This window comes from Nostoc sp. FACHB-133, assembly GCF_014698055.1.
Lineage (GTDB): Bacteria > Cyanobacteriota > Cyanobacteriia > Cyanobacteriales > Nostocaceae > Nostoc.
In genome coordinates, this window is the sequence record NZ_JACJSH010000019.1 from 1 (window position 1) to 115,343 (window position 115,343).

Genomic DNA, 115,343 nt, shown 5'->3' on the forward strand with positions numbered 1-115,343 from the left:
CAGAGAAGGGAAAATATAGTACACAGCGTATAAGATTTAACTCCAATTCTTCTGCTTAATTTTTTGTTACATACTTATAAATTTTTCCCACGGCTTACTTACCCTATTTGGCAAAGGTAGTACTATAACTCCCCATAAACCAATCACCAATAGTGGAAATGATTTATAAAACATAGTTTGATGATGTGTGAGCTTCAAATAATACCAAAAAACTTAAATATTCAAACTGCTGATAATTGTTATAACGATTTATTTATTAAAATTATCTTTATTTTTAGTCTAAGTCTAAATTTAATAGACAAAAATGAACCATTTGTTTAGTTTATTTAAGTTTTTATCCTTAAGCTGACATTATATACAATAAAGCCTGCTACAAATTTCCAAGTTAGTACTTGATATCAATAATAAAATGAGAAATATCTTACATGTTATCGATTCTAATCAGATCAATTACAGGGACAAGAAGTTGTTAGGGATGTGTTGTGAAGTAACTCTAGGACGATATTTCACTAAAGTTGAGCAGAATTAATTGTACCGAATAATGTTAAATTTTTTTGCAAATCTGAGATGATTCGAAAATCAGCAATATCAGTTTGTAGTTTCAGTATATACTTACAAGGTTAAGATAAATGCACTCAATTGCATCTTCTGAGTCGGAACTTCTGATACAGCTTGTGGGTCTACATTGGCCAAATGCGATCAACGCAATCTAACAGATGCGACTCAAAAACTGGAAGAATTTGTTTTTTTGTATCTTGTTAGCGTCCAGTGGGGGAAGCTGGTGTTGCATTAGAGTAGATGCGGCAGAATCTGCAAATACAGAGATTTGGCGTTCTAAAAATTTAGCAAGCACACAGGTAACTGATCAGCTATGTCAGAAGTTGCAGCAGGGAGTAATTAACTCTTTATGCCAGCAGTCGAGTGAGTCGCAAACTTTAGACTCCCAGATACCGTTAAATCTGGCACAGCAAACACCCGAAACTACACAAACAGATCAAGATCCAACCGAAGAATTTAGGAATACTCAAAAGCAAAATGACCCGCCACCGCTAGAATCGCAGCCAAGTGTTTTGCCTACATCTCCTTCAGATTCAAAAGAGGAACTATTAAATACACCTGATATAAATTATTCCCAAAGGCTAGAGAGGCTAATAGAGCTTCTACGATCGCCAAAATCATCTCCTGAGTCTGATAGCGATCGCGAATTGGGGTTACGCATACGGTTACGACCCCTAGAATTGCCTCCTCTTCCACCGATAGAACAACCCGTACCTAAGTTTAAACCCATAGGTTATCTACAGGGCCGTGTCGGTTACTTCCAAACGACTAATATTTTCTCCTCAGATGATAATCCTATTGAAGATGGTTTAATTATTTCTGGACTGACGCTAACCTCTGCATATTTACCTTTGGGATCTAGGACTTTTTTAAACGGCTCAATAGATGGCAATCTCATTCGTTATATAAATCAGTCACAATACCATTACAACCAGCTAAGATTCAATCTCAGTGTTTACCAGCAGCTATCCCAGCGAATGTATGGAGAACTCAGTTGGAGCAATCAACAGCTATTTTATGCTAATAGCAGCGATCGCCTGGATAGCTTCAAAGCAGGCGATCGCTTTTTAAATGAGAATTCCCTACAACTATCTTTGGGACGGCGAGATCCATTAACTCCAAAATTAACGCTAGACACCTTGTATGAATTAAGTGTAAATTTTGCTGACCCCCAAAGTCGCGATCGGATAATCAATTCGTTTTGGGTGTCTCTGAACTACTACTTGCAAGAACCTCTCCAGGTTGGCATTGACTACCAGGTGAACTTCTCAGACTTTACACAGCGCGATCGAGAAGACCAATTCCATCGGATATTTGGGCACTTAAATTACCGAATATCCGATACCACATACATGAATGTACAGGCTGGAATGAGTTTAGGTAGTTCAACCGCCGAAAACATTGATTTTGATGGCTGGTTCTTCACCATTAATTACAATTTGCAATTAGGTCGGTTTTGAAATTAGTCCTTTGTCCTTTGTCCTTTGTGCCTTGTCAAAAAACAATGACTAATGACTAATGACCAATGACCAATGACTATAAATAAGAAATCCAATCACTCCAGCTACCAGCATAAAGTTTACCTTTGTTAATGCCAGCTAATTCTAAAGAAAGTAAATTTACGCAAGCAGTAACACCAGAACCGCAATAAACCAAGATTTCTTCGGCTTTTTCTAGCTGTTCCCACCGACGGCGTTGTTCCTCTTGAGGGAGTAGGTAGCCGGAAGAGTCTGTAACTTCTTGCCAAGGATAGTTGACTGCACCAGGAATATGTCCGGCAATTTTATCAATTGGCTCTCGTTCACCTCGATAGCGATCGCTTTCTCTCGAATCTACCAATACTACCTCTTGGCTATCTTTCCGGGTTTTCACCACATTAATATCCACCACTTTTTCTGGTTGCACTTGAGCTACAAACGTACCAATCTGAGGTTGAGGAACGACATCCGTAACTGGATAACCAGCTTTTTGCCATCCAGTAAAGCCTCCATCTAGTACCGCAACTTGCTCATGTCCGAGATAGCGCAACAGCCACCATAAACGAGATGCAAAAGCAAAACGCGAATCATCATAAGCTACCACCAGAGTTTTTTGGTAATTTACCCCAATTGCGGCAAATTTGTTAGCGATATCATTGGGTTCAGGTAAAGGATGTCTCCCGCCATGCTTACCCACTTGACTGGAAAGATCCTGATTTAAATCTAGGTAATATGACCCTTTAATATGGCTTGTTTGGTACTGTTGTTGTCCTAGTTGTGGATCGGCTAAAGAAAAGCGACAATCAACAATAACAACTTGCGGATCTTCTAGATGTTCAAATAGCCAAGCTGGTGAAACAACAAATTGGTTATTGGGCATTGGTCATTATTCAGTTTTTTTGTAAGATGTCAGACTTAGAAAATTTTACACCTAAGCTCACAGCAGATGGTTCTTTCACCTTTGTCTCTGAAGAGTTTGGTGAATCCTTTCATAGCCATTATGGAGCGAAGCAGGAGAGTTTTTTCAAGTTTGTGGAACCTACTCAACTGGCTACAGTTGCTCAAAAACCAGTTTTGCGACTATTGGATATTTGTTATGGTCTAGGATACAACACAGCTGCTGCTTTGCAGACAATTTGGGCAGTGAATCCCAGTTGTTTTGTTGAAGTAATCGGTTTAGAACTGAATCCGGCAGTGCCACAAGCTGCGATCGCTCATCACTTGTTCGACAATTGGCACTGTAGCTATATTGAAATCTTGTCCCAGCTAGCTTTTGAGCATCAAGTGCAAACAGATCGCCTGAAAGCAAAGGTACTAATTGGTGATGCTAGAACTACGATCGCGCTAGTACATCAGTCGGATTTCTCGGCAGATGCAATTTTCCTCGATCCCTTTTCACCACCACAGTGTCCCCAATTATGGACTGTTGAATTTATTAAACAACTCTCATTGTGTCTACATCAAGGTGGTTTATTAGCCACCTATTCTTGTTCTGCTGCTGTACGCACAGCACTTTTGTCAGCTGGTTTAGCGATCGCTTCTACCCCACCGGTGGGCAGGCGATCGCCTGGTACTGTAGCAGCCCATTCTGCAAGTGGTGAGTCTCAAAACCGCTCAATATTTACTCCCCTCTCGCAAGTTGAAAAAGAACACTTACTAACCCGTGCTGCTATTCCCTATCGCGATCCTGGATTGAGCGATTCAACCGAAGTCATAATGATGCGGCGACAACAAGAGCAACAAGCTTCTTCACTCGAACCTACCTCACGTTGGCAAAAAAGGTGGCTATTGGGAACACAAGGCAGGGATTTTATGGGAAGTAATTTGTAGTTGCGATATTTACGATAGTTACGCCTACGCAATTACAAACTATTTCTTCAACCCTTAATTTTTCAAACATCCTCAAAGGTCGACTTTATCCAAAATTAAGAATTCGGTTTTCTTTATCCAACAAAAACCTTGGCTTTTTGGCAAATACTTTTTCCGCATCATAAATTATCGATTAACTTAAAAATTAAAACGACAGTCTGACAGAGGTTTCAACGATAGCGTTCGTGCAACTACTCCGAAGAAGTATTGCATTGCGAAAAAAATGGATAAAAGTCGAGCTTAGAGCCAAATAAATTTAATTTATGATAGTATACAATTTTACACTTTTTTCAGCAGTCTTTGAGTATTGCAATAACTGAGTAAGTAAAAATATGTATACTTAATCATTACTATAAGACTTCTAACTAAAAACTCTCAAATTTGATATAAAGTAACCAAATACAGTACTTTTTGGCGCTATTTTGTTTAAAAAATATCCGTGAAAAGCCTGATTTAACAATTGTGAAAATTTATCATACTGGAATTAGAAGCAAAAAATTTGACAATAAGACATTCATTGTTCATAAGATAAAATATACATGCTGCGAAAAAGTTCAGATAGGCAGCTTGAAATAATGCATAATCCCTATGAAAACTCTAGCTCAGATACATTCAGATATTAAATTTATTTTTCAAATCTGACACTGTTAACTTGTGCAAAAACTTGGAGTGCCTTTGTGATTCAATGGAAATCCAACCATACAGGCTTTACAGAACAAATTGTTAGTGAGTCAAACCCCATTAGCACAGTAAAGAGTATTGGTTCAAATCATGTTGTAGGATCGCAGAATAATGTGGAGGCTTATTCTTTAGGCTTATCTCAGGAAGACCTTATGCTTAAAAATAGCCAAGCAGTATCTTCTTGGATAAAATCTGATATTAATTGTGGTGATGATTCATTGGTCTCTAGAACACTACAAGTCAAAGGTTCTAAAGTGAATGGGTTTGATTTAGATCCGCCGAAGGTTTTAGTAGTTGACGATCATGCCGCCAGTCGGATGACTGCTGTTGCCCTCTTGGGAATGGAAGGATACGAAGTCATTGAGGCAGACAGAGGTTCTACTGTTGTAGGATTGGTAACTCAAAAACAACCAGATTTGATTTTGCTGGATGTGATGATGCCAGGAATGGATGGATTTGAAGTTTGCCAATTGCTGAAACAGGATGAGCAAACTAGGCTAATCCCAGTGATTTTTATTACAGCATTAAATGACAGGCGATCGCGCATTCGGGGAATTGAAGTTGGGGCAGATGATTTTCTCACCAAACCTTTTGATCGTGTAGAGTTGGCTGCACGTGTGAAATCCTTGGTACGGCAGAAGCGTCTGAACGAAGATTTAGACCATGCCGAACAAGTATTATTTTCCATTGCTATGTCGATTGAAAGCCGCGATCCTAATACAGGCAACCATTGTGAACGCCTGGTAAAACTAGGACAACTTTTTGGTGAATACCTCAACCTCTCACGCTACCAAATTCGAGATTTGATGTGGGGTGGTTATCTCCACGATATTGGTAAGGTCGGTATTCCCGATGCTGTGCTGCTGAAAAAAGAACAACTCACCGCCAAAGATTGGGAGATCATGAAGCAGCACGTTTTGATTGGAGAAAAAATCTGCCAGCCACTACGCAGTATGCGGGGTGTAATTCCTATTATTCGTCATCACCACGAACGCTGGAATGGTTCAGGCTACCCTGATGCACTCAAGGGGGATGATATTCCCTATCTGGCACAAGTATTTCAATTAATTGATATTTATGATGCTTTAAGTAGTGAACGACCTTACAAAATAGCCTATACCACAGAAGAAGCACTTTCAGTGATGCTAGAAGAAGCTAATTCTGGTTGGCGTAATCCCAAACTAATGCAGCAATTTGCACAGTTTATTCGATGCTGTCAGGCATAGGGGTATTTGTAGCTACCCTAATGAGCAAAAATTGGTATAATTCTGACTCATTGTATATTTCAGTCTTCTATGATTAGCTTGGTATGATTTGAGCCTATATCTTAAAGTACCAACAGCATTAATCATAATTTCACTGATAGCTGATAGCTAATTATGGTAGTTGTAGCAATTCTAGCGGCGGGACGCGGCACACGGATGAAATCACGTTTACCCAAGGTTTTACATTCTTTGGGTGGGCGATCGCTAGTCGAGAGAGTTATCGAAAGTGTAGAAGCACTTTCGCCCTCACGACGAATCGTAATTGTCGGGTATCAGTCCGAAGAAGTGCAAACCGCCATGCATTCAATTCTCAACTTGGAGTTTGTTGAACAGACTGTACAACTGGGAACCGGTCATGCCATCCAGCAATTACTTCCACACTTGGAAGATTACACAGGGGATTTGCTGATACTTAACGGCGATTTACCGTTGATACGCAGTGAAACTCTCCAGCAGATGTTACAAACTCACGCCCAAAATCAGAATGCTGCCACCATTCTTACCTCGTACCTACCAGACCCCACGGGCTACGGGCGAGTTTTTTGTAACGATGAAAATATTGTGCAGCTTATGGTCGAACACAAAGATTGTACTGCTGCTCAAAGACAAAATCAGCGGATTAACGCTGGAGTTTACTGCTTCCGTTGGCCAGATTTGGCAAAGGTACTTCCCCACCTTCAGGCAAACAATGCCCAAAAAGAATACTATCTCACTGATGCCGTCACTCAGGTGGGACAAGTGATGGCGGTGAATGTGGAAGATAACCAAGAAATTCTCGGCATTAACGATCGCCTGCAACTGGCAACAGCCTACGAGATTTTGCAAAAACGAGTCAAGGAAAAATGGATGCTAGCAGGTGTCACCCTCATCGACCCTACAAGCATCACCATTGATGAAACAGTGGAATTACAGCCCGATGTAATTATTGAACCCCAAACTCATCTGCGGGGAAATACGGTAATTAAAACAGGAAGTCATATTGGGCCAGGAAGTTTAATTGAAAATAGCCAGTTGGCTGAAAACGTCACGGTGCAGTATTCAGTAGTAATAGATAGCACTGTGCAGGCGGGAAGCCGAATTGGCCCTTATACTCATTTGCGCGGTCACGTACAAGTTGGTGCTGATTGCCGTGTGGGGAATTTTGTGGAATTAAAAAATACCCAATTAGGCGATCGCACGAATGCAGCACATTTATCATATATAGGTGATACCGTTGTCGGCAATCAGGTGAATATTGGTGCCGGTACAATTACTGCCAATTATGACGGCGTGAAGAAACACCGTACCAAAATAGGCGATCGCACGAAAACTGGAGCCAATAGCGTTTTAGTTGCTCCAATCACCTTGGGAGATGATGTTTACATTGCAGCTGGTTCTACCGTTACAGAAGATGTGCCTAATAATTCTCTAGTGATTGCCCGTAGTCGTCAGGTGGTGAAACCAGCTTGGCAAAGGAAAAGTGTTGAAAATGAAACCACAGATCAACATAAATAATTCATTGATATTAATCGCGGTTGATCTATGGTTTGAGAGCATAAACCAGGATTTTTGCAAGATGTCTAATCTAGCTAGATTAATAGTGAAGCCAAAATCTCAAAAAATAACATGGAAGAACTGCTAGAACTTAGGCAATTTCTAGAACAAGGCAAAATCCATGAGGCGTTGCTGTTGGTGGATGAGTTAGAAGAAATGAGCCTCAGTGACAAAATCAATAAAATTGATAGTTATGGTGTAATTCTGCTCATCCATTTAATTAAACAAAAGGCTGAAAAACGTTCGACTCGCTCTTGGGATGTTTCGATAGAAAATACAGTGCGTGAAATCAACAAAATAAACAAGCGCCGCAAATCCGGTGGTTATTACTTGAATCAGACAGAATTAATGGATATTCTGCAACAAGGATATCAAGTGGCACTGAAAAGAGCGGCGCTAGAAGCTTTTGAGGGGCGTTATGAAGCCCAAGAATTGGCTGCAATGGTTGACCAGAAAGAAATCTTAACTCAGGCGCTAGAATTTATTCAACAATAGCCAATCAATTCAATATCATTCCATTCCAAAGTATCGCCAATTTTTTCGCCGTCGTGGTAGGCGGCGAGTAAAATTTCGCTAGTTTTACCCCAAGCGATCGCTCCACTGACATCTAAAGCGATCGCTCCTAAATCTCGTTTGTTCTGGTGTGCTTCTCCAAAGGAACGCTGCATAGCCTCCTTCAGGGACATCCCATCAGTGACACGTACTACAATCCGGGGAGCTAAACACTCATCGATGATATCTTCCCCAATGCCAGTACAGCTAACACCAGCATTATTAGTAGCATAATTACCTGCTGGCATCGCAGAATCACTTACTCTTCCAATCCGCTCAAATCCCTTACCACCAGTAGAAGTGCCAGCAGCTAGCCTACCAGATGCATCTAAAGCTACTACGCCGATGGTTCCGCGTCCAGCATTGCTGGTTTCAAGCAGTTCGGGTTCTGCTACCACGCCAGCCATTGTGCTTTTAAAATTATCCTGGCGCTCTTGCATCCACTCTTGTAACCGCAAATCAGTTAAAGCGTTATAGCTGGGAAGTTGCATTTCTCGCGCCAACTCAGCCGATCCGAAATCTGATAGCACTCGGTCTGGCGAGTTTTGTAAAAATTGTGCTAACTCAATGGGATTTTTCACCCGCGAAATATTAATTACACCACTAAACCGCCCTAATGCCCCATCCATTAGGGAAGCACTCATACGGATTTGACCATCAGATTGTAATACTGAACCAGTACCAGCATTAAAGCGGGGGTTATCTTCGAGCATTTGGCAACCCTGCACCACCGCCTCAGAAGCAGTTGCTCCTGACAATAGCAGAGAATAGACTTCTTCTATTACTGTATGGAGCGATCGGCGCACGGCCTCTAATCCGCCTTTACCGTGGAGAGAACTACCAGCTCCCCCATGAATAATTAATTTAGGTTGCACCTGTAACTCCATTAATCCCCTGCGCTATTTGCGTCTGTGTTGCGATTAGTTTCATTTTGAGCTTCAGAACGGCGACGACGACAACGTTCTGAGCAGTATTTCACATCGTCCCAGCAATCTTGCCATTTTTTACGCCATGTGAAAGGACGTTGACATACCGGACAGATTTTTGTAGGTAGGTCAGATTTAGAACGAACACGTCCCATATAAATGCTGTGTATATGAGAATTTGATTTCTAAGAGAGATGGAAGATAATTATAACCAGTTTGCTATGAAGGGAGAATACTTTCGGAGAATAAATGTGTTGTCAATCTGTCTTTAGACTTATTTTGACCTCTCTTTTTAGGAGAGAGGTTTTGAATCTTACTCTTCTTCCCTCTTAGGGAAGTGGTTAGGTCTATATGAAATTTCCAGAGAAGTAAAAGGTGGCAATTTAATGCCTAATTCAGAGGGTTATACGCTGAGAGGAGATGATCTAAAAGCTTATCTTCGTAATTATTTAAATATGAAGCAGATATTTCTAATTCCTGTAATTTATGGTATATAAAATCACGTTCAAATGTTTCGATACGTTCTTCTAAGTCTCCATAGATTTCCTGAAAGGTAAACTCAGTTGCTAAAGCTGAGGTAATTTGTTCTCGGTTTTTACCAATTGACCGACCGTTGAATTGATAATCACCTTGAGAATCCTGGGATAGTAGCCCAAGAGCGATCGCTAACAGCAGGGTTTGATAAGCTAGTTTTAATTCCCTACCAGAACCAATTTCCTCTGGGATTAAATCGGGAATGTTTTCGTCTAACTCGATTTGTTCGCTCAGAGTCCGTTCATAGCAGTCTCGATAAAACTCAATTTGACTGAGAAAATAAGCCGGAAAACCCAACGAACGGGTCAAAACACACAACCGTCGCTCATCTTCAGCTACCAAGGCGGTTAAAGTGCGACTAAATCGACTGTAAAGCGCAAACATTTGTTCTTTATCTTTTGCTCCCACCCAGAGGGTAATCTCTCTTTGAGAAGTTGGGTTTAAATTAGTGTCAATATCCTGAATTCGCAGCAACAAATTAGCGCTATTATAAAGTTGATTCAAACGCAAATTTGCAGTGTTTGCGGCTATTAAATCGGATTGTTTTAATACTTCCCCAATAGACAAATTGCTCAATTGCTTAAACTGTTGGTGAGCATAGCTGATCAGTTGGTTTTTAAATTCTTCAGCAGTAATTTTCCATGACTGAGAGCGACTAATTTGCTCCTGAGTGAATGTCTCAGTTGTTAGTGTAGTCAGGAAATTTTGGTAATAAGCATCAGTATCAGCATCGGTGAGTACTGTGAGTCTAATTTCTGAGAACTTCGTCGTAGCTTGATCGCGTTGAGAAACTAACTCATTATATATTTCAGACAAGTTAGTAAGAGTTTGCCTGAGATTTTCCGCCTTTTGTTTAGCTGTTTTGATCAGATAATTTAATGCTTCGACACGAAGATTTTGAGCGTATAAATCATACTCTAACTTTAATTTTTCATTATAGCTGCGGCGTAATTCTACAATAGTTATTTTAACGGTACTTTCTAGTCGTTTAATTTGTTTCTGTGCCTTTTCAATTCGACCGCGAATGTTAGTACTGTACTTGAGCCAAACCATCCCTAAGTAAGTCAGAATTGTTATAGCAGTCCAAAGCAAATAATTAACTAAGTTAGCCCAAAAATTTTTCAATAACAACCATAGTGTTGATTGACTGAAAATTCCAGTCATAATCAGCAAGCCTAATAAAGCAGTGGCAACAAAAATAGGATAAATGACCAGATACTGAGAGCGAAATTGGTTTTCTTCTGCTAGCAGTTCATTTAGTTGATCTGTGGCTGTTTCAAGTTGATTTTCAGTGAGAGTTAGTAGATTTTGAGATGAAACGATCGCAGCTTCGGCTTGTTCACGGGCGTGAGCGATCGCTATAGAACGAATTTGTCGAGCTTGTTCGATTTCGGCATTTAACGCTTGGCGATACTCAGCAATAGCCGTTTCTAGCTGTTTATGAGTTGTTTTTATCTCTTGCTGTTGTTCTTCAGAGTTTCTTTCAGCTAAAACATCTTGTAATTGTTGCTGCCGTAATTTTAAGGATAGAACTTGGTTGAGCAACTTTTGAGTGGCTTCTTGATCAATTGTTACTTGCAATCTTGAGTCGAGAAACGCTTCAGCTGCACGCAGTTCTGTAACCAGATTCTCGGATTGATCGCCAATGGCATCCGTTTGCAGTTCCAAATAAAAAAAGGTCAATATGTTTAATAGCCTAACTCCTTCATGCAAGCCTCTAGGTGTAGCATCAGCATAGATATTAATGCTGCGGTCTAAGAAGGCAGTTAGTGTTGCCTGTAATTGTTTGCAACAATTTTCCAGCGATCGCTTATAAGCAAGTAGCTCTTTATTTTCAAATTGCCGATAAGCACGCTGCAATTCCATTCCATATTCCCGCGCCATCCCAGCACGCATCTCAATGCGCGGATTAAAATCTTGCCAAACTGGTTTGCCGTTATCTCGTTCTAATTGCAGAAAAGCATTGCTGAAATCTTCGCTGAGGACAAATCCTTTGGCATCTAACAGGCATTTGCGGCTTGCCTCTGGAGTGAATTCTGCCTTTGGTAAAAACTGCTCCATGACGATATCGGCAGCTAAGGCAGCACTCAAACGGTTAATAGTCGTTTCTCCTGGAAAAAATAGTTCTCCATAGCCAAATGCGCTATATGCAGGTATTTTCCCCCTGACTTTTTGTGCGCCAATCAATAAGCCACTGGTTTCCGGTTCGATGGTCAGAAAACCTGCCAAAGCATCAGCATAGCTAGGTAAATTATCCTTCAGTCCCCCAATCTGCTCATCCATCAGCCAGCAGTTATCAAAAGGTGGTACTTTTTGAGCGCCTGTAATCACAACGCCACTTGTCATTTTGTAATCTAACTCTTTCAGGAACGTGTAAGCAGCACCGTAATCAGCAGTTGTGGCTTGGGTAAATAACCCTGGTAGTAGTAATAAAGCTTCTAAGCTGTAAGGAATATCTGTAAAGTACTTAGAAAATAGCCAACGAATCAAGCGTACTATGTCAAAAACTACTCCCATAGCAAATTGATTGCTAACTGAAAGCATGAGATATATTCGATGGGTGCTGCTGATTTCCACGCCTTGGCGTTTTGCAGCGATCGCTTCTTTTGATTGACTAGCCGTTTTCAATAATTCAATCAGTGCAGTTTGGATCTCGCCAGTCGCTTCGGTGAACTGGGTGCGGATTTTGGAGACATAAGCTTGTTTACTATGAGTTTGAGCCAGATCAAAACTCATATCAGCAAACTTATCTAACTCACTACTAAAACCAAAAGCTTGACCATCCCAAGTTAAGGTATGAGTTTGAATTAAACAGGTTTGCTCGGCTGGAAATTCTTGCAGTTGCCGTTTAATAGCTGCACAAAAAGCGGCACTGTGAGGATCGAGTGCAAGTAAAATAGTTGGTTTTGGCATGGGAACACTCTCAGAGTGCAAAATATGGGGCTAAATAATCACATCTAAATCTTCCAGGTAGGCTTCAATTTCCTGGATTTCCATTTCTACCTGTTCTTGAATCTGGGCATCAACCTTGCCTCCCTTTAAAACCTGATTGAGGTGATTGATGTAGTTTTGCAACGTAGATTTGGCTTTGTCTTGGTCTTCGTGGGTAATCCGCTCAACTTTGTCAGCAATTTCCTTAACTAGAGGCAAGTTATTTTTAAAAGCTTTAAATGCTGACTTGCGATCGCCTCCCAAAAGCAAAACTCCACCTTCTAATCTTTTTGCTTGTTCTGTGGAAACAAAATATTTTTTACTCTGATTGACAACCAATTTATACGGATCAGGTGCCAGGGCTAATGCAAACCAACGCAATGCCCCACCGTCGTCTTCTGGAGGAATTAAATTAGCTAAGTTTGTCCAATTGCGATGTAAGTGTTTGAAGACTTTATTCGGATCTAGGTAAGCTGACTCTAGTTCCCTCATGCCGTTGAAGGCAAATAAGGGAACACCGACTTCCACTCGAAACAGCATGACCTTATGAGGTTCACCTGTCGGTACGAAAGAAGGATTATTACTTCCTTTAGGCAAGCGACTAGAAAGAGGTGGATCGCTAAAAATTGTGTTGTTGCTCTCTACTCCGTAGTAATAAAATTCTGTAATTAAGTGCTGCTGTTGAATGGGAATTTCCGATACTTCATACTGCCAGAGAGGAACTGCAAGTTTGCCAAGTTGTTGCAAATCTTGTCCCGCATCTTCGGGATTACTATCTGCTAAAACCTGCTCAACAGTCATGCTGGTGAGAGGGTAATAAGCTTCATTTACAAATTTTAGAATTTCGTTCTTGACATCTTCAGCTTTTTTCTCAGACCAATTCGTTAAAGTTTGAGACTGTTCTCGATGCCAACGGATAAAATCTTCGCCAGTAACTTTGGGGCGTTTCGATTGCAGATTGATGCGCTGAATGGTGTGAATAAAAGGATTATCATTACTTCCTTGACGGCTGACCTCGTGATAACTCTGTTCTAAATCTCGATAAACTTTATCTAAGTTGCTGTGTAGACGCTGACACTTTTCCTGGATTTCTTCTACCTTAGCCCGCAACACACCATAAAGTTCAGCCGCCTTATCACACCGCTTCCAATGTAAATAAGTCTTCCACTTTTGGTCAGCCCGTTCTTTATATCTTTGGCAAGTGGCTTGAATAGTATTTTTATTTGAGAACCAAGTTTCTGCGGCTTCTTTAATCTTTTCTTCTTGTGGTTCTAATTTCAAAGTATTGAAACTGGATTTCGCCTCTTGCGACTTGCGCTGGACGCTCTGCTGTAATTCATCTAGCTTTTGGGAAAGTTGGGTTAAAAATTCCAAAACATAAGCTAGTCCATTAGGACGGTTGAGACTCCGCTCCCAGAAAGTTGCGATCGCAGCAGTTGCAGTCTGCTCTAAGCGATAAAAACTCAGTCCTAGTTCTTGAGCCGTCCGTTGCTCAAATTGATCTAGCTGCCGTTTGTAGAGTTCTTTGATTGTCGGCAAAGCTGTGCGATCGTAACGCATTTCGCCAATTCGGAATTCGGGTTTCATTTGCCCGCCGCGATCGCTTTCAGTCAACGCATTCAGAACAGTAGTTGCATCTGCTAACTTGCAATCTTCTAAAAACCGGGTGATTTCGCTTTCTAAATCGATTGTTGCGGTAGATGCCATCAACTCATTCTTTAACAAGTTTTGAGCATCCTCTAATTTCATCCGCTCGTATTGCTGTACTGGTAGAGTCAGAGTAGCAAAGCCAAAACTACAGTAATTTATATTGCGTCCTCGAACTTTTTCACCAGTTGCTAGATAAGCGCGAATGTTATCAGCAACGTTAGCAGCGTCTAAACCGATTTGAGAACCAATCTGGATATACAAGCCATCTGCAACTAAATTTTGCAAATCGTCTGGACGACCGACTACAGTTCCATTTTTGTTAACCCCATCAATTAAAAATACAGCATCAAAGGGAGGGCGATCGGCTTTGATTTTTCTGATGCCATAATCAATTTCAATGCTATTAGACGGTGACAATCCCCAAAAGTGTTCGATTTCCTTGAGAGCGCCATAGGCATTAGACTTCACCAAGTGAGTTTGGGGAATATTGGCAAACACTCTCGGTAAAACAAATACCCCCGTAATATTAGAAAAATTATTGAGATGTTCTCGTGTTAAAAAAGCCGTATCCAAAAATGTGCCACTGCCCGTCCCACCAGCCAAACTGCCAACAATAAAAACTTCGACACCATCCCGACTGGAAACTTGAAAGTTATCTGAAAATGCTTGTTTACTGGTGCGAATTTCGCGGACAGCATTGATTGCTTGAGCGATTAAAGCGTCAATATCACCTACTTTCGCAAATAAGGCGAGCCGTCCCCGTGCCCGAATCTGTCCAGCGCCACTGATTAAGCTGGCTGCGGAAATGTCTCTAGGCCACCATTCAGCGATGTGGTCGTTACGTGTTAGCGGTAGGGGATTTGCGACAGAAATTGCATAAAGTTCATTAGGTTCTAAGACAACCTTAGTGCCATCAGGTGATTTTTCTCGTTCTTGGATATTTTCGGTAGTATCAATAGAAATAAAACGAATAACTTCTGGAACTGAGCCGTAAACATCTATAAATCGCTTTTTAAGTTTGAGTACAACTTCATAACCCGTTCCTCCTAGCCCGATAACAACGGTAGGACGAAAAACAACCGTGGGACGCACAACCGTGGGACTTAACATTCACTTTCCTGTGATATTATTCAAAAGTTTGTCTGCCCACTGCTTGTCTCAGAGGGTCTTTGACGTTCAATCCAGTTAAATTGCAACTTAACGTTGCCAATCTCGATGATGTCCTCGTTGAAGAGTTCATCTGTATTTATATTTTTAGTATTGACAAAAATTACACCTTTCAAACACCGCAAATCTATATTCTTTTTGCCTAACCGCCAAACTGTGACTAACTCGGCATCAGAATTTGTCGGAGCAATAGCTGGTATCAAATCACTCAGGCATACTCTACCCTTGTGTAGATCAGTGAGACTAATCTCTTCGTCTTCCGATGATTGTGGCAGTGGTTCTAGCACTACCAACGCTCCTTCTAAGCGTTTACGGTTGCGGAAATCTTCGACTAATTCCAAGGGGGTTTTGCGTTGAATCAAACAAACTACTATCAGGGTAATTAAAAACACCAACAGCAGTAAGAGCAACCAAATAACTATTTTTCGCCATAGTGGCATCAAAATATACAGATGAGCTTCTGTACTGACAGTATTAACGATAGAGTTATCTGGGGTTAGGACTAAGGTAAAAGTGCGATCACCTGCAAAACTACTATCAGTAACCTGCAACTGCACAGGAATTTTAGTTTCTCCTGGTTGTAAGGATATGGCTGCTGAAGGTTCTGCCATAGAAACGTCTTTGGAATTGCCTTGCAGTTGTAAGCTAGCTGTTCCAGATATATTGCTGCGAAGTACCAAAGTTTGGGTTTCAGTGGTTTTCCCTGCTTCTATTGAGCCAAAATCTATCTTTTTAGGTTGTATTTGCAGTTGTGACTTAATGCTTATAGGTAGGTCAACTTTAATTGGTGCGATCGCTTGATCTGCACTTATCAACACCAAGCGTAAGCTATTCGCGCCCCCCTTTGCCTCCGGTGGTATCTGTAAACGCACGGGAATGACTGTTGCTTGATTAGCAGCTAAGTCGATGGTGCGATCAGGGGGAATTAAGCGAATACCGCTTTGTTTAGGGTCTTCTAGTTGCAAACTTACCTTACCATTGACATTACTGATGCTATTAATATTGAGTGGTTCAGTAGTTGTCCCAGGTAATACTGCCTGCAAATTGGTAGTGAGTAAATTGACATCAAGCTTAGGTGTAATTAGTACTGGTCGGATATTTTGAGCCAGTTGGTTCAACTGAATTCCTCCAGGATCTCGTAATACCCGTCCCTTCCCACAAAGCGCTGGATTGTTAGCAAAGTCATTCAGTTGCTTTTCGTGTTCTTTTAATCCTAAAGACACAAAAAATATATAGGGTTTGCATTGTTGCTCACGCAAAAATTGGGTATTACTAGGAATAAGAACAGGATTAGGAATACCACGCACATCTTCTAATCCATCTGTCAGGAATACTATGCTGACAGTCCGACCAAGAGCATTAGCACTTTGGTTTAATAAAGCAGAATGTTGCAGCGCTTTTTGCACAGCCTTACCTGTATGAGTCCGCACACCCTCAGCCTGAAGTGAACTAATTATTTGCTTGAGTTTACCTCTGTCTGGATTACTGGTAATCTTTATATCATTTGCATTTAAAGTTACATCTTTGTCAAAAGTATAGATAGTAACGGTATCGCCTAATCTGGCCGTGTTGACAAATTCAGTAATAGAATTCTTGACTGGTTCAAAAATATTTTTTGTTCCACCTACACCACGCATTGAAGCAGAAGTATCTACTACTAAAATCCAGTCAATTCCACCTTTAAGATTAGTCTGAGCAGATGCACTATACAAGTTAGAAAATGATATAAAAGCTAAAGCAATAATGTTTTGGATTGAATTAAATTTAAACCAATATTTGAAGTATCTAAAAGTCATTTATAAATTTCTCCAAGCATATAAATTTCATGTTTTTATTTTTGAAATTGGTAGATTAAGAGTTTATTTCCAATCAGATTAATGCCTGCTATTGTATTATTTTTGCACCATAAATTTACTTCTTTTGGCAGTAAAGTTATAACCGATAAACTCACTGTTATTATTTGGTTTGCTAATTTCATCTTATTACCTAAATAAATCTAGACTTACCTGCTATTTTCATACCAAAATCGATGCAAATTTTAAGAAATTATGTAAATTTTAAAATTAGACATGCTCTCGCAAGAAATTATTTTTGTTTAATTCTTAGTGCTAAATTTGAAATCTGATGGTAATATTTAATCCATATATTTCGACTTTTTTTTACCAAGCTTTTCTACTAAAACTTCAATCTACTGCACCACAAGCCTTAAAAGATTGCTGTCCGCACTCTCCCAAAGATTAACTGTTGGTCAACCAACGCTAAGGATAATTGTTAATTCTTATTTAAATACCATTAATAGCCATATTTTATAGGCGACTTTGCCAATTATTGGCTGGCTATTTATTTTTTATCAGCGTTTTATCAAGTTACATATTAACTAGCTTTTTCATAAATGTCACGTTTTTCTAAATATATTAAAATTATTAATAACTCCAAATTCAACTATTGATAAGTTCAGTAAATATATACAAAATAGTTGAGAATATTGCCAAGATAATGTTATATTTCCGTTTAATTATCCTTGACAGAGACAACGATAAATTGTTAACGCTTTTAGTTAAAAAGTGACTGACGGATAAGACTTATATTTAATTTTTGAAATACACGTAGGTTGTGTTACGCCGTAGGCTAACGCACCAAACTTTCGGATGGTGCGTTAAGGAAGCGATAACACACCCTACATTTAGATTTTTTATTTTTTTTTAACTCAAGCTCATTTTCAGATACTTGCTTTGAAAAATCGTACTAAGAATCATGACCAACTAAAGGCAACAGCAAACGGCTAACTACCCGATTATCTGGTAATTGATAAAAATTCAACTCTCCTCCTAACTCCTGCATGAGGTTTTGGCAGATTAGCAGATGTAAAGCTGGGGGTTGGTCGAGGTTGGTGGGAGCAAGCACATCTTTGGGTGTATTATCATGTAGTTCTGTTAGTAGCTGTGGTTCGATCGCACCGTTGTATGTAATCGACAGTTCCAGCGATGTCTGTTGACCCCCTCCACTTGTAGAAGAATACTTTGCCTCGGAGGGTTTTGAGGCATCTAAACGACGACACCAAATGTCAATTCTGCCGCCAATTGGAGAACGGTTACAGGCAGTAACCAACAATTCATGGATAACTAATTCAATTTTGACAATATCACCAGCGATCGCCATTGCAGATTGAGAGCTAGAAGAAGGAACGCCTCTGGCTAATGGAGAATTCTTTGCTGATTCTTGCTCCTCAATTGTTTGTCCCAAGCCATGTACACCAATCCACAACTTTTGTTGTTTGAGCAAATTATCGATGCGTTCGAGCGATCGCTTCAGTAAACTGGCTATGGGCATAGTTTCCCAACTGATATGTAGTTGCCAGTTCTCAAGTTTTAGCATTCCACTCATAGAGGTGGCTGTGTGGTCTAATTGTCTTAGCAATAGCTGGTAGCGCATCTGAGTCAGTTCATTCGCAGGAATGCCCAAATCATGTATTTGTTTCAGGGATAGCGCCGTTATTCTTTGGATTTCCTCTAGGCGACGATGTTTGTACCAGTTGAGTTGTCGTAATTCCTCTGTTGTGGTCTCTAAAAGTCGGTTAATTTGCTTTTGACGACGCCACCAAGCTAATTGAGAAATCAGAGTTGCGATCGCATTCAGGTTTTGTTGTGACCAGCGACGCTCTTGATAGTCTGCTAACAACACTACACCTGTGATTTCATAATCAGCATTGGTACGTAATGCCATCACCAAAATTTGACCTTTATCTGGAGTATTCAACCATTTTCGAGTTTCCGAGGGTAAATTATCCACCTTCAAAGTCAGGTAGTTCTCCGTAACCAGTGCCCACTGAATTAAGGCTTCAGACTGGATAGGAATAGAGGCATCGGAAAAAATCCCAAATTGACTATTTTCAATCACTCCAGGAATAATTTCTGCCAAATTTTCACCGGGCGACCAAGATAGCAGTAACGCCAGGGGACAACCCAGAATTGATGCTATTTGTTCGAGTGCTGTATGTTCTAAATGCTTTTTATTGACTTCGACTTTGCTGTTCTGGGTTTGTGTCAGGATATTTAAGCATTGCTCAAACGCCTGGGAAGTTTTTTGCTGCTGGGTAGTGCGGTTGTGTAATTGCCACTGACGAACAATCACACCTATTTGTTGACTAACAGCCCACAGTAACTCTTTTTCGAGAGTTGTCCAAGAACGATAGGTTTCGTGAGTGATGACTAAAAGTGCTGCGGGGATAGTACCGTTAGTGCATTTACAAATAAGTAGCGATCGCACTCCACTTTCTAGTAAAGAGGGCCGCCAGTTAAAAAAGCGTAAATCTTCATCTAAATTCTCAATCTCCACCGCTTCAGTTGAACGTTGCAAAAGCTGTCCATCTAATTCTTTGAGAATATTCAGGCTAAATGTCAACGGTCGGCGGTTATGGGGCTGACTTTGGTAAATAAATTGATAATTATTCTGTTCAGGATCGTACTGCAACAGCAAAAAACGGGTGGCTGTTAGTCGAGCTAAAACTTTTTTAGCACAGCTGTGTAAGGTTTCCTGAAGGTCATGTTCGCTATAGATACCTTGGGCAACTTGACTAGTCAGTTGGGTATCTTCTTGAATCTGTTTAATAGTACTTTCCATACTTTCGTTAGGGGCAATCAGGGAGATTAAACCAGCCACACCCTGAACAAAATTTTTGTCTGCCTCCGTCCATATTCGAGGTTCATTGCTTTCCACCGCCAGAAAACCGAGTAAGTTCTTTTGCCAGATTATTGGAGCGGCTAAGAGCGATCGCACTTTCAGCTTTTGCAGTAATTTTGCCGTAAAATGGCTTTTCAAAGAACTGCGGGCATCACCAATTGAAACAATTTGGTTCACTGCTAAAGCATAATAAAAGTCACTCAAGTCTTGTACAGTCATTCCCGCCGCTTGCTGAGTGCTGGAATTGCGATCGATTTTGACAAGTTGATTGCTCATCCGACACCAAAAGTAGCGTCCTTCCCGCTCAAACCAGTAAACATTTGTCCGGCTAGGAGAAATAAATTTATGAGTTGCTTGCACCCCTGCTTCCAGCCTTTGATTAAGGTTATTGAGGGTGCGTAAATTTTCAAGCAATTCTAATAATGGCTCATCGGTTCGCTTAGTTTGCTTTTGCTGCTTATTTATCTCTTGTTGATAAAGCAATGCCCCCAATTCACCTAAAACCATCATTAAACGTGCTTTTGCTTCCCCTGTCAGTAAATAGCCCCAGCGTTCTGAGCCCAGTAACAGCAAACCTAAGCAACGGTCTTTATAGCGAATTGGTAAAAGAATCGTTCCTTGAATCTGAAATTTTTCAGCGATTGTGCGCCATTCGGCGGCGCGGATCTCAGTTTGTAAATCAGCTATGCCCAAGGGATGCTGTTCAATCATCACTTGCTCTAATAAATCCCCAGGACTGAGAACAACCTTTTGGTATAAAAAGCTTGTGTCACGACCCGGTGAAATACCGCCTTTGCCGAATAATATGTGATTCAGGCGATCATAAAGGGCAATCCAAATCAGTTTGTAGTCAAACTGTTCTTTAAGATAAGAAATAGTAGTTTCAATCAGAACGTCAACATCATCTTCTTCTCTGAGGCTCTGGAGGACGCGCCCCAAAGAGAGGATCTGCTGTTCGGCGGCTATAGGTTTTTGCGGCTGCCCCATCTGATTTATTGGTTAACATAACTTGTAATATATAAGATGCCCAGAAAACCACCCTGAGTAATATCGCCATAAGTGTTTAATATTTAACCGGAACAGCTTAATAGGCGGTTATGTACCCACAAGTACCTATAGCAAAACAAACCGTTGAATTTTTCTTAGTTTGCGTCAGATTAAGTAATTTACCTTAAACAGCAAGAAGGCTCACACTGAACCCTGCGGATTCAGTTTTGAGATGAATTGCGCGTGAGTTGACGACAGTCTTCTGAACGGGAAAGTGAGGTTTTTATGACCGATAGAAATCTTGCTGCAATGAGTATAGAACAATTAAGAGACTACGTGAAAAAACATCCACAAGACCAGGCCGCTTTCCAAACGTACATGGACAGACTACAAAATGAACCTGGTATTGAAATAACTTCAATGGATCAATTTGAGCAGCTAGTAGTTCGCCAAGTGAACTTGGCGGGGTAAAGGGTAAGGGGGAAAGGGTTTAAATCCCAAACCCAGTCCCCTTTACCCTTTACCCAGTCCTCACTTAGCATTTTTGGGTTGGCAGACTACTAGTCTGCGAGAGAATTAGACAATCTCAAAAGGAATGATCTGCGCTAGTTCCAAAAATCAAAGCTAATGGATATTTATAAATTTGCAATTAGTCCGCTTTTGTTCAATGTGGTAAAAACAGACCCAGAGTGGTTACACCAGCAGACGATTCGCAGTTTTAGCTGGCTATCACAAACCCCTACTAGTTGGGCAAACCAACGCCTACAAAAATCTTTATCTCTGTATGATTCACGCCTAGAACAAAATTTGTTTGGGCTAAACTTCCCAAATCCTGTAGGATTAGCAGCTGGGTTTGACAAGGATGGAGTCGCTGCTGGTATTTGGTCTAATCTGGGTTTTGGCTTTGCAGAACTAGGAACTGTAACTTTTCATGCACAACCAGGAAATCCGCGTCCCCGTTTGTTTCGCTTGCCGTTGGATAAAGCCGCTCTCAATCGTATGGGCTTTAATAATCTCGGTGCAGCAGCAATGGCGGCCCGTTTGACAAAGGAAAAACAGGAGTCAACCCACTTAATACCCATAGGGATAAATTTGGGTAAATCTAAGGTAACTCCCCTAGAAGAAGCCGCACAGGATTATCTCGATAGTTTTCGCCTACTCAAGGATTTGGGAGATTATTTTGTTGTTAATGTCTCTTCCCCTAATACACCGGGGTTGCGATCGCTCCAAGATGCTTCTATGCTCAGTGCCATCTTGAATTTATTACAACAAGAAAACACTTCACATAAACCAATTTTTGTCAAGATAGCGCCAGATTTAGATTGGGTTGCGATCGCTGACATTATTTCTTTGGCTAAAACCTACAATTTGGCGGGAATTATTGCAACTAATACCACCATCCGCCGTGATGGACTCAAAACCCAGGTAATTAACCAAACTGGCAAATCACCTCAAGAAGAAGCTGGCGGAATTAGCGGTGAACCATTGCGCGATCGCTCCACTGAGGTAATTCGTTTTATTTGGCAGCAAACCCAAGGAGAAATCCCAATTATTGGCGTTGGTGGCATTTTTTCCCCAGAGGATGCTTGGGAAAAAATTACTGCTGGTGCTAGCTTGATCCAAGTTTATACCGGCTGGATTTACGAAGGCCCACTGATGGTACGCCGGATTCTAGCAGGTTTACTTTCCAAGCTAGAACAAAACGGATTAAATTCCATCAACGAAGCTGTAGGTTTACAAACAAAAATTCAAAAATTCTAATTACGAATTACGAATTACGAATTGTTTTAGCCTTCTTCTTCTACTGGGAAAAACTCTTTAGTTTTTTCTGAGTATGACCAGGCAATACCATCAGGGTCTTTACTGCGACTCCATTCAGGAAACTCTGGATCGTTTCGTCGTTTATAAACTGTGCTGGAATAGACACTTAGTCGTTTGGCAAGTTCAGATTGGATCAGAGAGCCAAAAATTAACTGTTTTTCCAGCGATCGTTTAGCTTCCTCATGGGTTAGGGTTGGCTGTGGTATTGATTCGGTTTCTGTTTCTTCCTCCTCAAATGTTGTTGGTGGTGGTGCTAGGAGCGATCGCGCAGTTTTAGTAACTGGTTGAGCCGGAAGTTCTTTGACAGGCTCACTACTGTCAAGAATATTGCCGAGAATGCTGGCAGTTATAAAGTAATAAGACTGGCCCGCTTCTTCGGAATTGACTATACTGGCACCAAATTCCGAGGCTTTACCATCCAAGTAGCGTTTTGCCGTTGTTCCGGGAAAATTGCCCTTGATTGCCAAATCCATAGGGGTAAGTCTGCCCTGATTTTCTCGAACCAACTGATGAAAAATTGGGTTAACTCGTATAGTCCACTGTTGCCATTGATATTCCTGCCAAATCTTGAAGCCAATTCCCAGCACAATTAGCGCTAGCAAAATCCTCCAGGTAGCAACCAGGAAAATAATCAAAAACGAGATGGGCAAAAGTAGAACGAGAAAAGCCTTGCCGTTGTCTTCTATGGGTTTTTCACTCATGCCGATTTTTGCCAAGTGAATTTGTGGAAATAATATTATATATATTGGCAAAAATTGTGACACTTTTTTGTATCTTTTGGCAAAGTTGTGGCAAACTTGCCGGCAAAACCTTTACCTTGTAGGTGTTATAGCCTATTAAAACTGGAACTTCTCTTATTGGTCTGCGATCATCGCACAAAAGTTTTGACCCAGAGAAAAAAGAAGGTTTCTAACTCAACCAACAACTCTATAAATTTAAATCGTCAGTCCCTTGACAATAGATAATACATATACTACAGTAATAATACAAGTCAACTTTCACCAGAGAGTTAACTTGCGCCAGTAGCGGATAGCTCAAATGACAGAGTGCCCACCTTGCCCGGAAGGGCCGAAGTATCAAGGGTTATCGTATATAACTTAAACACCCTCGATCAAACTTCTGGAGGTGTAGGTAAAAATCCTACTTCGCTACACCAAATTCAGTGCTGAGTCACGAATTTTAAATGTTTAACCAATAACTTTATATGTGGTGGGTAGCTCAGTGGATAGAGCGCCTAAATATCCTTATTCACTCCTTGCCTGAAAAGGCCGACGAATCGAGGGTTATCGCCTGCCAAGCGGGAGGTCGCGGGGGAAGCAAGCTACAATTCCCGCTCCACTACACCAAATCTAGTGCTGAAATTTTTAATTTTTAACTTTTAATTTTTATGTGGCGGGTAGCTCAGAGGTAGAGCGCTAAACATCCTTTTTCACCCCTTGCCTGTAAAGGCCGACGAATTAGGGTTATCGAATAGGGTTCGAGAGGTCGCGGGTTCGATTCCCGCTTCGCCACCTTTCATTTTTGCCCGTAAGGGCCGGGAGATGAAGCGATGAATTACAATTTTTTCACTAAAAATAAGACAACAACACCCCAAAATCAGCCTATCCCTGGACGAGAAACAAAAATGGTTCAGGGACGTTCCGGTGGCTTTATGTTTAATGCTGGCATTTGGAAAATGCTGCGTCGCTGTCTTTTGGTTGGCACAGCAAAAAGCACTTACTACGCCGGAAAAAAGGAATTAACTGAGGATTTTGTAACAGTTGTCAGACAAGCTGTTGCTGAAAATCCCGGTCGTGTAGCGGAAGAAATTTTGTATGCTAGCGATAGACGCGCCATCAATAACAGTGCGCCTATATTAGCTTTGGTGCTGCTGTCGATGGGTGAAGCACCGAAAGCAAAACACGCATTTGGTGAAATCTTCCCGCAAGTTGTTCGCACTGGTAGCCACTTTTACGAATGGTTGAACTACACAAAATCTCTGCGGGGATTTGGCAAAGTCGTGCGGGAAGCTGGTAAAACTTGGCTCTCAAGGGAAGATGTCAAGGGTTTAGCTTATCAACTGTTGAAATATCAACAGCGTCAAGGCTTCTCCCACCGAGATGCTTTGCGGTTGTTCCATGTCAAACCGCCTACAGAAAATCACCGTCAACTATTTGAGTGGGTAGTTAGAGGCTGGGAAGAATTGCCAACAGACATTCCCTCAGAGGCGTTAGCGCAGATTTGGTGGTACGAATGGCTGAAGCGGAATCCCACCCAAACCCATGAAGCGATTTCTCAAGGACGCTTAACCCACGAAATGGCTGCACCTGTGGGCAAAATGGACAAGCTTGCTTGGCAGTTGCTATTTCAGGAAATGCCAATAAGTGCAATGTTACGTAACCTGGGTTCTTTAACTGAACTAGGTGTGTTGCGAGCCGATGAAAGCGCCAATTTGCTACGAGTGGAAGCAGTTCTCAACAACAAGGAACATCTGCGTAAAGGTCGCATCCATCCGATTGATGTTTTGAAAGCACTTAAGACTTATAAATCTGGTGGAACATTAGGACGCAGTAAAAAGACTTGGAATCCAGTCCCTCGGATTGTGGACATTTTAGAAAAGGCAGTTGAACTGTCTTTTTATGTTGTGCAACCCACAGGTAAAGTCTTTATGCACGCCGTGGATGTTTCTAGTTCTATGGGTAGCTTGGTTGCAGATATGGGGCTGAGTTGTTGTGAAATTGCCACCACAATGGCACTGGTGACAGCAAAAGCAGAGAAAAACTATATGATTCGCGGCTTTTCTACAGAATTCCGGGAATTAGGTATCAGTGCCAAAGATAGTTTTAGTTCTGCGGTTCGCAAAGCTAGCAATCAAAACTTCGGTGGAACGGATGCGTCCGTAGCTTACGATTGGATGATTAAGAATAATTTCAAAGCTGATGTAGTCTGCTTTTGGACTGACTCGGAAAGCTGGGCCGGATATAAGCATCCAAGTCAAGCGCTGAAGGAGTATCGCAAAAAGGTAAATCCTAACGTCAAGGCGGTGTATGTCACGCTGACACCTTACCAAATTACTTTGGTTGATCCTGAAGATTCGCTATCTTGGGATTTAGCAGGGTTCGACCCAGGTACGCCTCGGATTATCCAGATGCTAGCTACAGGTGAGTTGTAGATATTGAAGGGTAAAGGATGAAACACTTTATCCTTCATGCTTCATGGCGGGTTATCCTTGTTCGCAACTTGCCTCTCGGGGCCGAAGAATTAGGGTTATCGGTTATGTCTCCACCATTGTGGGGATTAGCGGGTTCAATCCCCGCACCCGCCTTTGTTTGATTTTCGATGTGCGATCGCATACCCGCCCGAAGCGATCGCAATTTTTTACAAGCACAACCCGAAAATTAGACACAACATAAAATAGCGTAGGCGTAGCCCGTCGTAGACATCGCTCATCATTTATTTAACTACCAAATGTTTAATTAAATAATCCCCCCATGAAATTGATAATAGGTTTCCAAAAGATACCAGTCAACACATAAGGAGCGTATTGTAAAAGCGGTAAGCTAGTCTGCTTCGATGGCTTCAAAGGTAAACACTCCAAGAGAAAAGGCACTATACAGGTAAGCCCATAGGCAGTTGCTAAGGCTGTATTCCATTTAGGTTCATCTCCTGGTATGGGGCTATAATAAATACCCAGCATAATGAAAGAGATCATTAAAAACTGTTCCCATAAAAACCAGGATTGAGGTGGTAGAAAATAAACTAACTGGAGAAAGCTGTTGTTATCTATTTTTTGTCGCATCCCCAAAAGTACAGCCCAAGTTGCAGCGCCAACAATACCATCATCTTTCAGTCCATAAGTTCTTTGAAAGCGTTTAACGCCTCTCTCAGTTTCACGACTAAAATACCCATCAGGTTCTTTTTTAAAAAATCCTTCTTCATTGAGAATAATTTGCAGTTCTTTAACTGCATCGTGTAACTTTGGAGACATACTTTTTTGATTGCGGTAAAGCTTTGGGTAGAAAAGGCAAGACCAACTTAGTGGCCCAACTATCCCATCTACCTGAAGATTATTAGCTTTCTGAAATTTAATTACAGCCTCTTCTGTTTCTAAGTCAAATTTACCACTAATAGTTGAGAGAAAACCCTGAGCTTGCAGTCGCTCTTGGAGTTCATTGATTGATTCTTGTGCAGAGTTTGGCGAAAAGCCTCGGTATAATATGGGACGTTTATTGAATACACAGACTTGTTTTTCTTCTGGAAAATAACGCCGGGATTGTTTTAGTCCAAACAAGAGATTTAGAAAGCTAAGTGTTTTATTTGTCATAGTTTTATTAAGTAATTGGTGAAAAAAATCATCTGGCAAATTTTAGAGCCTAGAAGTCGATATGGTCGGCAGCCTCTAGTTACTAGAGACAAAAAATAAACTTATAAAATTAGCTTACTGGTTAAATTTAAGACAGGAGTTAACACTGTTAAAAAAATGTTATTAATCTGTTATTAATTTGTTAAACTTTTGTTCGTTAAAATGTTGCTAATGCCACATTGATTACAAATTTACTGGGTGATATTTATGTCAGGTCAGTCAGAAGATTGGAATTTACCTAAAAGTTGGAATCGCAAGATTTTGCTGGACTGGGAGATAGATCGACTACTGACTAATTTGGAAGTTACGCTTCAAAAGCGTTACAGACAAAGTACTAGGAAAGACTTGTTACTTGGGTTACTGTGTGGGTACAGCTTGAAAAAGATTGGTCAAGATTTGCACAAAAAAAACACTGTTGTCAGAGCAGGGTTAAGCAATATCTATCGGGATATTGAAGTTTTGACAGGTGAAGCAAATAAAAGTGTTAAGTCCAGTAATCTTGTCTACGTTCTGGAAAAACATGGTTATCGTAGAGGGTCTGTTGTAGCTGCTATCCAACGTCGTGACATCCCCCACAATTTGCCAGCACCGACTTACACCCAATTTATTGGTCGCGAGGCAGAGATGAAGAAGCTATTAGAACGCCTTTCCTCGGTGCATGGCGCTCACATGATTACAGTACATGGCATTGGTGGCGTAGGTAAAACAGCGCTGGTGTTAGCAGCTGCTTATCTATGCTTAAAAGCTAGTAACGAAAACTCTTCTGACGCACCTAAATTTGATGCGATTATTTTCACTTCAGCGAAACAACAAGAACTTATTCCCACTAATAGTATCTTGTGGCGGCAACAGGGACAGCGTAATCTACGCGATATCTTTCGAGAAATTGCTAATGCTTTAGACGACCCGACAATTCTTCAATCTCCTCCCAATGACCAATTTGATCGTGTTCGCCAAATTCTCTCAAAACGGAGAACATTATTGATTGTGGACAATATGGAGACTATAGAAGATAGGGATGAGGTTATTGAATTTTTATATAATCTACCCATTTGCATCAAAGTAATAATTACTAGTCGTGAACAAATTGCCTTGCTGCCAATCCGTCTGCGAAACTTACCTCCAGATGATGGTTTGCAGTTGATTAGACAACAAGCTGAAGAAAAAGGTATAAGCATCAACGATGAGGACTCTAAGCAACTCTATGATCGCACCGGCGGAATCCCTCTGGCGATCGTATATTCGCTTGGTCAATTATCCAGTGGCTACTCCCTAAACTCGGTATTGAATCGATTAACCTCGGCTACAGGTGATGTGGCTCGTTTTTGCTTTGAGCAATCAGTGCAAGGAATCAAGGGACAGCCACCCCACAAGTTACTCATGTCACTAGCGATTTTTCCTGACTCTGCCATACTCGCAGCGGTGGCTGAGGTTGCTGGACTAACAGCCGCTCCTGATGTTGTAAATAATGGCTTGGCACGTTTGCAGCAACTTTCCTTGGTGAATCTCAACCCAGAGACTAAGCGGTTTGATATGCTCTCTCTGACTCGTGAATATGCCTTAGCAGAATTAGCCGCTTACCCAGATTTTGAGAGGGAAGCACGAAGGCGCTGGGTGAGATGGTATCTTGATTTTGCCCACAATTATGCCGGAGAAGATTGGGAAAAATGGATACACTACAATAAGTTAGAACCAGAAGAAGGAAATCTGCGAGCAGTACTTCATTGGTGTGAAGACAAAGAACACTATGAAGCGGTTAGGGATTTATGGCTTCTCTTAAGCCACTATGCAAATCTCTATGCCTATTGGGATGATCGCTTAGATTGGCTGCAATGGCTCATAGAACAATCAGAACGGCGTGGTGAATGGTCTTGTTTTGTAAAAATCATCGTCCGCAAAAGCTGGCTACTAATTCGAGAGTGTTCCTCTGTGAGTCTGAAAGAAGCAGATAAAATTTTGCGCCGGACGTGGATTTTGCGTGACCATGCAGATTTATGTGTTCAGGCTGACTTAGCCGAAAGTATGGCTAGGCTGCAAATTAGACAGAAGGATTATCAAGATGCACGCCACTGGCTAACTGTAGAAGAAAAATTGGTGATTGAGGCGAATCTAGAAGAGCGACAGCACATCCGCTATTTTATTCCCGTTCTTTATCATCAGGCTGAAATCCATTATTTAGAAGGTGAATATCTTTTAGCAAAGAAGCTCTTTCAAGAGGTGATGAAAAGTGCAGAAAAAATTAGTTGGCATCGGGTGATCAATTCTGCTCAAAATTGGCTGGCTGATATTGCAATTGAACAAGGCGATCGCGATCAAGCTGAAAAACTATTAATTCAAGGCTTCACTGTCGCTGAAATGACTCACAACAAGCGACGTTTGGCTCGCTATCAGCGTTCTTTTGCCCGTTGGGAGAAAAAGTGGGGAAGTGCAGAGAAAGCCTACCAAATGTCAATTAAGGCTATTGATGGTTTTAAGCTCTTGGGAATGACACGGGATGCACAGGAGATGCAAATTTTCCTTGATTCACTGTAATCATAGGCGCTGATGTTGCCCACCCTATAAGATGGAATAATTTATTTATTTCTTGGAAACCCCTAAAAGCGCGATCGCATATCCACCAACACTAGACAAGATAATTTTTTACAAGATAATGTAATATAACTTAGCAGTATTCTAGCGATGCCTACGGCGGGCTGCGCCTACGCTATTCCTTTTCAATCTAATTGCAAGCAAAGCGGCAATTTGCTACATATCAGAATGGTTCCATCCAAACTTGTCCACCCAAAGACAGTAGATTAAGTTTTGTCTGAATAACTATAAGGAATGAAATAGCTCTGCTTTCCAGAAAGTAAAAAAGGAACAGATTTTTATGGCATTTGATTACAACCTGTTTGTCATTGGTGCTGGGCCTGGTGGATTGGCAGCAGCTAAAAAAGCAGCTAGTTACGGTGTCCGTGTTGCTATTGCCGAACAAGAATCTATCGGTGGAACCTGTGTAAATCGCGGTTGCATTCCCAAAAAACTGATTGTCTACGCTGCTGACTTCGCCCTACAAAAGCAAATAGCGCCCAGTTATGGATGGAGTGAGTGTCAAACATATTTTGACTGGACATTATTCATTAAGTCAGTACATCAGCATCTTGACACCCTCAACCAGACTTACTTTCAGCAATTACACAAAGCTAGAATTGAACTAATTTCTGATCGTGCCACTTTCATCGATGCTCATACTGTCGATATCAATGGACTTAAAGTTACAGCCGACAAAATTTTAATTGCTGTGGGAGGGCAACCCCTCAAGCCCAAAATCCCAGGTATAGAATATGCCATTACATCCCGCGAGATGTTTCAGTTACCTTATCTACCGAAACGTTTAACAATTATTGGCGGTGGCTACATTGGCGTAGAATTTTCCAGCATGATGCACGCTTTCGGTTGCCAGGTGACGGTGATTGAAAAAGACGAGATGATTTTATCGGGGTTTGATGATGACATTCGCTCTGCGGTACAACAAGGTTTGAGCAAACGCGGAATTAAGTTATTGACTAGTAGTACTGTTCAAGAAATCAAATACTCAGATGAGAGTTTTTTATTAACTATTACTGGTAAGAAGCGAGAAATAATTACAGCAGATACGATCTTGGTTGCCACAGGTTACACTCCAAATACCAAGAATCTTGGTTTAGAAAATGCCCATGTTGAACTTGGCAAACATGGTGCAATCAAAGTAGATGAATACAGCCGCACCACTCAAGAAAATATTTTTGCTGTGGGTGACTGCACTAGCCGAGTGCAATTGTCTCCAGTGGCGAAGGCAGAAGGTATTGCTTTTGCCAATACAGTTTTTGGCAACAAGGTGCAAAAACTGGATTATGATTATGTGCCCTCTGCTGTTTTTTGCCGTCCAGAAGCGGCTGGTGTGGGGATGACAGAGGCGAAAGCACGGGAAAAATTTGGTGAATCTGTACAATGCTACTGCACCCAATTCCAACCACTTTTGTATCAGCTAACCGAACAGAATGAGCCTACCACTATGAAGTTAGTTTTAAATGGCGATTCTGGGCAAGTTTTGGGCGCTCATCTGGTGGGTGAACATGCAGCAGATATCATTCAAAGTCTGGGTGTGGCAATTCGCAAGGGCATTACCAAGGAAGACTTGGATGAAACAATAGGCATTCACCCGACGGTAGGAGAAGAATTGTTTTCGTTAAATCCGGTGCAGGAGTGAGTGAAGGGGGCAGGGGAGCAACGTGAAAAGAGCAGGGGGAGCAGGGGAAGTGAAGAGAAAATTTTAGTATTTTTTACGAGCGTTATAGCCCTAAGTACACTTAGGTGAATTCTAGTAATAAATTTACCATAGCCGTTGGTTTCGACTCCGCTCAACCAACTGAGTGGTCGAGAGTTGAACGTACCCCTGTGGGGAAGCAAGCTACGCGTAGCGTCTCCAAGAGTTGTCGAAACTCGTTAACATAGGTATTTTTTCATCAGAAATTACCTTATTTCTTTCTCTTCCCCTGCCTCCCCCGCCTCCCCTGCTCCCTGCTCCCCTGCCTTTGCGTACTTCTCAATGAGTTTCTGAGGATACCTCTGAGCAAGATTTTGTGGGAGCGTTTAATTGGTCTAAAGTATTTGTTAATGAGTCATCCCCTAGCATTGGGTATCCGCTGTGGGAATTTACCACATTGTCAAAAGCTTTCAGATCCTCAAGAGCCTCTGATGCAGACTGATATCGGTGTTTGAAGTCATCCAGCACCATTTTACTGAGAATATTAGCAACGGAGCGGCTTATCTGAGAGCTATCGCTCCATTTTATCTCTCCATCAGCATCTCTATCTAGCTCACGGGGTGCTACACCAGTCAAAGCTCTAATCCCAACCATACCCACTGCATAGATGTCACTACTGTATTGGGGACGGCCAAAACATTGTTCGCTGGGTGCGTAACCCTGAGTCCCAATGCCAATGGTAAAGGGGGTTTGCTCTTCAGTATCAAGCTGTTTTGTGCTGACTTCTTTGACGGCTCCAAAGTCAATCAATACCAGTTTTCCATCTGAGTGCCGCCGGATAATATTACTGGGCTTAATATCCCGATGAATCACATTATTTTTATGAACAAATATTAATGTTTGCAATAAGTCTCTGACAATTTTGATCGTGGCAATTTCATCAATTGCTCTACCTGGCGGCAATTCCTGATTTAAAGTATGACCAATTATCTGTTCTTGCACTAAATAAAATTCTTCATCTTCTTCAAAATACGCCAAAAGTTGAGGGATCTGATCGTGTGTTCCCAATTTTTCTAGGGTTTGCGCTTCTGAGTGAAATAAACGTCTGGCAAGTTGCAAGGCTTCTGGTTTAGCGCTGGCTGGTTTCAGTTGCTTGACAACACATAGCGGACTCCCAGGACGTTGGGTATCTTCGGCAATGTAGGTTTCGCTGAATCCACCGGAACCAAGAACTTTGACAATTTTGTAGCGTCGAGCCAAGACTTTTCCTGATAAGGCTAAATCTCGTTGCTGGATTAGGTATTGCAAATCATATTGTTGACTGATGATCTCTTGAACAACGGGAGATGTTTTATACTTCTGGAAAATGTTTACTAATTGACGTTTTCTGATGCTTTCCCTCATGACTGAGGTTCCCAGGTATGAAAGTCCGGTCATGGCGATCGCAATCATTGGTACAATCGTAGGAAAAATTAATCCACCATAGACAAATAAACCATAGCTAATTCCTAACCAAGCGCCAGATAGGGCGAGGCTATATAAAAATCTATTGATGCTACGCTTGCGTCTGCTAATCATCAAGGCTGTACTGCCAACTAGAGCTAGCACAAACAAACCCTGCAATGGTGGTGTATTAATTCCTGGAGCGATCGCTTTCCCTGACATCAAAGTTGCGATCGCATTGGCGTGAATTTCCACGCCCGACATCGGTTTAGCGCTGTTGCTAGCAGCGACTGGATAATAATCATTATTTAACTTATCTGTTGCACCAATCAGCACTATCTTGTCTTTGAAGACCTTTCCCTGCTGCAAATAGGTGTTCCAATTTTCCGGGTCGAGTACGTGCCAAAAGGGTATTTGCTCAAATGTACCCGCTGAACCCCAAAAATAAATGCGATCGCCTTTTGGTCGCGGATAATTTACTTGTGCTGTCCTGAGTGCTGCTTCATCAAAAGAGGGTAGCTTCTCGATCAAATTGTCTTCAACCAACGACTTAGAAAACTCACTCGCCAATCGATGAACTTTACCATCCACCTCTACGGGGAAATTAACTGAGCCAATGGAAACTGACCCTGTACGAAACATCTGTTGTGGGTCTGTCAGTTGTGTAAAAGTCCCTTGGTGCGTCTGAGAATTTTCGTAGACGGCTGCTAAGGTAACTTTACTACCATATTTTTGCAATACTGCCTGGAATTGGCGATCGTCAGTAACTCCATAACTACTTGGCGTGTCAAAAACTACATCTATCGCTACAGAGCGGACACCTGCTTTAATTAACTTTGTAATTATCTGGGAGTATGCAGCACGTTTATAAGGATAAGATTTCAGTGTTTCTAGGTAGGCATACTGTTTTGGATTTGTTTTATAGTACTGTTCGGGAACTGATATTGACTGATCGTCTATTGCTAAAATTACGATGTCTTCTGGAGGCACAATCGGCCCACGCAGTTGAAAAAAGCCAGAAAGCGCCTTATTTTCTATCAATTTAACCGATTCGCCCCCAGAAGCACTCAGTAATGCTGCACCCATTACGCAAGCTCCAGCGAGGAGATGACCTAAGCGAATCATCCATCTAGACTGGCGAGCCGATGCTGTTGACGTTACTTTTGTCGGTTTACTTGACAGTCTATTGGCAGCAGAGACATAGTTTTTAGTTAAGGTAGATGTAGGTTCTTCTGCCATATCGTGTTACTGATTGATTTAAGTCCAACACTTTTATTTATTCAGACCACGTTTTAGTGCAAGCACATTGAAATAAGACTTAAATGATAATCTTATACATTTGTAAAGTATCTTCTATTCGTCAACAAACCTTTATTGGCAGAGCTAGCCCCCAAGAGATTCCTACTCAGGTACTGCCTAAATTATTGTTTTTCTGTTAAGTGAGTTACAACTAGTGATTGTCTCACAGATAAGAGCCGAATCTATTTCGCCTCTGCTAATTGGTTGCGGCGAGATTTGATCCTAACCTAACCAACAGGTACGCTCCTAACTGGGTGTTTTACCAGAAGCTGTCCCAAGTCCGTCTTCTGTCTTTGGCGCAATATTGGTACTCCCAGAAAGCATGTCCTGATACTGAAAGCTCTACCTATAGATAGGCATAAACTTATATCCTACCCTAAGCTTATGCTATACCTCTTTAGGAGTAAACTTTAATGTTATACAGCGATAAATGCTGTTACTGGTTCAATTTTATTGGTAGATTTTGATCAGATGGTAGGTCTTGCAGTGCTGGAGGTGAATAAGGTTTAGTACCCAGCATCTTAACTCCAATGTTGCATCCGTTTTTATGCCTTGAAAGAGGTAGGATAAAAGCTATAGATGAAGAGCTACTTTATAGATATTAGCAAACTTGCTATTTGAAAATTGCTATAATCTATTGTTCCATCTAAATTCATATATATTATTAGGTGTAAATTTGTATGGGTTCTCCAATGAATCGTCTGTCTATTTTTGTAGACGGAAACAATATGTTCTATGCTCAACAAAAAAATGGGTGGTTTTTTGACCCACGGCGAGTCTTAGAATACTTTAAACATGAGCAATCAGAAACAACATTAATTAATGCATTCTGGTACACTGGCTTAAAAGACCCACAAGATCAACGAGGTTTTAGAGATGCTCTAATTAGTCTAGGATATACAGTCCGAACTAAAATCCTTAAAGAATATTATGATGATACTTCTGGTCGTTACTCGCAAAAAGCGAATTTAGATATTGAAATTGTTGTAGATATGTTTAATACAGTAGACCAGTATGACCGAGTAGTATTATTCAGTGGTGATGGAGATTTTGAACGAGCAATAGAACTATTACGCTCAAAAAATACACATATTACGGTAGTATCTACAGAAGGAATGATCGCTAGAGAACTACGGAACGCTACTGATAGATATATAGATTTAAATGATATCAGAGATCAAATAGAAAAAACCGAAGGTTAATAGCCTTAGCAATTATTTACAAAGGTAAGAGTAAAAGAAAAACTAAGGTTGAAGATATATTGAGCCACAAGTAAAAATTAAACAACAAACCGCAAATGACAAACAAAACAGATCGAATTATCATTTTTGATACTACACTGCGAGATGGAGAGCAGTGTCCCGGAGCGACTCTGAATATAGACGAAAAGCTAGTTATTGCCAAGCAACTAGCGCGTCTGGGTGTAGATATAATTGAGGCAGGGTTTGCCTTTGCCAGTCCCGGAGATTTTGAAGCAGTCAGCAAGATTGCCCAAATTGTGGGGACAGAAAATGGCCCGGTAATTTGCAGTTTGGCAAGAGCGATTAAAGCAGATATTGAAGCGGCCGCAGAAGCATTAAAACCAGCCGTAAAGGGCAGAATTCACACATTTATTTCGACTTCTGATATTCATTTAGAGTATCAGTTACGGAAGTCACGAGCAGAAGTGCTAGCGATCGCGGAAGAAATGGTAGCTTATGCCAAATCTTTCATGACAGATGTCGAATTTTCGCCGATGGATGCGGCTCGTTCCGATCCAGAATTTCTGTACCAAGTGTTAGAGCGAACGATCGCAGCTGGTGCAACAACAGTTAACATTCCCGATACCGTGGGTTACACCACCCCTAGCGAATTTGGGGCAATAATTAAAGGCATTATTGAAAATGTCCCCAACATCGACCAAGCGATTATTTCCGTTCACGGTCATAATGATTTAGGCTTGGCAGTTGCTAACTTCTTAGAAGCCGTGAAAAATGGCGCACGGCAACTAGAATGTACAATCAATGGTATTGGCGAACGTGCCGGCAATGCCTCACTAGAAGAATTAGTAATGGCACTGCACGTGCGGCGGCAATATTTTAACCCTTATCTTGGCAGACCAGAAGAATCTCAAGAATCGCTGACAAATATCGACACCCGACAAATTTACAAAACCTCACGCTTAGTTTCTAATTTGACGGGAATGTTGGTACAACCAAATAAAGCGATCGTTGGGGCAAATGCCTTTGCTCATGAGTCTGGGATTCACCAAGATGGTGTGCTAAAAAATAAGCTCACCTACGAAATTATGGATGCCCAATTGATTGGCTTGACAGACAATCAAATCGTTTTGGGCAAACATTCAGGGAGAAATGCTTTCCGCACCCGGTTAAAAGAATTGGGCTTTGAACTGTCGGATACTGAATTAAATAAAGCCTTCGTCAGATTCAAAGAAGTAGCAGATAAAAAGAAAGATATTTCTGATTGGGACTTGGAAGCGATCGTTAACGATGAAATCCAACAAGCGCCCGATTTGTTCCGGGTAGAGTTGGTGCAAGTTTCCTGTGGTAGCAACGCCAAACCCACTGCTACAGTCACCCTCCGTACCCCAGAAGGTGAAGAGTTAACCGATGCTGCGATCGGTACTGGGCCAGTGGATGCAGTTTACAAAGCCATCAATCGGGTGGTGAATGTGCCCAACGAATTGATTGAGTTTTCTGTGCAGTCAGTAACAGCTGGTATTGATGCCATTGGAGAAGTGACGATCCGTTTACGTTATGAATCGAAAGTGTTTTCTGGTCATGCAGCGAACACAGATATCATCGTGGCATCCGCACAAGCTTATGTAAATGCTTTGAATAGGTTGTATGCATCTTTGCAAACTCAACAAAAGCCAGAGGAAGTAACTGCACAGAAAGTCTGAGATCGGATCTGTGAAACTGCTAGTTTTTAGCTGATGCTAACAAACTCCTCTCCAACTTTGGGGAGGAGTTATTTATGAGTTCCAAAAATCGTTGGAAATTATGCTGACAGAAAAACACATAACTATCAGAGAAAGCACCACCAAAGAAGATTCACTGATTGCAAAACACTCTTACCAAATGTGGCTAGATATTGGTGTTGATGAGAGTAATATTCTTGTGGAGTGGCAGAATATTACCCTCCAATTTATAGAAGAAGCGCGTCGAGATTTGTTTTATAAGGCTTTTATTGCAGAGATTGATAATAGAGTTGTGGGTTCTGCAAGTTGTCAACTGTTTGCAGGCTTATACCCGAATGTTTTCAAAGATGAATACCGTAAATTTGGATATATTTGGGGCGTTTATGTTGAAGAATCTTACCGCAGACAAGGCATTGCTAAATTGCTAACTAATAGAGCAATTGAATATTTAAAAGCGATCGGTTGCACGCGAGTGGTTCTTAACGCGTCACCATCGGGTAAACCAGTTTACTCCAGCCTCGGTTTTTCTGAAGGGAATGTAATGCAATTAGATTTGATTTAAAAACAGCAATTTTTTGCCTTGTAGTTAAGTTTCTAGCTCAAGATGAATCTGTGGTTGCTTGTGTTCGCATTTGTGCAATATTGATTTAATTATGAATATTGTTTAATTTTTTAGATTTTTTGATTTACTTGATAAGCATAAAACTTTATTCTAAAAAACGATGTTTATAACCAGTTAGCTTGTATGAGTAGCGAAAAAACTACAGAATTGCCACTCTGGGTACAAGATAGAGATATAGTCATTGCTCATGATGAAGAAGTACAGTGGCGAGAAGGAAAACGCCCGGATTATTCATACACCAATGAATTTCTTCATCAAGAGAGTAAATTTCAGCATCCTGAAGGTTCTTTAGAAGCGATCGCTCAAAACTTAGTCCGCACTTTTGAGATGGAAGCTTCTAATAAATCTAATCCTCAACAGTGGCTTTCGATTGTTACTGATAAGTTCAAAATGAGTACCAATGGAGGGCAACAATTCACTGCTCAGGATGTTGCAACCGAAGGGACTTATAACCTATTTTTGGGTAAAACTGAGCAATATAACTCTGAAACAGAAACCTTTGAATCTTCATTTCAAGTTTTTCATACAGCCTTCCCCAATGGCTTCCTTTGGGAATTAACAGAAGTCCTTTCGGGGCCGCCTAATGTTACCTTTAAGTGGCGACATTGGGGAACATTTAATGGTTCCTATAAGGACTATGCACCCACAGGTGAAACAATCGAAATCGTCGGAGTTAGTATTGCTCGCGTCACTGATGATTTGAAGATTGAGTCTTTAGAGCATTATTTTGATAATAATGTCTTTCTTCAGAAATTAACTGTAGGTGGTTGCCCTTTCCATTCCCAAAATCAGTAGATATAGTGTGCGTTACGCCGTAGGCTAATACCATTTCACTATAACCTTGATACATATAGATTTCGCGTAGGGGCACAACATGTTGTGCCCCTACCAACGTATTTGTATCATAATTCAAGAACGCACCTTGCATTGTTGACAGTGCGTTGCAGCAATCTGATTCGCCTAACTCACGATTGCAGCGATCGCCCACTCATCCACTGTTATCCTCAAGAACATTAGGAATTAATTACCAAGGCAGATGACTATTAGTGTCAACCTGACTTAAGCAACTGCCAAAACATTACGATATTAGTCACCAACATTACAATATTAGTGAGTAATATTACAACATTAGTCATCAAACATTACGGTATCAGTCAGCAACATTACAATATTAGTCACCAACATTACGATATTAGTGAGTAATATTACGACATTAGTCATCAAACATTACGGCATCAGTCAGCAACATTACAATATTAGTCATCAATATGAAAGCGATCGTGAATAAACTGAAGCTTGTATGAAGTTCAAATATATGATCTATATCAAAATCAGCATTTAGTTCTTGACTTCAGCAAAACCACTGGAATTGCCTACAAATATTATTAGAAAAAATATAATGATTTGCGAGTTTTTCTGATACAGAATACAGCTTAATTGAGGCAAGCTAGTTCTATAAATATCTTCAAGGAGTACATCCATGCCTCGTACAAAGCGGACATCGCGGGTTCTAGAAAAAGCTGAATTGAGAACGTCTGGATTCAAAGCAGTTGATTCAAACATGGATTTTGGTAATAGTTGCGATTTGGAAAATCTGACTCAATCAATTGATGAGTTTCGCACTATGCTTGATACTTATAACAACGCTTTAGCTGTGGTTGACTCTACTAAAACTAAAATCGATGAAATGGAAAAAAAGTTGAGTAAACTTTCAGATAAGATGCTGAAGGGAGTTGGTTTCAAGTATGGCACAGACAGCAGCGAATATGAAGTAGCAGGTGGCGTTCGTGACAGCGAACGTATACGCAAAAGCAGGTTGAGTCGATTGAAAGGTAGTGCAGGGCAGACATCAGACGAAAATAAGAAATCTGCTTAGTTTCCGCATAGGTAAGCTACAGAAAAAATAGTTAATCACAGATAAATATACAGCAGATTGCAACAGGCATGAGGTACAGATAATCGTAGGGGCACAAAATGTTGTGCCCCTACCCGTGTAGTTAATTTACCTGAAATACGCTGTAACCGCTTTCTCACAAGCGGTGCGTAGCTTGTCGCCGTCGGCATCGCCATAAAAAATTATTACATTAAGTGATTACCCTGAGTCTTACCCCTTATTATCAGGTGTTAATACAGAATTAGAGTAAGCAAATGGATATAATAACTTTAACTACTTTCTTGACTCCTTTTTTGCCGTACTTACTGAAAGCAGGAGAGAAAGCAGCCGAAGAAGCTGGTAAGAAGCTGGGTGAAGGGTTTGGCGCTAATGCCTGGGAAAAAGCCAAAGCTTTGTGGACTAAGCTGCAACCAAAGGTAGAAGCAGAGCCAATGGCGGAAGGTGCAGCAAAGAAGTTGGCTAAATCTCCTGATAATCAAAAAGCAAAAGCATCACTCCAGGAAGAACTTAAGAACTTCCTCGATGAAGATAAAAATTTAGCTGCTGAGATTGCCCGTTTGATGCAGGAAGATTCGGAGGTAATCTCTAAGGTTGTTAATACCTTTAATCTAACAATGTCTGGCAATGACAACGTAGCGCAGAACTTTGCGGGTGATGGTAATAAGGTGATTGCAAAAGTGGAAGGTGGTGCAACTATCAATTAGTCAGAAAACCAGAATAATAGGAAGTTAAAACTGTGCAGAAAAGACGCCTGAGAAGGTTATGGAAGCAGATAATACTTTTTCTGTCCAAGTTAGCTGGCTTTTTGAAAGGGAATCGTCGGAGATTAAAACGTAGGCGACATCTACTTATAAATGAAGTTTCTCAAACCCTTTTAGATAGAGATATTCCGTCTCAGGCTCAACAAACAGTTTTAGGTAACGTAGAAAACAATGAAACCTCTGCAACCAGTTTAAATCCTGATATTAAATCTCAGTTTCAACAAACAATTTCAGGTAATAAAAATGTTGGTCAAAACGTTGAAGGCGACAACAACATTATTGTAGGTCAGGTAGAAGGCAGCTTGACTATTAATTATCGTCGCCCAATTGACAGACCTTTTCAAGCACCGAGTTTACCTGCCAATTTTGTCGATCGCCCAGAAGTTACTGTAGAAATTAAAGCTCGTCTACTGGCAAACACATCTTCTGCTGGTGCTTTGCTTATCAGTGCTATTCACGGCTTAGGTGGCATTGGCAAGACAACTTTAGTTACTGCCCTTGCCTATGATGAAGATATCCAAAAACGTTTCTCTGGCGGTGTGCTTTGGGCAACTTTGGGACAACAACCAGATATTCTCTCTGAGTTGAGTAAGTGGGTACAAGCTCTAGAAGGAAACTATAAGATTAGCGCAACTAACATAGAGACTGCTAAAGCCCATTTGCGAACTCTACTACATGATAAGGCAGTTTTATTGGTAGTTGATGATGCTTGGGAACCAGATCATGTTAAACCCTTTATGGTCGCCAGTTCCCAATCCCAGCTATTAATCACTTCGCGGCGGGCCGATGTGGCTGGTGCCGTGGGTGCTTATTTGCAACAATTGAATTTGATGACGCCAGAAGAATCTCTAAAATTACTTTCTAAGTCTTTAGAACGAGAAATAGAAGGAGTAGAGAAACAAGAGGCTTTGAGAGTAGCCGAGACTGTGGGATACCTACCCATTGCGCTGAATTTGGTAGCAGCAAGAGTTAAATGGGGAATTACATGGATGAAGCTGGAAACGGCTTTAAAACAAGAGGTTGCAAACTTAAAAATTTTATATGGGGCGCGTCAAGAAAACTCTTTAGAAGCAACCTTTAATTTAAGCCTGAAAGCTTTGCGGGACTATGACGAACAAGCTTGGGAAAATTTTATTTGGTTGGGAGTTTTGCCAGAGGATGTAACAATCGCCGCACCAATGGCAGTTACATTATGGGATATGGAATCGCAGGATGAAGCTAATGAGCGTTTAGAGCTACTTTGGAATGATGCCTTACTTCAGTCTGATTCACCTGTATTTGTGGGGGGTGTTGAGTGCAAAGGCTACAGGATACACGATTTATTGCATGATGTAGCTCGTAGCCTATTAATTAAATCTCCGCCTACGGGAATGGGTTTGAGTTTACTTGATGCTCACAGCCAACTGCTAGAACGCTATCGGCTAAAGACTGAAAAAAGTCTTTGGCATACCCTGCTTAATGATGGTTACATTCATCAAAATTTAGTTTGGCATTTAGAAAAGGCTCAACGAATAGAAGAAATTCATCAATTGTTACTGGAAGAGTCGCAGATATCAAGCAATGGCTGGTTTGAAGCACGAGAAAAATTAGGACAAGCTGGGGGTTATATTACAGATATTTCTCGTGCTTGGGAATTAGCAGAAACGAATTGGAATGAAGCAACTTTGCCGCAAACTTTGGGCTTGCAGTGTCGCTATGCTTTGATTACTGCATCTGTTACTAGTCTGGCAGCTAATGTACCAGAAAAACTAATAGTTGCATTGGTCAAAAACAACTTATGGACTCCTGAACAAGGATTAGCTTACGCTCTGCAAAACCCAAAACCAGAGAAGAAAGTGAAAGCTCTGACAGAGCTAGTTAACTATTTGCTACCAAATTTAGAAAAACAAGCACTATCAGAAGCCCTTGTTGCTACTCGCCAGATTCAGCATGAGTGGAGCCGCGCCCATGCTTTGAGAGACTTAGCGGAGAAACTGACACCAGAATTGTTACCAGAAATGCTTGCTATTGTCCGCCAGATTCGGGATGAAAGCAAACGCGCTGATGCTTTGAGAGGCTTAGCGGAGAAACTGACACCAGAATTGTTACCAGAAGTGCTTGCTATTGTCTGCCAGATTCAGGATGAGGAACATCGCGCCTATGCTTTGAGAGGCTTAGCGGAGAAACTGACACCAGAATTGTTGCCGGAAGCTTTTGCTGCTGTCCGCCAGATTCAGTCTGAGTATTATCGCGCCAATGCTTTGAGAGACTTAGTGGAGAAACTGACACCAGAATTGTTGTCAGAAGCCGTTGCTGCTGCCCGCCAGATTCAGTTTGAGTATTCTCGCGCCAAGGCTTTGAGTGCTTTAGCTGAGAAACTGCCAGAATTGTTGCCAGAAGCCCTTGCTAGTGCCTGCCAGATTCAGTCTGAGCATTTTTTTGATTGCGATTTTTTGGTTACCTTAGTTGAGAAAGTTACACCAGAGTTGTTGCCGGAAGCTCTTGCTGCTACCCAACAGATTCAGTCTGAGTATTATCGTGCCAAGGCTTTAAGTGCCTTAGTTGAGAAACTGACACCAGAATTGTTGCCAGAAGCCCTTACTGCTGCCCGCCAGATTCAGGATAAAAGTTCCCGCGCCCGCGCTTTAAGTACCTTATCTGAGAAACTGCCAGAGTTTTTGCCAGAAGCCCTTACTGCTACCTGCCAGATTCAGGATGAGTGGAGCCGCGCCGATGCTTTAAGTACCTTATCTGAAAAACTGACACCAGAGTTGTTGCCAGAAGCCCTCGCTGCTGCCCGACAGATTCAGTCTGAGTATTATCGTGCCAAGGCTTTAAGTGCCTTAGCTGAGAAAGTGCCAGAATTGTTGCCAGAAGCCCTCGCTGCTGCTCAGCAGATTATTGATCCTGAAAGTAGTGCTCGCGCCAAGGCTTTGAGTGCTTTAGCTGAGAAATTCCCAGAATTTTTGCCAGAAATCTTTGCTGCTGCCCGCCAGATTCAGTATGAAAAACATCGCGCCGATGCTTTAAGTGCCTTAGCTGAGAAATTTCCAGAATTGTTACCAGAAGCCGTTGCTGTTGCCTGCCAGATTCAGTATGAAAGCGAACGCGCCGATGCTTTAAGTGCCTTAGCTGAAAAGCTGACACCAGAATTGTTACCAGAAGCCGTTGCTGCTGCCCGCCAGATTCAGCATGAAAAACATCGTACCGATGCTTTAAGTGCCTTAGCTAAGAAATTTCCAGAATTGTTACCAGAAGCCTTTGGTGCTGCTCGTCAGATTCAGGATGAAATTTTTTGCGCCTATGCTTTGAGAAACTTAGCTGAGAAGCTGACACCAGACTTGTTACCAGAAGCCGTTGCTGCTGCCCGTCAGATTCAGGATGAAGAGCAACGCGCCGATGTTTTAAGTGCTTTAGCTGAAAAGCTGACACCAGAATTGTTGCCGGAAGCTGTTGCTGCTGCCCGTCAGGTTCAGGATGAAAAGCAACGCGCCGATCTTTTAAGTGCTTTAGCTGAGAAACTGCCAGAATTGTTGCCAGAAGCTGTTGCTACTGCCCGCCAGATTCGGGATGAAGGCTACCGCGCCCGTGCATTGAGAGACTTAGCTGAGAAAGTGCCAGAATTGTTGCCAGAAGCCGTTGCTGCTACCTGCCAGATTCAGGATGAGTATTCTCGCCTCAATGCTTTGAGTACCTTAGCTGAGAAACTGACACCAGAATTGTTGCCAGAAGCCGTTGCTGCTGCCTGCCAGATTCAGTCTGAGTATTATCGCGCCCACGCATTAAGAGACTTAGCTGAGAAGCTGACACCAGAATTGTTGCCAGAAGTCATTGCTGCTGCCCGTCAGATTCAGTTTGAAATTTATCGCGCCGAGGCTTTAAGTGGCTTAGTTAAAAAACTGCCAGAATTATTGCCAGAAGTCCTTGAAGTCCTTGCTGTTGCTCGACAGCTTAAGGATAAAAGTGATCGTGCTTTTGGTTTGATAGACTTAACTGGGGAACTACCAGAATTGTTGCCAGAAGACGTTGCTGCTACCCAGCAGATTTATACTTTTGAGGAAAGTAGTCCCGCCAATATTTTGAGATACTTAGCTGAGAAGCTGACACCAGAATTGTTGCAAGAAGTCGTTGCTGCTGCCCGACAGGTTAAGGATACAAGTTTTCGGGCCTATGCTTTGATAGACTTATCTGGGAAATTACCAGAATTATTGCCAGAAGCCCTTGCTGCTACCCAGCAGATTTATACTTTTACTGATAAAAGTGATCGTGCTTTTGCTTTGAAAAACTTAGCAGAGAAACTGACACCAGAATTAATGCCAGAAGCCCTTGCTGCTGCCCGCCAGATTCAGAATGAAGAGCAACGTGCCGATGCTTTAATTGCCTTAGCTAAGAAATTCCCAGAATTGTTGCCAGAAGCCCTTGCTGCTGCCCGCCAGATTCAGGATGAAAGAGATCGCGCCTATGCTTTGAGAGACTTAGCGGAGAAACTGACACCAGAATTGTTACCAGAAGCCCTTGCTGCTGCCCGCCAAATTCAGGATGAAGGCTATCGCGCCTATACTTTAAGTGGCTTAGCTGAGAAAATGCCAGAATTGTTACCAGAAGCCCTCGCTGATGCCTGGCAGATTCAGTCTGAATGGAGCCGTGCCAATGCTTTGAGTGCTTTAGCTTCCGGTTTGTCACAAATGCCAGTTACTAAACTATTCCCTCTCTGGCAAGATATACTGCATAAGTTATGTCTTCGCACTCGTCCTGACTTGTTGCAAGATATAAAGGCACTGTTTCCAGTTATTTTTGCATTAGGTGGCGAAGCCGCAACAGCAGAAATTGCTCGTGAGATTGTGGATGTGGCGCGGTGGTGGAGGTAATTTAACAGGAATTTACAATGCCCCTCATTCAAGAATTGCTATAAAGAATAAACAATAAATTTCAGTTGAATGTACATCACTACCCAGAAAGAGGAATTTATCTATGCTTACATCAATGCGATCGCTCATGGTATTACTGTTTGCACAGTAGTAGCTGCTGTATTAACTGAAGGTGTAAACCCAGCGAGTTTAACTAACTTCTGGGGTACAAAGTCCGTTTCTTTGCTACCTTGAACTTCAGATAAGTAGCAATCTCGCACTGCCAACAACAAACCTTTGATGGCATCTTGTCCGCCTGTTTTAACTAAATCGTCTGCCTTTTTGAAAAAATGCGATCGCCATTTGCCATCGTTATTGCCATACAATTCTATTAAATACCAACCCGCAAGATACTCAGCTAAAGGATCGAGACAGAAACGGATTCTGTCTTTGGCAGAACCGATAGTTTGAATCAGGTGCAAACGCTTTTCCAGATAATTGAGGTGTGCTTCGGGGTCATCAATACCCAAAGCTGCTAATGCAGCAATGGCATCTACACGCTTGGCGGTTCCTGGTTGATAACTTTGCTGCAAGCATTCCCAGGCGATGGTTTTGGCAATTTGATGAACAGTGCGGTCATCAAATTGATTGTCTGTAACATCACGATTGAGTTCATTGACATAACCCAGCATCAAATTAGGAATATTCTCTGGCAACGCAGAAATATTAGATGTAACGTCTTTACTGGCGATTAACTGTTCAGCATAAAGTTTAGCCAGCAAGACAGTGATATTATTTTGACCGACCATCAGAGAAAGACGGTTACAAGCGTCAAAAAATTCCTGGTCAGTAAAGCGATCGCGTTTACCTCGCTGCATCAGATAAGCTTCCATAAAGGACGATAGTTTATTAGCCTCAATCCGCAGAGGTTTAATTATCGTCTTATTAACCCGCCCCAGCTTTTCTTCAATTCTAGAAGTAATCACCAATGCATTCACCGGAAACTCTGGCGACTCCGGCTCAATTGCTTCTCGTGTAGTCGCATTCATTTCTGAGAAACGGTCTACAATCACTAGAATGCGTTTCTTTCTTAACAAACGTAACAGTAATTCTTGACAAATCGGCTCTGGTTCATCAATTAAAGCTTGCAACTGTCCTCTGATAGCTTCTAAAAGCGGCGACTTACCTTCAGTTACCCGAAATTCTTCTTCTAACAGCACAGGTAACATCAAATGTTTGCAGAGTTGTTGGTCTTCATCCTCAGCCATTGCCCATCCAGCGATTCGACACGCTAAACTGGTTTTACCTACACCCCCTTCCCCACCAATTACTAGACAGCTACGTTGTTTCTCGAAAGTTGAGCGCAAATTCTCATTCATCAGTTGGGGAACTGTTGTACCATCCAGAACAACGGGAATGGGAATGTAACAGGCGCGACTGCTAACTGTATCCTTTTTGGGAAATTGTTCGCGGGCTGCTTTGATATATTTAGCTACCCACGCATCTAATACTCTGGGATGGTAATGAAACCAGCCAACAAATAGCACATATCGCAGAGGTACATTAACGCTGATAAATGGGAGAGAAAAATCTGTGTAGGGTTTGAGGGCGTTATTAATTTTCAACAACCATAAAGGGGCTACCTGCAAGAGAATTAACCAAATAGAAGGCAATAAGATAAGGTAGGCGGCAATTCCCAAGAGTAATTTATGCTTAAATAGCGATTCTAGAACTCTATCAAAGAGGCGAGTTTCTTTTTCTGCTTTCAGGGCATTGAGAGGGCGACGTATCAGCTTAATGTCCGTCTCTGTGAATTTATCTTTGTACTTTTGTATAGTTATTAATACCTCTTCAAAGTCTGAGATGACTTTCTGCAACTTGGAGGTAGGTAGAGCATTTGCTTTGTCCTGAAAGCCTGCCGCTATTCCTCCTAAACCTTTGATAGCACCTAAACGCACGTAAAACTGGCTATCATTCAGTAAGGCAATTAAATTCGGGACAGCCGATACTGCTTCTGTACCCATTGCACCCAAAGCGTAGGCAGAATTGTAACGTACAGTGGGGTTCTTATCTTTTAAGGCAGCAGTTAATACTGGGACAGCTACTTTCGCTTCTACACCAATTTTTCTGAGTGCAGAAGGAACATAAATGCGAACGAATTGCTCCTTGTCTTGTAACGCCGCCATCAACGATGGAACTGCTGCTTTGGCTGCTGTCCCAATATTTCCTAAAGCTAAGGTGGCGTACAGGCGGACTTGTCCATCTTCATCTTGCAATGCCGCACTTAAGGCTGGAACTGCTGGTGCTGCTTCTGCACCCAAATCTCCTAAAACCGAAGCGGCGTGCCAGCGAAGATTAATATCCTGATTTTTCAAAGCTTCAATCAGAGATGGTACTGCTGCCGAACCGATATTAACTAATGCATCTGCTGCAAGGCTTCTGATGTGGGCATCGTTATCTATAAGCTTCTCAATCAGAGGAGCAATTTTGCTGTCAGTACTGATTTGCGCCCAACTATTGCTTGTGCATAGTAGGAACAGTGTCAGGCATAAGACAACTACCTTGAGCGCACTAAGTAATACTTGTCTGGTATGCTTGGTCATTGAATCGGATTGAATCACCCGATGAACAACTCCAGTCAGAGAAACTATACCTAAGATTGTAATCTAACTGTCAATGTGGGTTAGCGATGTCTACGATGGTCACTGAGCTTGTCGTACCACTTCGTGGAAGCAAGCTATGCGGAGCGTCTCGTAGAGAAGTGCGGGCTACGCCTACGCACTGGTTTGCCCCGCTTTGCCCCGCTTTACTCAAGCTTGGTTAGCATGATTTTCTCTCGTTCTGTCAATGCTGTTAGAATCTAGATAAAAATATTAATTCTATAAAGCTAGAAAATATGTACATCCAAATTAAACCAGAACTAGAGCAATTTATTCAGGCACAGCTTGCAAGTGGTAGATTTTCTAATGCAGATGATGTCATCAATGAAGCCTTTAAACTGTTACAAGAAAGAGAGCAGAGGCTTGAAGAATTACGGCAAAAAATTGCTGTAGGAACTGAACAAATTGCTAAGGGACAAGTAACTGACGGCGAAGTGGTATTTGCCAGATTACAAGAAAAAGTTCGTCTAATTGCTGAGGATTCCTCGGAATGAGTAATTATTCACTATGGTTCAAACTTTTTCCCATATTATGATTAAAAGAACATTGATTCATATAGCTTCTAAGAGCCAATATTGAGAAACTTTCTTGCTCAGTCGCGGCTTTATAATGTGTTACATAAAATTGTTCAAGGGGTTTACGCTAATCTAGAAAAATCAACAGAGAAGCTTATGCACTTTTGTTTTAATCAATCTAAAAACCTAGATAAATTTCTACAGCGTCCTGATATGAGTGATGAAGAATTTCTTCAGAAAACACAATTATCTAGTGAGGCTGCAAGGAAAACAGTCAAATGTTGCAGAACGGAATTATCTAAATCTTTTCGATTATCTCCTGAAAAGCTGTATCCAGATGATAATTTTCTAGACATAATAAATTTGCCAAGTCCTGAATGGGACATGATGTATCTTGTACTTCCTCTAGAAGAAGCTTTAGGTATTGGGATTGATGAAGAGCAAGTTCCTAATTGGACTACTAAAACTGTAACTTTGGCTGAATGGATTGTAGATTTTCTTTCAAGATGTGATACAGGAAAATCAGTATTATAAATAAGTTGATGCAGCAACCTATTTATTTTAGATATATTAAAAAAAAATTTCTAGCCTACTCCCTGAAATGAAGTTGTATAGCAATGTCAGCGATCGCAATTTTTGAATGTCGGAATTGTGGGGTAAGACGACATGAAGATAAAACAGATACAGAGTAAAGATTATTAATTAGATTTTGCTGAAATAAATATCAGTAATTACAAAAAACTTGTTTAAAAATGAGGATATTACAAGCATATAAAGGTTAATAAATTTAATGAATAAAGATTTTACGCAATTCTTCTTTATTTTTTTGTTTCAAGCTTATCTATAGATATTTTTAGCATAATAAGTAATGAAGAGCCAAATCTTGATACTTTAGTTGAGGAGTCTGGAGCATTATTATGGATTCATGGCCACATTCACAATCAATTAGATTATCAAATCGGTTTGACTCGCGTTATTTGTAATCCACGTGGTTATCCAGATGAGCCAAATAATTACTTTAATCCAGGATTATCAGTGGAGATTTAATAGTTCAGGAGGCAGGATAAACCCGCTTTCTACCTCAATACAGTTCAGTTAAAATGATGAAATTACTGAACCATTAGCTGCATAACAGAAGCTATATTCAGCATTCAAGGATATGGGTGCATATAGTTACTGATTATGAATCAGCCTACAACAAAATCTTGGCAAGAAGTTCGCGCTGCTTTCAAACAAATCTGGGGTTATGAAGATTTTCGTCCACCACAGGGAGAAATTGTCAGCAGTTTATTGGCACAGAAAGATGCGCTGATTATTATGCCTACAGGTGGCGGGAAATCGATTTGTTTTCAACTTCCCGCACTGCTACAAACAGGATTAACTTTGGTAGTTTCGCCTTTGGTGGCGTTGATGGAAAACCAAGTTCAGGAATTACTACAAAGCAAGCAAAAAGCAGCACTTTTGCATAGTGAATTATCTTCATCTCAACGCCGTGCAACTCTGCAAGCTTTAGAACGCCAACAGCTAAGATTACTTTATTTATCGCCAGAAACTTTGCTAAGTGCGCCAGTTTGGGAAAGATTATGCCACCCGCAATTGCAAATTAATGGTTTGATTTTAGATGAAGCTCATTGTTTGGTGCAGTGGGGTGATACTTTTCGCCCAGCTTATCGCAGATTAGGGGCGGTACGTCCGGCATTACTCAAATCAAAACCACCAGGAACAAAAATTAGCATCGCCGCTTTTACCGCTACTGCTGACCCCTCAGCCCAAAAAATTATTCAAACAGTTTTACAATTACAGCAACCAGAGATTTTCCGCTTGAATCCCTACCGTCCTAATTTGCATCCTAGCGTTCGCATTGCTTGGACACCACGAGGTAGAAAACAACAATTATTAAAGTTTATTCAAAATAGACCGCAACAATCGGGGTTAGTTTATGTTCGCACTCGGAGAGATAGCGAAGATTTAGCCCAATGGTTAGCAGAGATGGGTTTTGCTACAGCTAGCTATCATGCGGGATTGGGTGCAACAGAACGCCGTGAAGTAGAAGCAAGCTGGTTAAGTGGCAAAATTCCTTTTGTTGTGTGTACCTGTGCGTTTGGTATGGGGATAAATAAAAGTGACGTTCGCTGGGTGGCACATTTTCACGCGCCGCATCTGCTATCTGAATATGTGCAAGAAATTGGCCGCGCTGGAAGGGATGGGAAACCAGCCGAAGCGTTGACATTGGTAAGTGAACCTACAGGGTGGTTAGATTCAGGGGATAAGCAAAGACAGGATTTTTTTCAAGAACAAATGCGATCGCAACAACAAATAGCGCAACAACTTGTGAAAAAATTACCAAAACAGGGAGAAGTGAACGCAGTAACTCGACAATTTCCCGAAGGTGCAACGGCGCTAGCTTTACTCCATAGCAATGGTCAGCTAAACTGGCTCGATCCTTTCCATTACACCATTGCTCAAAAAGCGGGAAATCAGCCACTGACTCAATTACACGCCGCTAAACAGATGCAGCAATATCTAACAACTAAGCAGTGTCGTTGGCAGTTTTTGTTAAACGCCTTTGGTTTTGACAAAGAAGCAGCTAACCTGCGTTGCGGACATTGCGACAATTGCCGTTAGCCCCTTTGGGGAAGTCAAAAGTCAAAAATTTTGAACCCTATAAATAAATTTACCTGCTCTGTACCTTTTTATTTCTGGTCAATGAGTATCAAAGCCTCATTAACGAGTATAAAAGGTGGATGGACGGAGCTAAAAGCCTCGTTCACGAGTATAAAAGGTGGATGGACGGAGCTAAAAGACTCGTTCACGAGTATAAAAGGTGGATGAACGGAGCTAAAAGACTCGTTCACGAGTATAAAAGGTGGATGAACGGAGCTAAAAGACTCGTTCACGAGTATAAAAGGTGGATGAACGGAGCTAAAAGACTCGTTCACGAGTATAAAAGGTGGATGAACGGAGCTAAAAGACTCGTTCACGAGTATAAAAGGTGGATGAACGGAGCTAAAAGCCTCGTTCACGAGTATAAAAGACTCGTTCAGGAGATCAATACATTATCCTTTATTCTCCAATGAGGTTCATCCAATAGGATGAATTGTCATTTTCACCACCAAGTGACAATAGGGTAGTCAAGTAGAGGATAAAATATGTCATCTGCTCAAGCGCCCTCCCTACCACCGTTGATTCCGCGCGAAATCCTGTTTGGGAATCCCGAAAAAACTAGCCCGCAACTCTCGCCTGATGGCAAGTACTTGGCATATATCGCCCCTGATGAAAAAAATGTCTTGCAGGTATGGTTGCGAACTATAGGACAACAAGACGACCAGATACTAACTGCCGACAAAAAGCGCGGTATCCGCATTTTCTTCTGGACTTATAACGCCGACCAGTTGATTTATATGCAAGACTCGGATGGCGACGAGAACTTTCACCTCCACTTGGTTAATATCCACTCCAAAATTGTGCGTGACTTAACGCCATTCCAAGGTGTGAAAGCAGAACTTGTGGAACTGGAACCCAAATTTCCAGATCAAGTGCTGGTAGCGTTGAACTTGAACAATCCTCAAAAGTTTGACGTTTACCGCATTAACCTTAAAAATGGTGCGGTTGAGTTCGACACTGATAACCCCGGTAACATTATCAGTTGGACATCTGACGCTGATTTTCAAATACGTGCAGCAACAGCTAGTACACCCGATGGTGGTTACGATTTGTTATTGCAGAAATCAGATAAACAGTGGGAAATTCTCCGCCACTGGGGGCCAGAAGAGGAAGGGAATTCTGTTAGCTTCTCAGATGATGGTAAAACCCTTTACATTCAAGGGAATCACGATGCTAACGCCAAACGTCTGCTAGCTGTTGACCTAGATAGCCGTCAGGAAACTGTCATTGCTGAAGATGAGCAGTATGATGTTGTGGGGATAATTATTCACCCACTGACACGAGTTATCCAAGCAGTTTCTTTTTACAAAGATAAACAGGAATGGCAGGTAATTGACCAAAGTATCGCCACTGATTTTGAAGAAATCGCCAAGGTGCGTCCTGGAGAATTCTCTATAATTAGCCGCGACTTGGAAGATAAAACCTGGCTAGTGGCTTATAGAACTGACAATGGCCCAGTTTATTACTATGCCTACAACCGAGAGTCCAAAACTAGCACTTTCCTCTTTAGTAACCAACCCAAACTCGAAACGTTGCAGTTAGCTTCAATGCAACCAATTTCCTACGAAGCGCGGGATGGTTTAACTATCCACAGTTACTTGACAACGCCTGTAGGAATACCTACGCAGAATCTCCCAACAGTACTGCTGGTTCATGGCGGCCCTTGGGCGCGGGATGTTTGGGGTTTCTCTCCCACAGCGCAATGGCTAGCTAACCGGGGTTATGCCGTTCTGCAAGTGAACTTTCGCGGTTCCACTGGCTACGGTAAAGCATTTTTAAATGCTGGAAATCGGGAATGGGCTGGCAAAATGCACGATGACTTGATTGACAGCGTTAACTGGCTGGTGGAACAAGGCATTTCCGATCCGCAAAAGATTGCGATTATGGGCGGTTCTTATGGAGGTTACGCCACTTTAGTAGGATTGACTTTTACACCAGAAATATTTGCGGCTGGCGTGGATATTGTCGGGCCAAGTAACCTGATTACTTTGATAGAAACTATACCGCCTTATTGGGAACCATTGAAGGCAATGCTTTATCATCGCGTTGGTAATTTAGAGACAGAAGAGGAATTTTTGAAATCGCGATCGCCTTTATTTTTTGCTGACCGGATTCAAAAACCTTTACTTATCGGTCAAGGTGCAAACGATCCGCGAGTGAAACAATCAGAAAGCGATCAAATTGTCAACGCAATGCAAGAAGCTGGTTTACCTGTGCAATATGCACTTTACACTGATGAAGGACATGGTTTTGCCAGACCAGAAAATCGTTTGCATTTTTTTGCGATCGTAGAGGAGTTTCTCGCCAAATACTTAGGCGGCAGATTTGAACCTTTGGCAGATATCCCCGGTCATTCAGGAATAGTTAAATAAAGTCTCACGCATGGTGGTCAGTGTCATTCACTAACCACCTTAATATTTTTAATTTGGATTTTCAACTAAATTTATTTGCCATAAATATTAGTTGCTATCAATAAATTTAGTTAAGATTCACTATTATCAATTACATCGATTTAAGTCCAAACATGATGAAGTTTACCACCAACAAGCATGATGATAGTTTTATAAAGTCCGAGACTAATTGAATCAGGATTATCAATTGCCCGTTTAATAGATGAGTAGTTGCGCCGAACATTCTTTTCGTTCGGTTCTTGTCCTTCTTGAATCGTGCAAATCTTTGCCAGTCCCCACCCTGTTAAGCCAAGCTGTTTAAGCCTCTGGGGTAGATCAATATCATAGTATGCTTGTTCGTAATCATATTCTTCTTGTTCCATTACCATATTTATTGACGGTAGATTAATAGCATGGTTTAGTTATAATAGGCTAAAAAAGCTTAATTTAAAAGTTTTTTAAAACTATAAACATTACATTAGTTGAGAAAATTGTATAACTTTTAATAAAAATCTAAAATATCAACGTACCAGGATAAATCCTGGTTTTTTTACTCAGATATAGGACTTACGCAAAACTACACGCTGTAGAGGCAATTAATGAATTACCCCTACCTAAAAATCAGGGTTTCGGCTATTGTTTGCGTAAATCTTAAGATAGTAAAAGCGATCGCTAATTATTTTCTCGCAAAATACTTAGATGATAGATTTGAACCCACTCTGATGCTCAGACTCTTCTTTTTGCAAGAGAAAATCGAGATAGTCTTGTAATTGCAACAGCCTCGCTCCCGATAGCTGGCGTAACTTCGCTAAAATCATTTCTTCTTGCTGCCATTGGGCAATGGGGATAATTTGAGATGCTGGTACTTCGATCGTCACATAGGGCAAATCAAACCCTTCCAGACTATACCCGTCCTCTTCCCCTTCAGGCATAGGGTAATGTTCCACAATTGTTGCAACATTCCCTCGCTTCAGATTGTATTCTGGTAAGTCCTGTGCTAAAGCAACTTGGGAGAATAAAGGGTACTGTACCTTCATGAGTTGGCTCCTTGATCTGGCACTAAGGTGACAAATTTGGTTGTATCGTTTGCAACCATCCAAATGGTTAAAATATTGAGTTCAACACCATTAATCCCTCGCAAACACGCACGAATAACATACTTCTGCCCATAACGAGTTGTTTCGATCGCCTCGGCAGGTTGCGTTAAAATTTGAGCGCGTAAATCCCGTTCCAGTTGTTGCCAGTTATCTAATGTGTACCCAGCCCTAGCGAGAAATTTAGATTTATCGTCTTTTGGCAACGGCACAAGCAGATACTTGGTTAGCTTTTCTTCTGCGATTATTGCATCCTGCGGTAAAAAGGCCATTGACTCATGGCATGAATTTTGGCTAGGAATTATTGACTATATTTTACTCTAGGACGCTAGTCTTCTGCATATTTGAGATATTGCTTTATCCCGCGTTGAGTACTTGTTCTACAGTTAGTTGTAATTCTGGGAAAATAGTAGATGCGATCGCACTGTTTCCTGTAAATCTAGTTTCTTCATAAAACCCGTCAACTAATATCAGTACGGTAACTGTATTTATTTGTGGATCAACAATCCAATATTCAGCAATTCCCCTTGCGGCATACTCGGAACGTTTGTAGCGATAGTCCCGGTCTTCGTTAGCTTTGCCAGGAGAAACAACTTCGACAACTAAAGCCGGAGGTGGCATATCCAGGGTAATTGTGGATCGCGTTGCACCTTCAAAGACTGTTGCAAGTTCATCCGTCAGCACAACTAAGTCAGGAATGCGAGTTGTCGCACGAGAACCAGCAACAACAATTTCAACTTTGTTACTTAACCGATTGACTGGGACGAACTTGAGGAAATTTACCAGTAAAAATAGAGATATCTGGACATTTTTTGGGCTTTCGGGTGGCATAGCAACTAACTCACCTGCCACCAGTTCATACTGGCTATCCGTGCGATCGTCATACTTCAAATATTCCTCAAGCGTTAGACGTTTGCCAGTAATTGCAGTCATATCACGTCAACAGAAGTTACGTATTGATAGTTTACCAAATTCATCAATTATGATTTATTATTTAAAACCACAGATAATTCATGAGTAATTATCTGTGGTTAAATTTTCATCCAATTGACTTTTGCAAGAGATTTAGTAAACGCCTGATTATTTACAGCGATCGCTTCCCTAAAATTGTTGCAAAAATCTCAAATCACTAGCATACAACCGACGAATATCATCGATTTGGTGTAACACCATTGCAAAGCGTTCTACACCAAAACCGGCAGCAAACCCTGTATAAACTTCTGGGTCGTAACCCACAGACTTAAGTACATTTGGATCGACCATACCGCATCCCATCACTTCCAGCCAGCGACCATTCCACTGCAAATCCACTTCAGCAGAGGGTTCAGTAAATGGGAAATAACTGGCGCGGAAGCGAATAGGTAAATCGCCAAATATTGCTTGTAAAAATACTTTAATTGTGCCCTTGAGGTCAGTAAAAGTTAGTCCCTCATCAATAGCTAAAAGTTCTATTTGATGGAAAACTGCTGAGTGAGTCGCGTCTACATTATCTCGCCGATAAACTCGCCCTGGAGCCACAACCCGAATGGGTGGTTCTTCTCTTTCCATGTAACGAATTTGCACTGATGAGGTATGAGTACGGAGAAGATTACCATCTGGGAGGTAGAAGGTATCCTGCATATCACGGGCGGGGTGATCTGGTGGGGTGTTGAGAGCCTCGAAATTATAGTAATCTGTTTCCATCTCTGGCCCTTGAGCCACGGTGTAGCCCATACCAACAAAGATATCCAGCGCCCGGTCAATAATTCCATTGAGGGGATGAATGCGACCTTGGGGGCTGTAAATTCCCGGCATAGTAACATCCAGAGTTTCCGCCTCTAGCTGTACCTGAATTTGAGCGGCTTCGAGGGCGGCGCGTTGCTGGTCTAGACTAGTTTGCAGGGATTCTTTAACTGTATTGGCGATCGCTCCAATTTTTGGTCGTTCCTCTGCACTCATTTGCCCCATACTTCGCAACAGTGCCCCCAGTTCCCCTTTTTTACCCAGATAGTTAACTCTGAGTTCCTCTAGACGTTCTAGGGTGTCGGCGGCTGCGATCGCTTTTTCTCCTTCTTGCCGCAGTGCTAAAAGTTGAGCTTCTAAATTGCTAGTCATTAGTTATTAGTCATTGGTCATTAGTCATTAGTCTATAGTCAAAAGCTGTGAATCGGTCGATAAATAAACTTACAGTCATACCATTAACATCAGCTAAAGGTAAGGGTTGAAACCAAATCTCTGTTTATCAGTTATAGACGATTGGGCTAGTCTAGCAGGCACGTAAATCCAGCTAACATCTTACTTAACCAGACTTGAAGATTGAGCAACTTGTCTTAAAGGTAGGCAAAATTCCGCCACACTGTCTAGTGAGTATAAATATTTTTTTTGCTGCTTGTGACCTCAGACATTGACAAATGGCTAATAACAAATAACTAATAACTAATGACCAATGACTAATGACCAATGACCAATGACCAATGACTATGAAATTACTAATTAGCAACGACGACGGCGTTTCTGCTTTGGGGATTCGTACCCTAGCCAACTACTTGGCAGAAGCAGGTCATGATGTTAGTGTAGTTTGCCCGGATCGAGAGCGATCGGCAACTGGACATGGATTAACTCTCCACCAACCCATTCGTGCCGAAATTGTGGAATCAATTTTTCATCCTGCTGTCAAAGCTTGGGCTTGCGATGGTACGCCTTCAGATTGCGTCAAATTGGCGCTGTGGGCTTTGCTAGATACTCCTCCCGATTTGGTTCTCTCTGGCATTAATCAAGGTGCAAATTTGGGAACTGAAATCTTGTATTCTGGCACTGTTTCGGCGGCAATGGAAGGTCTAATTGAAGGTATTCCCAGCGTGGCCCTAAGTCTTATTAGTCATACATCTAAAGACTTTCAACCTGCTGCTAAGTTTGCCAAAATTCTCGTAGACCAGTTAGCCCAAAAACCTCTACCAGATTTAATGTTGCTCAACGTTAATATTCCTGCGGTCAAATGGGAAGAAATTGCCGGAGTTACTCTCACCCGTCAAGGCCTACGGCATTACATTGATGTGTTTAATAAACGAGTTGATCCCCGTGGAAAAACGTACTATTGGTTAACCGGAGAAGTAGTTGAGGATGTGGAACCTCCAACTGGATTAAATCTGCCTCAAAATGTACCAACAGATGTGCAAGTTGTACGTAAAAACTACATCAGTATAACTCCGTTACAATACAATCTAACTTACGCAACTGGACTAGAGAAATTGTCTGATTGGGAATTCAATTTTCCCTGAATCATTTGATTTATCAGGACAAAACTGGAGTTATTCAAATGCATCAGAGAAAAATGTAGGCTATAACGTAGGGGCACTCTTGAAATAACCGATACACATTCACCCCAAAAGCTAGAAAATTCTCCCTGAGAGTATTTCATCCACATTTACACAATCAGCCAGAAACAGGGTATGCTGTTTTACCAAGAAATCTTCCCTCTAATACAATCGGTGAGACAGCATAGACTTAGACAATTTAAGTAGTAATTTTTCCAGTTATCGCCCGCTCAGTCCAGCAAGCAACACCCATGTCTAGGATAGAGAATCAATTTACCGTACAATTTTGGGGCGTTCGCGGCAGCATCCCCAGTCCAGGGCCACACACCGTTCGCTACGGCGGTAATACCCCTTGCATATCAATGCAAGCGGGCGATAAACGCTTAGTTTTCGATGCTGGCACAGGACTACATGTTTTAGGGCAATCTTGGTTGCGCCAAATGCCGTTAGAAGGTCACATATTTTTTACTCACTCTCACTGGGATCACATGCAGGGTTTTCCCTTCTTTACCCCAGGATTTGTCAAGGGAAATGACTTTCATATCTACGGCGCGATCGCACCTGATGGCTCGACCATAGAGCAGCGCCTCAACGATCAAATGTTACACCCGAACTTTCCCGTACCCTTGCAGATTATGCAAGCAAATTTAAAGTTCTACGACATTCGACCAGGGCAACCAATCCACATCGATGACGTTACCGTAGAAACAGCACCTTTAAACCATCCAGGAGAAGCCGTAGGATACCGTGTCAACTGGCGTGGTGGTGCTGCTGCTTATATTACTGATACCGAACATTTTCCTGACCGACTCGATGACAATGTGCTTTGGCTATCTCGTAATGCTGATATTCTGATTTACGATTCCACCTACACAGATGAAGAATACCACTCCCCAAAAACCCCAAAAATTGGCTGGGGACATTCTACCTGGCAAGAAGCGGTGAAAGTGGCACAAGCTGCTAACGTCAAAACTTTGGTAATTTACCACCACGACCCCGCCCACAATGACGACTTTTTGGATTGTGTAGGGCAACAAGCCTCTGAGAAATTTCCCGGTGCTATTATGGCACGGGAAGGAATGGTACTTCAGATTCCTACCTCAGTAGCCTTATCAGAATCTTTTCCTGTTAGTAAGTTTTCTACCTAAAGATTGCGATCACAGGAATAGGAGATTTTAGATTAGATTGGTGATCAGAAGCTTTCAGCGCGAGAGCGTACCTGTTGGCTGCAAGGTGAGACAGCGCTGCCCAGAGTTGTCACGCCAACCATAGGATAAGGGCGACAACAGGAGGATAGACTTTATAGATTCACCAACACAGCCCAGGCACCCACAAGACCCTCTCTTGCGGCTGAATGAGGTTTTACCTCGTTGCAGTCTCAACAAGGAACTAGAGCCTTTTTAGCTCTGGTATTTGGGGTATCTGGAATTAGCAATTAGCTGTCAACCAATTTTGGATTTTGGATTGAAACAGACAAACAGTCTTCTCTGCGAGACGCTCCGCGAACGTCCCGCTACAAAGTTCGGGTATTAGTTCTGAAGATTTTGGATTTGTTCTGCCTATTAAGAGCGAGGAATGAACCAAAAAATAAAAATCTAAAATCTAAAATTAGTAGTCAAGCTGATGGCATAAGATCCCATCTGGGGCTACTTCCCGTGGATTAAGCTTTTGGCTGATAGCTAAAAGGGGTGGCATCAACACCCTGGCTAATCGCACAAGACCTCATGGGCAGTTGGTGAATGTCCTCCTCAAGGCGGTTTACCATAAGGTAGCTTCCTACTGATAGCTAAAATAAACCTAAAATCTCAGAATCCACGTGCTAAATTTGTCTCAAAATGGGTGTTCTGTGTGGGTTGCTTCTTCGAGCGAAGGGCTGCTAACGCCGACTGCTGTTGCCCTTGGAAAGTTTGATGGTGTTCATCTTGGTCATCAAAGGGTAATTCAACCAGTCTTGCACCCTGGCGATCGCTTGTCAGTAGCCAGTAGTCCCCATTCAAAGGAAAATCAACAACTAACAAATCAAAAATATACCTACTCAACAGTTGTCACCTTTGACCCCCATCCACAGGAATTTTTTACGGGGCAACCCCGGACATTGTTAACGCCACTGGATGAAAAAGTCCAACAATTGCGATCGCTTGGGGTAGAACAACTAGTATTACTACCTTTTGACAAAGAATTATCTGCTTTGACCCCCGAAGAATTCGTCCAAAAAATTCTCGTCCAGCAACTGCAATGCCAGCGAATTAGCATCGGGCAGGATTTTTGTTTTGGCGAAAAGCGCAGTGGCACTGCTAAAGATTTGCAATTAATCGCCGCCAAACACAATATCCCCGTTACCATCGTTCCCTTACAAACTTATACAGGTGACTCGCCCACTCAAAGCAGTTGCGTTAGTACTAATCCAACTCAAGATGCCCGCATTAGCACTTCATTGATCCGCCAAACCCTTGAGCAAGGCGACATCGAAAACGCAAATTTACTACTAGGTCGCCCCTATACTCTCTTTGGTGTTGTGGTTCAAGGTCAACAATTGGGTAGAACAATTGGCTTTCCCACCGCCAATCTCCAACTACCAAAAGAAAAGTTTTTGCCCCGCCAAGGAGTTTACGCTGTCCGTGTTTTTACTCTTAGTGAAACATCAGATGCTCCTTCTAGTGAGAGCTTGGGCGTAATGAACATCGGCAACCGCCCAACTGTAAATGGTACTTATTCATCTGCGGAAGTACATTTATTCGATTGGTCTGGTGATTTGTATGGCAAAAAACTGGCTGTGGAACTAGTTAAATTTTTGCGCCCTGAACAAAAATTTCCTTCTCTAGAAGCCTTAAAAACACAAATTCAACTTGACTGCGTTGTTGCTAAAGAAGTTTTGAGTGCTGAGTGGGAACAATAGATAGGGCATCGGGGATGGGCTGAAAAGGCAGAGGGAAAGAAATTCCTAATCCCCATTCCCCATTCCCCATTCCCCATTCCCCATTCCCCATTCCCCATTCCCCCCGCTCCATGAGAGAAAAAATTGACGCTTTAACACAAAATCTGGCTCTTACCATTGTTGGCAAAGCTGAGGCAATACGCTTAGTGCTAGTAGCCTTCCTCGGTGGTGGTCATGCCCTGCTAGAAGATGTTCCTGGTGTTGGTAAAACCCTACTTGCTAAATCTCTAGCTCGTTCACTGGATGGTAAGTTTCAACGCCTACAATGTACCCCCGATTTACTGCCAACTGATATTACTGGCACTAACATCTGGAACCCAAAAAGCGGCGAATTTACTTTTCTTCCTGGGCCAGTCTTTACCAATATTCTCTTAGCTGACGAAATTAACCGCGCTACACCTCGCACTCAGTCAGCTTTGCTGGAAGTTATGGAAGAACATCAGGTAACAGTTGATGGTGTCTCTCGTCCAGTTCCCCAACCCTTCTTTGTCATCGCTACTCAAAACCCGATCGAGTATCAAGGTACTTTTCCCTTGCCGGAAGCGCAAATGGATCGGTTCATGTTGTCGCTGAGTTTGGGCTATCCTTCGGAGGCAGAAGAACTCCTGATGCTGCAAAATCTCCAAAATGGTGTGAAGGTTGCTGATTTGCAGCCTTGTATTACCTTGGCAGAAGTACAGGAATTGCGTTACCTCTGCTCTCAAGTAAAAGTGACTACTTCTTTGCAACAGTACATTCTCGAATTGGTACGGGCAACACGCCAAGATGAAGAAATCGCCCTTGGTGTCAGTCCGCGTGGCACATTAGCATTACAACGGGCTGCCCAAGCACTCGCTTTTCTATTAGGGCGTGATTATGCCATTCCCGATGATGTGAAGTTTCTCGTTCCTCACGTTCTTTGCCATCGCCTTATTCCTAGAGGAGGACGCAACGCTAGAACTGTTGTTGAGCGATTATTGCGATCGGTTTCTATTCCTTAAGGTAAAAAAGGTAGATAAGGGTTGTTTCTCAATCTTGGTCTAATTGCTTTCTCTTGAAATACTACTAACAGAATCTGAAATCCAATGCAACCCTTATTAAAGGAAGGGATAGACTTAAATTCCCTTCTCTTGCTTGGATTTCAAATGTTAGAATTTCCTACAAAATAAGATAGAAAACAAATTAGTGAGTTATGAAACAGGATTGATGCAGAAACTACAAGTATTTTGCTATTGACGGATCGAAGAGATATTAGTGCAAATTAAATCTAAGATATTTTGGCTGATTTTTTTATTGAGTCAGGTTAAAACTACCAAGATATTTTTCGTTACATAGCCAGGGGTGTGCCACTGTAATTAATCTTAAGAGATGTATAAACGTAGAGCTGCTTGCCATTACTAAAACTACTTACACAAAATTTGAAACACTACCAATACTGCGTAAGTCCTATGATTAGCACAAGCGCCACTTTTAAATATCTGGGAATGTGAGGAATGTCAATTTTTGTTAAGCGCAAAACCCGCGATGAGCTACGCTCTGCCCGAAGCGATGCCTACGGCGGGCTACGCCAACGCCAAGCGTTACAGCAAAGTGCCGAACGCCAATTCAAACGCCAATTTTTCGGTTTACTTCTGGTAATTGTAACGTGGAGCCTAGCTATGGGCTGGCTTCTCGCCTTGGCAACTAATGCCCACAGTGCTACTCCCCCCGTCGAAATTGGTACTGTTGACGTAGTACCCGCCCAGTACCAACTGGGGCAAGAGCTGTATTTGGAAAACTGCTCCACCTGCCACATTGCTTTACCACCAGCCGTTTTACCCACCCAAACTTGGAAAAATCTCCTGCAAGACTCGCAGCACTACGGCGCACAACTACAGCCTTTGGTCGATCCGCCGCGCATTTTGGTGTGGAAATATCTTTTAACTTTCTCGCGTGTGCAGCGAGACGACGAAGAAACACCCTATCGCCTCAGTAACTCGCGTTATTTCAAAGCTTTACATCCAGGAGTTAAGTTACCACGTCCCGTCCAGGTTGGCAGCTGTGTCAGCTGTCATCCCAGCGCTAGCGACTACAATTTCCGCCGCCTGACAGCAGAATGGAAGTGAGGAGTAGAGACGCGATTAATCGTGTCTCTACAAAAGTTAGGAGTTGAAAAAATTCATAACTTATAACTCATAACTCTATTCCCCCACTCCTTCTCTGGCCCCATCTGGGGGCAAAATGATACTATGAAGAAAGACTAAATATAAGATAAGAGTTAAAACCAATCAGTTTACTAAATGATTGGCTAGTTTTTCTCCTGTTTTTGAGGTAATTCTCATTTGACACCCATCCACAACCAAGACGGTTGGGTTGGGTTAAATGTTTATAATCAATGCCGAACCTTTAATCCCCATCCCCCTTGATTCAGTTCTATAATCTGCCATGCTAAAACTTTTGTTGGGCGACCCCAACGCTCGTAAGCTTAAAAAATACCAACCTTCTGTTACTGAAATTAACCTTTTAGAGGAAGAAATTAAGGTTCTTTCCGATGAGGAGCTAAAAGGTAAAACCGTCGAATTTAAACAACGACTCGCCAAAGGTGAAGCCCTGGATGACCTTTTGCCAGAAGCTTACGCCGTTGTTCGGGAAGCAGGACGGCGAGTGTTAGGCTTGCGGCACTTTGATGTCCAACTCCTTGGCGGTATCATTTTGCACGTAGGGCAAATTGCCGAAATGAAAACTGGTGAGGGTAAAACACTCGTAGCAACCTTACCAAGTTATTTAAATGCCCTGACTGGTAAAGGTGTACATGTGATCACCGTGAACGATTACCTAGCTCGTCGGGATGCTGAATGGATGGGACAGGTGCATCGGTTCTTGGGGTTGAGTGTGGGGCTAATCCAGTCAAGCATGACTCCCAGTGAACGCCAGAAAAACTACGATTGCGATATCACTTATGTCACCAACAGCGAGGTCGGCTTTGACTACCTGCGGGATAACATGGCGACATCGATGGCAGATGTGGTGCAACGTCCGTTCAATTATTGCGTAATTGACGAGGTAGACTCAATTTTAATTGATGAGGCGCGGACACCTCTGATTATTTCTGGGCAGGTGGAAAGACCTACAGAAAAGTATCTGCAAGCTGCTGAAATAGCATTCACGCTCAAAAAAGACGAGCATTATGATGTAGATGAAAAAGCTCGTAACGTGCTATTGACAGATGAAGGCTTTGCGGAAGCCGAAAATCTTTTGGGAGTCACAGATTTATTTGACCCAGAAGATCCTTGGGCACACTTCGTTTTCAATGCGATTAAAGCTAAAGAACTTTTCCTCAAGGATGTAAATTACATCGTCCGCAATGGGGAAGTAGTAATTGTAGATGAATTTACCGGTCGGGTATTACCTGGACGGCGTTGGAGTGATGGTCTACACCAGGCTATTGAAGCTAAAGAACACGAAGAGATTCAGCCAGAAACTCAAACTCTAGCGACAATTACTTATCAAAATCTTTTCTTGCTGTATCCAAAATTGGGTGGAATGACCGGAACAGCAAAAACGGAAGAACCAGAATTTGAAAAAATTTACAAACTGGAAGTTGCGGTAATTCCTACCAACCGTGACAGAAGACGCGAAGACTTGTCTGATATGGTCTTTAAGACAGAACCGGGCAAGTGGGGTGCGATCGCCAAAGAATGTGCGGAAATGCACGAACTCGGCAGACCTGTATTAGTGGGAACCACTAGTGTAGAAAAATCCGAACTTCTCAGCCGATTGCTGAAACAGCTAGAGATTCCCCACGAATTACTCAACGCCAGACCGGAGAATGTCGAGCGTGAAGCGGAAATCGTCGCTCAAGCTGGACGCAAAGGTGCTGTTACTATCGCTACTAACATGGCTGGTAGAGGTACAGACATCATCTTGGGTGGTAACTCCGAATATATGGCACGTTTGAAGCTGCGGGAATACTTTATGCCCCGCATCGTCATGCCAGAAGATGAAGATAGCTTTGGCGTTCAAAGACCAGCCGGATTGCCTACAGGACACGGTGGTGGTCAAGGCTTTGTCCCTGGCAAAAAAGTCAAAACTTGGCGGGCTTCACCAGAAATTTTCCCCACCCAATTGACAAAAGAAACAGAGAAACTACTTAAAGATGCAGTAGAAATTGCAGTACGAGAGTATGGCGATCGCAGTTTACCGGAACTGGAAGCTGAAGACAAGGTAGCTGTGGCTGCCGAAAAAGCTCCCATCGACGACCCTGTGATTCTGAAATTGCGGGAAGCTTACAACCGCGTTAAACAGGAATACGAACAATTTACTACCCGCGAACATGATGAGGTAGTGGGAATCGGTGGTTTGCACGTAATTGGTACAGAACGCCACGAATCGCGGCGGATTGATAACCAGTTGCGCGGACGTGCAGGTAGACAAGGCGACCCTGGAACCACGAGATTCTTCCTCAGCTTAGAGGATAACCTACTGCGGATTTTTGGTGGCGATCGCGTTGCTGGGTTAATGAACGCCTTCCAAGTGGAAGAAGATATGCCCATCGAATCTGGGATGCTTACCCGCAGTTTGGAAGGCGCACAGAAAAAAGTCGAAACCTACTACTACGACATCCGTAAGCAGGTATTTGAGTATGACGAGGTGATGAACAATCAACGTCGTGCTATTTACGCTGAACGCCGCCGGGTGTTAGAAGGTCAAGATTTGAAAGAACAGGTAATCAAGTACGCTGAAAAAACGATGGATGACATCGTTGATTACTACATCAACATAGACTTACCCTCCGAAGAGTGGGAGTTAGAAAAGTTGGTTGAGAAAGTCAAAGAATTCGTCTATCTGTTAGCAGACTTGCAGCCAAATCAATTAGAAGATATGACAGTCGGCGAGATTAAAGCCTTCCTCCATGAACAGGTGCGAATTGCTTACGACCTCAAAGAAGCGCAAATTGACCAAGTTCAACCCGGACTGATGCGCCAAGCTGAACGTTTCTTTATCTTGCAACGCATTGATACCCTGTGGCGGGAACACCTGCAACAAATGGATGCCTTGCGCGAATCAGTGGGATTACGCGGTTACGGTCAAAAAGATCCACTGATTGAGTATAAGAGCGAGGGTTACGAACTCTTCTTGGATATGATGGTCAACATCCGCCGAGATGTGGTTTACTCGTTGTTTATGTTCCAACCGCAGCCGCAGCAGATGATGCAGGCATCATCAGAGATGGTGTAAGTAGAGAATATCTCATGCAGAGACGCAGAGGCGCAGAGGCGTTTTTGCGTCTTTGTATTTTAAGGCATCTCTCAAAAATATTTTGTTTTCAGGAGTTTGCTGAAATGGGTAAGTTGATACTACCAAATCTTCAGGGTAAGCAAATGGGGCAAGTAATAGTTACCCTTACTGTCACGAATCGAATTGATCAAGTTTTGGCTCAACGAGGCTTTATTTCTTTGGGGGAAGTTCGCTCTTATACTCTGGATAATGTTTTAGTTGATACGGGTGCGACTTTGCTGTGTTTACCTGCTAGCATTATTAGTCAACTAGGTTTAGTCCAAGGTGGAGAAGCCCAGGTAGAGACTGCTGCTGGAGTGCAGCAGGGGCGAATTTTTCGCGATGTAGAACTAAGTATTGGAGAACGTCAAGGAACCTTTGATTGTCTGGAACTCACAGAAGTACCTTATGCCCTTTTGGGTGTAACGCCAATGGAAGTTTTAGGATTAGAACCAGACCTTAAAAATCGGAAGTTGCGGATTTTGCCGATGAATTCTGAGCAAACTTATTTGAGTGTATTGTAAGCGATCGCTTTACATTCAATATTAAAAAGATTGGATAACTTTAGTAGTGCTATCATTTCTCTTTGCTCAATGCACTTTAGGCAAACCTAATAAATTAAAATTTGTGAAAAAATGTGCTGTATTTCATCTTATAAGACTGTAGACTCAATGGTTTAACTCCTCACTTCACTAGACGATAGATTTAAGTATTAGCTATGATATGAGGCGTTATTTGTTCCCAGCAAACCAATCTTTTAATCACTACTAGGCGCATTTATCCAAAAAATAATATGGTTAATCGACGATACTATTCTACACGTACAGGCAAAAATCCAGACGCGGTTCGCTTCGATTTACCCATGCTTTGTCGTTTATTTCGAGATATATATTTGGAGTTTAGATCAAACGATTATTTTCAAGAGGCTTTCGGTTATGAATGCGTAGACGAGGGAGAAGTACCAGGTAAATTAGGAGGTGATATTGAAGCTCAAATGTTTAGAACTTTGCGAAAGCCTAACTTATGGCAGATCCAAGACAAGTGCGTAAATTATAGTGAAGACGATTTCTTCGATGTGATTGAATTATTACATGACTGGATATCAAAGCCTATTGATGGTTTCCATCACAGTTTTGCTAATTGTGGTTGGCACTATCATACATTTGATAAGAAAGGTGGTCAGAAAGAATTTAGAGATAAAATAAATGATATTATTTGCGACTATAAAGATGGTTATGAACTCTCTGAAAATGGTGAAATTTTAGAACTAGCAGAACAAGGGCTAGATTTACTTTTTGAGGCAGATTTACCTAGTTACGATCCAGAAAATGTTGAAAAAAGAGTAGAAACAGCTATTCTCAAATTTAGGCGATATCGTTCATCTCTTAATGACAGGCGTGACGCTATCAGAGACTTAGTAGATGTATTAGAGTTTCTGAGATCCAAAATTAAGCAGGTAATCACTTCTAAGGACGAGGGAGACTTGTTTAATCTCGCTAATAACTTTGGTGTCCGCCATCATAACGAACAACAGAAGACCAATTTTGATAAAGGTATTTGGTATAGCTGGATGTTTTATTATTATTTAGCAACAATTCATGCTTGTTTGAGGTTGATAGAGAAAGCCGAAGACAAAAATCCTTGATGAAGTTACTTAAGACGAAGTACCATTATCAACTGAAGCTATTCGATGGGCTGATATGATATTTGTGATGGAAAACCTCATAAAAGCAAGCTATCAAAAAATTTTCAGCCCTTTCTTAAAGATAAAAAAATTATCTGTTTAGATATACCAGATGAATATGAGTATATGGAACCAACTTTAATTGAGTTGTTAAAACAAAAAGTTCTACCAATATTAAAAATTAAAAAATGAATATTCAAGAAGCTTTTAATACTGCCGCAGTAGATTACGATAGCTTACGTCGGATTCTAATTCCCTGTTTTGATGACTTTTACAAAACAGCTGTTGAAATCATCCCAAGCGATGTCTACGACGGGCTACGCCTACGCACCGCACCGATAAAGGTTCTAGATTTGGGTGCTGGTACTGGACTTTACTCAGGTATGGTGCAATCTGTTTTCCCAAATGCAGAGTTCACCTTACTAGATTTAGCCCCTGAGATGTTAGAGAAAGCTAAGTTGAGATTTAGCAAAATGGGTAAATCTCCCAAAATCTTAATTGGTGACTACATTAAGGCTGATTTGGGTGATTCCTATGACGTGATAATCTCTGCCCTATCTATTCATCATCTTTCTGATTTTGACAAAGAACTTCTTTATCAACGGATTTATAATATCCTCAATCCTGGAGGGATATTTGTCAACGCCGACCAAGTTCTCGGCAAAACCCCTGATTTAGAAGAACTTTATCGTCAACAGTGGTTAGATTCTATCCATGCTAAGGGTATCTCAGAAGAAGATTTTAAAGCTGCACAAAAACGCATGGAATACGATCGCATGGCAACCCTTGAGATTCAACTTCACTGGCTAGAAGCGGCTGGGTTTAAAAATGTAGATTGCTGGTACAAAAATTTTAGCTTTGCGGTTTTTGGTGGTTATCGACCGACTATTTAAGCACTATTTTTGTAATCAAGATTCCATGCAGAATTGATTATTTAGCAGAACAGTAGCTATTAATTTCGTTAACTATTGAACTTTCTTCGGTACTACTTTTTTTCAGAGATACCAAAAAACCCTTTGCTGCTGGTAGATTCTTTTTATCTATAGCTCCTGCGGCATTATTCAATTCCTTGCTGATATTCTGATAGAGTGTGATAAAGCGCCCTTGAAAACCTTGCAACTTTTCATCTTTAATTTCGAGGGTTTTCATCTCTTGGGTAAGTGGATCTATCTTACCAGCTAGTTCAGTTAAAGCTTTAGAACCTTTTGCCGGATTGGGATTTTTACCAAATTCCTGACCGAGAGTAGATGCTTGATTAGCAACCTTGATGACTTTGTTACATTGGGCAACTTTACTTTCTCCACACCCTGCAAATAATAATGCGATCGCGGTAGTGACTGAAAACATAAAACTTTGTTTAAATACGCGTTGCATAAATCCTATTATCTCCAACTATGTTTTGGGAAAGTTGGGCAGCAGAATATAGATGGCGAATGAAAATAGTTTTTTCTAAAAATAATCTTGATTTCTGTTGCCCTGTTACTTTATACTTTATTTTTTCAACAACGTGTATGTAATTACACTTAAGTAGCAAAATTTAACATTCTCTATTAGAGTTGCACTTTATTCTTCCAATTTGGGAATTAACTTCAATGTCGCAGCAGTGTTATCTGTGACATTCTTTTGTTGCGACAACATCTGGTGATATTCAATATTGCGCCAAGAGTCAACCATATCGTTGTAGTGGTTATGGAAAGCATGGCCTGATTGTCCGGGTGTATGAATTGCAACTGAGTTATCCAAATTTCCCAAATCTACGATCATCCGCAGGGAAGGAATATCTGTCACCTCAAAGGATTTATTTGCTCTCCATCGGTTAGCATTCACTGTTTCGCCGTTACCAGCCGTCGCAAATGCACCACGATTAAATAAAGCTTCAATCGGTGCAACTCCAGATTTACCTAAAGTGGCATTACGGAAAGTAACAGTATGTAGTTTGCCCCAATTCCAGCTTTTCGGATCTTTGCTTTGAATCCGTTCTAGTTCATTCACGGCTTCTGTAAAGGATTGCCGCAAGATTTCGTCTCGGTTCTCAACTTTTGGGGTGTTGCGATTATCCCACCAAGAACTATTGGGCTGTTTTACCAAATTTGCTACTACAGCATACCAGCGATCGCCTCCATTGGGAAAGTATCTCTCAGGTAACTGATCGTGAAACGTGTCTCTTAGCAAGTGTTTCCAGAATACTTCAAACAAGGCAGCAGCCGATGATGTCATTCCCAACTGCAAATTCCAATCTTGCAAAAGTTTTTGGGCTGCTTGCAAGCGAGGGGTATCAACTGTGATAGATTGCAGTAGCGGTACTAATGTTTGTGCATTGAGATTGCGATCGTCACCCTGTATCTGCTGCACATCTTCTAGGGAAATCGGTTCGGTTTTTTGTGAAATCATCTCAACGATGCGCTGTGCCCGATAGCCATAAACCCAATCTGCGGTAATTAAATAAGGATATTTACGCATCGCTAAATTATTGGCAGTAGCAATATAGCCTTGAGACGGATTGAAACTTTTGGGTAACTTCTCAAAGTCAATATAGCCTTGCCATTCATAAGCATCTGTCCAACCAGGAACGGGATAACGCCCATTTCCCTTAGCTCGGATGGGGAACTTACCAGGCATTTGGTAGCCAATATTGCCATCAACGTCAGCGTAGACCAAATTTTGAGCCGGGACATCATAATTACTAGCAGCAGTGCGAAATTCTTGCCAGTTTTGGGCGCGATTGATTTGGGGAATGGCATACCCTAATTTGGAAGGTTCTAGGGCTGTCCAGCGCAAGGCTACGGCGTAGTTTTGCGGTATTTCTAAAAGCTGACTTGCCTGGAAATCCTTCAGATTGGGTGAAACATCAGAGAGAATCGGCCCATGTCGGGTATAGCGTACCGTTTGTACAAGCGGCTGACTCCCCGCAACTTGAATCGTCTCTTGCACGAGTTTCATATCAACCCATTTCCCATTTACCTCATACTGATTGGGATTTTTGGGATTGATTTTCTCGATGTATAAATCCATCACATCAGATAGTACATTAGTTACACCCCAGGCAATGCGATCGCTATGACCGATAATTACCCCAATCATTCCCGCAAAGGAAAAGCCTGTAACGTTGTATGGACATTCTGCACTCTTAGATATGCAGTGCAAACCAACCTCGTACCATATAGAGGGTATTTGCACACCTAAGTGTGGGTCATTTGCCAAAATTGGCTTACCTGTATCCGTAAGCTCACCGGATATCACCTAGTTATTGGAACCAATGCCTATTCCCGTAGTCCCTATGAGTTGTTCCAAAGCCATCATCGGCTTGGTAATTGACTCTATTAACTCCTCAATACCAAAGGCGGTGAATTGTGTCTCGTCAGAATTTTCATCCTCTCCTGTTTTGCCTTTTTGGAACTCAGGTAAAATCGCTGGCAAGTCTTGAGGATAAGGTGGATAAAGTTCCTCTATTTGAGTGGGAGTAAGGGTTTTAAGTAGTATGGCACGTTCAACTTCACTCTGAAAATTTGTACCCAAATCGTAAGCCATCACTTTCCCCCAAGTCAGAGAATGCAATATTTGCCAAGGTTCTGGCTTATACCCAGGATTGAGGAATTTTAGCACAGCGTATTCTAGACTCAGGGCGTTACCTTGATGCTCTTTCAGATAAGCATTGACACCATCTGAGTATGCTTCCAGGTATGCCTTCATCTCTGCATTAATTTCTTGAATTTCTTGCTGCGCTACCCTCGCCCAACCCATTGTCCGCAGATATCTATCAGTGTCAACCTGAGAGGAACCAAACATTTCTGAGAGTCGCCCAGAACCGATGTGTCGCCAAAAATCCATTTGCCAAAAACGGTCTTGGGCGTGGATGTAACCTTGCGCCATAAATAAATCGTGAGAGTTGGCAGCATAAATGTGGGGAATTCCCCATTTATCGCGCTGGACGGTTACTTCAGCTTTGAGTTGAGGTAGTTGAATTATGCCACTCTCTTGCGGAAAGGATTGGCGTACAGTGTAGGTGGCGAATCCCACTAACAATAGCCCCAGCACTAACAGCACAATTAAAATTCGTTTGAGAATCCGAGGAAACCAACGTTTCCTGAAGTTTTTTATTTGGGCTTGCAGTGGCATTGTTTAGTGAAATTACGCTATGTTACAACGTTGATATTACAGTAGAGCGAGCAATATTAATTTGATGCCCACAAAATTCTGGGGAAACTCATTTAAACAAGTTAGCTGGTTGAATAAAGAGGCAAGGGAGCAGGGGGCAGGGAGCAGAGGGAAAAGGGCATGAAAAAGAGACAAGGAAGAGGTGGGAGACGGAGAGACTTGTTCGGTATAATTCCCCCTTGTCCCCTGCCCCCTGCCTCTTCCTCGACAAGTCTATCGGTCAAAAAGCTTACTTCAAAGTTCCCAAAACGGGCGCTACCTCAACCTTGGAAACTGGCGGAACCAATAAACCCTGAGCATAAATCTGAGGATTTGTTTGCGAGACTATGGCATAAGACTGGCGAAGATTAGCATTGACTGCAACAGTCTTCACATCGTACATTTGCATCGCCATCTTGGGATAGAAACCAATACCAATAATCATCAGCAGAAAACAGGCAGCAATAAACACCTCACGGGGCCTAGCATCCTCGTAGACTGCATCTTCTGGCACGAGGCAGTCTGTACCAAAACAAACTGTTCCCTCATCTTCTTGATTTTCCAAGCCTGCATTATTAATGTCGCAGATGAGTGCTGCACCGTCACCATAAAATACCTCTCGCAGCATGGAAAGTAGATAGATAGGTGTAAGGATGACTCCAACTGCGGCTAGGAAAACCGTGACTGTGCAGAAAGTTGAACTGTAAACGTCACTGCTTGTCATACCAACAAATACCGATAGTTCGCCAGCAAAGCCGCTCATACCAGGAAGTGCTAGAGATGCCATCGCTCCAATTGTAAACAGGGCAAAGACTTTGGGCATGGCTTGACCAATACCGCCCATATCTTTCATTACCATTGTGTGGGTGCGATCGTAAGTAACTCCAGCTAAGAAGAACAGCACTGATGCAATTAAACCATGCGAAATCATCTGCAACATCGCACCGTTGATTCCCAAATCAGTGAACGACGCAATCCCAAGCAGCACAAACCCCATGTGAGAAATCGACGAATAAGCCAAACGCCGCTTCATATTCGTCTGAGCAAAGGAGTTTAATGCACCATAGATAATGTTGACAACACCCAGAATGGCTAGAACTGGCGCAAAGTAAATGTGTGCATCGGGGAGTAGCTCAAGATTCAGGCGAATTAGTCCATATCCACCCATCTTTAGCAATACACCAGCCAAAATCATCGATACAGGAGAAGATGCTTCGCCGTGGGCATCAGGCAACCAGGTGTGCATCGGGAAAACAGCAAGCTTGACACCAAATGCAATCAACAACCCTGCATAAAGTAGCAGTTGTAGACCAAGGGGATATTCTTTACTTGCAAGGGCAGTTATATCAAATGTCATATCACCGCCGCCGTATAACCCCATTGCCAAGGCTGCGACCAAAATAAATATAGAAGCAGCTGCGGTATATAACAAAAATTTCGTAGCCGCATAACGCCGTCTTTGTCCACCCCAAATGCAGACTAGTAGGTAGACGGGAATCAGCTCTACTTCCCACATAATGAAAAATAGCAGCAAGTCTTTGGCAACGAACACCCCTACTTGTGCAGAATACAGCACCAGCATCAAAAAATAGAAGAGGCGAGGACGGTGATCAACTTGCCAAGCCGAAAACATCGAGAGTGTGGTGACAAATCCTGCTAGTAGCACAAGTGGTACTGATAGTCCATCGACTGATACCGCCCAGTTCAGACCCAACTGAGGCATCCAGGCATAACTTTCTACCAATTGAAAACTAGCACTGCTGGCATCGTAATGTTTCCAAAAGGCGTAACACATCAAGGCAAAGTCTGCAATACCTACACCCAGTGCATACCACCGCACGAGCTTGCCATCTTTATCTGGCAGCGCAGGGATAAGCAAGGAAGCAACGAGTGGCAGCAAGACAATCGCGGTAAGCCAGGGAAATTGATCCGCTATCATGTATATGAGAAAAAATACTTATTTGGGATGATGTCATTGTACTAAACTTTGTAACAATTTCTTCATAAGTATTTATCCCAGTTAACCATAAATATTTGTCCCAGTTAACCGCTTTGACTCAAAGACAATTGACTTGAAAATGGCGACTGGGGAAGAAAGATTTTGAGTTGCTCACGGTACTAATCCAGCCCGCAAAGCACGGACAGCAGCCTGGGTACGGTCAGCAACACAGAGTTTATTGAGAATACCTCGAACATGAGTTTTTACAGTACCGACTGTTAAATATAGCCTTTTAGCAATTTCTGCATTGTCACACCCGGCGACAATCAACTCTAAAACATCCATCTCCCGGTGAGTTAAGGGATAGCTAACTATACTTTTCTCAACATCTGGATCAATACCTTCAATCAAAACTCTTTTTCCAGATGCCCCTTTGCTACCATCGGGAAAATCTTGACGTATTTGTTGTAGTACAAGGTCTGCGATCGCAGGATCAATCCATGAGCTACCTGCATAAGTCGTTTGCACAGCCTCAACTAGTTTCTCAGTTTCGATATCCTTCATGCAATAAGAATCTGCACCTGCTGCAAAAGCGGCCAAAACTGCCTGCTCGCTATTCTGCATCGTTAAAATTAGCAGCTTTGTGGTGTAATCTTCATTCTCTGCTTGATATTGCCTAAATGTGCGTGTTAGCTCAATACCATCCATGTCAGGCAAACCGATGTCAATAGTGGCAACATCAGGCTTGAGAGTTTTTAGAAGCTTGATGCCGTCGGCTGCATTAGCTGCTTCACCAACAATGTTAAACTCTGGCTGGGTTTGTAAGGCAGACCGTAAGCCGATTCTCGTAAGGTTGTGATCTTCGATCACGAGGATCTTGATTTCACTCATAGTTGCTTAATTTTACTGCTATCTATCTAGAGTACAGATTAAAATAATTTCGTTCTTCTATTCGGTATCTTATACAAAAAGCAATGCTTTTGGTATTTTTCCTGAACTTCATCTACCATTAGACATAAATAACTTTATCTTGGAAGTTTTTCTCAGGCAAGAGTTTCCATCTGGGAATATAATTCAATCAAAAAACATTTTTATACATTCACCAGATGATAGATGTTTTATGTTGGACAATTTTTCGCTGAAAATCCGCTAGCAATAAAGAGCCGATAACTATTAAATAATTGCCCTTGCAGTGGCTATGATAACGTAAATACAATAGATTAAGCGACCTTAACCTAAGATCCAGACACAAATATTGTTTGGAGAAGTAAACGAATAATCTACTCAGTAGGGACTACTAATATTAAACTAATCAATGCTATATTTGTGTCTTGAAACAGTATTTTTACTTAGAAGACAAGATACTCAATTCGGGAAATTTTAAAGGAAAATGTGAATCCTTAATAATTTCAGCGCTGGTAAAGTAAGCTATTACTAGATTTGCAAGGGATAGCCAAGCACTTCTTTTTTTTATTCAGCCATGTCTTTAACTAAAAGTGTCAAAAAAGATAAAATTCTCGCTGTCGATGATGTTTTTGACAATCTACTGGTCTTAGAAGCAGTCCTAGAAGATGAGGGCTATGAAATTAGCTTGGTGGAAGACAGCAAAATCGCTCTGGCTATGGTTGAGGAGTCACCACCAGACATCATTCTCTTAGATGTGATGATGCCAGAGATAGATGGCTATGAATTTACTCGACGCATCCGACAGAATCCGGCGTTGCCATTTATCCCTATTCTGCTGCTAACGGCTCACTATGAGTCTAGCGTTGTGGAAGGACTCGATGCTGGTGCAGATGACTTTATTCGTAAACCATTCGATCCTGATGAACTACATGCGCGAGTGCGATCGCTCTTGCGCCTCAAGCATAGCATCGACGAACGAGATCAGATGGCTAACCTGCGGGCAGATTTTGTCTCGCGTTTTACTCACGATTTACGTATACCGCTAGTAGCCTCCAACCGCGTCTTAAAATTATTGCTGGAAGGCAGGTTTTGCGAAGTTTCGCCACAATTGCAAGAAATCATTGATACCATGATTGGCAGTAATCAAGACCTGCTGGAAATGGTAAATACCTTGCTAGAAGTTTATCGTCATGAAGCGGGCTGTAAAACCTTAAAAATTTCTCCCTGCAATATTGAAGAACTAGTTAGTGAAGTTTCCCAAGAATTAACTCCCTTAGCTGAAGAAAAAGGATTAGTTGTAAATATAGAGCGAGATGAAACTGCAAGCACCGTCATGGGCGATCGCTTAGAACTGCGGCGAGTTTTAACAAATATTATTGGCAATGCTATCAAATTTACAGACAAAGGTTCTGTAGATATTCACTGCCATCTCACTCCAACAGATGTGACTATTGATATCCAAGATACGGGGCCGGGAATTTCTAAACAAGACCAGGCAATATTATTTGAGCGATTTCGCCAAGGTAAACACCAGCGATCTGGTAGCGGTTTGGGACTATATCTATCTCGCTGTATTATCGAAGCACATCAAGGAACAATTGATGTAACATCTGAGCCAGGGCAAGGTAGTACATTTACTATTCGTCTACCTGTAGCAGCCGACAATTAAAAGTGAGGAAATTTTAGAATAAAAAATAGTGTTCACAGACAAAAACCGTGAACACTAAAAGATGGGAGGAGTCAGGCAAAAAATTATTACTTATCAATTTCTGGAACAACATTGGGACGTTCTTTCTCTTCCCAACCTACAGGACGTTTGGAATTGTACCAAGCAATTGACCCTAGAGTAACAGAAGCGATAAAGCCCAATCCTAATAATGCTGTCAGCACAATAGAATAACTAGAATTACCTTGTGATGTTAAAGGAATGTCTGTTAAAAGATAGGTAAACAAAAGATTAATCATGAATCGACACCTTTTGAAAATCTATGAGAGGTTGCAAAATGTATTGTGAAATCGGTATTTTAAAAATTCCTAAAAACCAAGCTAAAAACAGATTTAATAGAGGAAGAAGGTTTAGTAAATAATTATTGAGCCTACACCTTCTTCCTAAATCAAGTTCAGCCTATTCTAAAGTCTTTTTTACTTCATCTTTGATATTTTCAGCAGTGTGACGAACTTGGGCTTCAGCTTGTTTAGCTTTACCTTCAGCTTTATCGTTAGGGTTGCCAGTTACTTCACCAACTGCTTCTTGTACTTTTCCTTCGACGTTCTTTGCAAAAGCCTTTGCTCTATCTTCGATACTCATATACTTTTTTCCTTATCTTAACTAGTGATTATTTATTGCTTGCTAAGAAAGCGTTGCAATGTTTATATATTACTTTTAGACAATTTTTAATTCTTCTATCTGACGATGTTTCTATTAAGAATATTTGTGTCCATTGTACATAGTTATTTAAAGGTTAAATTCATCTTGAAGAATTCAAGTAATATCCAAAAGATAGAAAGGATTTATTCTATGGTTCTATCTTCAGATAAAATCATTTGCTACTTTAGCTAGATAATGATGCAGATGTCTAGCCTAAATTAGCGGTTAAGAAATACTCAGAATGTGAAAACCGCAACTTAAGTTAGCAGTATTGCCGCACTAACAAGTAATTTATTATACTTTAAGCGCTTATAAACATCTGGCACAACAAAATAGTCGAGATATAAGAAAATATTCTAATACTGCTTACTTAAAGGGAAAAGGAGCGGAAGACTTGATATATAAGGCTTTTCCCCTTTAAGCTTTTCCTTTCCCCCAAAACTCAACGTTCCAAAAAAGTGGTGTTGTCACAAATCTTAGGCAGAAAGAAACATAATTTTTCAAATTTTAACTGAAGAGTAGTTTAGCTAGTGCAAGAAAGCAGAGAGAATTCTGTAGATTTTTCTGCGGCTTCCCGCAGGGTACGGAACTTCAAAGAGACAGCAGGAAAGAAAGCTTGATTTACAAACTTTTGTTACCTTTTAAACTGGATAGTTATTTATGCCATACCGCACTAGTAAAACTTGTAACTAATTTCTCACTAAAGACAGCAGGAACAAGTATTTACGTTTATTTCTATTTATCAAGGTATTTATTATGCAATCAAATTCTACTACTCAACCAACTTCTAACTCCCAATATGTAGATTCTCGGATACAAACTGATGTATCTGTTAACATTTTCATCGGATTTTCTATTTTGATTCCAATGATTGTGTTTGTAGGATTTAATATCTATAAGAAACACCGTGCTGCTGTTCTCAGTCAGCAAATTGCTTCATTAGAAAAACTGTGGCTTTTGAATATTAAGAAAAAAAGAGCTTGAAGAAAAACAATATAGACAATGAAGTACTTATTTATAATTTGGGTGCTTATACTCTCTTTAATCGCTCCTAATGCGGCGATCGCTCAAGCAAGACAACCCTACACCTTAATATCTGGACTTGGCGCAATCCACCATCCAGTTTCCACTACTAATGCTCAGGCGCAAGAGTTTTTCGATCAGGGATTAAATTTAATTTACGCTTTCAATCATGATGAGGCGGTGCGTTCTTTTCAACACGCAGCCAAACTCGATCCGCATTTAGCGATCGCATATTGGGGTATTGCTCTGGCTCTGGGCCCTAATATTAACTTAGAAATCGACCCCAATCGAGAATTAGCTGCTTACCAAGCAGTACAGCAAGCTTTAGCACTTTCCACCAAAGCATCTAACCAGGAACGAGACTACATTGCCGCCTTAGCAAAACGTTACTCCCAAGATCCTGGTGCAGACTTGTATCAACTAGCGGTAGACTACGCAAAAGCAATGGCAACCCTAGTTGAGCTATATCCTGATGATTTAGATGCGGCAACGCTTTATGCTGAAAGCTTGATGGATCTGCATCCGTGGCAGCATTGGACTAAAGATGGTAAGCCACAGCCAGATACAGAAAAAATTGTGGCTATTTTAGAATCTGTTCTCAAGCGTAACCCGAATCATACGGGGGCCAATCATTACTATATCCATGCGGTGGAAGCCTCGCCTTCCCCAGAAAGGGCCCTTGTGAGTGCCAAAAGACTAGGAACCCTAGCGCCAGCAGCAGGACACTTAGTACACATGCCTTCCCATATTTACTTTCGTGTGGGAGATTATGAAGGGGCAATGCAGGCAAACGAGCAAGCGATCGCTCAAGATGATATTTACATCAAAAAATATCAAGTCCAGGGTACTTACCCCATGATGTACTACAACCACAACGTACATTTTCTCATGGTGGCCAGCAGCATGGCAGGAAAATATGAAGATGCTCTCCAAGCCGCAGATAAATTAGTCGCAAATGCTACTGCTATAAACCCATATCTACCAATGCTTGAGGGATTCCTGGGTAGCAAAATGCTGATTCAGACACGCTTTAGTGACTGGGATGCCATCTTAAAAACTCCTGCTCCCGATGTTAAATTGCCTACTACTACAGCACTTTGGCATTTTGCTCGTGGTATGGCTATGGCTGCCACAGGCAAACTTGAAGAGGCAGCAAGTGAAAGTCGGGCATTACTTACCGCCAAGCAGGAAATTTCTACCGAAGCAACTATTGGATTCAGCCCCGCCAGTCGCATTTTAGACATTGCCTCAAAAGTTCTCGATGCCAAAATTGCTACAAAAAATAATGATTATGAATATGCAATTCAATTACTAGAAAAAGCGACAGTAGCAGAAGATGCACTCGATTACGTCGAACCACCAGACTGGTACTTTCCCACGCGGGAATCTTTGGGCGCTGTGCTTTTGGCTAAGGGTGATTATAAAGAGGCGGAGAAAGTCTTTCGTACCGATCTAGAAAAGTATCCCCATAATGGGCGTTCTCTATTTGGCTTACAGGCAACTTTGCAGGCATTAGGGAAAGAAGACGCTGCTCAAGTTGTCAAAGCCGACTTGCAAACAGCTTGGAAAGGTCAAGCAATTTGGGATTTTAGATTTTAGATTGGCCCCATACCTAGCGGGTTATCCAAAAAAGTACAAGCCAAAATAGCCTTTATTTGTTGCCTGACTTTGGCTTTCGTATTAAAATTTTGGAGTAATGCTTCATGGTTAATGCAGTCAAACATTCAATTCGGATATTCTAAAGATGTGCCCCTGTATGTCTGATTTCCTTTATCACCCTACAGAATTTATCTTCTTCCATTTCCAACCCTTTTTTGTGTTGGGCTGTACTTAGGGTAGCTGGGGCAGGCGATCGCGTAAATGCGATCGTATCACTGGTTAAATATCTACTGGATGCAGAGAGATGGCTCCTATGTCATCCTATATTTAGGAGAGTTAATTCAGTGACGTCTTTGATTTTAGTATTGAAAGGCTTTTCCTTTTAGTATTTACAGACTTCTCAGAGAAATTAAAATCTCTACACAGTGATGATTTTGGAGCGAATCGATGTCAATTTACGTAGGTAACCTCTCTTATGACGTTACACAAGAAGATTTAAGTGGTATTTTTGCAGAATATGGTACTGTAAAGCGAGTACAAGTACCTACTGACCGTGAAACAGGTCGTCCGCGAGGCTTTGCTTTTGTGGAAATGGGAACTGAAGCGGAAGAAACAGCTGCCATTGAAGCTCTCGACGGTGCTGAGTGGATGGGTCGCGACCTGAAAGTAAATAAGGCTAAACCCAAGGAAGATAGAGGTGATAGAGGTTCCTTTGGTGGAAACCGAGGAGGATACGGCGGTGGCGGCGGACGCGGCGGACGCTACTAACTTTGGAAACAAAAAAAATTTACCAATAGTCTTAAGGTCAGACAAACAACAGTCTGTCTTTTTTTTGTAATGTTCCCGCCTGATTAAGTCAACTTAGTAGGAGAAATAATGACCCAAGTAATTGTCGGTGACAATGAACACATTGAATCAGCCTTACGACGATTTAAGCGAGAAGTTTCCAAGGCTGGAATTTTTCCAGACATGAGAAAGCATCGTCATTTTGAAACACCCTTAGAAAAACGCAAGCGCAAAGAAGTCGCCAAGCACAGACAGAGTAAGAGAAGTTTTCGTAATTAAGGGCTGACATAGCTATAAAAGAAAACCTTCATAGATTCTATGAGGGTTTTCCTTTTGCCTATTTAAAAATCAGGAAACCTCAAGAAACGCTAAAATCAAGTCAGCCTTTGTATTGTAGCGGTTGTGTCCCACATCACTCAGAGTGCGGTTCACTGCATAAATCCTGATTGTCAACGTCCTTATCCCCAACCTTGGGGAAACAAATTCTGCAACAGCTGTGGCGCACCGCTAGAGTTGTTAGACCGCTATGTTCCACTTCAGCCATTAGGTTCGGGAGGATTTGCTCAAATTTACACGGTTTGGGATGAAAAAACTCAAACCGAGAAAGTTCTGAAAGTGTTGGTAGAGGATTCACCAAAAGCACTGGAATTATTTACCCAAGAGGCGGCAGTTTTATCTAGTTTGCAGCATCCAGGTGTCCCCGCAGTCGATGCTGAAGGGTATTTTCAGGTACAACTGTTTAACCCCAAGCCGCACCAACTACCTTGTCTGGTAATGGAAAAAATCAATGGACGGACTTTAGAGGAGATATTAAAAAAGTTTCCCCAAGGGTGTCCAGAGAACTTGGTTGTAAACTGGTTTGCCCAAACTGTAGAGATTTTACAAGAATTACACAAACGTCAGATTATTCATCGGGATATTAAACCTTCTAATTTAATGCTGGGCACATCTTCGCCCACTGTCAGCCTACCTCAAGGGCAAATAGAAGGCGATCGCCTGGTACTAATTGATTTTGGTGGGGCAAAGCAATTTAGCCCCTCCAAGCTGCGTTCTCAGTCTAGTTCCACCCGATTATTTTCTTCTGGTTACAGTCCACCAGAACAAGTGAGTGGAAGTATTGTCGGGCCAAGTGCCGATTTTTATGCCCTTGGTCGAACGGTGATTGAACTGCTAACAGGCAAATACCCGCTAGAGTTGGAAGATCAACAAACAGGGAAATTGCGCTGGCGTACTGCGGCGAATGTCAACCCGCAACTAGCAGATTTACTCGATGAGATGGTGCAGGAGGATGTGCGATCGCGTCCAGCAAATGCAGCTATGATTCAAAAACGGTTGGCGAAGATTTCTCAACCATTACCGCCGCCAGGATTATTTGTTCAACTACGCGATCAGGTTAAACAAGCTTCAACGCAAGTTTCCCAGAGATTTACACTGCTAATCCAAGCTATTGAACAAGTTTTAGCGAACTTTAGCCAAGCTGTTACTAAAACCGTTATTTTTATTGCTCAGACAATCATCAAAATTTTCCAAGCTTGTTTGGCGACGATTTGGGCGATGATTTTGGCTTATGTTGGCGCTTCTTTTGGTGCGATCGCAGGTTTTATTTTGGCATATCACACCAACCTGGGGCGTTGGGTTGTGGAATCTATTTCGAGTCAGCTAAACCAATTAATCCCAAATACTCAAACCGTCTTCGGGGCAGATATTTTGGTATTCATCGCCGCAGGTTGGGGAACCGCTTGGGGACTGACAGTATCTGGGTGTTTTGGTCAACGACGGCGCTTTTTAGTAGCATCGCTGATGGGCATGATTAGCTATGGCTTCGGCTGGTTCATTTTGCAACTAATCACACCAAAAGACAGTGGTGAAGGCTTAGTGGCAGTGATTTTAGTAGCAGCTTGCCTACTCACATTGAGCTTAGGTCTTCGCAGCCATCACATAGTGTACGCCGTGTTAGCTGCCTTTGGTAGTGCGATCGCATACGCAGTTTTGATTATTTTGGGATTAGCACCTCCCATCTTCCAATTTTCTAGTCAACCAGCCTGGTCAGAGTTGCAGTTACCTCTGATTTTTTTTGGTTCTGTAGGCTTCTTTATCAGCTTCTGGTTAGGAGTGAGTTACTACCTAATTGTCCCTGGATTGCGCTTTTTAGGGTGGCGGTGAAGGAGGCAGGGGGCAGGAGGCAGGGGGCAAGGGGACAAGAGGTAAGAACTTGAAACAAGTCTTTCCCCTTGTCCCCAAGTCCTCTTCCCAATGCCCAAAAACAAGATCCCCCTAGTCGTATTTTTCATCGAGCTAGGGGGATCACATATATGGTAGTCTATAAAAGGTTCGGTATAGTTCCTTACGAATCGATTCTATAGCCTATATTTCAGTTTGGGTAGTATTACCATTAGAATTTATAGTATTTTTACAGCTTCTTAATGAATGCTTCATCCCTGTTCTTCCCTAGAGAAGCGGTATATGTAAGTATGACAGTACGCAATGTGCGTAACTTGTCATTTTTGTAGATATCTGTAAAAAATATGAAATTTAAGATTGTTGCTACCGTCGTTTTGTTAGCTTGTTTTGGGTTTACAGAGCAGGCCCTGGCGTTAAATCAACTAGATTTGGATCAGTTGAAGGCAACAAATGCCTGTCCCAGGTGTAGTTTGAATGGTGCTGACCTAACTCAACTGAATCTAACTGGAGCAAATTTGCGAGGGGCTGACTTGAGTGGTGCAACATTATCTAAAGCTAATCTTACCAATGCCGACCTCACCGGTGCAAATTTAGAAGGTGCGATTCTAAATTCGGTCAATCTTATAGGTGCTTCCTTAACCGGAGCAAATTTGAAATCAGCATCCCTGGAAAACGCTGATTTATCTTATGCCGGTTTCATCAGTGCCAATTTGGAAGCAGCAAACTTAAAAGATGCTAAATTGCAGTTTACTAATTTTCGGGGGGCTAACTTCCGACTAACAACTATGGCCAATGGTGTCGTCACCTCCGATAAGCCCTATGGTTGGTCTTTAGAGCGTCAAAATCCCAGAGAATGTAACGAGTTCAAACCCGAAAATACTCCAGGCACAACCTGTTATTCAAAATAAATGGGGAATAGGGAATGGGGCATTGGTTATTAATTAATCTCCCTCTGCTCCCTACCCCCTGCTCCCTGCCCCCTTGCCCCTTCACCTATCCTGGTATAGCAAAAGCATTTTGTTTGTTAATGGTTCTTTATCATGGGAAAAAAGCTTGTAGATTAATTGAGATTGATGCTTACCCATATTAAAGACTTAGCAGCAAAACTAGCGCCTCGCTTGATTGAAATTCGCCGCCATATTCACTCTCATCCAGAACTCAGTGGTCAAGAGTACCAAACAGCAGCCTTTGTAGCTGGTGTTTTGTCTTCCAGTGGTCTGCACGTACAAGAGGGAGTTGGTAAAACGGGCGTAGTTGGAGAACTCCAAGGCACTGGTCAAAATGACCGTTTATTGGCAATTCGCACCGATATGGATGCCTTGCCAATTCAAGAGGGCACAAATTTGGAATATGCCTCTCGCGCAGAGGGTGTTATGCACGCTTGTGGTCACGATGTTCATACCACCGTGGGGTTAGGAACAGCAATGGTTCTATCCCAGATGGCAGAGGAATTGGGTGGGAAAGTGCGGTTTTTATTTCAACCAGCCGAGGAAATTGCTCAAGGGGCAAGCTGGATGGTGAAAGATGGGGCGATGAAAAACGTCTCGGCTGTATTAGGGATTCATGTTTTTCCTTCTATACCCGCAGGATCGATTGGCGTGCGTTACGGGGCTTTAACAGCCGCCGCAGATGATTTAGAAATTCTAATTATGGGAGAATCTGGGCACGGGGCGCGTCCTCATGAGGCCATTGATGCAATTTGGATTGCTTGCCAAGTTATTACTGCATTGCAACAAGCCATCAGCCGAACGCAGAACCCCTTGCGTCCTGTAGTATTGAGTATCGGGAAGATTAATGGTGGCAGAGCGCCGAATATAATTGCTGATAAAGTGCAATTATTGGGAACCGTGCGATCGCTCCATCCCGAAACTCGCGCCCATCTCCCGAACTGGATTGAAAACATTGTATCTAATGTTTGCCAGACCTACGGAGCAAACTATCAAGTCAATTATCGCCAGGGTGTACCCAGTGTTCAAAATGATTATGCCTTGACACAATTGTTACAATCAGCCGCAGAAGAAGCGTGGAGTAGCGATCGCGTTCAAGTCTTACCCGAACCTTCCCTTGGTGCTGAAGATTTTTCTATGTATTTGGAACACGTCCCTGGTTCCATGTTTCGTTTGGGTGTCGGCTACAAAGAAAGAATCATTAACCACCCATTACACCATCCCCAATTTGAAGTCGATGAATCTGCCATTATCACTGGGGTTGTAACTATGGCATACACCGCTTATAAATACTGTCAGCAAAATTTTTAAACAAAAACTCCCAGCACATCAGCGCTGGGAGTTTTTGTTTAATTAACCTTGTTTAGCTGATATAGAAAGCTCGAAAGCATCCTACACATTCGATTCGCTAACAACACCCAATTTCTCTTGAATTCGGGTCTTAGCAGCTTTGAATTCAGTAGCCAGTTGCTCACTTTGATCGCTGCTCAAGTTGTTACGAATAGCAGCAAACATTGTGCTTTCTTCTTGACGAATATGGTCGCCAACAGCTTCCATCAGCTGTCTAACTTGATCTTTGAATTCAGATGAAGAAGGGCTGATAGCCTTAATTTGCTTTAACACCCGCTTCATCTCAGCTTGCTCGTCAAACAGTTCTTGGGTGTTATCTTGACCGTAGAAAGGACGTACTCTTGGATAGACTACTTCCTCTTCAGCTTCAGCGTGGGCAGTTAAATCCTTGTAAATTTGACCAAAGTACTCTTGAATCTTTTGTGGATTGTTACTTTGTAGTAATTCCGTGAACAAGGTATTTACTTTGTTGTGATCGAGGCGAAGGGCATCTTGAATATTCAGATCCTTTTTGTCGCTGGTTTGGGTGACAGCGCTACCTACTACACCACTGACGGCGGCCATAGCGTCTTGAACACGTGCCCAAATTCCTTGATCTGCATCTTGTCCAGTGAGTTCGCGGACACCAAGAATTTCTAAAATACCTTTGAGTTGCTCTTGATGAGCGCGGTTTTCAAAGTTAATGGTGTTCAAAGGTGCGATCGCTAACAACACATCAGCACCAACTTTTTGAGCAGCCTTGTGAACTATCAAGCCACTCATTACTAGTTGATGTTTCAGCAATTCATGCTGAGATACTTTTTCATACAGGCTCAACTCAGAACCTTTGAACAATTCGCGAGCTTTTTCAATGAATTGTGTAACATTTTTTTTGGGTTCAGCCTGAATGCCATACTGACCAATTACAGTTTCCAGAACGCCAAGATTTTTTTCATCATCTTTGAGGAAATTTCTGATGCGATCAGCAATTTCGGCATCGAGTCCTTCTCTCAAAAGCGATTGTTCATTTTCGATAACCAACTGTTGAAGTGCTTTGATACTTGCCAATTTCACAGCAATAGCATTGCGTTTCGTATCATCTAAAGTAGCTACCATCCGTAGTTCTCCTCGGCAAAGTGTTCATAATTATTACTGATATAACCTTGACACACAGCTTAGGGAGATTCCCTCTTTCTTTTGAGTGATAGCTCTCATGACTCTGGGTAGAAAAAACTTTAGCGTTACACAACAGAAATAAAAATTAAAGCGATCATCCCGATTTATAGTTCTAAATTAGGAACAGATATTCTGTATTACATCCAAATTGAACAGATAAACAGATTAGCTAATTTTGAAGCAATCTATATCTTTGGAATGAAAATTCCTATCAAAAAATTACTTCTTATTCAAGAGGGCAAAATCATAATCACTTCCAGAAGAACAACGCCCACAACGCTCGATTTTAACTAGTAAAGCTTCTCCTTGGCGCTCACCTGAAGGCGAAAACTTAATCATTCCTGTGGCTCCAGAAGTTGAAAAATCACGATTAGACAATACCTTTTGCAACCCTTCGCGGGTGTTATCTTGTTTCAGTCCAGTGATAATTACTTGGAGTGCATCATAAGCTCCGGCTGTTCTCTGATTTACCCGTGCATTCCAAAGCTTAAAGGCATTTTCTGCAAATGGATTATTTTTATTAGCATCACGATGCCAATACACAGGTAGTACCATTCCTTCGAGATCGGTGCCATTTTGCAAAGTTGTTGAACTGTACATAGTTTCGGAAGCAAAGATAGGTTTCCTGCCTTTAACCTCTTGTGCTACTTTGGTGGCAAAATATATATTTCTGACTGAAGGTAATAGTAAAAAGGCACTGGCGTTTTCTGTTTCTATAGCTTTATCTACAAAAGCTTTATAGTCCAAATCTTTGTCTGCCAAATTGCAAGGTGTGTTAATAACCTTACTTCCATATTTTTGGAGAGCTTGAGTGTACTGTTCTACAAGTATCTTATTAGATGAGGAACCTGAATTATCTCTTGAGCTACGAATATCGCCACAAATAGCAACATTTCTTCCCTGTCGAGCAATGTAGCGAGCATGAGTATCTACTAAATTATCATATAGCGGATTTACATGAAATAAGTAGTTAGTTGTGGAACTATCTGCCTCACTACTTACTGCATTATTATCTAACTTTTCTTGATTTTCGGCTTGAGTTGGGCGCTCGACAGGAAAGACTAACACCAAGTGCTTTTCATTATAAATTGCAGCATTACGTCTCACTCCCACTGCTGCCACAATACTTTTGTCTTGAAATAATTCATTATCTAATCGTGCAAAATCTTCTCTATTTTCAGCACTGGCAATCACAATTTGCAGCTTCTTACCATCAATTCCTCCTTGGTTATTAATTTCATTTTGAGCTTGAGCTACACCACGCAAAATTTCTTCTGATAAATTAGAGTCAAAATTAATTGATGCTATCACAGCAACTTTTAGAGCGCTATACTTATCTCGTGCAATTTTAGCGTTATTTAAATAAATTAGAGTTTCTGGGTCATTAGGATTATTTTTTAAGGAAGCGCTAAACTTTTGAACAGCAGTGGTAAAATCTTTTTGCTCAAAAGCTTTAACTCCATCTGTTTTATCAGGGTATGTTTGCACTTTCAACAAAATTCTTGTACCCAGATTCATCAATGGAGGCTTATTCTTAACTTCACTTGAACTAGATGTGGGGTTGTTTGATGATGTTATTACGATACTAGAAGAAAGTTGCTTAATTACCCACAAAATACCTGCTACCATTACTCCAGCCAGCCCCAAAGAAATAAGCAACTTCAGGTTCTCTTTTTTATTTGTCATGAATAATACTCCAAATTATAAAAAGCTTATTAAAAATCAATATACAGTGGAAAATTTACCTATACTTAAATTTTAAAAATATTTAGAAATAAGTTTGTTTATTATTTCTGACATACCCACAATGATAAGTGTCAAAAGACCTGCAAGAAAAACTAGCAATACTACAAGCAAAAGTCCATTCACTCCAGATTGGAGAAGGTTATTTGTGAGCAAGTTTTTGAAAGTCAAGACAATTAGTGAATTTGCTATGATAGCAATCACAATTAAATAACTTTTTTCCAAAAGCGAACGAGATTGAATTAAGATTACCCCACCTAAAATTAGCAGCCACAATCCAGAGCTAATCCAAGTAGTCCCTAAAAAACTAATCAGTGCGATTGCTAACAATGAACTACCTGAACCTGTAATTATGGCTCCAGAGAATAATTTATTATTAGAAAATTCTGGGAAATATCCAATTGTTTTTTGTTGAGCTTGTGCTTCTGATTCTAATAGTTGAGAAGGCGAAATAACTGTAGGAGGTAATGTATGCCTGAGTGGTGGTAGATTATTCAAGTCTTGTAAGACAGCCTGTGCAGATTGATAACGCTGCTCATGATTTTCTTGGAGTAATTTATCCAGAATCAATTCTAATTCTTGACTTATGGGTTGTGTCAAATGCTTTCGCCAACTAGAAGTCCAACCATAGCCTTGTTTGAGCCAGAAATTCGAGGGAGAAATATTTGTTAGTAGATGAAAGCAAGTTACGCCTAAACTATACATATCACTGGAAGGAAAAACTTTACCAAATTGCATTTGCTCAATTGGTGCGTAACCTAATGAACCAATAATTGTCCCAATTGCAGTAGTTGTAGTTTCCGCCTTTTGCTTTGAAACCCCAAAATCAATTAGTACTAACTTATGATCACTCTGGCGGCGAATAATATTTTCTGGCTTAATATCTCGATGAATTATTTGCTGTTGATGTATGGCGACCAGCACAGATAATAAATCATTCAAAAAAGATCGAATCTTAGCTTCATCAAAAAAACCGTGTTGTTTTAACTCTTGCAACAGATTTTGACCTTCGATAAACTGCTGTACTAAGTACAGATATTCACCTTCTTTAAAATATCCATACAAATTGGGAATTTGTAGATGTTCCCCTAATTCTTGTAGACGTTTGGCCTCTCGTTCAAACAATTGAGTTGCTTTTTGATGTGCGTGAGTACCTTGACTGCCATAAAATTGACTGAGAACCAGTTGCTTAACAACACATCGTTCATTTAGCTTGTCTATATCCTCTGCTACGTATGTGCGTGCAAACCCTCCTCTCCCTAGCGGTGCGATAATGCGGTAACGATTTCTGAGTAGCGATCGCAACTGTGTCCCACAACTGAGGCAGTAATTTGTCCCATCAGGATTTTGGGGATTCTCGCAATTGGGGTTTAGGCAGCAGATCATAATAATTATTTTATTGCTGTCAGTTTATTAATTTTTAAATTATACCTTGAATTCCGTATAAGCTCTGTACTGCAACGTTTCTACATGGACACTTGTTGTAATTGCTGTAAAATGTTTGCTAGTTTTATCGCCTTATTAAAAAAATCTTGTTGAAACTTAGCAAAATTGGGTCGCATTGCACTTTATAATCCAAAGTTTTTATGGCAAGGTAATGCACACACTCGTATTTTGCAAGATACGTAAAACCAAATCCAACTTCACGTGATTATTTTTTATTTAATTGTATATTTATCACTCTGTAATTGCTGTCCTTATAACTAAGCTATGATTCAAAACTCCAAAATGCTGATGTCAACTATCGCACAAGGTAGACTAATTTACAGAAGAAAATATATCTTAATGTACATAATTTCATAAGTTTATAGCGAATCCTCTTGAAAAACTCTGCTTACCTTTCCCCAGCGTCCCTACCCTGTGCAAAGGCGTACCACTTCGTGGAAGCAAGCTACGCGTAGCGTCTCGTAGAGAAGTACATCTGGTTTAAAACCGCTACCAATTAATGCAAATCTGTACTTAGAGGTTTTAAACAGACATTTACCCACTGTTAAACTACATTCGGTTAAATCTTCTAATTAAGATCGGGTAAATAATTCAACGCTAAGTAAATATTCACCCTGCCCAACTTTCTCTCTTATGCAACCTTGACAAACCTCACCGCAATTGTGACGATTACGCTAGAATTGTTAAAGGTTCTTTACAGAAATTGCTGATCATTCCCAATTCTGTTAAAACAGCCTAGCATTCAAATGTAAATCTAAAAACCCCCTCTAGAGTTCACCAAAAGCTTCTATGACGCTCCCAATTCGCAACGTCGCCATTATCGCCCACGTTGACCACGGCAAAACCACGCTGGTTGACGCACTCCTCAAACAATCCGGCATTTTCCGCGAAGGCGAAGACGTTCCGGATTGCGTTATGGACTCCAACGCCCTAGAACGGGAACGGGGTATTACTATCCTGTCCAAAAATACAGCAGTTCGCTACAAAGAAACACTAATCAATATTGTTGATACTCCTGGACACGCTGACTTTGGTGGTGAAGTTGAACGTGTACTCGGCATGGTTGACGGATGTCTTCTGATTGTCGATGCCAATGAAGGCCCCATGCCCCAAACGCGCTTTGTTCTGAAAAAAGCTTTAGAAAAAGGGCTGCGCCCCATTGTTATCATCAACAAAATCGACCGTGGTCAAACTGACCCCCACGTTGCTGTCGATAAAGTATTGGATCTGTTCTTGGAATTAGGGGCAGATGAAGACCAGTGTGATTTTACCTATCTGTTTGCCTCCGGTATGGGAGGTTTCGCTAAGGAAAGCTTGGAAGCAGAATCGGTAGATATGCAACCCCTGTTTAATGCGATTCTGCAACACGTTCCACCACCAGTAGGCGACAGCAATAAGCCTCTGCAATTGCAAGTTACAACCCTAGATTATTCTGAATATCTGGGACGGATTGTGATTGGCAGAATCCACAACGGTACTATCCGCGCAGGGCAGCAAGCAGCGCTGGTAACAGAAAATGGTACTATTGTCAAGGGCAAAATTACCAAATTGATGGGTTTCGATGGACTGAAGCGCGTAGAGATGGAAGAAGCAACCGCAGGTTATATTGTCGCGGTAGCTGGTTTCGCTGATGCTTATATTGGGGAAACGATTACTGACCCCAATGAACCGCAAGCTTTACCACTAATTAAAGTGGATGAACCAACCTTGCAAATGGCCTTCTGGGTGAATGATTCGCCCTTTGCTGGTCAAGAAGGTAAGTTGGTGACATCAAGACAAATACGCGATCGCCTATTCCGCGAACTTGAAACCAACGTTGCTTTGCGGGTCGAAGAAACCGATTCTCCTGATAAATTCCTCGTTTCCGGTCGTGGAGAACTCCACCTGGGTATCTTAATTGAAACCATGCGCCGGGAAGGTTTCGAGTTTCAGGTATCTCAGCCACAGGTAATTTACCGCGAAATCAACGGTCAACCTTGCGAACCTTACGAACTCTTGGTGTTAGACATTCCTGCTGATGGTGTGGGTAGCTGTATTGAACGCCTGGGACAACGCAAAGGCGAAATGCAAGATATGCAACCAGGTAGTGGCGATCGCACCCAGCTAGAGTTTGTGATTCCCGCCCGTGGATTGATTGGTTTCCGGGGTGAATTCATGCGGATGACTCGTGGTGAAGGCATCATGAACCACAGCTTCTTAGACTACCGTCAAATCAGTGGCGATATTGAAGCCCGTAACAAAGGCGTTTTAATCTCCTTTGAAGAAGGCGTTTCTACCTTCTACGCCATGAGAAATGCCGAAGATAGAGGAGCATTCTTTATTACTCCCGGCACAAAGGTTTACAGAGGAATGATTGTGGGAGAACACAATCGTTCCCAAGATTTGGAATTGAATATCTGTAAAACCAAGCAGTTGACCAACCACCGGGCTGCTGGTGGCGATGAATTAGTGCAACTGCAAGCACCGATAGACATGAGCCTAGAGCGTGCTTTGGAATACATCGGCCCTGATGAATTAGTGGAAGTTACACCCCAATCAATTCGTCTGCGGAAGATGTCGAAGAAGTTGGCGAAACGCTAAGTAAAGCAATAACTTAATTGATTTAGAAAGCCCACATTAGTGGGCTTTTTATTTTGTTGGTTATATCTCGTGTATGTCTTTTTTAGGTTGCTCAACTCCTCGAAACTCTCTAGTGTTGTTTGTCGTACTTATATCCAAAAAGACAAATTTGTTTTCTATGAAGATTTATACAAATGTTCGTTATATTCATTAGAGAATAAGGTTTTTACTGGTATAAAGAAATGTAATTGTCAGTCTTTATAAAAAAACTAACTAAACTTTTATTAGTACAGCATGACAGCAAATAGCATTAAATTTACGATCGCCTTCAACGACCCTGACTTGGACGCGGAAGAAAAGGACGAGCAGGTTCAACGACTAATTACTGAACTCAAGCAAATTGACGAGGTAGATGCAGTTGGCCGTGTTCTTGATCCTAGCCCACCAGAAGGCAACAAAGCATTAGGTGGGTTTCTGGTGGGTATGTTAATGGCTGAGGTAAATATAGCCAATGCGAAAAAGTTGGTGGGATTTCTGGGCGATCGCCTTGGTGGTAAAACTATTGAACTGTCGGTGGAAGCCAACGGCAAGAAGCTGACAGTGAAAGCCCACAGTCGGGAAGAACTAGAAGCCGCCATCAAAGCAGCCCAAGATTTTATTGCAGCATAGACAGGAAAAGATGGCAAAGGTAGCGTTACTGATTGGGGTCAGTGAGTATGAGCCGGGGCTAAATCCTTTACCTGCCGCTGTCAAAGATATTGAGGCGTTGCAACGGGTTTTGAAAGATTCGGAAATGGGCGGATTTGATGAGGTGAAAGCACTTCCTAATCCTGACCGACAAACAATGGAATCTGAGATTGAAACCTTATTTTCGGGTCGAGCCAAAGACGATCTTGTGTTGCTATTTTTCTCTGGACACGGCATCAAGGATGATGGTGGAAAGCTGTATTTTGCAACTCGGATCACTCGTAATAATCCCAAAGGGGAGTTCATTCGGTCAACTGCTGTACCCGCAAACTTTGTTCAGGAAATTATGAACAATAGCCGTGCCAAACGGCAGACAATTATCTTAGACTGTTGCTTTAGCGGAGCATTTGATCCTGCATTACTAGGTAAAAATGATGGCTCGGTTGACTTGCACAGCTTAGGGGCTGAAGGGCGGGTGGTACTCACTTCTTCCAGTTCAACTCAGTATTCCTTTGAGCAGCAGGGATCAGACTTATCGATTTACACCAGATATCTAGTGGAGGGGATTGAAACCGGAGCAGGCGATCGCAATGAGGATGGCTTTGTTTCGGTACTGGAATTGCATGAGTATGCTGTCAGCAAGGTACAGGAAACCGCACCTAATATGACCCCTAAGCTAATCACACTAAAGGATATGGGCTTTGAGATTGTGTTGGCAAAGGCGAAAGTGACTGATCCTAAGCTGAGATACCGCAGGCAAGTTGAACGATATTCGAGTCGCGGTTCCATCTCTTCTGTCGGGCGTACTATTCTGGAAAAACTTCAAACTCAGTTAGGTTTATCTCTGGAAATTGCCAGGGAAGTTGAAACTGAAGTCCTCCGACCTTATCACGAGCGTTTAGAAAACTTACAGCGATATCAACAGGCATTTGCGGAAGCTGTTAAACATGAATATCCCTTGAACGATTATGTACAGTCTGAGTTAGAAGACTTGCGAGCAATTTTAGGACTTAGACAAGAAGATATTGAGCCATATCAGAAGGAAGTTATTGAAAGGCAAGTTGATAGTTCTACTGCACCTAAAAATTTCTTTGGTAATTCTTCTAATTCCAGAACTGTTTATAGTAAAAGTACCCTGTCTATATCAAGCGTGATAATTGCAATTTTGACACTCACTACCTGGGGTTTCATTAGAAATATGAGCCGTTCTCCAGAAGTTTTAACTCCAACTCCATCTCAAAAAAACTCAATTCCATCTCCACAAGGTTCAATTTTTGCAAATACTGATAAATTGCAGACGCAAGTAAAGAAACTAAAAAATTTTGAGATTAAAATTTTCTACAAAGCGGAAAGCCCTAATAGTGAGTTTTATAAAGTAGAAGCTACTGAAATACAAAAGAAACTAACCGAGATTGGCATAAATAAGGTAAACATAAAAGGTTCTTGGACAGATGAGGTATCTGATTACCAAATTCGATATGAACAAGGAACAGAGGATGAAGCTGCTGAGGCTTTGAAAATAGTTTTAGATAAAATACATCCTAAAAAAAGCTTTCGGAAACAAACAATAAGAGGTTCATCGTTAAAATCTATATCTATTTTTTTGGGGCCTTGAAAAAGGCAATTATCATAACTATTCGTGAAACTGTGATCGCTTCTCAGCACTGCTTTGATTTCACACAAATCAGATAAGACTGATATCTTTAAGGTAAATAATTTTCATCTAATAATTGTACAAGAGTGTAAGGGCACTTTTCTAGAAAAATATTTAAATCGGTTTTAATTTTCACAAAATCAACCGCACTTTGATAAATATTCTCTAAATCATCCTGTAACTTGTTTATTAAATTCGTCGTTAAATGATTATTTAAGTCATATCTAAAGGTTTTGATTTCTCCAATCCAATGACGATAGTTTCTCTCATATTCTATCTGCCAATATTGGAGTAATAATATATGAATAATAATTTGCCTTAAAAGACTTTTGGCTTTAGCTAAATCTCTTTTCCCCAAACTGATTAATTCCTCAATTAAGTTTTCTAAATCAAGTTGGTTAAACTGTTTTTGTTTTAATAATTCAATAGTTTCTTCTAACCATAAATTCTCATCGGTTTCATAGAGCTGCTTTAAGTGGGTAGTAATTGTCATATTTTTACCTTCTACCTACATTACATAATTTAATCATATACAATTATAAATTGATAAATGCAAACCACCTAAATACAGAAAAATTGTTAAGTTGTATATACAATTCCCAAGTGACTCCAGATTATGAAAAATATTGAGTTGACGCAAGGAAAAATTACAGTTACAGAAAGCACGACTCTAGAAGAGTTCTTAAAACTTCCATATATTGAAGAGTCACCAGCTTGGGAATATATCAACGGAGAGGCAATTCAGAAACCTATGGGAGGGGCTAAACACAGTTTATTGCAAAAACGTTTGGTTGCAGTAATTGATGCGTTGGGCAGTAACTACGAAGCCTTTCCTGAATTACGTTGTACCTGCGGTAATCGTTCAGTAGTTCCTGATGTGGTTGTGATCTCTACCAATCAAATACCACTGGATGAGAGCGGTGACATTATTAGCAGTGGGATTGATTTTGCACCCCCTTGGATCATTGAAATTCTTTCCCCTGCTCAAAGTCAAACGAAAGTAACTGGCAATATTTTACACTGTTTGAGAAATGGCAGTCAGCTAGGATGGTTGGTTGATCCAAGTGAACGCTGTATTTTAGTTTATCAGCCTAATTCTTTACCAGATTTGTTAGCAGGACAGGATATATTACCAGTGTTAGAAGATTTGAATTTGACGCTCTTTGTTAATGAAGTATTTGCTTGGTTACAGCGTAAAGTTTGACAGTAACTCGCAATAATCAAAAATCTGCATCTTGTGTGAATATAACTTACTGTATTTCCTGAATAAACCCTAACTGAACGAAAAAGCAGAGTGAGTTTTTTAACTTAAAATGGTGAATAATCTGAATAGAGGTTTTCTATGAGCATAAGTCTCACACCCGATCAAGAACGCTTTATTCAAACCAAGCTCCAGGCTGGGAAATATCGCTCCGCAGAAGAAGCCCTTGAAATCGCCTTACGGTTGCTTGATGAATATGATCGCGCCGATGCTGAATGGGTTGAGGATGTGCGAGAAAAAATTGATGCGGCGATTTTAGCTTCAGACAAAACGCCACCTATTGATGGAGAGACATTCGTAAACCAAATTCTAGAGCGGTTTCGACAAGGACATCAGGCGCAAGCATGAGTCGCTACGTCATCAACATTCTTGCCAGCCGAGATATCAATGAAATTGCCGACTACTTTGCTGAAACTAGCGTTGAAGCAGGAGAGCGATTTTTCAGTGAATTCAACCGCAAGTGCCAACAGCTTGTTGCCTTTCCAAACAGTGGTAAAAGTTACGCAAAAATTCGTCCAGACCTCCGAGGTGTAACCTTACAAGGCTATATCGTTTTCTACAGAGTATTAGATGATGGTATCGAAATTCTCCGAGTTGTAAGCGGTCGCCGTAACTTTCCATCTCTTTTTGAGGAATCCAACTAAAAGCTTTTTTGGCGAACCCCTGAGACACTGTGAATTTAGAGTGGTGTTGGGTTAAAAAAGAAACATGAAAATCATCAAACCCATCACGAATTGGTTAGAAACCCGCGCTTGTGCCCCTACTTATGGCGGTTGGGTGCTAGCAGTAACCGCTATTTGTTTTTTTGGAGCGGGTATCAATACTATGGCTGGTTGGCTTTATGCCATTAGCGGCATAAGTTTTGCCCTTTTGGGTGTAGCAGCTATCTTACCGCCGCGATCGCTCACAGGTCTATCGATTACCCGCCGTCCTATGCAACCAGTATCAGCCGGTGACGATCTAACGGTGGAATTAGAAATCTGCAATCAGACACAACAGCCTGTAAGCTTATTGCAAGTTGAAGATATACTGCCCTTCGTCTTAGGGAAACCAGTACAAAAGGCAATCGAAACAATTCCTAGCCAAGGTAGTTACCGTTGGGTATATTACCACCCAACTCAGCGCCGGGGTATTTATCGCTGGCACACAGTTGAACTTGGTTCTGGTGCGCCTTTAGGATTGTTCTGGTGTCGCCGTCAGCGTGATTGTGCTGCTACAGCGATCGTCTATCCCACAGTATTACCCTTGGCTACCTGCCCCTTAGTAGACGAAATGGGGCAAGAAGAGAGCAAAAGGGGCGATCCTCGTGGTAGACCATTGCAGACAGCGACAACAGGGCTGGTGCGATCGCTCCGTCCTTACCGTCTAGGAGATCCTACTCGTCTGATTCACTGGCGGACTAGTGCCCGCTATGGGGAATTAAGGGTGCGGGAGTTAGAAATGGTGACAGGTGGACAAGAAATAGTTATTGCCCTTGACAGTGCTAGCAATTGGGAAGAAGAAAACTTTGAACAAGCAGTAATTGCCGCAGCATCTCTGTATTTTTATGCACAGCGACAGCAATTACAGGTGCAACTATGGACAGCATCAACAAATTTAATCAAAGGCGATCGCTTTGTTTTAGAAACCTTAGCAGCAACCAGAGCATTAGAAGATGTCAGTTCAGTAGTTTCTAAAAGCTACCCTTTGATTTGGCTGACTCAAAACCCCCTGAGCCTTGCTACTCTTCCTCAAGGTAGTCGCTGGGTTTTGTGGCCAAATACTTCCTCGCCAGCAGAACCAGAGGTAATTAATTGGGAACACCCTGGTGTTTTTGTGCAGAGCGATCAGCCACTGCAACCCCAACTGCAAAAAACATTTAATTCGTATTAATCAATACCTTTAGTAAAAAAATACACCCTAGAAGGGCTATACGAACAAATGCTACCTCTACAGATTGTAAAGCTTTTAGCCAACAGACGTGTAGCTCTTGTTTGTATAGCCGCTACTTCTAGTCGTTCGGGCAAAGTGCAAGGTTTGAGTTAACTTTGCTTTAACTGTTTACGTCTTAATACTGAACCAGCGCTTACAGTGGCTATTGACAGTATCGCTGGTAGCAATGTAGGTTCGGGAACAGATGTAACTTTTTCATTAAAGGTAAAGTTATCTAGCGCAAACTGTGTGCCACTACCACCCCTCTCTATAAGATAGTCTGGCTCAACTCCACCAAATGACATGAACCTTAATTCATCAATACCAAAATAATCAAAATTAACTAAAGTTGGCTGCGTCGTATCTACAACCACAGTTTTTGAATACAGGGTTGCGCCGCTCTTAAAACCTTCTACAGTAACCGACAAACCATTATTCCAAGCGGCTGTGAGGTAAACACTGTTGAAGTCAAAAATACCATCACTTAATAGGGCAGGGTCTCCATAACCATTAAAGCTTATGTAGTCTCCTGACACTCTGCCATTGTTATAGCCATTTTTATAGCCTGTAAGTGAGACACCACGAGTACCCGAACCATTTAGGTAGTAAAAATTGTTCCAATTAAATCCACCATAGCCGTTAGGAATTGGAGCAAAATTTGGAGTAGACGCTATATCATCAAATGTTAAAACGGTTGCTTGTGCTACTGCTCCTATTCCAAAAACAATGACTGTTGTTGCGATCGCAGCAGTCGATAATTTTTTCGCAAAAGTTGAAATACTCATGTGTTAGTAGTTGTAACTCCTGATAAGTTTGTGCTTTTTTATCACACTTTTCAGAATATACACTAAGCTACAAAAATAAGTGTTATTACTTAGTTATTTTATAAAGTCTCATAAAGTTATGATGAAGAGAATTCAGCAATAATGTATAAATAAACAAAGCCCGACATAAGGATCGTGCTTGGTATCTCCCCTTAGATGCGTCAAAGTATCGTTTGTAGATGAGAATAAATCAACCTCTTGACTTTTAAATTCTGCCTCAAGATGCAACTTGAATTTTGATTAGCTTAGAAGTTAAACTTCTATGATTTCCCAGATTTTGACCGATCCCAGCACACCGGACATATCAGCCTTTGAACAAAGGTAAAACAATTTGAAAGGTTAAGGTTGGGGAAATACACCCAGTAATCCCTTAGTGCGACTGAGGTACAATGCAAAGAAATATTTAAATTATGAGCGACATGATCACATCAGAACATAACACAAAATCCAGCGATAAAAGCCTAGAGGCAATGCGGCATTTTTCCGAACAATACGCCAAGCGTACTGGAACATACTTCTGTTCTGAACCTTCTGTTACCGCAGTTGTGATTGAAGGACTAGCCAAACATAAAGACGAACTAGGTGCGCCTTTATGTCCCTGTCGCCATTACGAAGATAAAGAGGCTGAAGTCCATGCCACATATTGGAACTGTCCCTGTGTGCCAATGAGAGAACGCAAAGAATGCCATTGCATGTTGTTCCTCACCCCTGACAACGAGTTTGCTGGAGAAAAACAAGACATCTCTCTGGAAACAATTAAAGAAGTCCGAGACAGTATGGGATGAGCGAAACCATCCCCCAAGAGTTTTGGCAAGGCGTAGAACAGTTCAATTCTGGCCAGTTCTACGCCTGTCATGACACTTTAGAGGCTTTATGGATTGAAGCCAGTGAACCAGAGAAAACCTTTTATCAAGGCATTCTCCAAATTTCTGTGGCACTGTATCATTTGGAAAATCGAAACTGGCGAGGTGCAGTTATTCTCCTGGGAGAAGGCGGCAATCGCTTACGGCGTTACCCATCTAGTTACGGCGGCGTTGATGTGGATGAGCTATTGAGTCAGAGCGCAGCCTTGTTGACGACATTACAACAAATAGGGCCAGATAAGATTACATCTGGCGATATTGGTGAAAATAAGGTCTTATCTTTGCCTAAAATTGTGCTGTCTACTGATTAGACATCTGGTAAATTAATTATGCGTTGTCCGAAATCCTTGGTAGGCACAATTCATAAATTGTGCCTGCGTCATTTTTACTCGGATGTCAATTACCTGAAACCTTGAGCTTAGGGGTAGCGTCACTATTTCAGCCAGTAGTTATCGGAAATCACTCCAGATTGTATATTTCATAATCTGGATAAAGTACTTGAGATAATTAGAATGCCATCTGAAATCCCGAATCCCTAATTGCTATGATGCCCTGCTATCAATTGCCCATGTCACAGTTCCGTCGCTTTGGATTAGCTTTAATGCTGCCAGTTGCACTATTGGGCACTTTTGCCTTTCCTACGCAACTGCAAACCGCTACTGCACAAACATCTAAAGACAATCGTCCCCTCACTATCCGCGCTGATGTGCAAGAATATGATGCTAAAAATCAAGTAATCACCGCTCGCGGTAACGTGCAAATGTTGTATCCTTCTCGTCAGCTTCAGGCAACATCTGCCCAAGCACAGTACTTTAGTAAGGAACGCCGAATTGATTTCAGTGGCAACGTCTATATTTTGCAACAGGGCGGTAACAGTATCCGGGCAGAGAAGGTAACGTATTTAATTGATGAAGGGCGATTTGTTGCTTTACCTCAATCTAACCGTCAGGTAGAGTCTATCTACATGATCGAGGAATCAGATAATGCTGCGACACCTGCCCCATCTGTGCCACAAACACCACCTTTGAAGCCTTCTAATTAGCATTTACCACCAAGAAAGGGTGCTTCCAGCGTGAAAATTGTTTTAGAGAATATTCACAAATCTTACGGCAAGCGAGTAATTGTCAATCGTGTCAATCTTTCTGTTGGTCAGGGCGAAATCGTAGGTTTACTAGGCCCCAATGGGGCTGGTAAAACGACGACTTTTTACATTGCCACAGGTTTAGAAAAACCCAATCAAGGAAAAGTTTGGCTGGGTAATTTGGATGTTACAGAAATGCCAATGCACAAAAGGGCACGATTGGGTGTTGGCTATCTAGCACAAGAACCAAGTGTTTTCCGCCAACTCTCGGTACAAGATAATATTCTGTTGGTGCTGGAGCAAACGAATGTGCCACGACGGGAATGGTCAAGACGACTCACAACTTTACTGCGGGAGTTTCGGCTGGAAAAATTAGCTAATAGTAAAGGAATTCAACTTTCTGGTGGTGAGCGACGGCGGACGGAATTAGCAAGGTCTTTAGCTGCTGGACAAGAAGGGCCCAAATTTTTACTTTTGGATGAACCATTTGCGGGAGTCGATCCGATCGCAGTCTCAGAAATTCAGCACATTGTCGCACAACTGCGCGATCGCGGCATGGGAATCTTAATTACAGATCATAATGTCCGCGAAACCCTTGCGATCACCGATCGCGCCTACATTATGCGCGAGGGACAAATCCTCGCTTTTGGCGGTGCTGACGAACTCTACAGCAATCCCCTCGTGCGGCAATATTATTTAGGGGATAATTTTCAAGCCTAAATTCACAATTATTTAGTTAATAATTTCAAAAGCTATTTTTATATTTAATTTTAATTATAAATTTATTAATTTATTTGATTCTGCTTTATCAGCCATTGAGAATTAAAGTTTGATACTAAATTCAGTAGATACAGCAGTTTGCAATTAACAGAGGTAAAGAACTTAGACTTCAAAACCAAATTATGAAGACTATTTTTCTTCTGCCTCCTGCCCCCACCTTCTGCCTCTGCCTTCACCAGGGTTGTCAATATTTAACTGTTCAAATTTTTTATGATATCAAAGAAGTTTACGCCTTCCTACAACCTCGGTTCGCTACTACCTTTTACGATCATGGATCGTTACCTTACCAGCGAATTGATCGCGCCGTTTTTCTTTGGTGTCGGAGCTTTTTCATCACTTGGTGTCACCATTGATGCTGTATTTGATCTAGTCAGAAAAATCGTAGAATCTGGGCTACCGATAGACATTGCCATTCAGGTTTTTTTGCTAAAGTTTCCCAACTTTATTGTTTTAGCCTTCCCCATGTCTACGCTACTAGCTACTTTGATGACCTACAGTCGTCTTTCTAGCGAGAGCGAATTAATTGCCCTGCGTGGTTGTGGAGTGAGCGTATATCGTATAGTGCTAACTGCTGTGATGTTGAGTCTTGTAGTCACAGGAATGACATTTGTATTCAACGAACAAATTGCACCAGCAGCAAATTACCAAGCCGGGGTGACTCTGGATAAAGCCCTGAAATCAGATAAGCCAGCTTTTAAACAGCAAAATATTTTCTATCCTGAATACCAGGATGTTACACAACCGGATGGCTCTAAGAATAGGATATTGACACGTTTGTTTTACGCTGACCAATTTGATGGTAAGCGGATGACAGGTTTGACGATTATAGACCGTTCCACCAAAAATCTGAATCAAATTGTAGTATCAGAATCTGCCCAGTGGAATCCTTCTCAAAATATTTGGGATTTTTACAACGGTACGATCTATTTTGTTGCAGCTGATCGCTCTTATCGCAACATTGTCAGATTTGAACACCAACAACTGCAACTACCGCGCACGCCATTAAGTTTGGCAGAAAAAAGTCGAGACTATGGTGAGATGAATATTGCTGAAGCACTAGATCAACTACAAGTGGAATATCTTGGTGGCGATCGCCAAAAAATTCGTAAACTCGAGGTGCGGATTCAACAAAAAATTTCCTTGCCCTTTGTATGTGTAGTTTTTGGCTTGGTAGGTGCAGCGATGGGAAGCATACCCCAGAGAACTGGAAGAGGTACCAGCTTTGGGATTAGCGTTGTAGTTATTTTTTCGTACTACTTAATTTTCTTTATTAGTGGTGCGATCGCGCAAGCAGGTGCCCTCTCTCCCTTTATGGGGGCTTGGTTGCCCAATTTTCTTTTCTTGGGAATAGGTCTATTCCTCTTGATACGAGTTGCCAAACGTTGAGGGGGAATGGGGAGTAGGGGGCAGGGGGCAGGGGGCAGGGGGCAGGGGAGACAAGGGGACAAGAGGTGAGAATTTGAAACAAGTCTTTCCCCTTGTCCCCTTGTCCTCTTGCCCATGCCCAATGCCCAATTCCCAATTTCCAATTTCAATTACGGATGATAATTTCGGCATTCCGGTGCATTTGGGTTTTCCTTGCAATATTCTTCAAAAGAGACTTTAGCTGATACCATCCCCTCAGCTTTCTGATGAGCAGCTTCAGCCTGGAGTTCTTCTACCTCATCCCAAGCGGCTGCACAGGCTTTAGAATAAGCACCTTGTTCAGTGCAAATAGCGCGAGACTGTTGAATTGCTTTTTGAATTCTCTCCTCCAGCAGTAACGCTTTTGGCGCTTCCACAAAGTCGCTTTTAGTCAAAATGTCGGTAATTGAGATGATACCTAATAGCTTGCCTTGAATCACAGGTGCCCGATGAATACCAGTGTTAGCAAATAACCGTGCTACATATTCCACACCCAAATCAGGATTTACCACAATGCAGGGCTTGCTCATAATCTCGTAAACCCAGACTTGCTTTGGATCTTTACCGTAGGCTGTTACCTTATAGACAATATCTGTTTCTGTGACAATGCCATAAGCATCATTCTCATGGCGAACATCTACAACTAGCGCCCGCAATTTTTTTTCCTTCATCAGCACCACTGCTTCAGCAACAGTCGCTGAACCGCGAATGGTAACTACATCTTTGGTCATGATATCTTCAGCTTTCATCATTGCTGTAGTCTCCTGGTTAATAGTATGGTGCGGCACAGCGCCCTCAGAGGCGTATATATCGAAGCATTGCAGCCTACAGTTTGCTAACTAGAAACTAAAACAGTCGAACCTTTGTCCAGCTACAACATTGAAGGAGGCAGGAGGCAGAAGGTTTTACCTCAGTTGGGGATTCAAATCCCTCCTGAAAAAGAGCCACCCTTCGGGTTCGCCAGTCCCTCTTTGTTGAAACAACAAGACCAGGCTGGCTCACCAAATTTTCAATTTGGAGGGGATCTTAAACCAAACCCAAGACCCTATGGTCGCGGCAAGAGGCACCAGCGCTGTTTTCCTCCAGCAAGAGCTGCCCTCTGCCTCCTGCCTTCCTTGATAAACTTAGAGCAACTGTCAACTCGTGATGTTATCCAATGTGACCAATGCTCAAAAACCAACCATAAATTGCCATAACTTTCTAGAAAATCTTGCCAAACCACTCCAGCCGCTAAAAAGTAAATTTTTGACTGTTACATATCTATTGGTAATGACTAATAACTGATGAAGAAGTTAGGATAAAATCACGATCCAACTTTAGTTGAGATATTTCCTGTTAAGGAAAGCAAAAGCATTAAACAGCAACGCCTTCAGTTTCCGTCAATTTTTCCCGATTTCGAGTAAATTTCAATTACCAATTCCATGCCACATCGTCATTATCCTCCCGCCTACTTACGCTATCTCAGAGCCAGGTTATGGAATCTAGGGCGACCTGGTTTTTGGGTAACTGCAATTTTTTTATCTGTAGTGGGGCTAGTAACCTGGGAATACTGGTCAAATCCAGATATTTTCGTTTATAAGCAAAAAAACAAAGTTACTTCACAAACCCCTCCTGATTCGTCACTATCAGCAGAAAACAGAGCCATTGCAGCCGATATTGATAACCTGCCAGTTTTATTTAATGACTTTGAGCAAGCAACTCTCTCATTAACGGCAAATACTCCCAAGGAAAAAACTGAGGCAAAAAACAGCAAAAGTCTATTAGAAGATGTAATTAACAAACAAAAGTCTGCTAGTGATGCCAAATTAAATCCTACTTTAGGCGTTGGCGACACTCCTCCCGTCCTGAAAAATCCTTTTGTCGTACAAACCGAAAATTTATTGCGGACTGGGACGGTTGATAATAATAATCAGTTTCTAGGTATCAAAACTTTAACTGGGGCATCTGAACCAACAGACGGCGAACAGACATCCTCAAACCTGGGAATTGGATTCACGAATCAAACCAATAAGAATCAAAATTCTGCCTCTGTCAGCCCTCTACAAGCAATACTCAATCAATCGACAAATCAGAAGCTGTCTGGCTTTAATGGTACTACTGCAACTCAGACAAATGCCTTGGGCCGAGCATCTGAGCCAGGAACAACGTTAATGCAACCCATGAATAGCTTATCCAGTCAGAATTCTCTACCAAGTACTGGGTTAACTACTGGGACAGGCTACACGTCAACGGGTAGGAACTTGCAGCAAAATCCCTACAATAATTTAAATAACGGTCAGGTATTACCTAATAATGGGTTAAATACTGGTACAGGTTATACGAACTTGCAGCAAAATCCCTACAATAATTTAAATAACGGTCAGGTAGTGCCTAGTAATGGGTTAAATACTGGTACAGGTTATACGAACTTGCAGCCAAATCCCTACAGTAATTTAAATAACGGTCAGGTAGTGCCTAATGTAGCACCAGGAACGCTCCCAGTCACCTCTGGCATACCAACTAATATTGCACCTTACTCTAGCCAGATTCCGGGTCAAAGTGTTGTCACTCCCACAAACCCTATGGGATATGCGAATTATGGCTTGCAGCAGCCGATGCAACCACCACAATCTAATTATGGAAATTATGGCTTGCAGCAGCCGGCGCAATCACCACAGAATTATGGGAATTATGTGCAGCAACAACCAACACAATCTAATTCCTTATATCTTCGCCAGCTTCGAGACAAGTATAGAAGTCCGGGTCAAAACTGATTGTCAGCAGGTCGCTTAACTAGATAAGTCTAACTAAGGTGATTGTGGGCTATTTTGAATAATTGGAACTTCTGGTGTTTCGGGTTGTCGCTGTTGTCGTTGTAAATACTTACTCAATACATAAGCCATATCTCCACGGGTAACGGGTTTTAGTGGAGAAATATTTCCTTGAGCATCTGTATTGAGAAATCCTTCTGTAGCTACTGTAGCGATTGCTTTTCTAGCCCAAGTTGGGATAGACTTTTCATCTGGATGTGAAGCCAGAATCTCATTTACAGCCTCATCAGGAAACTGAAATACACCATAAGCTTGAGCGAAAATAGCAAGAGCCTCTGCCTTTGTCACCTTTTGATTAGGGAAAAATTCATTACCTCGATAGCCTTTCATGATGTCAGTTTTTAAGACTGTCTGTATATCATTAAATGCCCAATAAGAACGAGGAACATCTGGAATCGTTAAATTTGCTTTGTTAACAGCTTCTCTTTTATCAAGCCGAAATGCTTTTACCATAATCGACGCTAATTCTGCCCTGCTCACTAACCTTTCTGGATAAAACTTGCCATCAGAAAAGTTTGTCATCAATTTCGCAGCAACTACCTGTTGAATAGAATCAGATGAGGTTCCAGAAGTCGTTTCTGACACTTGAGCAATTGCTGGTAAATTTTGTAGTAGTGCTACTAAAGATAGAGTAATTGAAAGCTGACGCATCACCATAACCACTTTTAGCTACTAACGTGAATTTAAAAAACTACGTTACTGAGGTTAACGCAAAATTTGGTGTTCTTAATAACCTATAACTCAGCTAGTGACGAATTTAGGCTGGCAATGTTGCGTAGCTAGGAGAGTTTAGCTTTAAAAATTAGGACTGTGTTCAGAATCCCAGCACTTCCCATCATTCCAAACTCTACTGGTGCGTTCACATTCTGATTTATCGTTAATCCAAGGAATTGAAGTAGGGTAATCCAAGGTAGTTAGAGGAGTCAGTGAAAACGATGCAACAGAAAATATAGTGTAGCCACAAGCCGATAGAATCATTAAAAATCCTATGACAAACAAGGTATTGCCAGGAGTCCAAAAAGGATATAAACCTTTTTCAAAGCGTAAACGCATTTTAGAACGACGTTCTGAACCTGCTAGCAACACCAGATAAAACCTTAATCCGGGAATTGGTACTGAAACTCTTATGTCTAAAGAATGACGAGTCCAAAGACGAGAGTTAAAAACTCTTTTGATGGCTTCTAATTGCTCTACTGTGAAGGTATTTGACACTTCTGGAGCGATCTCTGCGACAAGTTTCTCGAAGGTAAGACCAGTATGCTGTGGCATTGCCATAGTTGATAGGTATATTAATATACTATCTTTTTACATAAGCAATCTCCTCTCTTCCGGACACTACGATGTTTTATTTTTTACAAGTTCCTAATAAAGGAAGCAGAAATTAGCAAAAACTTGTTTTTTACCTTTCATCTTTTGATGTTATCTGCCTACTACTATGGACTATAGTCAGTTTTTCAGGAGTTTTGGGAATGACAGGAACAGATCCCGTAAAGTTGATGAAGCAAGAAGTTGGCAAAGCCGCTGCCGCCCTAGTAAAATCGGGTTCTATCGTCGGGTTGGGTACGGGGTCAACTACAGCATATACGATTCAGTTTTTAGGCGATCGCCTCAAGTCTGGTGAACTCAAAGATATCATTGGCATACCTACCTCGTTTCAGTCAGAAGTGCTGGCGAAGCAGTATGGTGTCCCTCTCGCCACCTTGGATTCTATTGACCACATCGATATTGCCATTGATGGGGCAGATGAAGTTGATCCGCAGAAGAATTTGATTAAAGGCGGTGGTGCAGCACATACCCGTGAGAAAGTCGTAGACTACCTGGCAGAACAGTTTATCGTCGTGGTAGATAGTGGTAAATTAGTAGATCGCTTGGGTTCTAGTTTTGCTGTACCCGTGGAAGTGATTCCAATGGCAATTACTCCTGTAACCAATGCCATTAAAAAACTCGGTGGGAAACCCGAACTCCGCATGGGTGTCAAAAAAGCTGGCCCAGTGATCACTGACCAAGGTAACTTTGTCTTAGATGTCAGATTTGACTCTATTGAAGATCCAGTCAGCCTAGAAAAAACATTGAATAACATTCCCGGTGTGCTGGAAAATGGTATTTTTGTTAACTGTGTCGATTTAGTTTTGATTGGTGAAGTCAAAGATGGTCAGCCATTAGTGCGGCAACTGTAAGAGTTATAGATTTTGGATTTTAGATTTTAGAGCATCTAAAATCCAAAATTAAGCAGCAGGTTCAGTTCATCCAAACACTAATTTAAAATGTGCGACCGCTACTTGGCCCAGGTCTTGCTTAAGGAAAAATTACAAGCCAAGCTTGAGGAGATTCAAGCTAAGAGCGATGGCTCTCCTGTTACCGATTTGAAGCTAGACAAAACCTTAGCTGAAGAAATTGAAGAATTAACAACGGAACTAGAGAGCGTCAATCCGAATCTTAATCCTCTGATTAACGCGACTCATTTGTTAGACGGAGCTTGGCAACTGCACTACTCCACTGCTAGAGAAATCCGTTCTTTAGTTTCTCTCCCATTTGGCTTAAAGCTGGGTAAAGTTTATCAAGTAATTGATATTGCAAATAAATTGTTTTTCAATCTAGCTAAGGTTAAACATCCTCTAGGAATAGTATCAGGATATGTTAAAGTGACAGCTAGCTTTGAGCCAGCCAAAGAAGATTTAGAACCTCTATCTAACAAACGCCTCAACGTTTATTTTGACAAACGCTACCTATCGATTGAGAAAATTGTTGGTATTAATACTCCTCAACTCAACCCATTTAAGGTTGTCTCAGCTAATAATCCTCCTAGCAGGACTCCGACATTAGACATTACTTATTTAGATGAAACCTTAAGAATTGGCCGTGGAGGAGATGGAAGTTTATTCATTCTTAGTAAATCTGATGATTTACCTGAATTCAGCTCCTCAATTTAAAATTGATCGCGCCGATGAATCAATATGGCTCTCTCAATAACACATCTTTTCACTAAGGTAAAACCAGGTTCTGCAATGGTAGAACTTAAAACATTAAATTTAAAGTTAGGTCATGGTATAGAAGAAGATATTAATGCCGATCCGATAAGTCCCAGGCAAGTTTTAATTGTTAGGTATGAAGATATTTTAGACTTATCAATTCAACCAGGACAATTGCGAGAAAATATTGTGGTTACAGGTATAGGATTTGATAAATTTATTCCTGGATCTCTGCTAACTTTTGAAAATGATGCGGCAATTCGTCTAACTTTTTACTGCGAACCGTGTAAGCGAATAGCTCACTTAGTAGAATCATTCAAGAGCATCAAGGGTAAAAGAGGAATCTTAGGCGTAGTTACTAAATCAGGTCAAATTCAAGTTGGTAGTAAATTTCAGGTTCAAGCTCATGAATTTCCAGCATTACCTGAAAATCCTTATGAACGATTTCTAGATTTTATCATCAAAATTCCCAGTGGGAAAGTAGTTACATATAAACAGATAATTCAAGCTATAGGAGTTGATAATAGTTATATAAGAGCTATTCCTACATATCTGAAAAAAACCTCAGCTACTAATTATCCAGTACATAGAATATTAGACTCTAAGGGTTATTTAATAACTTATGTTAACCAACAAAAAGATAAGTTGGAAACTGAAGGAGTTAAAGTTTTAGCAGAGGCAAATGTAGTGAAAAATTTACATAAAAATTATGTAGATATTAATAATTATTCATGGAGAGATTGCAACATATATTTATAATAGATATTGTTTATTTAATTATCATAGTAATTGTAAGAGTATCCGGCATTCTGGAAAGTAAAATGCTTCTTTGGCTCAAGATAATCCTTGATTTTTGATTTGTTTAGATGTGGCTTCCATAAAGTCAATGAAAACTTTTATAAGCTTATGAATTCCCTCGCTACCTCCTGCAATTAAACCTCCTGTCAGTAAGGCATCTAAACAACGAAAAATAATTACTTGGATTGGATTATCGAAATCAAGAACTACAAGTGGCTCAATTGAGCGAATGCCTATTGCGCTCATTAAAAGACCAAATAAAAGGGATGTCCATAGAGCAATTACTCGTGTATCAGATTTATAAGCTGTCTTTTGGCGCTCTTTTTCATTTAAATTATCCATTTGTGGCTTGAATATTTTTAATGATTCCTGTTGGTTTTGCGTAAAATTCTGGATAATTTGCTGTTCTAAACTCATTCCTTCAGGTGGTAGCCCAATGGTTTGATTTGATTCCAAAGAAGGAAACTGTTTTTGTTGGACTTCCATAAGTCTTAGTTTCTCGGATATAAGAGCCTTTTCTTGTTGAATACTAATATCTAATTGTTCAACGAATGGGCCGCGCCAAGTAGTTATAAAAACTTCTAAAGAACGCTCTAGTAATAAAGAGATAAATAACTGTAATGTGAGTATTTGGATAATATCATTCAACCCAAATGGTTTTAAAATAAATGGTTTAGATAATAACCAAGTTGACAAAGTTACTATTAAAAAGCTAATAATAATTAAGACAAAAAAGAGAGGAGATTCTGGAGAAAGCTTTAGCAACGTATCTATACTCCTGTTTCGCGTCACAATATTTAACACAGCTTGGAGGTGAGAACTACACCTGCTGAGTAACTTAACAACGTTAATTTGATAGAACAGTAAATAATTTATTACCCGCCCCTTTTTTCTGAAGTGTGAGAGGCCGCGCTACATTAGGAGCAGGGTAATCAGAGGGATTGTGACATAGCCGAAAGTGTTGCTATACAAGCATTATAGGAATAAACGTACTGTACATAGTGCGATCGCGCTTTTCTCAGGAGAAATATGAAAAGGTGCATTGAGGAAAGGGGACGACACTAAAAGCAAGCACTAACTAAAAACCCCTCCAAGGTTGGAAGGGTTAAAGTAATTTTTGGTAATGGGATGATGATTAGGGGGAAACAGAAGCTTTTCCTCCTTGATGAGCTAGAAATGCAACATCAAAAGGTATGGGGTAGCTGACGTTTGGAGAATGAGTGGGTAAATTGTTAGAGTTGACAGCTATAGGTTTGCCACTATTGTGAGTAACTATTTGAGCGCCACCCATTCCAGGCAATAAAGCAATCGAAGTAACAATAAGTACAGAATCTATCAAGATAGAAAGTTTCATAAGGTTCTATTTAGTTAAAGGAAAGTGTAATTAGTCTTCTTAGGTAATAGAGTCTTATTTTTTATCTGTCTTAACTTCCTGCATTCAGATTACCCGATCGGTTGATTTATTCCTCACCCATTAGGATGAGCTAATGGAGTGCAACAACTGAAAAATTGAAACTATTCCACGGATCATTCAAAGTTGCTAAGACCCATCATGTGATAAGCAATAACAGCACTATCAAAGGGTTTAAGGTAATTGATATTTGTGGAATGGCTGCGTAAAGTATGAGAGTTGATTGATGTGGAAATCTTGTTATGAGTGCCTATTTGAGTCCGAGCGATTCTAGGTAAGACGCTAGAACTAACAATATGTACAAAATTAAGCGAAGGAAAGAGTTTCATCGCTGATGCTGTGTTGGTTAATATATCGAGACCAAAGTTCAGGATAAACTTGAACAGATATGTATTTAACTGAGATAATCTCAAGATTTATGCAGCGCTGTCAGGCATTTGTAGGCAGAGGTTAATAAACGATATAGCGGTTCTTAGCTTAGTGTGGTATGTTTTCAACATTACTGAGCCTGGTAACAAAAATTTAGGTCTACCTCAGTTGCTTAGGAAACGCTACATAACCTATTACTAAAGACTTTCGAGAGCTTTGAGAACCTCTGCTGCTGACTGATATCGTTGAGTAAAATCGAAATGTGCCATTCTATTTAAAATAATAACTAACTCGTTTGTAGCCTCAGTTAGTTCGCGCCAATGTTGCCAAGTCTGTTGATTGCCATCAGCTCCACTTTGAATAATTATTTCACCAGTATTTACATCTCTGCGAAAATCTCTAGGATCTACCCCAGTTAAACCTTGAATTCCCATAATTCCCAACGCATAAATATCGCTGTTGAGTTTTGGCAAACCGCTCATTTGCTCAGAAGGTGCATAACCAGGCGTACCAATTGAAATAGTCTGAGCTTCTTGCTGCTGAGGATGAATTTGCTTAACAGCGCCAAAGTCAATTAAAACAATGTGCTGATCTGATTCTCGTCTAATCAAGTTACTAGGTTTGATATCTCGATGGATTACACCATAGCTGTGAACAAAAACAAGTACGTGTAAAATTTCTTTGAGCATTTCCACAACTTCAGCTTGTTTTAGTCGCTTTCCAGAAGTTACTTCTTTGTCCATAGCGTGCCCTCGAACAAATTCTTGCACTAGAGAAAATTGCCGATTTTCTTCAAAAAAAGCTAGCAGTTGAGGGATTTGTGGATGCTTACCCAAGGTTTCTAAAATTTGTGCTTCAGCGTCAAATAATCGTCTGACGACATTTAAATATTCTGCATCTTGGCGGGGGGGACGCAACTGTTTAACCACACACTGCGGATTGCCAGGACGTTGGATATCATCAGCCAAATAAGTATTACTAAATCCTCCAGAACCCAAACCTTGAGTAATTTTGTAGCGGTTGTTTAGTAGAGTTCCTAGTGAAATTTCTTGACCGATGGAATCAGCAATTACAGTTGGTGCTTCATTTGAGGCATCGCCGCGCTGCCGTAAAAGACCTTGCAATTCCACAATTAATTGTTGGTGTTCTTGAACCCGTTGGGTAATTTCTTGTTGCTCTTGTTTCGTTTTATAAGCACTATAAGCAAGAACACTCCCGGCGGTAAATACTAACCCCAACGCCGGAGGTATTACAGGGAACCATCCAGCTTGGGTAAAAATGACAAAATTGCCTCCAAATAAGACTGCAAGGGCTGTTGCTCCTGCTAGTCCTAAGCCTATTGGATGTTGAATCCGCGATACCAGCAACCCACCAACCACAGTCCATCCCCATATCCACAAGACTTTACCCCATTCAGGTAGAAACCAAAATAGTGGCTGTTTGTTAAGAACAGCACTGAGAATTTGACTAACGCTGTGGGCATGAATTTCAATTCCTGCCATTTTGCCGGAATTATCTGACTTACCAGTAGCAAATGGCGTGTTAAAAATATCATTTAAACTATTGGCTGTTGAACCAATAAAAACGATGCGGTCTTTCACCAAATCTGGTTTAACTTGATTTTCAAGTATTTGTGTAATAGTTACTTGCTGGGCAATCTGATGACCAGAATGGTAGTTAAGCAAAATTTGGTAGCCATTTGTATCCGCTTTCTGATAACCGCCAGCGTCGCTTTGGAGGGGTTTAAATACAGTATCTCGTAGTTGTAGTTCTTTTTTTGGGGTAAATTTTAGCTGGATGCCTCCAACTTCTAAGTATTTAAGTGCTAGTTGTAAGCTAAAAGAATAATTACTTTGACAGGAATCGGACTCTTCTGCACTTACCAATAATAGGTTGCGACGAATTGTCGCGTCAGTATCTTCTACTACATCATTAAATCCTACTCGCTCTGCTTCAATCCCCTTTGGGGCTGCTATTCCCGGATTGTTAGAACCAGAATGTTTACAGATAGGAATGATGATATCGCTCTGTTGTAGGCGTTGCAGTAGTTTCTCATGACCAGGTTGTACAGGTAAGTCACGGAAAATATCTAGACCAATCGCTCGCGGTTCATAAGCTTCAAGTTTGCCCAATAGTCGGTCTAGAAGTTCACCAGATAGGGGCCAATTCCATTTTTGAATATCTTTTTCAGTTAAAGCAACAATCAATAAACGAGAGTCTGGGCCTGGGTCGGCACGTAATTGCATCATCTGATCGTAGACCTTCATTTCTAGAGGTTCGAAAACCCCAAGTTTTTGAATGCCTACTAGTAAAATTGTAGCGATCGCACTTGAAAGAATAACTGGTTGTCTAAATAAAGTTTTTAAGTTTGTAAGCATTTCTCTAGATAAGTTTTATTTTAAAATATACATATTTTTTATCCTATTTTTCATCATTGAAATTATTCTATGCAATTTGCAACTTTTCTCGAAATACGCAAATCCCCGACTTCTTTAAAAAATCGGGGATCTTGTTACTCACGAATGATTAAGTAGAGCTATATATGTTTAAGATAATGCACAATTGCTTCTGCTGTTGGCAAATTAGTCGCCAGTAAAACTTGATTAATAGTGCATAATCTAAGCAGTGCTTCTTCATTTGCTTGTCCAGGCTGAGGTTGCAGCAAATCTCTCAGGAAAATAACTGCTAAAATTTCTCCTGCTCCAACCAATGAAGCAATTGTTTGATATCCTCCAGAAATTGGTGCAGGGGTTTGCTGACTAATTGTTATTCCTGCTTGTTGATGTAAGACTTCGCCAACAGATGGCCAGGTAATTGTAAAGCTCTGTGAGAAAAATTCCTGGTGTTGAGAAACAAATTCAGCAAGTTCTGATTTCTTGCTCTCGTGAGCGATGAGTACTATGTTTCTTTCAATAATCACTTGGGGAGGCTCACTTACATTTATTTCTTCTGGAGTTTCATCAAATTGAGTTGCTTCTACTTCAGGAGCCTCTTCAATAGTTTGACTGACACTCTCAGGACCTTCACTTTCTGTTGTTTCCAAAGATTGAATATCAGCTAATTCAGAAACTTCACTTACTAGAACAACATCATCAACATTTACGCTGGCTTCTTCTGTAGTTGTATTATTCAAATCAATGTATTGATTGCTAGAAACTTCTGCAACGATATTATCAGGTTCCGTCAATGCTTCAGAAACTTCACCTTCTGTTTCATCAACAGCAAAACTAGGTTCTATTTGGTCAATATTTGTGCTGTCTTCTGCCGTAAATAAAATATCTAAATCTGCTAGTTCATCATTGATATCTTGTGTAGCTTGGCTCAATGGTTCTTGCGGCTGAATCTCCTCTTCTTCAGTCACTTCGTTGACAAATTCGCCAAACTCTAAACTGACTTCTTCTGTGACTGGTGTATCTAAATCTACTACTTGATTTTCATTATGAGTAACTTCCAGAACGGTACTTTCTTCATCAGATACTTCGCCGAAAATATCACGCGGCTGCACGAAGGTGACTTCTGCTTCCAGCGCCGCTTCTAACTCTGCATCTTCTGGGGAAGTTGCTTCGGGAACTTGGTGGAAAATATCACGTGGCTGTACGAAGGTGACTTCTGCTTCTAGTGCTGCTTCTAACTCTGCATCTTCTGGGGAAGTTGCTTCTATATCACGCCGTTGCACGAAAGTCGATTCTGTCACCAGTGCTGTTTGAAAGTCTGTAACCTCATCGTCAGTGGCTTCTGGAAGTGTAATTTCCTCTTCAGAAGTTTCGATGATATTTTCAGGTGATGCGATCGCAGCTTCGGCTACAGTAAAAGAAACTTCCTCACTATTTTCGCTAACTTCTGGAATCTCTACTTCTTCAACATCTGCACTGACTTCTGGCGCAACTGATTGCAAATCCACAATTTCATCATGGACATCGTGTGGAACTTCGCTAACTGCTTCTGGTGACTGAATGATGTTTTCAGGGGGAATTACCTCAACAACCGGAATGACATCATCAGGTTGAGTAGCAACAACTTCGGAGATTTCGCTGACTTCTGGAGAAGGTGTTTCTACTTCGGGAGTAATAGGCGCTGGAACTTCGCTAACTACTTCTGGGGCTGGATTAGCAACATTGGCGGCGCTGACATTTTCAGGCGATCGCGGCCGAGAAAACAGTGAAGGGTCTATAATTCTAAAGACTGTCTCTGGTTGCTCATAAGCGGGAGCAACTGCTTCTAAGATCAGAACGTAATCTGCAATCCTGATAATATCTCCATCACTCAAAGAATATGGTCGATCTTTTTCGGCTTGTTTTCCATTAAATATTGAGCCATTTCTACTGCCAAGGTCAGAGAAGTAGTAATTTCCAGCTTTAACGAAAAACTTAGCATGTACCCGACTAATATCAGGACTGTCTAAGACTAAATCAGAATCAGGAGAACGACCTATTAACCATTCTCCTCTCGTTGGAGTTTCTGTGGTCAGGTCAACTTCATTGACTTCACTTAGATTTGGTGAGTAGCTAACTTTTACTTTCATATTAATTTTTGGTTAATTTTATTGATTTCTGCCACCCATCGCTGACGGGTAGTATGTTCTAAATTTAAAATATCATCTTGCGACCAGTGGAAATGATAAGCAATAAAAGCTACCTCCTCATATAAAGTATCGGAGGGGTAGCTTACGACTCCCCCGCTAGTTCTAGCTCCACTGAAAATTGAGTATTGCAGTGGGGACATTGTGTCGGAATATGTACATCGCCTTGCTGATTGATTCGATTATAAAATTCTCGGAGATAGGCAATGTCATGTAGAAGAAGTTCTTCAAGTAAATCAGGGCTAACAGAGTTAAGACTGCCCAAGCGAGTAATAACCCGTGCAAGCATCACCAAAACCCCGTAAGCTGGATTTTCCTGAACTCTACGCTCTTGTTGCACCAAAATTTCATCTTTAGCGGTGGCTAAACGCA

General features: G+C 41.4%; 92 protein-coding genes, 2 tRNA genes and 2 pseudogenes (1 of these 96 running past the window's edge). 58 read left to right on the forward strand and 38 right to left on the reverse strand.

Annotation, left to right across the window (positions count from 1 at the left end; genetic code table 11):
- Window positions 1–716 precede the first annotated feature (716 nt).
- The gene (locus H6G86_RS16760) at window positions 717–2,018 is read left to right on the forward strand and encodes a hypothetical protein (RefSeq protein WP_190935261.1); all 1,302 of its coding nucleotides are present in this window, start codon (window positions 717–719) and stop codon (window positions 2,016–2,018) included.
- Between the two features lie 76 nt (window positions 2,019–2,094).
- On the opposite strand, the gene H6G86_RS16765 is transcribed toward H6G86_RS16760, so the two are convergent.
- A complete protein-coding gene (locus H6G86_RS16765) occupies window positions 2,095–2,916 on the reverse strand; it encodes a sulfurtransferase (RefSeq protein ID WP_190935262.1) in 822 nt (273 codons plus the stop codon).
- A gap of 26 nt (window positions 2,917–2,942) precedes the next feature.
- On the opposite strand from H6G86_RS16765, the gene H6G86_RS16770 reads away from it, so the two are divergent.
- The 4 genes from H6G86_RS16770 to H6G86_RS16785 all read left to right on the forward strand — a co-directional run bounded on the left by H6G86_RS16770 (window position 2,943) and on the right by H6G86_RS16785 (window position 7,879).
- On the forward strand, window positions 2,943–3,866 hold the full coding sequence (locus H6G86_RS16770; RefSeq protein WP_190935263.1) for a tRNA (5-methylaminomethyl-2-thiouridine)(34)-methyltransferase MnmD: 924 nt from the start codon (window positions 2,943–2,945) through the stop codon (window positions 3,864–3,866).
- Between the two features lie 716 nt (window positions 3,867–4,582).
- On the forward strand, window positions 4,583–5,812 hold the full coding sequence (locus H6G86_RS16775; protein ID WP_190935264.1) for an HD domain-containing phosphohydrolase: 1,230 nt from the start codon (window positions 4,583–4,585) through the stop codon (window positions 5,810–5,812).
- A gap of 153 nt (window positions 5,813–5,965) precedes the next feature.
- Entirely contained in the window at window positions 5,966–7,345 is a 1,380-nt protein-coding gene (gene glmU / locus H6G86_RS16780) for a bifunctional UDP-N-acetylglucosamine diphosphorylase/glucosamine-1-phosphate N-acetyltransferase GlmU (RefSeq protein ID WP_190935265.1), read from the forward strand.
- 111 nt (window positions 7,346–7,456) lie between these two features.
- Window positions 7,457–7,879 (forward strand): DUF29 family protein, encoded by a 423-nt coding sequence (locus H6G86_RS16785; protein ID WP_190935266.1) that lies wholly within the window; start codon window positions 7,457–7,459, stop codon window positions 7,877–7,879.
- Here H6G86_RS16785 and H6G86_RS16790 read toward each other — a convergent pair.
- From H6G86_RS16790 to H6G86_RS16815, 6 genes are all read right to left on the reverse strand, one after another.
- Entirely contained in the window at window positions 7,870–8,823 is a 954-nt protein-coding gene (locus H6G86_RS16790; RefSeq protein ID WP_190935267.1) for an isoaspartyl peptidase/L-asparaginase, read from the reverse strand. The two genes, H6G86_RS16785 and H6G86_RS16790, sit on opposite strands and share 10 nt — an antisense overlap.
- A complete protein-coding gene (locus H6G86_RS16795; RefSeq protein WP_012407669.1) occupies window positions 8,823–9,017 on the reverse strand; it encodes a DUF2256 domain-containing protein in 195 nt (64 codons plus the stop codon). Before H6G86_RS16795 ends, H6G86_RS16790 begins: the two co-directional genes overlap by 1 nt.
- 235 nt (window positions 9,018–9,252) lie before the next feature.
- The gene (locus tag H6G86_RS16800) at window positions 9,253–12,309 is read right to left on the reverse strand and encodes an AAA family ATPase (protein ID WP_190935268.1); all 3,057 of its coding nucleotides are present in this window, start codon (window positions 12,307–12,309) and stop codon (window positions 9,253–9,255) included.
- A 30-nt stretch (window positions 12,310–12,339) separates the two neighbouring features.
- Window positions 12,340–15,087 (reverse strand): tubulin-like doman-containing protein, encoded by a 2,748-nt coding sequence (locus H6G86_RS16805; protein ID WP_190935269.1) that lies wholly within the window; start codon window positions 15,085–15,087, stop codon window positions 12,340–12,342.
- A 20-nt stretch (window positions 15,088–15,107) separates the two neighbouring features.
- Entirely contained in the window at window positions 15,108–16,940 is a 1,833-nt protein-coding gene (locus H6G86_RS16810; protein ID WP_190935270.1) for a vWA domain-containing protein, read from the reverse strand.
- Window positions 16,941–17,889: 949 nt separating this feature from the next.
- Complete coding sequence (locus H6G86_RS16815; RefSeq protein ID WP_190935271.1) at window positions 17,890–20,811, reverse strand: GAF domain-containing protein; 2,922 nt, start codon at window positions 20,809–20,811, stop codon at window positions 17,890–17,892.
- Window positions 20,812–21,096: 285 nt separating this feature from the next.
- Here H6G86_RS16815 and H6G86_RS16820 point away from each other — a divergent pair, with 285 nt between their 5' ends.
- Together H6G86_RS16820 and H6G86_RS16825 are read left to right on the forward strand one after the other, a co-directional pair.
- Window positions 21,097–21,282 (forward strand): DUF6887 family protein, encoded by a 186-nt coding sequence (locus tag H6G86_RS16820; protein ID WP_190935272.1) that lies wholly within the window; start codon window positions 21,097–21,099, stop codon window positions 21,280–21,282.
- Between the two features lie 156 nt (window positions 21,283–21,438).
- Window positions 21,439–22,572, forward strand: coding sequence for a quinone-dependent dihydroorotate dehydrogenase (locus H6G86_RS16825; protein ID WP_190935273.1), 1,134 nt, complete (start codon window positions 21,439–21,441; stop codon window positions 22,570–22,572).
- A 26-nt stretch (window positions 22,573–22,598) separates the two neighbouring features.
- Here H6G86_RS16825 and H6G86_RS16830 read toward each other — a convergent pair whose 3' ends face one another.
- Window positions 22,599–23,333: a hypothetical protein gene (locus H6G86_RS16830; RefSeq protein WP_190935274.1), complete on the reverse strand. Its 735-nt coding sequence runs from the start codon at window positions 23,331–23,333 to the stop codon at window positions 22,599–22,601.
- 505 nt (window positions 23,334–23,838) lie between these two features.
- Here H6G86_RS16830 and H6G86_RS16835 point away from each other — a divergent pair.
- The 3 genes from H6G86_RS16835 (at window position 23,839) to H6G86_RS16845 (ending at window position 25,783) form a co-directional block, all read left to right on the forward strand.
- Window positions 23,839–23,978, forward strand: a tRNA-OTHER gene (locus tag H6G86_RS16835).
- Between the two features lie 44 nt (window positions 23,979–24,022).
- A tRNA-OTHER gene (locus tag H6G86_RS16840) sits at window positions 24,023–24,144 on the forward strand.
- A gap of 37 nt (window positions 24,145–24,181) precedes the next feature.
- Window positions 24,182–25,783 (forward strand): TROVE domain-containing protein, encoded by a 1,602-nt coding sequence (locus H6G86_RS16845; protein WP_190935275.1) that lies wholly within the window; start codon window positions 24,182–24,184, stop codon window positions 25,781–25,783.
- 102 nt (window positions 25,784–25,885) lie between these two features.
- Here H6G86_RS16845 and H6G86_RS39560 read toward each other — a convergent pair whose 3' ends face one another.
- Both H6G86_RS39560 and H6G86_RS16850 read right to left on the reverse strand, forming a co-directional pair.
- Window positions 25,886–26,017, reverse strand: a complete 132-nt coding sequence (locus tag H6G86_RS39560; protein WP_277883612.1) for a hypothetical protein — start codon at window positions 26,015–26,017, stop codon at window positions 25,886–25,888.
- Window positions 26,018–26,083: 66 nt separating this feature from the next.
- Window positions 26,084–26,935 carry a peptidoglycan-binding domain-containing protein gene (locus H6G86_RS16850; RefSeq protein ID WP_190935276.1) on the reverse strand — a complete coding sequence of 284 codons (852 nt, stop codon included), beginning with the start codon at window positions 26,933–26,935 and terminating at the stop codon, window positions 26,084–26,086.
- A 246-nt stretch (window positions 26,936–27,181) separates the two neighbouring features.
- Here H6G86_RS16850 and H6G86_RS16855 point away from each other — a divergent pair, with 246 nt between their 5' ends.
- Together H6G86_RS16855 and gorA are read left to right on the forward strand one after the other, a co-directional pair.
- Window positions 27,182–29,506, forward strand: coding sequence for a tetratricopeptide repeat protein (locus H6G86_RS16855; RefSeq protein WP_190935277.1), 2,325 nt, complete (start codon window positions 27,182–27,184; stop codon window positions 29,504–29,506).
- Window positions 29,507–29,843: 337 nt separating this feature from the next.
- The gene (gorA, locus tag H6G86_RS16860; protein ID WP_190935278.1) at window positions 29,844–31,202 is read left to right on the forward strand and encodes a glutathione-disulfide reductase; all 1,359 of its coding nucleotides are present in this window, start codon (window positions 29,844–29,846) and stop codon (window positions 31,200–31,202) included.
- Between the two features lie 336 nt (window positions 31,203–31,538).
- Here gorA and H6G86_RS16865 read toward each other — a convergent pair whose 3' ends face one another.
- The gene (locus H6G86_RS16865) at window positions 31,539–33,881 is read right to left on the reverse strand and encodes a CHASE2 domain-containing serine/threonine-protein kinase (RefSeq protein ID WP_190935279.1); all 2,343 of its coding nucleotides are present in this window, start codon (window positions 33,879–33,881) and stop codon (window positions 31,539–31,541) included.
- Between the two features lie 740 nt (window positions 33,882–34,621).
- Here H6G86_RS16865 and H6G86_RS16870 point away from each other — a divergent pair.
- From H6G86_RS16870 to H6G86_RS16900, 7 genes are all read left to right on the forward strand, one after another.
- Window positions 34,622–35,143: a LabA-like NYN domain-containing protein gene (locus H6G86_RS16870; RefSeq protein ID WP_041565194.1), complete on the forward strand. Its 522-nt coding sequence runs from the start codon at window positions 34,622–34,624 to the stop codon at window positions 35,141–35,143.
- 95 nt (window positions 35,144–35,238) lie between these two features.
- Window positions 35,239–36,843 carry a 2-isopropylmalate synthase gene (locus tag H6G86_RS16875; RefSeq protein WP_190935280.1) on the forward strand — a complete coding sequence of 535 codons (1,605 nt, stop codon included), beginning with the start codon at window positions 35,239–35,241 and terminating at the stop codon, window positions 36,841–36,843.
- 100 nt (window positions 36,844–36,943) lie between these two features.
- A complete protein-coding gene (locus H6G86_RS16880; RefSeq protein WP_190935281.1) occupies window positions 36,944–37,423 on the forward strand; it encodes a GNAT family N-acetyltransferase in 480 nt (159 codons plus the stop codon).
- Window positions 37,424–37,606: 183 nt separating this feature from the next.
- A complete protein-coding gene (locus H6G86_RS16885; RefSeq protein WP_190935282.1) occupies window positions 37,607–38,278 on the forward strand; it encodes a nuclear transport factor 2 family protein in 672 nt (223 codons plus the stop codon).
- 685 nt (window positions 38,279–38,963) lie between these two features.
- Window positions 38,964–39,359: a hypothetical protein gene (locus H6G86_RS16890; RefSeq protein ID WP_190935283.1), complete on the forward strand. Its 396-nt coding sequence runs from the start codon at window positions 38,964–38,966 to the stop codon at window positions 39,357–39,359.
- A gap of 272 nt (window positions 39,360–39,631) precedes the next feature.
- Window positions 39,632–40,081: a hypothetical protein gene (locus H6G86_RS16895; RefSeq protein WP_190935284.1), complete on the forward strand. Its 450-nt coding sequence runs from the start codon at window positions 39,632–39,634 to the stop codon at window positions 40,079–40,081.
- 32 nt (window positions 40,082–40,113) lie between these two features.
- Complete coding sequence (locus H6G86_RS16900) at window positions 40,114–44,985, forward strand: NB-ARC domain-containing protein (RefSeq protein ID WP_313931115.1); 4,872 nt, start codon at window positions 40,114–40,116, stop codon at window positions 44,983–44,985.
- 125 nt (window positions 44,986–45,110) lie between these two features.
- Here the strand turns inward: H6G86_RS16900 and H6G86_RS16905 are convergent, their stop codons facing one another.
- Complete coding sequence (locus H6G86_RS16905) at window positions 45,111–47,585, reverse strand: HEAT repeat domain-containing protein (protein ID WP_313931118.1); 2,475 nt, start codon at window positions 47,583–47,585, stop codon at window positions 45,111–45,113.
- A 275-nt stretch (window positions 47,586–47,860) separates the two neighbouring features.
- Here H6G86_RS16905 and H6G86_RS16910 point away from each other — a divergent pair, with 275 nt between their 5' ends.
- The 5 genes from H6G86_RS16910 (at window position 47,861) to H6G86_RS16930 (ending at window position 53,175) form a co-directional block, all read left to right on the forward strand.
- Window positions 47,861–48,118 (forward strand): type II toxin-antitoxin system ParD family antitoxin, encoded by a 258-nt coding sequence (locus tag H6G86_RS16910; RefSeq protein WP_190935285.1) that lies wholly within the window; start codon window positions 47,861–47,863, stop codon window positions 48,116–48,118.
- 117 nt (window positions 48,119–48,235) lie between these two features.
- The gene (locus H6G86_RS16915; protein ID WP_313931120.1) at window positions 48,236–48,673 is read left to right on the forward strand and encodes a hypothetical protein; all 438 of its coding nucleotides are present in this window, start codon (window positions 48,236–48,238) and stop codon (window positions 48,671–48,673) included.
- 648 nt (window positions 48,674–49,321) lie between these two features.
- Window positions 49,322–50,764 (forward strand): RecQ family ATP-dependent DNA helicase, encoded by a 1,443-nt coding sequence (locus H6G86_RS16920; RefSeq protein WP_190935286.1) that lies wholly within the window; start codon window positions 49,322–49,324, stop codon window positions 50,762–50,764.
- 119 nt (window positions 50,765–50,883) lie between these two features.
- Entirely contained in the window at window positions 50,884–51,216 is a 333-nt protein-coding gene (locus H6G86_RS16925) for a hypothetical protein (RefSeq protein WP_190935287.1), read from the forward strand.
- 72 nt (window positions 51,217–51,288) lie between these two features.
- Window positions 51,289–53,175 (forward strand): S9 family peptidase, encoded by a 1,887-nt coding sequence (locus H6G86_RS16930; RefSeq protein ID WP_190935288.1) that lies wholly within the window; start codon window positions 51,289–51,291, stop codon window positions 53,173–53,175.
- Between the two features lie 140 nt (window positions 53,176–53,315).
- Here the strand turns inward: H6G86_RS16930 and H6G86_RS16935 are convergent, their stop codons facing one another.
- From H6G86_RS16935 to pheS, 5 genes are all read right to left on the reverse strand, one after another.
- Window positions 53,316–53,582 (reverse strand): hypothetical protein, encoded by a 267-nt coding sequence (locus H6G86_RS16935; RefSeq protein WP_190935289.1) that lies wholly within the window; start codon window positions 53,580–53,582, stop codon window positions 53,316–53,318.
- Window positions 53,583–53,888: 306 nt separating this feature from the next.
- Window positions 53,889–54,230 carry a DUF4926 domain-containing protein gene (locus H6G86_RS16940; protein WP_190935290.1) on the reverse strand — a complete coding sequence of 114 codons (342 nt, stop codon included), beginning with the start codon at window positions 54,228–54,230 and terminating at the stop codon, window positions 53,889–53,891.
- The gene (locus H6G86_RS16945) at window positions 54,227–54,559 is read right to left on the reverse strand and encodes a DUF6883 domain-containing protein (RefSeq protein WP_190935291.1); all 333 of its coding nucleotides are present in this window, start codon (window positions 54,557–54,559) and stop codon (window positions 54,227–54,229) included. The genes H6G86_RS16940 and H6G86_RS16945 overlap by 4 nt, the downstream gene beginning before the upstream one ends.
- An 85-nt stretch (window positions 54,560–54,644) precedes the next feature.
- The gene (locus H6G86_RS16950) at window positions 54,645–55,220 is read right to left on the reverse strand and encodes a Uma2 family endonuclease (RefSeq protein WP_190935292.1); all 576 of its coding nucleotides are present in this window, start codon (window positions 55,218–55,220) and stop codon (window positions 54,645–54,647) included.
- 168 nt (window positions 55,221–55,388) lie between these two features.
- Window positions 55,389–56,381, reverse strand: coding sequence for a phenylalanine--tRNA ligase subunit alpha (gene pheS / locus H6G86_RS16955; RefSeq protein ID WP_190935293.1), 993 nt, complete (start codon window positions 56,379–56,381; stop codon window positions 55,389–55,391).
- A gap of 365 nt (window positions 56,382–56,746) precedes the next feature.
- Here pheS and surE point away from each other — a divergent pair, with 365 nt between their 5' ends.
- From surE to H6G86_RS17000, 10 genes and pseudogenes are all read left to right on the forward strand, one after another.
- Window positions 56,747–57,544, forward strand: coding sequence for a 5'/3'-nucleotidase SurE (surE, locus tag H6G86_RS16960; protein WP_190935360.1), 798 nt, complete (start codon window positions 56,747–56,749; stop codon window positions 57,542–57,544).
- A gap of 287 nt (window positions 57,545–57,831) precedes the next feature.
- Window positions 57,832–58,728, forward strand: a complete 897-nt coding sequence (locus tag H6G86_RS16965) for an MBL fold metallo-hydrolase (protein ID WP_190935294.1) — start codon at window positions 57,832–57,834, stop codon at window positions 58,726–58,728.
- 668 nt (window positions 58,729–59,396) lie between these two features.
- Window positions 59,397–60,476, forward strand: coding sequence for a bifunctional riboflavin kinase/FAD synthetase (locus tag H6G86_RS16970; RefSeq protein ID WP_190935295.1), 1,080 nt, complete (start codon window positions 59,397–59,399; stop codon window positions 60,474–60,476).
- Window positions 60,477–60,586: 110 nt separating this feature from the next.
- Window positions 60,587–61,495 carry an AAA family ATPase gene (locus H6G86_RS16975; protein WP_190935296.1) on the forward strand — a complete coding sequence of 303 codons (909 nt, stop codon included), beginning with the start codon at window positions 60,587–60,589 and terminating at the stop codon, window positions 61,493–61,495.
- A gap of 492 nt (window positions 61,496–61,987) precedes the next feature.
- Window positions 61,988–62,599: a diheme cytochrome c gene (locus H6G86_RS16980; protein ID WP_242064843.1), complete on the forward strand. Its 612-nt coding sequence runs from the start codon at window positions 61,988–61,990 to the stop codon at window positions 62,597–62,599.
- A 319-nt stretch (window positions 62,600–62,918) separates the two neighbouring features.
- Entirely contained in the window at window positions 62,919–65,711 is a 2,793-nt protein-coding gene (gene secA / locus H6G86_RS16985; RefSeq protein WP_190935297.1) for a preprotein translocase subunit SecA, read from the forward strand.
- 104 nt (window positions 65,712–65,815) lie between these two features.
- Complete coding sequence (locus H6G86_RS16990) at window positions 65,816–66,274, forward strand: retroviral-like aspartic protease family protein (RefSeq protein ID WP_190935298.1); 459 nt, start codon at window positions 65,816–65,818, stop codon at window positions 66,272–66,274.
- A 269-nt stretch (window positions 66,275–66,543) separates the two neighbouring features.
- Window positions 66,544–67,395 carry a basic helix-loop-helix domain-containing protein gene (locus H6G86_RS16995; RefSeq protein ID WP_190935299.1) on the forward strand — a complete coding sequence of 284 codons (852 nt, stop codon included), beginning with the start codon at window positions 66,544–66,546 and terminating at the stop codon, window positions 67,393–67,395.
- A gap of 16 nt (window positions 67,396–67,411) precedes the next feature.
- A pseudogene (locus H6G86_RS38710) lies at window positions 67,412–67,626 on the forward strand (phosphotyrosine protein phosphatase); the annotation flags it as partial.
- Window positions 67,623–68,327 carry a class I SAM-dependent methyltransferase gene (locus H6G86_RS17000; RefSeq protein WP_190935300.1) on the forward strand — a complete coding sequence of 235 codons (705 nt, stop codon included), beginning with the start codon at window positions 67,623–67,625 and terminating at the stop codon, window positions 68,325–68,327. The pseudogene H6G86_RS38710 and the gene H6G86_RS17000, both read left to right, overlap by 4 nt.
- A gap of 37 nt (window positions 68,328–68,364) precedes the next feature.
- Here H6G86_RS17000 and H6G86_RS17005 read toward each other — a convergent pair whose 3' ends face one another.
- From H6G86_RS17005 to H6G86_RS17020, 4 genes and pseudogenes are all read right to left on the reverse strand, one after another.
- The gene (locus tag H6G86_RS17005; RefSeq protein WP_190935301.1) at window positions 68,365–68,808 is read right to left on the reverse strand and encodes a hypothetical protein; all 444 of its coding nucleotides are present in this window, start codon (window positions 68,806–68,808) and stop codon (window positions 68,365–68,367) included.
- Between the two features lie 189 nt (window positions 68,809–68,997).
- Window positions 68,998–71,550: pseudogene (locus H6G86_RS17010) on the reverse strand (penicillin acylase family protein).
- 268 nt (window positions 71,551–71,818) lie between these two features.
- Complete coding sequence (locus H6G86_RS17015; RefSeq protein ID WP_190935302.1) at window positions 71,819–73,507, reverse strand: NAD(P)H-quinone oxidoreductase subunit 4; 1,689 nt, start codon at window positions 73,505–73,507, stop codon at window positions 71,819–71,821.
- 171 nt (window positions 73,508–73,678) lie between these two features.
- A complete protein-coding gene (locus tag H6G86_RS17020; RefSeq protein WP_190935303.1) occupies window positions 73,679–74,398 on the reverse strand; it encodes a response regulator in 720 nt (239 codons plus the stop codon).
- Window positions 74,399–74,987: 589 nt separating this feature from the next.
- Here H6G86_RS17020 and H6G86_RS17025 point away from each other — a divergent pair.
- A complete protein-coding gene (locus H6G86_RS17025; RefSeq protein WP_190935304.1) occupies window positions 74,988–76,082 on the forward strand; it encodes a hybrid sensor histidine kinase/response regulator in 1,095 nt (364 codons plus the stop codon).
- Between the two features lie 86 nt (window positions 76,083–76,168).
- Here H6G86_RS17025 and psb35 read toward each other — a convergent pair whose 3' ends face one another.
- Entirely contained in the window at window positions 76,169–76,378 is a 210-nt protein-coding gene (gene psb35, locus H6G86_RS17030; protein ID WP_190935305.1) for a photosystem II assembly protein Psb35, read from the reverse strand.
- 160 nt (window positions 76,379–76,538) lie between these two features.
- Window positions 76,539–76,721, reverse strand: a complete 183-nt coding sequence (locus H6G86_RS17035; protein ID WP_012407712.1) for a CsbD family protein — start codon at window positions 76,719–76,721, stop codon at window positions 76,539–76,541.
- Window positions 76,722–77,537: 816 nt separating this feature from the next.
- Here H6G86_RS17035 and H6G86_RS17040 point away from each other — a divergent pair.
- The 7 genes from H6G86_RS17040 (at window position 77,538) to H6G86_RS17070 (ending at window position 84,628) form a co-directional block, all read left to right on the forward strand.
- Window positions 77,538–77,765: a hypothetical protein gene (locus H6G86_RS17040; protein ID WP_190935306.1), complete on the forward strand. Its 228-nt coding sequence runs from the start codon at window positions 77,538–77,540 to the stop codon at window positions 77,763–77,765.
- An 18-nt stretch (window positions 77,766–77,783) separates the two neighbouring features.
- Window positions 77,784–79,403: a tetratricopeptide repeat protein gene (locus H6G86_RS17045; protein WP_190935307.1), complete on the forward strand. Its 1,620-nt coding sequence runs from the start codon at window positions 77,784–77,786 to the stop codon at window positions 79,401–79,403.
- A gap of 447 nt (window positions 79,404–79,850) precedes the next feature.
- On the forward strand, window positions 79,851–80,171 hold the full coding sequence (gene rbp, locus H6G86_RS17050; RefSeq protein WP_012407715.1) for an RNA-binding regulator: 321 nt from the start codon (window positions 79,851–79,853) through the stop codon (window positions 80,169–80,171).
- A 108-nt stretch (window positions 80,172–80,279) separates the two neighbouring features.
- Window positions 80,280–80,468, forward strand: coding sequence for a 30S ribosomal protein S21 (gene rpsU / locus H6G86_RS17055; RefSeq protein WP_012407716.1), 189 nt, complete (start codon window positions 80,280–80,282; stop codon window positions 80,466–80,468).
- A 123-nt stretch (window positions 80,469–80,591) separates the two neighbouring features.
- The gene (locus H6G86_RS17060; RefSeq protein WP_190935308.1) at window positions 80,592–82,352 is read left to right on the forward strand and encodes a serine/threonine protein kinase; all 1,761 of its coding nucleotides are present in this window, start codon (window positions 80,592–80,594) and stop codon (window positions 82,350–82,352) included.
- Window positions 82,353–82,714: 362 nt separating this feature from the next.
- Window positions 82,715–83,278, forward strand: a complete 564-nt coding sequence (locus H6G86_RS17065; RefSeq protein WP_190935309.1) for a pentapeptide repeat-containing protein — start codon at window positions 82,715–82,717, stop codon at window positions 83,276–83,278.
- Window positions 83,279–83,443: 165 nt separating this feature from the next.
- Window positions 83,444–84,628 (forward strand): M20 family metallopeptidase, encoded by a 1,185-nt coding sequence (locus H6G86_RS17070; protein ID WP_190935310.1) that lies wholly within the window; start codon window positions 83,444–83,446, stop codon window positions 84,626–84,628.
- 81 nt (window positions 84,629–84,709) lie between these two features.
- Here the strand turns inward: H6G86_RS17070 and H6G86_RS17075 are convergent, their stop codons facing one another.
- The 3 genes from H6G86_RS17075 to H6G86_RS17085 all read right to left on the reverse strand — a co-directional run bounded on the left by H6G86_RS17075 (window position 84,710) and on the right by H6G86_RS17085 (window position 88,951).
- Window positions 84,710–85,762, reverse strand: a complete 1,053-nt coding sequence (locus H6G86_RS17075) for a hemerythrin domain-containing protein (RefSeq protein WP_190935311.1) — start codon at window positions 85,760–85,762, stop codon at window positions 84,710–84,712.
- 279 nt (window positions 85,763–86,041) lie between these two features.
- Window positions 86,042–87,508 (reverse strand): ABC transporter substrate-binding protein, encoded by a 1,467-nt coding sequence (locus tag H6G86_RS17080; protein WP_190935312.1) that lies wholly within the window; start codon window positions 87,506–87,508, stop codon window positions 86,042–86,044.
- A gap of 72 nt (window positions 87,509–87,580) precedes the next feature.
- Window positions 87,581–88,951 carry a serine/threonine-protein kinase gene (locus tag H6G86_RS17085; RefSeq protein WP_190935313.1) on the reverse strand — a complete coding sequence of 457 codons (1,371 nt, stop codon included), beginning with the start codon at window positions 88,949–88,951 and terminating at the stop codon, window positions 87,581–87,583.
- Window positions 88,952–89,800: 849 nt separating this feature from the next.
- Between H6G86_RS17085 and typA the strand changes: the two genes are divergently transcribed.
- The 3 genes from typA (at window position 89,801) to H6G86_RS17100 (ending at window position 93,872) form a co-directional block, all read left to right on the forward strand.
- Window positions 89,801–91,591: a translational GTPase TypA gene (gene typA / locus H6G86_RS17090; RefSeq protein ID WP_190935314.1), complete on the forward strand. Its 1,791-nt coding sequence runs from the start codon at window positions 89,801–89,803 to the stop codon at window positions 91,589–91,591.
- 273 nt (window positions 91,592–91,864) lie between these two features.
- A complete protein-coding gene (locus H6G86_RS17095; protein WP_190935315.1) occupies window positions 91,865–92,239 on the forward strand; it encodes a hypothetical protein in 375 nt (124 codons plus the stop codon).
- 10 nt (window positions 92,240–92,249) lie between these two features.
- Window positions 92,250–93,872 carry a caspase family protein gene (locus H6G86_RS17100; protein ID WP_190935316.1) on the forward strand — a complete coding sequence of 541 codons (1,623 nt, stop codon included), beginning with the start codon at window positions 92,250–92,252 and terminating at the stop codon, window positions 93,870–93,872.
- A gap of 88 nt (window positions 93,873–93,960) precedes the next feature.
- On the opposite strand, the gene H6G86_RS17105 is transcribed toward H6G86_RS17100, so the two are convergent.
- Window positions 93,961–94,404 (reverse strand): DUF29 domain-containing protein, encoded by a 444-nt coding sequence (locus H6G86_RS17105; protein ID WP_190935317.1) that lies wholly within the window; start codon window positions 94,402–94,404, stop codon window positions 93,961–93,963.
- 123 nt (window positions 94,405–94,527) lie between these two features.
- Here H6G86_RS17105 and H6G86_RS17110 point away from each other — a divergent pair, with 123 nt between their 5' ends.
- The 4 genes from H6G86_RS17110 to H6G86_RS17125 all read left to right on the forward strand — a co-directional run bounded on the left by H6G86_RS17110 (window position 94,528) and on the right by H6G86_RS17125 (window position 97,044).
- Window positions 94,528–95,115, forward strand: coding sequence for a Uma2 family endonuclease (locus H6G86_RS17110; protein ID WP_190935318.1), 588 nt, complete (start codon window positions 94,528–94,530; stop codon window positions 95,113–95,115).
- A 138-nt stretch (window positions 95,116–95,253) separates the two neighbouring features.
- Window positions 95,254–95,520 (forward strand): ribbon-helix-helix domain-containing protein, encoded by a 267-nt coding sequence (locus tag H6G86_RS17115; protein WP_190935319.1) that lies wholly within the window; start codon window positions 95,254–95,256, stop codon window positions 95,518–95,520.
- On the forward strand, window positions 95,517–95,816 hold the full coding sequence (locus H6G86_RS17120) for a type II toxin-antitoxin system RelE/ParE family toxin (RefSeq protein WP_190935320.1): 300 nt from the start codon (window positions 95,517–95,519) through the stop codon (window positions 95,814–95,816). The genes H6G86_RS17115 and H6G86_RS17120 overlap by 4 nt, the downstream gene beginning before the upstream one ends.
- Before the next feature lie 64 nt (window positions 95,817–95,880).
- Window positions 95,881–97,044: a DUF58 domain-containing protein gene (locus H6G86_RS17125; protein ID WP_190935321.1), complete on the forward strand. Its 1,164-nt coding sequence runs from the start codon at window positions 95,881–95,883 to the stop codon at window positions 97,042–97,044.
- Between the two features lie 149 nt (window positions 97,045–97,193).
- Here the strand turns inward: H6G86_RS17125 and H6G86_RS17130 are convergent, their stop codons facing one another.
- On the reverse strand, window positions 97,194–97,868 hold the full coding sequence (locus H6G86_RS17130; protein WP_190935322.1) for a PEP-CTERM sorting domain-containing protein: 675 nt from the start codon (window positions 97,866–97,868) through the stop codon (window positions 97,194–97,196).
- Between the two features lie 458 nt (window positions 97,869–98,326).
- Here H6G86_RS17130 and H6G86_RS17135 point away from each other — a divergent pair, with 458 nt between their 5' ends.
- The 5 genes from H6G86_RS17135 to H6G86_RS17155 all read left to right on the forward strand — a co-directional run bounded on the left by H6G86_RS17135 (window position 98,327) and on the right by H6G86_RS17155 (window position 102,017).
- On the forward strand, window positions 98,327–98,692 hold the full coding sequence (locus H6G86_RS17135) for a ferredoxin thioredoxin reductase catalytic beta subunit (RefSeq protein ID WP_041565931.1): 366 nt from the start codon (window positions 98,327–98,329) through the stop codon (window positions 98,690–98,692).
- Entirely contained in the window at window positions 98,689–99,081 is a 393-nt protein-coding gene (locus H6G86_RS17140) for a DUF309 domain-containing protein (RefSeq protein ID WP_185586468.1), read from the forward strand. The genes H6G86_RS17135 and H6G86_RS17140 overlap by 4 nt, the downstream gene beginning before the upstream one ends.
- 233 nt (window positions 99,082–99,314) lie before the next feature.
- The gene (locus H6G86_RS17145) at window positions 99,315–99,812 is read left to right on the forward strand and encodes an LptA/OstA family protein (protein WP_179071508.1); all 498 of its coding nucleotides are present in this window, start codon (window positions 99,315–99,317) and stop codon (window positions 99,810–99,812) included.
- A gap of 30 nt (window positions 99,813–99,842) precedes the next feature.
- Entirely contained in the window at window positions 99,843–100,571 is a 729-nt protein-coding gene (gene lptB, locus H6G86_RS17150) for an LPS export ABC transporter ATP-binding protein (protein ID WP_190935323.1), read from the forward strand.
- Between the two features lie 330 nt (window positions 100,572–100,901).
- On the forward strand, window positions 100,902–102,017 hold the full coding sequence (locus H6G86_RS17155) for an LptF/LptG family permease (RefSeq protein WP_114085138.1): 1,116 nt from the start codon (window positions 100,902–100,904) through the stop codon (window positions 102,015–102,017).
- 149 nt (window positions 102,018–102,166) lie between these two features.
- Here the strand turns inward: H6G86_RS17155 and H6G86_RS17160 are convergent, their stop codons facing one another.
- Complete coding sequence (locus H6G86_RS17160; protein ID WP_190935324.1) at window positions 102,167–102,787, reverse strand: CP12 domain-containing protein; 621 nt, start codon at window positions 102,785–102,787, stop codon at window positions 102,167–102,169.
- Window positions 102,788–103,456: 669 nt separating this feature from the next.
- On the opposite strand from H6G86_RS17160, the gene H6G86_RS17165 reads away from it, so the two are divergent.
- Window positions 103,457–104,788 carry a hypothetical protein gene (locus H6G86_RS17165; RefSeq protein WP_190935325.1) on the forward strand — a complete coding sequence of 444 codons (1,332 nt, stop codon included), beginning with the start codon at window positions 103,457–103,459 and terminating at the stop codon, window positions 104,786–104,788.
- 33 nt (window positions 104,789–104,821) lie between these two features.
- Here H6G86_RS17165 and H6G86_RS17170 read toward each other — a convergent pair whose 3' ends face one another.
- Window positions 104,822–105,496, reverse strand: a complete 675-nt coding sequence (locus H6G86_RS17170) for an S-layer homology domain-containing protein (RefSeq protein ID WP_190935326.1) — start codon at window positions 105,494–105,496, stop codon at window positions 104,822–104,824.
- Window positions 105,497–105,640: 144 nt separating this feature from the next.
- On the reverse strand, window positions 105,641–106,120 hold the full coding sequence (locus tag H6G86_RS17175; protein WP_190935327.1) for a hypothetical protein: 480 nt from the start codon (window positions 106,118–106,120) through the stop codon (window positions 105,641–105,643).
- 194 nt (window positions 106,121–106,314) lie between these two features.
- Here H6G86_RS17175 and rpiA point away from each other — a divergent pair, with 194 nt between their 5' ends.
- The 3 genes from rpiA (at window position 106,315) to H6G86_RS17190 (ending at window position 108,573) form a co-directional block, all read left to right on the forward strand.
- Entirely contained in the window at window positions 106,315–107,022 is a 708-nt protein-coding gene (gene rpiA, locus H6G86_RS17180) for a ribose-5-phosphate isomerase RpiA (RefSeq protein ID WP_012407870.1), read from the forward strand.
- 87 nt (window positions 107,023–107,109) lie between these two features.
- Window positions 107,110–107,775 carry a PAP/fibrillin family protein gene (locus H6G86_RS17185; RefSeq protein ID WP_190935328.1) on the forward strand — a complete coding sequence of 222 codons (666 nt, stop codon included), beginning with the start codon at window positions 107,110–107,112 and terminating at the stop codon, window positions 107,773–107,775.
- 75 nt (window positions 107,776–107,850) lie between these two features.
- Window positions 107,851–108,573, forward strand: coding sequence for an MGMT family protein (locus H6G86_RS17190; protein ID WP_242064844.1), 723 nt, complete (start codon window positions 107,851–107,853; stop codon window positions 108,571–108,573).
- Between the two features lie 75 nt (window positions 108,574–108,648).
- On the opposite strand, the gene H6G86_RS17195 is transcribed toward H6G86_RS17190, so the two are convergent.
- From H6G86_RS17195 to H6G86_RS17220, 7 genes are all read right to left on the reverse strand, one after another.
- Window positions 108,649–109,377: a hypothetical protein gene (locus H6G86_RS17195; protein ID WP_190935330.1), complete on the reverse strand. Its 729-nt coding sequence runs from the start codon at window positions 109,375–109,377 to the stop codon at window positions 108,649–108,651.
- Between the two features lie 370 nt (window positions 109,378–109,747).
- Window positions 109,748–109,966, reverse strand: a complete 219-nt coding sequence (locus H6G86_RS17200; protein WP_190935331.1) for a hypothetical protein — start codon at window positions 109,964–109,966, stop codon at window positions 109,748–109,750.
- A 173-nt stretch (window positions 109,967–110,139) separates the two neighbouring features.
- Window positions 110,140–110,352 carry a hypothetical protein gene (locus H6G86_RS17205; protein WP_190935332.1) on the reverse strand — a complete coding sequence of 71 codons (213 nt, stop codon included), beginning with the start codon at window positions 110,350–110,352 and terminating at the stop codon, window positions 110,140–110,142.
- Window positions 110,353–110,589: 237 nt separating this feature from the next.
- Window positions 110,590–112,770: a CHASE2 domain-containing serine/threonine-protein kinase gene (locus H6G86_RS17210; RefSeq protein WP_190935333.1), complete on the reverse strand. Its 2,181-nt coding sequence runs from the start codon at window positions 112,768–112,770 to the stop codon at window positions 110,590–110,592.
- 158 nt (window positions 112,771–112,928) lie between these two features.
- Window positions 112,929–114,914 carry an FHA domain-containing protein gene (locus H6G86_RS17215; protein WP_190935334.1) on the reverse strand — a complete coding sequence of 662 codons (1,986 nt, stop codon included), beginning with the start codon at window positions 114,912–114,914 and terminating at the stop codon, window positions 112,929–112,931.
- Window positions 114,911–115,114, reverse strand: coding sequence for a DUF6760 family protein (locus H6G86_RS39875; RefSeq protein WP_313931140.1), 204 nt, complete (start codon window positions 115,112–115,114; stop codon window positions 114,911–114,913). Before H6G86_RS39875 ends, H6G86_RS17215 begins: the two co-directional genes overlap by 4 nt.
- On the reverse strand, window positions 115,057–115,343 hold the 3' portion of the coding sequence (locus tag H6G86_RS17220; RefSeq protein WP_190935335.1) for a phage tail assembly protein. 97 nt of this gene lie beyond the right edge of the window; only the last 287 of its 384 coding nucleotides appear in the window; its start codon lies beyond the right edge, outside the window; it ends in the stop codon at window positions 115,057–115,059. Before H6G86_RS17220 ends, H6G86_RS39875 begins: the two co-directional genes overlap by 58 nt.

Bases quoted from the DNA above. Each gene is read 5' to 3' on its own strand.
- H6G86_RS16845 (WP_190935275.1), top strand. From the start codon at position 24,182: ATGAATTACAATTTTTTCACTAAAAATAAGACAACAACACCCCAAAAT.
- H6G86_RS17165 (WP_190935325.1), top strand. From the start codon at position 103,457: ATGCCACATCGTCATTATCCTCCCGCCTACTTACGCTATCTCAGAGCC.
- H6G86_RS16935 (WP_190935289.1), bottom strand. From the start codon at position 53,582: ATGGTAATGGAACAAGAAGAATATGATTACGAACAAGCATACTATGAT.
- H6G86_RS16895 (WP_190935284.1), top strand. From the start codon at position 39,632: ATGGATATAATAACTTTAACTACTTTCTTGACTCCTTTTTTGCCGTAC.
- H6G86_RS17105 (WP_190935317.1), bottom strand. From the start codon at position 94,404: ATGACAATTACTACCCACTTAAAGCAGCTCTATGAAACCGATGAGAAT.
- glmU (WP_190935265.1), top strand. From the start codon at position 5,966: ATGGTAGTTGTAGCAATTCTAGCGGCGGGACGCGGCACACGGATGAAA.
- H6G86_RS16910 (WP_190935285.1), top strand. From the start codon at position 47,861: ATGTACATCCAAATTAAACCAGAACTAGAGCAATTTATTCAGGCACAG.
- H6G86_RS17095 (WP_190935315.1), top strand. From the start codon at position 91,865: ATGACAGCAAATAGCATTAAATTTACGATCGCCTTCAACGACCCTGAC.
- H6G86_RS17210 (WP_190935333.1), bottom strand. From the start codon at position 112,770: ATGCTTACAAACTTAAAAACTTTATTTAGACAACCAGTTATTCTTTCA.
- H6G86_RS16830 (WP_190935274.1), bottom strand. From the start codon at position 23,333: ATGAGTGAAAAACCCATAGAAGACAACGGCAAGGCTTTTCTCGTTCTA.
- H6G86_RS17070 (WP_190935310.1), top strand. From the start codon at position 83,444: ATGCTTACCCATATTAAAGACTTAGCAGCAAAACTAGCGCCTCGCTTG.
- H6G86_RS17130 (WP_190935322.1), bottom strand. From the start codon at position 97,868: ATGAGTATTTCAACTTTTGCGAAAAAATTATCGACTGCTGCGATCGCA.
- H6G86_RS17160 (WP_190935324.1), bottom strand. From the start codon at position 102,787: ATGATGAAAGCTGAAGATATCATGACCAAAGATGTAGTTACCATTCGC.
- H6G86_RS17215 (WP_190935334.1), bottom strand. From the start codon at position 114,914: ATGAAAGTAAAAGTTAGCTACTCACCAAATCTAAGTGAAGTCAATGAA.
- H6G86_RS17085 (WP_190935313.1), bottom strand. From the start codon at position 88,951: ATGATCTGCTGCCTAAACCCCAATTGCGAGAATCCCCAAAATCCTGAT.
- rpsU (WP_012407716.1), top strand. From the start codon at position 80,280: ATGACCCAAGTAATTGTCGGTGACAATGAACACATTGAATCAGCCTTA.
- H6G86_RS16890 (WP_190935283.1), top strand. From the start codon at position 38,964: ATGCCTCGTACAAAGCGGACATCGCGGGTTCTAGAAAAAGCTGAATTG.
- H6G86_RS16930 (WP_190935288.1), top strand. From the start codon at position 51,289: ATGTCATCTGCTCAAGCGCCCTCCCTACCACCGTTGATTCCGCGCGAA.
- H6G86_RS17110 (WP_190935318.1), top strand. From the start codon at position 94,528: ATGAAAAATATTGAGTTGACGCAAGGAAAAATTACAGTTACAGAAAGC.
- H6G86_RS16765 (WP_190935262.1), bottom strand. From the start codon at position 2,916: ATGCCCAATAACCAATTTGTTGTTTCACCAGCTTGGCTATTTGAACAT.
- H6G86_RS17020 (WP_190935303.1), bottom strand. From the start codon at position 74,398: ATGAGTGAAATCAAGATCCTCGTGATCGAAGATCACAACCTTACGAGA.
- H6G86_RS17205 (WP_190935332.1), bottom strand. From the start codon at position 110,352: ATGAAACTCTTTCCTTCGCTTAATTTTGTACATATTGTTAGTTCTAGC.
- H6G86_RS17100 (WP_190935316.1), top strand. From the start codon at position 92,250: ATGGCAAAGGTAGCGTTACTGATTGGGGTCAGTGAGTATGAGCCGGGG.
- H6G86_RS16810 (WP_190935270.1), bottom strand. From the start codon at position 16,940: ATGACTTTTAGATACTTCAAATATTGGTTTAAATTTAATTCAATCCAA.
- pheS (WP_190935293.1), bottom strand. From the start codon at position 56,381: ATGACTAGCAATTTAGAAGCTCAACTTTTAGCACTGCGGCAAGAAGGA.
- H6G86_RS16800 (WP_190935268.1), bottom strand. From the start codon at position 12,309: ATGCCAAAACCAACTATTTTACTTGCACTCGATCCTCACAGTGCCGCT.
- H6G86_RS17115 (WP_190935319.1), top strand. From the start codon at position 95,254: ATGAGCATAAGTCTCACACCCGATCAAGAACGCTTTATTCAAACCAAG.
- H6G86_RS16885 (WP_190935282.1), top strand. From the start codon at position 37,607: ATGAGTAGCGAAAAAACTACAGAATTGCCACTCTGGGTACAAGATAGA.
- H6G86_RS17185 (WP_190935328.1), top strand. From the start codon at position 107,110: ATGTGCGACCGCTACTTGGCCCAGGTCTTGCTTAAGGAAAAATTACAA.
- H6G86_RS17000 (WP_190935300.1), top strand. From the start codon at position 67,623: ATGAATATTCAAGAAGCTTTTAATACTGCCGCAGTAGATTACGATAGC.
- H6G86_RS16850 (WP_190935276.1), bottom strand. From the start codon at position 26,935: ATGACAAATAAAACACTTAGCTTTCTAAATCTCTTGTTTGGACTAAAA.
- H6G86_RS17125 (WP_190935321.1), top strand. From the start codon at position 95,881: ATGAAAATCATCAAACCCATCACGAATTGGTTAGAAACCCGCGCTTGT.
- H6G86_RS17155 (WP_114085138.1), top strand. From the start codon at position 100,902: ATGGATCGTTACCTTACCAGCGAATTGATCGCGCCGTTTTTCTTTGGT.
- H6G86_RS17065 (WP_190935309.1), top strand. From the start codon at position 82,715: ATGAAATTTAAGATTGTTGCTACCGTCGTTTTGTTAGCTTGTTTTGGG.
- H6G86_RS17175 (WP_190935327.1), bottom strand. From the start codon at position 106,120: ATGGCAATGCCACAGCATACTGGTCTTACCTTCGAGAAACTTGTCGCA.
- H6G86_RS16940 (WP_190935290.1), bottom strand. From the start codon at position 54,230: ATGAAGGTACAGTACCCTTTATTCTCCCAAGTTGCTTTAGCACAGGAC.
- H6G86_RS16760 (WP_190935261.1), top strand. From the start codon at position 717: ATGCGACTCAAAAACTGGAAGAATTTGTTTTTTTGTATCTTGTTAGCG.
- H6G86_RS16820 (WP_190935272.1), top strand. From the start codon at position 21,097: ATGACCGATAGAAATCTTGCTGCAATGAGTATAGAACAATTAAGAGAC.
- H6G86_RS17190 (WP_242064844.1), top strand. From the start codon at position 107,851: ATGGTAGAACTTAAAACATTAAATTTAAAGTTAGGTCATGGTATAGAA.
- H6G86_RS17140 (WP_185586468.1), top strand. From the start codon at position 98,689: ATGAGCGAAACCATCCCCCAAGAGTTTTGGCAAGGCGTAGAACAGTTC.
- psb35 (WP_190935305.1), bottom strand. From the start codon at position 76,378: ATGATTAATCTTTTGTTTACCTATCTTTTAACAGACATTCCTTTAACA.
- H6G86_RS16925 (WP_190935287.1), top strand. From the start codon at position 50,884: ATGGACGGAGCTAAAAGCCTCGTTCACGAGTATAAAAGGTGGATGGAC.
- H6G86_RS16865 (WP_190935279.1), bottom strand. From the start codon at position 33,881: ATGGCAGAAGAACCTACATCTACCTTAACTAAAAACTATGTCTCTGCT.
- H6G86_RS17035 (WP_012407712.1), bottom strand. From the start codon at position 76,721: ATGAGTATCGAAGATAGAGCAAAGGCTTTTGCAAAGAACGTCGAAGGA.
- rbp (WP_012407715.1), top strand. From the start codon at position 79,851: ATGTCAATTTACGTAGGTAACCTCTCTTATGACGTTACACAAGAAGAT.
- H6G86_RS17170 (WP_190935326.1), bottom strand. From the start codon at position 105,496: ATGCGTCAGCTTTCAATTACTCTATCTTTAGTAGCACTACTACAAAAT.
- H6G86_RS17045 (WP_190935307.1), top strand. From the start codon at position 77,784: ATGAAGTACTTATTTATAATTTGGGTGCTTATACTCTCTTTAATCGCT.
- H6G86_RS16795 (WP_012407669.1), bottom strand. From the start codon at position 9,017: ATGGGACGTGTTCGTTCTAAATCTGACCTACCTACAAAAATCTGTCCG.
- H6G86_RS17005 (WP_190935301.1), bottom strand. From the start codon at position 68,808: ATGCAACGCGTATTTAAACAAAGTTTTATGTTTTCAGTCACTACCGCG.
- H6G86_RS17145 (WP_179071508.1), top strand. From the start codon at position 99,315: ATGATGCCCTGCTATCAATTGCCCATGTCACAGTTCCGTCGCTTTGGA.
- H6G86_RS16870 (WP_041565194.1), top strand. From the start codon at position 34,622: ATGGGTTCTCCAATGAATCGTCTGTCTATTTTTGTAGACGGAAACAAT.
- gorA (WP_190935278.1), top strand. From the start codon at position 29,844: ATGGCATTTGATTACAACCTGTTTGTCATTGGTGCTGGGCCTGGTGGA.
- surE (WP_190935360.1), top strand. From the start codon at position 56,747: ATGAAATTACTAATTAGCAACGACGACGGCGTTTCTGCTTTGGGGATT.
- H6G86_RS16945 (WP_190935291.1), bottom strand. From the start codon at position 54,559: ATGGCCTTTTTACCGCAGGATGCAATAATCGCAGAAGAAAAGCTAACC.
- H6G86_RS17025 (WP_190935304.1), top strand. From the start codon at position 74,988: ATGTCTTTAACTAAAAGTGTCAAAAAAGATAAAATTCTCGCTGTCGAT.
- H6G86_RS16825 (WP_190935273.1), top strand. From the start codon at position 21,439: ATGGATATTTATAAATTTGCAATTAGTCCGCTTTTGTTCAATGTGGTA.
- rpiA (WP_012407870.1), top strand. From the start codon at position 106,315: ATGACAGGAACAGATCCCGTAAAGTTGATGAAGCAAGAAGTTGGCAAA.
- H6G86_RS16785 (WP_190935266.1), top strand. From the start codon at position 7,457: ATGGAAGAACTGCTAGAACTTAGGCAATTTCTAGAACAAGGCAAAATC.
- H6G86_RS16950 (WP_190935292.1), bottom strand. From the start codon at position 55,220: ATGACTGCAATTACTGGCAAACGTCTAACGCTTGAGGAATATTTGAAG.
- H6G86_RS17080 (WP_190935312.1), bottom strand. From the start codon at position 87,508: ATGACAAATAAAAAAGAGAACCTGAAGTTGCTTATTTCTTTGGGGCTG.
- H6G86_RS16855 (WP_190935277.1), top strand. From the start codon at position 27,182: ATGTCAGGTCAGTCAGAAGATTGGAATTTACCTAAAAGTTGGAATCGC.
- H6G86_RS16980 (WP_242064843.1), top strand. From the start codon at position 61,988: ATGTCAATTTTTGTTAAGCGCAAAACCCGCGATGAGCTACGCTCTGCC.
- H6G86_RS16770 (WP_190935263.1), top strand. From the start codon at position 2,943: ATGTCAGACTTAGAAAATTTTACACCTAAGCTCACAGCAGATGGTTCT.
- H6G86_RS16790 (WP_190935267.1), bottom strand. From the start codon at position 8,823: ATGGAGTTACAGGTGCAACCTAAATTAATTATTCATGGGGGAGCTGGT.
- H6G86_RS16875 (WP_190935280.1), top strand. From the start codon at position 35,239: ATGACAAACAAAACAGATCGAATTATCATTTTTGATACTACACTGCGA.
- H6G86_RS17015 (WP_190935302.1), bottom strand. From the start codon at position 73,507: ATGATAGCGGATCAATTTCCCTGGCTTACCGCGATTGTCTTGCTGCCA.
- H6G86_RS16920 (WP_190935286.1), top strand. From the start codon at position 49,322: ATGAATCAGCCTACAACAAAATCTTGGCAAGAAGTTCGCGCTGCTTTC.
- H6G86_RS17135 (WP_041565931.1), top strand. From the start codon at position 98,327: ATGATCACATCAGAACATAACACAAAATCCAGCGATAAAAGCCTAGAG.
- H6G86_RS16815 (WP_190935271.1), bottom strand. From the start codon at position 20,811: ATGGGGCAGCCGCAAAAACCTATAGCCGCCGAACAGCAGATCCTCTCT.
- H6G86_RS39875 (WP_313931140.1), bottom strand. From the start codon at position 115,114: ATGTCCCCACTGCAATACTCAATTTTCAGTGGAGCTAGAACTAGCGGG.
- H6G86_RS16965 (WP_190935294.1), top strand. From the start codon at position 57,832: ATGTCTAGGATAGAGAATCAATTTACCGTACAATTTTGGGGCGTTCGC.
- H6G86_RS17040 (WP_190935306.1), top strand. From the start codon at position 77,538: ATGCAATCAAATTCTACTACTCAACCAACTTCTAACTCCCAATATGTA.
- H6G86_RS16990 (WP_190935298.1), top strand. From the start codon at position 65,816: ATGGGTAAGTTGATACTACCAAATCTTCAGGGTAAGCAAATGGGGCAA.
- H6G86_RS16995 (WP_190935299.1), top strand. From the start codon at position 66,544: ATGGTTAATCGACGATACTATTCTACACGTACAGGCAAAAATCCAGAC.
- H6G86_RS17075 (WP_190935311.1), bottom strand. From the start codon at position 85,762: ATGGTAGCTACTTTAGATGATACGAAACGCAATGCTATTGCTGTGAAA.
- H6G86_RS16805 (WP_190935269.1), bottom strand. From the start codon at position 15,087: ATGTTAAGTCCCACGGTTGTGCGTCCCACGGTTGTTTTTCGTCCTACC.
- typA (WP_190935314.1), top strand. From the start codon at position 89,801: ATGACGCTCCCAATTCGCAACGTCGCCATTATCGCCCACGTTGACCAC.
- secA (WP_190935297.1), top strand. From the start codon at position 62,919: ATGCTAAAACTTTTGTTGGGCGACCCCAACGCTCGTAAGCTTAAAAAA.
- H6G86_RS16975 (WP_190935296.1), top strand. From the start codon at position 60,587: ATGAGAGAAAAAATTGACGCTTTAACACAAAATCTGGCTCTTACCATT.
- H6G86_RS17120 (WP_190935320.1), top strand. From the start codon at position 95,517: ATGAGTCGCTACGTCATCAACATTCTTGCCAGCCGAGATATCAATGAA.
- H6G86_RS16880 (WP_190935281.1), top strand. From the start codon at position 36,944: ATGCTGACAGAAAAACACATAACTATCAGAGAAAGCACCACCAAAGAA.
- H6G86_RS17200 (WP_190935331.1), bottom strand. From the start codon at position 109,966: ATGAAACTTTCTATCTTGATAGATTCTGTACTTATTGTTACTTCGATT.